The following is a 112,112-nucleotide window of genomic DNA, read 5'->3' on the forward strand; positions in this document are numbered from 1 at the left end:
GCACGACGTGCTGCCGACCGTGGTGCTCGAGGCGCTGGCCGCCGGGAGGCCGGTGCTCGGCACGGCGCTGGGCGGGGTGCCCTACGAGGTGGGCGACGCGGGCTGGGTCGTGCCGGCCGAGGTCGACGCGCTTTCCGCGGCCTTCCCGGTCGCGGCGGCCGAGGCGGCGGCGAAGGCCCCGCTGGCGCGGCTGCGCTACGAGCGCACGTTCCACCCGGACGTCGTCACGAAGCACCTGCTCGACACGTACGCGAACCTCGTGAAAGCAAGGGGCCCTTCTTAACGAATTTCGCATAGGAAGGGCCCCTTGTTAACGCGGCCGACGTGGCTGGCGTTAACAAGGGGCCCTTCCTATGCGGAAAGCGATAACAAGGGGCCCTTGCTTAGCTTCGTAGGGCGGTGCGGCCGGTGAAGGCGATGCTCGCCAACAGGAAGCCGCCGTTGATGACCGTGAACGCGGCCAGCAGCCAGATGGTCCATTGTGGAACCAGGAGCAGCACCAGGCCGGCCACGAAGATGACCGCGCCGTAGTCGCGGACCAGCTTGACCAGCCGCACCGGCAGGGAGGTCGAGGTGACCATGCTGCCGCTGTTGGGGCCGGCCTGCATCACCGAGGTCACCAGGTTGACCATCCACGTGCCGGCGAACAGCGCGACCACCCACGAGGCGGTCGACGGGCGCTGGTCGACGGCCACCGCGGACAGCGCGGTGACGAGCGAGATCTGCACCGCGATGTCGCACAGCACGTCGACCCGGGCGCCGGCCGGGCTGGTCTGCCCCGCCACCCGGGCGAGTTGGCCGTCCGCACAGTCCAGGGCGTAGGCGAGCTGCCAGCCGACCAGCGCGACCAACCCGGCGATCCAGGTCGGCACGTCGGTCGACGCCAGCGCGACGACCGCCGCCGAGGTGGCCAGGCCGACCACCAGGTTGCCGGCGGTCAGGATCGTCGGTGGGACGCCCAGCCGGTAGGCGACCGCGGCGAACACCGCACCGACGCGCTGGCTCAGGCTCTCGCTGAACAGCCCGCCGCCCCGGTTGACGCGGTAGAACTCGGCGGCGCCGGGCGGCGTGGGCTCAGCCGACAAGGTCGCGGAGCGCATCGGCGTACCCCTCCACCCGGGTTTCGATCTCGGCCGGCGACATCGCCAGGTGCTCGAGGATCGTGTAGCGGTCCGGCCGGGTCGTCGGCGCGTGCGCGATCGCCAGCCCGAACTGCTGATCGGTCAGGCCCAGGTCGCCCGGCGCGACCGGCAGCCCGTGACGACGCAGGCAGGCCCCGAGCTGGGCGAACCGCTCCTGGTCGCCGCGCAGGTACGTGCAGAACAGCGCACCCAGGCCGACCTGCTCGCCGTGCGAGCCGGTGCCGGGGAACAGGTGGTCGATCGCGTGCGAGATCTCGTGGCAGCCACCGCTGGCCGGCCGCGACGACTCCGCGACCGCCATGGAGATGCCGCCCATGATCAACGCCTCGGCCAGCGTGGTCAGGAACGCGTCGTCGCCGATCTTGCCCGGGTGGTTGACCAGCGCCTCGGCGCCGCTGCGGGACAGTGCGACGGCCAGGCCGTCGATCGACTCGCCGCGCTCGCGGTGGGCCAGCTCCCAGTCGGCGACGGCGCTCAGGTTGGACAGCGCGTCGCCGATGCCGGCCTGGGTCTGCCGGTCGGGCCCGTTCTCGACGAAGTCGAGGTCGACCACGATCGCGAGCGGGATCTGGACGCCGTAGGAGCCGCGGCGACCGTCGAGGTCGAGCGAGGCGACCGGCGAGCAGATGCCGTCGTTGGCCAGGCTGGTGGCCACCGTGACCATCGGGATGCCCAGTCGGGTCGCGGCGTACTTGGTGGTGTCGATGGTCTTGCCGCCGCCGATGCCGACCACGGCGTCGTAGTTGCGCTGGCGCAGCCCCTGGCTCAGGTCCATGGCCGAGTCGACCGTGCCGCCACAGATGTGGAACATGTCCGCGTTGCCCAGCGACGGGCGCACGAGCTCGGCGATCCGCTCGCCCTGGCCGGGACCGACCACGACCGCGACGTCGCCGCCGCCGGAGATCCGCCGGTCGTGCAGCAGGGTGCCGAGCTCGGCGAGGGCGCCGCGGCGCACCTCGATGGCCAGCGGCGTGGTGACGGTGCGGGCTAGTAGTGGCATGCGATCTCCCGCGCCCGGGCCAGGTCGGCGTGGTTGTCGACCTCGACCCAGGGGATGTCGCCGATGGTCGCCGCCCGGACCTGCCCGCCGCGCTGCGCGTACTCCTGGTAGCCGTCCTCGTAGTAGAGGTTCGGGTCCCGTTTCCAGGTCGCTTCCAGCGCCTCCGCGAGGCCGGCGGCGGCCGACGCCTCGATCAGCGTCGCGCCGATGTACTCGCCGAACGCCTCGGCCGGGTCCATCAGCTTGGTGATCCGGGTGAGCTGGCCGTCGGCGTCGAAGGTGGTCTTCATCTCCTCGTCGGCGAGCTTCTTCACGTTGTCGACGGCGAGCAGCACGCCGGGACCGCGGTTGTCGAGCAGCGTCTGCTCGACCGAGACCGGGTGCACGGTGTCGCCGTTGACGAGCAGCGCCCCGCCCGCGAACTGGTCACGGGCCAGCCACAAGGAGTAGGCGTTGTTCCACTCCTCGGCCTTGTCGTTGTGCACCAGGTTCAGCGTGACGCCGTACCGTGACTCCAGGTCCGGCCGGCGCTTCTCGACTGTCTCGGCCGCGTAGCCGACCACGACGGCGATGTCGGTGAGCCCGACGGCGGCGAGGTTGCGCAGCGCGATGTCGAGGATGGTGGTCTCGCCGTCGACCGGCACGAGGGCCTTGGGCAGCGTGTCGGTATAGGGGCGCAGACGCCGGCCAGCGCCGGCTGCGAGCACGAGACCGATCATCCTGGAGCTTCCTCCACACATGCAGCAGATGTACGGGAAGAAAACTCTTCCCGACAGGGAGGATAGCGGTGCCGGCGGCTACAAGCCGATCTGGCGCAAAAGGTCGAAACCGCCCTCGACGACTCGGCGGAGTAGACCGCCGTCCATGTCCTGCTGGTCGTCGAACACGTCGAGCTCGTCGCGGGTGATCCACCGGAAGGCGGTGTGCTTGCCCGCCTCGAGGCGGGGCCGGGCGAGGTCGCCATCGACCCGGATCAGGAAGTCGGTCTCCAGCCGCTCGAACCCGTCGTTGCCTCGGTAGCGAAGCTCGGCGATGGTGCCGAGGACGATCGAGACGTGCCAGCCGGTCTCCTCGGTGACCTCGCGATAGAGCGCCTCCTCGACGCTCTCGCCCGGCTCGAGGTGGCCGCCCACGATGTCCCAGGTGTCCGGGAAGAGCTTGCGGGTCGGTGACCGGCGCTGGATGAACACCCGCCCGTCGTCGTCGACGATCACACCTGCCGCGCAGCGCATGGGTTCGACGGACACGGATCGAATCTAGCCAGCGCGGCTGGCCGCGGCTAGGTCGCGGGGGGTTCGTCGCGCTGGGTGCGCGGCGTGCCACGGCGTGCCGGGTCGGGGGGTGTCACCTGCTCCAGATGGGCGAGCACCTTGCCGGCGATGGTGGCCAACGCGGCCAGGTCGGTCGGGTCGAGCAGGTCGATGAAATGCCTCCGGACGGACGCGACGTGCAGCTTGGCGGCCGCCTGGATCGTGGCCCAGCCCTCGTCGGTGAGTACCACGGTGGCGCTGCGCCCGTCACTCGCGTAGTCGTCGCGGGTGACCAGGCCGCGTTGGTCCATCCGGCTCACGTGGTGCGAGAGCCGGCTGACCGACCATTTGATCTCGGCGGCGAGCTCACCGAGCCGCATCCGATGGTCGGGTGCGTCGGAGACGGTCGAGAGCACGTCGTAGTCGGCGTCCGAGAGCCCCGAGTCGGCGGCCAGGTCGCGGGTGATCTGGAGGTCGAGCAGCGTGCGCAGGCGCCGGTAGCCGAGCCACGCCCGCATCTCGTCGTCGGTCAGCCAGCGGGTCATGTGTTCAGCGTAGACAGTCTGCTTGACATGTCAAACAAGGCGCGCCTACTCTGTTTGACATGTCAAGCAGACTGCTCCGGCTCTTCGCCGGCCTGGTGCTCTTCGGGGTCAGCCTCGGCCTGATGGTGCGGGCTGACCTTGGCCTCGGTCCGTGGGACGTCTTCCACCAGGGCGTCGCCGACCGGATCGGCCTGTCCATCGGCCTGGTCGTCAACCTCACCGCCGTCGTCGTGCTGCTGCTGTGGATCCCGCTGCGGCAGCGGCCCGGCATCGGCACGGTCGCCAACGTCGTCGTGGTCGGGCTGGTCACCGACGGCACGCTGTGGCTGCTGCCCGACCTCGACGCCCTCGCGCCGCGGATCGCGCTGCTGGTCGCCGGCATCCTCGCCAACGCGGTCGCGACCGGCCTCTACGTCGGCGCCGGTCTCGGCCCCGGCCCGCGCGACGGGCTGATGACCGGCCTGGCCGCCCGCGGCCACTCGATCCGGCTGGTCCGCACCGGCATCGAGCTCGCCGTGCTGGCGATCGGCTTCCTGCTGGGCGGCTCGGTCGGGTTCGGCACCATCGCGTACGCCCTGGCCATCGGTCCGCTCGTCGGGGTCTTCCTGCCGAGGCTGACCATCGCGCCGCGCACCGCGGCGGAAGGAGAACCCGCATGATCCACTTTGGGCTGGACGTCCCGGCCACCACTGTCCCCGGCGAGCCTTCGGTCGACCCGGTTTCGGCTGCTTGCGCTGCCGAGGCCGCCGGGTTCGACTTCGTCTCGGCGTCCGATCACCCGTGCGGCACGGATCCCAGCTACGAGAACTGGACGATGCTGACCTGGATGCTCGCCAGCACCTCCCGGCTGCGGGTGCTGCCCCGGGTGCTGGGCATGCCCTACCGCAACCCGGCGATGGTGGCCAAGATGGCCGAGACGCTTGACCGGCTCTCCGGGGGCCGGCTGCTGCTCGGCCTGGGCGGCGGCTACTCCGACGACGAGTTCCGCGCGTTCGGGATCGGCGTGCCGTCGCCCCGGGACAAGGTCGACGGCCTCGACGAGGCGATCCAGGTGATCCGCGGGCTGTGGACGCAGCCGTCCTTCACGTTCGCCGGACGGATACATCGGACCGACGCGGCGACCATCGCTCCCCGGCCGGCCTCGCCGATCCCGATCTGGGTCGGCACCTTCGGCCCCCGCGCGCTGGCGGTCACCGGCCGGCTGGCCGACGGGTGGATCCCGTCGCTCGGCCACGCGCCGCCGGAGACCATCCCGGCGCTGCGCGACCGGATCGCCCGCGCCGCAGACGGCGCCGGACGCTCCATCGAGGAGATCACCTGCGGCTATCACCTGGACGTGCCAACCGGTGGTGCGGATGAGGTGGTCGAGACACTCCTGGGTTACGTGCGGCTGGGTTTCACCGCATTCAACTTCCGTGTCGACGGTGCCGACCGGGACGAGCGGGTCGACTGGCTCGGGACCGAAATCCTCCCGGTCGTACGACAGGCTGGCTGAACGCGCAAGTCTTGTAGTTCTGTCCCAGCAGGACCACTATGTCCGTACGGTGGCCTTCAAGGGGGATGTGTCATGCAGGTTCGTGATGCCATGTCCAAGCAGGTTCTGTTGGTGGGTCCCGAACACACGCTCCGGCAGGCCGCCAGCATGATGGCCTCCCGCCGAGTCGGGTCCGCCGTCGTCATCGATCCCGACGCCCAGGGCATCGGCATCATGACCGAACGCGACGTGCTCTACGCCATTGGCGCGAACCTCGACCCCGACACGGAAACGGTCGGCGGCCACATCACCTGGGACGTGGTCTACGCCGGTCCTGATTGGACCCTCGAGGACGCGGCGCTGGCGATGTCCCGCGGCGGCTTCCGACATCTGGTGGTGCTCGATGGCACCGAGGTGGTCGGGGTGGTCTCGGTCCGCGACATCATGCGGGTCTGGGCGGCCGACCGCGAGCGCGTCTAGCCCGTTCGGGGGCAGACTGGGGGCATGACGGGGCGCACGGTCCACGGCTCGACGACCGAGATGATCAAGGCGGTCGCGGCCGGCAGGCCTGTGCGCCAGCCGGATGCCGCGGACGACCCGCCCGGTGACCCGCTGTTGATCGACGGCGAGCGCTTCCGGATCGAGCGGATCGGGCGGCCCCTCGACTGGGTGATGCGCGCGCTCGGCGACGGCGCCGACGGGAGCCTGCCCTGGACGGTGCGGATGTGGCAGGGCGGGTTGCTCGACCGCCTGCCGCGCAGCGTCGATCACACGATCATGGGCATCGCCTGGGACCCGGCGACGGAGATCGCCGATCTGTTGGTACGCGACGAGCGGGCGCCCGTACCCCATGATCTCGATCTGGACGCCCACCGTGCCGTGCTCGACCACATGGCCGCCCTGCACGCGCGGTTCTGGCACTTCACCGACCCGGTCGGGCTGGCGCCGCCGGGTGCCCGCTACACCGCGCTCGCACCGGCGACGGGCATCCGTGAGGCCGGCGACGGCGCCGACGCGCTCGTGGTGGGTTGGGCCGCGCTCGCCGCCGACCAACCGGAGGCCCACGAGCTCGCCCTGTCCCTCGCCGTCGAACCGGCGCCGCTGCTGGCCGCCTTCGACGGGCTGCCGACCACCCTGGTCAACGGCGACTGGCGACTGGGCAACGCGCGGCCGGTCGACGCCGGGCACACCGTCCTGCTCGGCTGGGGCTGGGCGGGCATCGCCGGTAGCTGCGTCGACCTGGCCGGCTACCTGGCGCTCAACGCGGGCCGGCTGCCGGAGTCCAAGAACGCCACGATCGAGGCATTCCGCGCGGCGCTGCACCGGCACAAGGTCGATACCGCCGACTGGTGGGACCGCCAGCTCGAGCTCGCGCTGCTCGGCGCCTTCGTGCAACTGGGCTGGTCGAAGACCACCGACACGACAGAGCTGGCGTGGTGGATCGACCGTGTGGTCCCCACCGCCCGCACGCTGCCCACGTAGTGGACGGTCCTACGCTATTTAGTCATGACCGCTGCGCAGCTCATCTCCTTCGCCCGTGGGGCTCCCTCGCTGGACATCGTCGACATCGAGGGGCTCAAGGCCGCCGCCGTCCGTGCCTTCGACGCCGACCCGGGTGGTGTCACCGCATACGGCACGTCCGTCGGCTACCTTCCGCTGCGCAAGTGGATCGCCGACAAGCACGGCGTCGCGCCGGAGCAGGTGCTCGTGACCAACGGCTCGCTCCAGGCCGACGCGTTCCTCTTCGACCACCTGGTCGGCGCCGGTGACGCGGTCGTCGTGGAGCGGCCGACGTACGACCGCACCCTGCTGAACCTGCGCAACCAGGGCGGCGACGTGCACGCCGTGACCACCGGCGCCGACGGCATCGACGTGGACGAGCTGCGCAAGTTGCTGGAGTCGGGCGTGCGGCCCAAGCTCGCCCACATCATCCCGAACTACCAGAACCCGGCCGGCGTCACGCTCTCGCTGGAGAAGCGGCAGGCGCTGATCGGGCTCGCCGTCGAGTACGGCTTCACGATCTTCGAGGACGACCCGTACGCCGACATCCGGTTCCGCGGCGACGCGCTGCCGTCGATGCTGTCGCTGGACGACGCGGGCGTCGTCGTGCACGCGTCGAGCTTCACCAAGACGGTCTGCCCGGGTGTCCGGGTCGGCTACCTGGTCGGGCCGGCGCCGCTGATCGCGGATATCGCCAAGAAGGCCACCAACCTCTACATCTCGCCCAACATGGTCGCGCAGGGGATCGTCTACCAGTTCTGCGTCTCCGGCGACATCGAGCGGTCCATCGAGACCGTCTGCACCGCGCTCGCCGAGCGGGTGAGGGTGCTGGCCGGCGCGCTGCGCGAGCACATCCCGGGCGTCTCGTTCACCGAGCCGGAGGGCGGCTACTTCCTCTGGGTCGAGCTGCCCGACGATGTCGACGTCGACAAGCTCCTGCCGGCGGCGACCGCGCGCGGCGTGGCCGTGGTCAAGGGCAGCGACTTCCTGCTGGAAGGCGGCAAGCACGCACTGCGGCTGGCGTACTCGGCCGTGACCGTCGACGAGATCGACGAGGGCGTGCGTCGCCTGGCGGCGGCCATCAACGATATCCGCGGCTAATAAGGGCTTGTCAGGGGCACTCTGTCGGGTTCCCGACAGAGTGCCCCGTTCGTGTATCGAGGGGCAGCCCGGTCTGGGTCGACCGTGCACAATGCGAGCCACCGGTCGGTCTGTAGGCCAGAACCGACCCTTCAGCACTACCCCGCCCCCGATGGCGCCGGGTGGGCCGCTCGCACCCACCCCCCGACGCGGCCGGTCCACCCGGCGCCCTCCTCGGGTCCGCCCGTCCGCGGGCTCCGGCCCGCCCAGCCGCGATCATGACGTGATCCTGACGGCCTCCGGCCACCTTCCAGGCGTAACCTCCACCTCGGCCCATCCGGGTTGCCGGGTTCGGAGGGAGTCGTGTCGATGGCGAGTGACGCCGACAAGGCAAGTCAGGTTCGATCACGGACCAGGTCGTGGAGTGATCCCGTCCGGGCGATGACCCGCATCCTCGGTCCTGCCGAGCCGAAGCCGGTCCCAACGCCCGGTTTCACTGGCCGCGACAAGATCGTCGACTGCGCGCTGTACGTCGACGGGGTGCGCCAGCCTGGCGAGTGGACGCCCGAGGACGCGCTGCATGCCGCCCGCGAAGAGGTGGGCAGCGCCTTCGTCTGGGTCGGGCTGCACGAGCCGAGCCTGACCACGATGGCCGGCATCGCGGAGACGTTCGAGCTGCACGAGCTCGCCGTCGAAGACGCGGTGGCCGCCGAGCAGCGGCCCAAGCTGGAGCAGTTCGGTGAGATCAACTCGTTGGTGCTGCGGACCGCCCGTTATATGCGGCACACCGAGCTGACCGAGAACACCGAGGTCGTCGAGACCGGCCAGGTGATGTTGTTCATCGGGCCGGAGTTCGTGATCACCGTGCGGCACGGCGACGCGTGCAAGCTGGCGCCGGTGCGCGCCGGCCTCGAGAAGCGCAAGGAGCTGCTGGCGCAGGGCCCGTGGTCGGTCGCCTATGCGATCGCCGACCATGTCGTCGACCTCTACCTCGACGTCAGCGACCAGGTGGAGACCGACCTCGACGACCTGGAGAACCAGGTCTTCGCCCGTCAGGTGCACGGCCGGATCCAGCGGATCTACCAGATGAAGCGCGAGCTGGTCGAGTTCAAGCGGGCGGTGGTCCCGCTGCTGCGGCCGATCATGCAGCTCACCGAGTCGACCAACCGGCACGTACCCAAGGAGATCCGGCGCTTCTTCCGCGACGTGCAGGACCACCTGATCCGGGTCGCCGAGCAGGTCAACGGCTACGACGACCTGCTCAACTCGATCCTGCAGGCGCGCCTGGCGCAGGTCACGGTCGAGCAGAACAACGACATGCGCAAGATCGCGTCCTGGGCCGCCATCTTCGCCGTGGAGACCTTCATCGCGGGCATCTACGGGATGAACTTCCACAACATGCCCGAGCTCCGCTGGCAGTACGGCTATCCCGGCGCACTGACCCTGATGCTCGTCGCGGCGATCGTGCTGTACCGCTGGTTCCGCCGATCCGGCTGGCTTTAACCGCGAAAGAAGGGCCTCCCGAGTGGGAGGCCCTTCTTTTCAGTTCGTTCAGTTGCGGCCGTTGGGCGAGTTCAGGTGGTCGGTGCTGGCCGTCGGGTCGGTCGTCTGCGGGCTCTGGCTCGACGACGACAGGCGCTGACCGGCCTTGGTCTTGGCGGTCTCCGCCGCACCCTTGGCGGTCGCCGCGGCGCTGCGCACGGACGAGCGGGCCGCGTCGGCCGCGTCACCGAGCCGGCCGTGACTGTGCCCACGACCGCCACCGCCGGCGCCGGAGCGGGCCGCGTCCAGCGAGCGGCTCGGGTCGTACTCGTCCCACTGCTGCTGCCGACGCTTGCGCATGATCGCGGCGGCACCGAACGCGGCGCCGGCGACCAGGATCGCGGCAACGATCGGCCAACGGCGTCCGGACGATGACGACGACTCGACCATCTTGGCGGCGCGCTTGCCGTTGCCGTTTCCGTTGCGCCGAGAGCGGCGGACGGCCTTCGCGGCGTCTCGCGCGTTGTGGCCTGCCGTCGACGCCAGCGGCCGGAGCGACGAGCGGGTCGTCTCCCAGGTGCCGCGGGTCGTCTCCCAGCCGGTGCCGGCCATGTCGCGGGCCCGCGTCGCGGACGGAACGACGAAGTCACGGGCGGCGTCGACGCGCGGCCGGACGGCCGTGGTCACCCCGCCGGCAGCGTGACCCGCGGCCGCCTTGAGATGCTCGAAGCTGTCACCGAGCTCGGTACGGACCAACTCCGCGTGAGTTCTCCGCCGGATACCAAACACCAGACCCCCACCTTCCTGGGCGTAGTTCCTCCTGCATCCTCCACCTTTGGACGTGTCCGCATTGCCGGAACGGGCACATGGGAGGATCGAACTGAAACTCACCGACGATGGAGGAGTACCCGTGGCTGAGACCCTTTACGCCACCCTGCACACGAACCGCGGCCCGATCCGTCTGGAGCTGTTCCCGAACCACGCGCCGAAGACCGTGCGTAACTTCGTGGAGCTCTCCGAGGGGACCCGCGACTACGTGGACCCGCGTACCGGGCAGAAGGGCAACGGTCCCTACTACGACGGCACCATCTCGCACCGGGTGATTTCCGGCTTCATGGTCCAGATGGGCGACCCGACCGGCACCGGTCGCGGCGGCCCGGGCTACGAGTTCGGCGACGAGTTCCACCCGGAGCTGCGCTTCGACCGCCCGTACCTGCTGGCCATGGCCAACGCCGGCCCGGGCACCAACGGCTCGCAGTTCTTCATCACCGTTGGCCCGACCCCGCACCTGAACAACCGCCACACGATCTTCGGCCAGGTCGCCGACCAGGATTCGGCCAAGGTCGTCGACGCGATCGCCAACACCCCGACCAGCCACGGCGACAAGCCGCTGGACGACGTGGTGATCGAGCGGGTCGAGATCCAGCGGGTCGACAGCTGATAGACGAAGCCAGGTACCTTTCTTGGCATGAATGAATCGCCCCCGACGGCGGCGCCAGTCTGCTATCGCCACCCGTCGCGGGAGACGTGGGTGCGTTGCACGCGATGTGAGCGCCCGATATGCCCAGATTGCATGCGCGAGGCCTCGGTCGGGCATCAGTGCCCGGAGTGCGTCGCGGAAGGTCGCCGGACTCAGCGGTCGGCGCGCACCGCCTTCGGAGGCAGTGCCGCCGGCCGTCACGGCTATGTGACCATCGCGCTGATCAGCCTCAACCTGCTGGCCGCGCTCATCGGCCTGGCCTTCTACGGCCTGGACACGCTGATCCCCCGCGGCGGCCTGTTCACCGGCACGACCCAGCTACAGGCGTTCGGCGGGGTCATCGGGCCGTCGTTCCAGTTCCCGACGAACGGGGGCTGGGTCAACTACACCGGCGTGTACGACGGCGGCTACTACCGCTTGATCACCGGGGTCTTCCTGCACTACGGGATCATCCACCTGCTCTTCAACATGTGGGCCCTGTGGGCGGTCGGTCGTTCGCTGGAGGCCGCCCTCGGCCCCATCCGCTACGGGGCCCTCTACCTGCTCGCCGGCATCGGCGGCAGCGTCGCGGCACTGCTGGCCGACCCCAACTCGCTCACGGCGGGCGCCTCGGGCGCGCTGTGGGGCCTGTTCGTGGCGTTCTTCGTCGTCCTACGCAAGCTCGGACGCAGCACGTCCTCGATCGTCGGCCTGTTGGTGATCAACCTGTTCATCACCTTCACGCTGCCCGGCATCTCCTGGGCGGGCCACCTCGGCGGCGGCCTGGCCGGCGGCGTGGTGGCCGCTGTCCTGGTCTACGCCCCACGCGCGAACCGCACGCTCATCCAGGTGTCCGGCTGCATCCTCATCTTCGTGGCGCTGGTGGGGCTGACCCTGAGCGCCAGTTCGTTCTAGACCCGCACGGCTTCCAGGGCCTCGGCGACCTCTTCCACGGGGGCGCCGAGGTCGTTGCGGCTGAAGATGTGCACCGAGTCGCCGGCGTCGATCTCCAGCGTCTCGTTGCGTACCCCCGCGTGCCCGCGCCGATCCACGGAGATCTTCTCCACCGCCGACCAGGGGATGTGCCGCCGCCGGGCGAAGCCGGTGAGCACCGTGAGCCCGGTCGGGTCGGCGGCCAGCCGCTCGGGCGCCAGCAGGTCCCGGAATCCCCAGATGGCCAGCCCGGCCCCGGCCACGCTGGCCACGGCCACCGCCACGGCGTCGGTGGCGAACACCGCCGCCAGCACCACCAGCAACACGGCGCCCGTGAGCTTGAGGGTCGGCAGGGCGGGCCGAACGCGCCAGCGAGTCGTCACCGCACAAGCATCCCAGCCAGGGTGGGCCCGAGCACGACGTAGGATTCGGGCAAGGCTCACGTTACCGGGGAGTAATCATGCGGGACGCGGTCATCGTCGGTGCGGTCAGGACGCCGGTCGGACGCCGAAAGGGCGGTCTGTCGGGCGTACACCCGGTGGATCTTTCGGCCCATGCCCTTCGTGCCCTGGCCGAGCGGCTCGCCCTGGACCCGGCTGAGGTCGACGACGTGGTCTGGGGCTGTGTCTCGCAGGTCGGTGACCAGTCCTGGAACGTGGCCCGCGGCGCGGTCCTCGCGGCCGGCTGGCCCGAGTCGGTGCCGGGCACGACGCTCGACCGGCAGTGCGGCTCCAGCCAGCAGGCGATCCACTTCGCGGCGGCGGCGGTAATCGCCGGCCAGAGCGACCTGGTGGTCGCCGGCGGCGTCGAGTCGATGAGCCGGGTGCCGATGGGCTCGAGCATCGGTGCCGGCAACGCGTTCGGCGACCTGGTGCGCGCCCGCTACCGCGACCACGAGGGCTTCGCCGCCGACGACCCGGTGCCGTTCAGCCAGGGTGTCGGCGCGGAGACGATGGCCGCCCGGTGGGGCTTCGACCGTGCGCGGCTCGACGGCTACGCCCTGGCCAGCCACGAGAAGGCGGCCGCCGCGCAGGACGCCGGCCTGTTCGACGCCGAGATCGCGCCTGTGGCCACCGCCGACGGCGGCAAGGTCGCGGCCGACGAGGGTGTGCGGCGCGACACCTCCCTGGCCAAGCTGGGCGAGCTCAAGACCCCGTTCAAGGCCGACGGCGTGGTGACCGCGGGTTCCGCGTCACAGATTTCCGACGGTGCCGCGGCGCTGGCGGTGACGACGAGCGAGTGGGCGGCCCGGCACGGCCTGCGGCCGCTGGCCCGGATCCACACCGCGGTGGTCGCCGCGGACGACCCGGTGGTGATGTTGACCGCGCCGATCCCGGCCACCGCCAAGGCGCTGCGCCGCGCCGGGTTGGGCATCGAGGAGATCGGCGTGTACGAGGTCAACGAGGCGTTCGCCCCGGTGCCGCTGGCGTGGCTGGCCGAGACCGAGGCCGACCCGGCCCGCCTCAACCCGCGTGGCGGCGCGATCGCGATCGGCCACCCGTTGGGCGGCTCCGGCGCGCGGATCATGACGACGATGCTGCATCACATGCGGGACAACGGAATCCGCTACGGCCTGCAGACCATGTGCGAGGGCGGCGGCATGGCGAACGCGACGATTGTCGAGGCACTATAAGGGTTACTGTCCACTTTTAGGGCAATGATCCTAATGGAGGTTTAAGGAAGTCGGCATAGGGAAGCCGCGACCCTCCAGCGAGCAGCGTCGTTGTGACTGGCATGGACGTCTTCTCCCGTACGTTCCTGCCAGCCGCCGCGGAAGCCGGTGTGGCTATCCCCACCGTCAGCCGCCACATGCCGGTCTTCCGGCGCTGTGTAGCCGCCGACGATGCCGCCGCGCTGGTGGCCCGGTGCACCCGCGCCGACCGCCCCGCGCAGGGCGAGTACCTGATGCTTTTGACCTACCGTCGCCTGGTCGTGACCCACGAGTCGCGGATGCTGCACCGCCTCCGGCTGCATCTGAACACGGAACTGGGTCACCTGGGCAACGTGACGTGGAACCCCGATCCGCGGCTGTCCGCGGTTGAGTTGGCGGCCACGGCCGTCGACGGGGTTCGGGAGCGATTCTGGATCCGGGTCGGTCACGCCAAGCAGGTGTGGCACCTGGACGCGCTGCTGAGCCACGTCTTCCGCCCGCGCACTGCCCGCGCGGGAGTCGGGACGGCGGCCGGGGCTGGTGCCCCGGCCGCCACCCGCGATGCGCTGCGCCGCGACACCGGGGCGTGGGAAACGCTGGGCCGCTCGCGGCACGCCGTCGCGGTGGCTTTCTAACCTTCCTCTTACATCGCCTGGTACGCCGGTCGGCCATGATGGGCCGGTGGCAGATGGCCTGGTGCTCGTCGTCGAAGACGAACGGGCGATCGCGGACCTGATCCGGCTCTACCTGAGCCGGGACGGGTTCGGCGTGCACGTCGAGCACGACGGCGAGGCCGGTCTGGCAGCGGCCCGCCGGGTGCGCCCGGTGGCCTGCGTGCTCGACATCGCCCTGCCGGGCCTGTCCGGCACCGAAATCTGCCGGCGCCTGCGCGAGGGCGGCGACTGGACCCCGGTCATCTTCCTGACCGCCCGCGACGACGAGGTCGACCGGATCGTCGGCCTGGAACTCGGCGCCGACGACTACATCACCAAGCCGTTCTCGCCCCGCGAGCTGGTCGCCCGCCTGCGCGCGGTGCTGCGGCGGGCCTCGGGCGGCGTGGCCGCCGCGGCCGAGCGTCCGCGCACGGTCGGCCCGCTGACCCTGGACCCGGGCCGCCGCAGCGTCACCGTCGCCGACGTGCCGGTGCAGCTCACCTCCACCGAGTTCGACCTGCTGGCGCACCTGGCCGGGCGACCCGGACGGGTGTTCACCCGCGAGGAGCTGCTCGCCGCCGTCTGGGGGTACGCCGCGCATTCGGGCACCCGCACCGTCGACGTGCATATCGCCCAGGTGCGCGGCAAGCTCGGCGCTGCCGGCGCGCTGATCCGCACCCACCGCGGCGTCGGGTACGCGATCGATGCCTAGGACCCTGACTGCCCGCGCCGCTCTGGTCGGCTGTGCCGTCGCTGTCGTGTCCGTGCTGGTGACGGCGCTGGTCGCGATTCCGTTGGCGGCGCGCACGGTGGAGGCGCGTACGCGCGAGTCACTGGCCGCCGAGGCCACCGTGGTGGCGGCCGCACTGCGGGCCACCCCCCGCCCGGCCGGCGACCAGAAGCTGCTGGACGCGTTGCGCAACCGGGACATCTCGCTGTTCGTGCTCCGCCGGGGCGTACCGGACCAACCGGGCCTGCCACCGGCGGTGCTGGAGCAGGTGACCGACGGCTCGTTCTCCGGCCGCGCGGTCGTCGGCGGCGTCCCGTCCCTTGTGGAGGCGCGCCCGATCAACAACAACGGCAACGCGGTGGTGCTGACCCACCCGCGGGCCACCGGCATCTGGCGGGCGATCGGCCAGAACCTGTGGCTGGCGCTGCTCGCGGGCCTGGCCGCCGGCGTACTGGCCGGGGTCCTACTGGGCAGCCGGCTGGCCCGCCCGATCCGCAACGCCGCTCTGGCCGCGAGGCGCCTCGGCGGTGGCGAACGCGGCGTCCGGGTGCCGGTCGAGCCTCCGCAGGAGGTGGAGTCGCTGGCACACGCGCTCAACGGGCTGGCCGAAGCACTGTCCACAAGTGAGGGCCGACAACGGGACTTCCTGCTGTCCGTCTCGCACGAGCTACGTACGCCGCTGACCACGATCCGCGGCTACGCCGAGGCGCTGTCGGACGGCGTGATCGAGGGCGACGGCGCCGCCCGGGCGGGCCGCACGGTGCTGGCCGAGGCGGAACGCCTGGACCGACTGGTCACCGACCTGCTGGCCCTGGCCCGCCTGGACGCGGTCGACTTCCCGCTGACCCCGCTGCCGGTCGACCTCACGGCGATCGTGGCCGAAACCGCCAACACCTGGCGCCCTCGTTGCGCGGCGGCCGGCGTCACCCTGGTCGTGGAGGCGCCGGCGTTCCCGGTGCCGGCCTTCACCGACCCGGGCCGCACCCGCCAGATCCTCGACGGCCTGCTGGAGAACGCCTTGCGGGTGGTCCCGGCCGGCGCCCCGATCGTGCTGGCCACCCGCCCGGGCTCCTTCCTCGAGGTCCGCGACGGCGGCCCCGGCTTCACCGAGGACGACCTGCCGCTGGTCTTCGAACGCGGTGCCCTACGCCAGCGCTACGACGGAGTCCGCAAGGGCGGCAGCGGCCTCGGTCTGGCCCTGGTGCACGGCCTGGTCCGCCGCCTGGGCGGCCAGATCGAAGCCGGACATGCCCCGGAAGGCGGCGCCCGCTTCACGATCACGCTGCCGCCACAGCCTTACGAAGCCCTTACCTTCGCCTGATCGCTCCCTCGTGGTCGTCGCTCATCGTGGGTGCTGACAGAGCAGAGAGGGAGACCATGAGGCGTTGGCTTGCGGGAATCGGTCTGGTCGCGGTTGTCGGGCTCGGCCTGACGGGCTGTGGGGCCGTGGGTGGTGCACCGGCCGGCGACGACGCCGGGGTCGAGGTGTCGGCCGGGATGGGTGTCGAGGGGCAGGCGTTGGTCGCGATGGGGTTCGACCCCGACGAGATCACGCCGGCTGAGCTCGCGCAGTTGAAGGCCGTGGCGCCCAGTGCCTCGCCTTCGCCCGGGGAAAAGGGCAAGGACCGGGAGCGCGGCAAGCGGCTCAAGGCGCGGGTGCTGCTGCGGAAGAACACGCTGCACGGCGAGGCGGTCGTCAAGACCAAGGACGGCGGTACGCAGACCGTGCTCGTGCAGCGTGGGCAGGTCACGGCCGTCGACGGGGACTCGCTCACCGTCAAGAGCAGCGACGGGTTCACCATCACCTGGTCGTTCGCCGACGATCTGCGCGTCGTCGAACGGCGTAACTCCATCCAGGCCGACGAGCTCGCCGTGGGTGACCAGGTCGGGGTGGCCGGCACCAAGGACGGCGACGGCGGCGCCGCGCGGCTGGTCGTCATCCCGCGCGAGAAATGAGAGAAGTCGGGGCTCCCGAGAACCGGGGGCCCCGACACCACTCAGTACACCCGGTCGCCGATGAAGTCGTCGTGGCCGTAGCCGACCGGGTTCGGGAAGTTGCGGGACTCGAAGGACCACTGCTGCCGGGTGCTCGACCCGCAGTTGGCCAGCCGCAGGCGCGGCGTGCCCAGCAGCGGGCTGTCGAAGGCCAGGCACAGGGCGCTGTTGCCGGCCGCCTTGATCTGGTTGCCGGCGAACACCCATTTCTGGTTGGCGCCGCCCGTGCAGTTGTAGATGTTGACCGCCGTGTTCGCGGTCAGCGAGCCGCCCGAGACGTCCAGGCAGCGGTCGTGCGAGAGCTCACTGTGCAGCGACTGCCGCGCCGGGTCGTACCAGAAGCCCTGGTTGCGGCCGCCGTGGCAGGCGTACGACTGCTGCGCCGTGCTGTTTCGCGAGTCGTAGCCCTTGCCGTCGACGCACTTTCCGGTGCCGGCGTTGCGTAGTTGCTTGAACTCCAGCAGCCCGCCGACCAGCGTGCCGTGGCCGGTGCTGGCCTGGTCGACACAGGTGGCCTGCGGCAGCGCGGACGCCACGAACGCGGTCATGCACTCGGCGAACATGCCGTGGCCGCGGGCGTTGGGGTGGAACGACTGGCGTGCGGCGTTCTCGTTCCAGATCCCGACCTCGATGTACAGGCCGCGGACGCTGGTGTTGTCGGTGCACACCTCGTGGCCGTGGAACAGCCGGCTGGCGTCGAGGTAGCGGGTGCCGGTGTTGACCGCCGCCTGGCGCAGGCCGCGCTCGAACAGCGGGACGGCCTTGTTGCGGGCGAACGCCGCGTCGGCGAGATAGAGCAGGCAACCGCCGGAGTACCAGCCGGGGAAGTTGGGGTTGTCCTCGACGTCGGGGCTGCCGGGGCTCGGGTAGGACTGCAGGACGAGCTCGTAGTCGGCGGCCAGGTAACCGGCCGCGGTCATCGTGGCGCGGATGCTGCGCAGCGCGTCTTCGACCGCCGCCCGAGTGCCTTCGACCCGGGTCGTCCACACATCCGTGTACGTCGGGTAGCAGGCGCCCTGGAAGAACACCCGGCGGATCGCGCAGTCGGTGGCCACGGGGCCGAACTGGATCGTCCCGTCGCCGTTGGCGCCGGCCACCACCCAGATCAGCTTGACGCGGGTGTTCCGCGCTTTGATCGCCAGGTTGTCGCCCTGGTTGAGCTCGTTCCACTGGGTCGGACCGCCGGCGATCAGGTTCCACGGTGTGGCACCCGAGCAGGCGATGTTGAACTGGGTGTCGGACGCGATGCCGGTGCGGAACACCGCCTGGTCGTACGACCGGTCGCACCAGTTGCCGTCCTGGTGTGTGCCGGGGACGTAGTTGCCGACGCCTTCGCCGGAGATCTCGCTGTCACCCATGGTGACCAGCGCGGTCTTGCGCTCTTCGAGAGGGCGGACGGCGGGGCTGCCGTAAAGCGTGGTCGCTTCGGCGGCGCGGATCGCTTCGAGGTTGGCCGGCAGCGGCTGGACGGGCGGACGGTCGGCCGCGCCGGCGGTGCTTCCGGTCGCGACGAGGGACGGGAGGACGAGGCCCGCGACGAGCGCCGCGGCGGCGAGGGTACGCCGCAGTGGCACCCGGAGCGCGTTGCCTGGCAACCCTTTGCGGGAGTCGAGCATCGACGCACTCCTTTCGGCTCAATCGGAAGGTATCGATTGAGTTACCGGAGAGTAGCCTGATGAACCCGCATATGTGAATAGTCCTCAGGTGATTGGCCGAGCCCTATCGGGGGAACGGCTGGATGGGCGAAGGACGATCTTCAAACGGAGCCGGTAGGCTGGTGCGGATTTGTCGTCCGCCCTGGAGATTCCGTTGAAGCTCTCGATCCTCATGCCGGTCTACAACGAGGAAGAACGCATCGCGGAGGCGCTCAAGCAGGCGCTCGCGGTCGAGTACCCGTGCGAGATCGAACTGGTCGTGGTCAACGACGGCAGTCGTGACGGCACCGGTGCGATCCTCGACGGCGCTGCCGATGACGCGCGCCTACGGGTCATCACGCACCCCCGCAACGCGGGCAAGGGTGCGGCGATCAAAACCGCGGTCGACAGCGCGAACGGTGACTACATGGTCATCCTCGACGCCGACCTCGAGTACGACCCCCTGGACATCCCGAAGCTGCTCGACCCGGTCCTCGACGGGCGCGCCAAGGTTGTCTACGGCAATCGGACCTTCGGCAGCCACAGCGCCTACAGCTTCTGGTACGTGATGGGCAACAAGGCCGTCACCACCGCCGCGAACGTCCTCTTCAACTCCTACATCGGTGACCTGGAGACCTGCTTCAAGCTGCTTCCGGTCTCGCTCTACCGGTCACTGGAGATCAAGTCGCGAGGCTTCGGCATGGAAGCCGAAGTGACCGGCAAGCTCCTGCGCCGCAAGATCCGGCCCTACGAGGTGCCGATCAGCTACCGGGCTCGTGGTCGTGAAGAGGGCAAGAAGATCACCTGGAAAGACGGCGTCGAAGCACTGTGGATCCTGGGCCGCGAGCGCGCCCGCAAGCGCTGACCACCGACGCGCTCACCATCGGTGAGCTGTCCGAGCGCTCCGGCGTCGCACCGTCCGCGCTGCGCTACTACGAGCGGCTGGGGCTGATCCGCGCCGGCCGCACCAGCGGCAACCAGCGCCGCTACGACCGTGCAGAGCTGCGCCGGGTGGCCTTCATCCGGATCGCGCAGCAGGTCGGTGTGACGCTGGACGAGATCGCCGCCGCGCTGGCCGAGCTGCCCGACAACCGCACGCCGACCCGGGCCGACTGGAGCCACCTCTCCGCACTCTGGCGCACCCGGTTGGACGAGCGCATCGCGTTGCTCGAGGAGCTGCGCGACGACCTCTCCGAGTGCATCGGCTGCGGCTGCCTGTCCATGCAGCGTTGCCAGCTCTACAACGCCGGTGACCGGCTGTCGGCCGACGGCAGCGGCCCGCAACTGTTGCTGCGGCGGGCCGCCCGCCGGGTCACGAAGGATTGACCAGCAGCACCTTGCCGATGTGCTCGTTCTCCTCGACCACCCGGTGCGCGTCGGCGGCGCGCGCCATCGGGAGCCGCCGGTCGATCACGGGACGGATCCGGCCGGCTTCGATCAACGGCCACACCGTCTCGCGTACGCCGGCGATGATCGCGGTCTTCTCCGCCGCCGGACGGGCCCGCAGCGTGGTCGCGGAGATCGAGCCGCGCTTGGCCATCAGCTTGCGGAAGTCGAGCTCGGCCCGCCGGCCACCCTGGGTGCCGATGGTCGCGATCCGCCCGTTGCTGGCCAGCGCCGCGATGTTTCGGTCCAGATAGGACGCGGCGATGATGTCGAGGATTACGTCGGCGCCACCGAGGCCCTGGGTGACCTCGACGAAATCCTCGGTGGAGTAGTCGATGACGTGGTCGGCACCGAGCGCCAGCAACGCCTCGTGCTTCACCTTGCGTGCCGTGGTGATCACGCGGGCGCCGAGCGCCTTGCCGAGCTGGATGGCGAACGTGCCGATCCCGCTGGATCCACCATGGACCAACAACGTCTCGCCCTCGGCCAGCCGCGCACCGCGCACCACATTGGACCAGACCGTGCAGGCCACCTCGGGCAGCCCGGCGGCCTCGTCGAGCGCCACGCCGGCGGGCACCGGCAGCAGATGGTCGGCGGGCACGGCGACCCGCTGCGCGTAGCCGCCCCCGGACAGCAGCGCACACACGGGTTCGCCGTCGAGCAGCCCGGCGCACTCCAGCCCCGGATAGGGCGAGGAGCCGGGCGGCGGGTTGTAGTGCCCTTGGCGTTGCAGCAGGTCAGCCCGGTTGACCGCGGACGCGACGACCTCTACCAGGACCTCGCCCGGCCCCGCCGTCGGATCCGGCACCTCCGCCCAGGTGAGCACCTCGGGTCCGCCCGGCTCGTGGATCGTTATCGCGCGCATGCCCTTTCTTACCCTGTCCTGGGGCGCATGGCAGACTTGACCCCGCGTCCAGGAGGGTTCGCCTAGTGGCCGATGGCGCTGGTCTTGAAAACCGGTAAGGCAGCGATGTCTTCGTGGGTTCGAATCCCACACCCTCCGCTCCGGCTCCTCAGCGTGGCCTGCGCGCCACCGCGAAGACCGACTGGCCGAACGGTGGCCGGACCCGTTGCTCGACCGCCTTGGTCGCGGGCAGCACCAGCTTGTCGTAGAACTTGACCATCGCGCCTTCCTTCGGCGTGAGCCGGAAGACGCTCGTGGCCATGTAGTAGCCGATGAGCCCGAGCGCGTTCGTGTAGTTGATCCGTTCGACCCGCAGGTCGGCGCGCTGCATGACCCGGGCCAGCGACCTGATCGTGTAGCGCCGGACGTGGCCGGTGGCGATGTCCACCGGGCTCATCGCGAACGGGAACGCCGGCACGATGATGACCACCGCGCCGCCCGGCCGGACCAGCCGGCCCATGCTCTGCAGCGCGCGGCGGTCGTCCTCGATGTGTTCGAGCACGTTGTACGAGACCGCCGCCGTGTACGCCCCGTCGACCTCGCTGGGCAGCAGCATCTGGCGCACTTCGATGTCGGTGTGGCCGGCCAGCCGATCCTTGAGCGCGATCAGCCGGTCCGGATCGGCCTCGGTCGCCGTGAACCGGGCAGTGTGTGGTGCCCACTCGAGCGCGTAGTCGCCGAGTCCACTCCCGATCTCGATCGGGTTGCTGCCCAGATAGGGCTGTGCCAGTTCGGCGAACCAGCGCCGGTGGTTGACCGCTGTGGCCAAGCCTTCGAGTACCTCGGACTGGACTTGTTGATCCCCGGTGATCTCGGCCATCTGTCGCCTCCCCCGGTAGGGACAGTTACCTCGATGGAACGTGAGAGCCCTTCCCTATTGGTTACGGTATGAAAACCTAGGTCGGATGTGTCAGAGATCCGGTGATTTGCCGGTCTGCCACGGAAACCCCTGACAGGCGGTGGAGGAGCCGATGGCGGTGGGTGGGATAGGCGAGACCGACACGTCGGATCTGCCTCGGGTGGCCGATGTGGCGCCTGTGACCGACCGCCGGTCGCGCTGGCTGCGGCTCATGCGGCGCGGGCCGGCCCAAGATCTGGCCGCCGTGGCCACCTATGTCCTACTTGCCTTCTGGGCGACCTACCGGATCTGGCTGCACCCCACCTGGGGCCTCGCCGCCAACCGCGCCGACCAGGCCTTCTTCGAGTGGATGCTCGGGCACGGCGCCCTGGTCGCCACCGGCCAGGCGTCACCGTTCTTCTCGGACCAGATGAACGCGCCGGTCGGCATCAACCTGATGGCCAACACCTCGGTGCTCGGCATCTCGATTCCGCTGACCCCGGTGACCCTGCTGTTCGGCCCGCACGTCGCCTTCAACGTCTTCCTCACCGGCGCGCTGATCCTCACGGCGGTGGCCTGGTACCTGGTGCTGTCCCGCTACCTGCTCAAGCGCCGGTTCGCGGCCTGGATCGGCGCCGGGTTCTGCGCGTTCGCGCCCGGGATGATCTCCCAGGCCAACGGCCATCCCAACCTGGTCGCCCAGTTCCTCGTGCCGGTGCTGATCTGGCGCACGCTGGAGCTGCGCCGCCCGCGCTGGCTCCGCAACGGCGTCCTGCTCGGCGTCGTGGTCATCTGGCAGGCGTTCATCAACCTGGAGATCCTGTTCATGACCGCCGTCGGCCTGGTGATCTTCCTGGCCGTAGCCGCGGCGATCCGCTGGCGGGAGGCCCGGGCCACCTGGCGACCCTTCCTGTTCGGGTCGCTGGTCGCGGTCGGCGTCGCCCTGGCGGCCCTCTGGTATCCGATCGCCATGCTGCTCACGGGACCCCAGTCCTACAGCGGCCTGCCGTACGAGGTCCGTGGCTACGGCGCCGACCTCGCGGCGTACGTCGGCCTGTCCCGCGAGTCCCTGCTGGGCTCCATGGACTCCGCCCGGGGGCTGGCGCAGAACGCCGCGGAGGAGAACTCCTTCTTCGGCTGGCCGCTGGTCGTGCTCACGGTCGTGGTGGTGGTCGCGTTGCGGCGCAGCGCGGCGGCGATCGGGCTGTTCGTGGTCGGCGTCGTCTTCGCCTACCTCTCGCTCGGCCCGGTGGTGCGGCTGCACGGCTCGCCGACGGGTCTGCCGTCGCTGTGGCAGTCGCTGCACGACGTGCCGGTGCTGAGCTCGGCGGTGCCGACCCGGTGGGCGCTGGCCGTCACCCCGATCGTCGGGCTCCTGCTGGCGCTGGGCGTCGCGGCGGCGCAGCAGCGTTCAGACGTGCTGCGCGGGAGGGCGTTGATCGCGTTCCGGGCGGTCGGGGCGGCGGTGCTGCTCGTGGCGCTGGTGCCGATCGCGCCGACCGCGCTGCCGGCGACCAAGTTGTCCGACACGCCGTTGTTCGTCTCGTCGGGGACGTGGGCGCGGTATGCCGCCGGGGGCAAGAGCATCGTCTTCGTGCCCATGCCGACCTCCGGGGTCAACGACCCCATCCGCTGGTCGGCCATGACGATGACCCGGATGCCGCTGGCCGGTGGCTACTTCCTGGCACCGGTCGGCCCCGAGCGGATCGCGAACTTCACGTCGGAGTTCCGGCCCACCAACTACTACCTGCGGTACGTGAGCCGCACCGGCCGGGTCCCGTCCGCCGCGCCGGGGACCCGGGCCAACGCACTGGCCGACCTGTCCTACTGGAACGCCGGCGCGGTGGTCGTGCCCAAACGCCGAGACTCGACGCTGTGGGTCAAGACCTTGACCGAGTTGTACGGCGTACCGCCGCAGAAGGTCTCCGACGTCTGGCTCTGGGACCCGGCGACGCTAGCTCGCTGAGCGGCCGCGCTGCTTGACCGGCGGACGTTGCATGGCCGCCACGAGTGCTGCGGGATCAGGCGGGTCCGGCAGCGGGCTCGGGTTGTCGGTGCGCAGAGCGTCGAGGGCCAGCGCGAGGAACCGGGGTGCGCTGCTGGGCACCTCGGCGCCGACCGTCCGGATGATCGCGGCGTTGGCGATGAGCAGCAGGGGCACATCCTCGGGTACGAAGTCCGCGCGCAGCGTGCCCTGGGCCTTGGCGGCCCGGATCAGCCGGTTCTGGGTGGCGTACAGCCGGTTGCGGAGCGTTTCCAGGGCGCCCGAGGCCGGGAGGGTCAGGGTGAGCACGTCGGTGACGGTGGCGTCCTCGGCCTGGATGGCGCAGAGCTGTTCCAAATAGCTGCGGAAGGCTTCCCACGGGTCGTCGATCAACCGGGCCTCCTCGGCGGCGGCCAGGTAGCGCCCGGCCCGCTCAAGAAAGACGGCCTCGACGAGCTCGGTGCGGTCGGGGAAGCGGCGGTAGAGCGTGCCGATCCCGACGCCGGCCTCCTTGGCGATCTCCTCGACCGGTGCGTGCACGCCCTGGGCCGCGAAGACCCGCCGGGCGGCGTCGATGATCCGTTGCCGGTTGCGTTCGGCGTCCGCGCGGAGCCGTGTGCTCACTTCAGCAGCCTATCGAAAACGGAACTCTGACCTCCCTTTAAAATTTAGTTGCTGCGTCAATGACCATGCTCACGATCATGGGCTGTCCGCCTTGCGGCGTGGCACAGTTCCACGGGGTCGACCAACGGGAAGAGGGACCGGCACATGGGCACGGCAATCGTTGTAGGTGGCACCGGCGGACTGGGACTGCCCATCGCGGCGCATCTCGCCGCCCGGGGTGACACGGTCGTGGTCACCAGCCGCACGAAGGACGGGGCCGAGGCCGCGGCCGCCGAGATCGGTGCAGGCGTCCAGGGCCTGGCGGTCGACCTGTCGAAGCCGGAGACCATCGAGGCCGCACTCGCGCCGATCACCGAGGTGGACCACCTGGTCCTGACCGCGATGCACCCGACGATGAGCACGCTCGCCGAGTTCGACGTGGTCGCCGCTGTGACGGCGCACACGGTCAAGCTGGTCGGCTACGTCGAGGTGGTGCGGGTCCTGCGCGACCGATTCCGCCCGAACGCCTCCGTCGTGCTGTTCGGCGGCGTGGCCAAGGACCTGCCTTACCCGGGTTCGACCGTGGTCACCACCCACAACGCGGGGCTCGGCGGCCTGGCCAAGACCCTGGCCGGCCAGATCGCACCGCACCGGATCAACGTCATCCACCCGGGCGTCGTCGGGGACAGCCCGCGCTGGCGCGAGGTGCCGAACCACCCGCACGTGGCCCGCAGCCCGATCGGCCGCCTGGTCACGGTGGCTGAGATCGTTGACGCCACCGAGTTCCTGCTGCGCAACAGCGGCATCAACGGCCAAGAGCTCTACGTCGAAGGCGGCGTCCTGACCTCATAAGCGTCCCTGGCTGAGGTCCGCGCGGCCATGCCAGGTACGCCCCACCCAGAGGTACTTGGGTGGGGCGTACCTGGCAGTGAAGCGAAACCCGATCAGGAGACCACGGCGTCTCGGTAGTAGTGGCGCAGGATCGTCTGGTAGCTGTTGCCCGCGTTCGCCAGGTCGCGCGAGCCGTACTGGGACATCCAGTCCCCGTCCACCCAGGCACCGCACGCGGTGGTGGTCGCGCAGTAGTGCGCCAGCAGGATGTTGCCGCTGCGGGTCATCCGGGTAGACCAGGTGGCGTCCACCGCAGCGGACGTCGATGCCAGCGCCGACGACGGCCGGTAGACCTGGTCGCCGGTGTCGTCACGGACGTCGTAGCACGCTCCGCCCGACGTCTTGCGGGTCGAGTGCAGCGCCCAGTACCAGGCGTAGCTCTTGACGGCTACGGCACCGGACTCCAGCGAGGCGTGCGGCCAACTGGAGATCCACTCGTTCGGAAGGACGTTCTTGACGTACGTCTTGAAGTCCACCCGGTCCACGCGCCCGAGACTGACCCGGTAGACCAGGATCGTGGTCGGCAACTTCGTGTTGGTGCCGTCGGTGCTGCAGCCGGTCGGCCCGCTCAGCAACTGGTGCGAGGCGTTGTTGTTCTTCAGCGTGGAGTTCAGGTTGCCCTTCGCCCCGGCCGCGAAGTCCTGTGTCGCCCCGGCGTAGTTGCTGTTGAAGTAGACCCGCACGGTTTTGCTGGTGCGGTTCCACACCGACGCGGCGTTGTTCTTCACGCACAGGCCCTGTCCGGCGCCCGCTCCCTTGAAGTCATAACAGGTCGGCTGGGTGGTGCCGTAGTCGTCCTGGGAGTCGGTGAAGTCGGAGACCGAACCGGCCTGGTTGCTGTTGTAGTAGTAGCAGAACTCGCCGCTGTCACAGACTCCGTCGCGGCTGGCGGCGGATGCCGCGCTCGGCGCGACCACGATGCCGACGATGGCCGCTACCAGCACGGCCAAAAGGCCCGGAACTCTTCTCATGGCGGGTCACCAGCCGCCCGGGACGTACGCCCAACCCAGGTAGTCGGACCGGTCGCGGAACGTGCTGGTCTGGTAGACGGTCGGCCCGGTGCTGATTGCGCTGTTGCCGCCGATGGAGAGCATCACGTGCCCGGCCGAGGTGGTCGAGGTGAAGAACACCGCTGTGCCCGCCGGCGGGACGGTGCCGGTGTGAATGCGGCCGCTGTCGCGCTGCCAGATGTAGTGCGCGCGGGCCGTGGCGAACCGGCCACTGGTGCCGAACGCCCGCTCGACGAACAGCTCGCACTCGTTGTTCCAGTCGGTGTGCCCGAGCCGCGCCTTCGCGAACGCGACGGCCTCGGTCGCGCGCGGGTCGGCCGGGTTGGTGGTGCCGCCGATGGCGTGCGAGGCGTTGTTGTTCTTCAGCGTCGCGTTGAGGTTGGCCTTCGCCCCGGCCGCGATCGACTGGGTCGCACCGGCGTAGTTGCTGTTGAAGTAGACCACCACGGTCTTGCTGGTGCGGTTCCACACCGATGCGGCGTTGTTCTTGATGCACAGGCCCTGTCCGGCGCCCGATCCCTTGAACTCGTAGCAGGACGGCTGGGTCGTGCCGTAGTCGTCGACCGACGTGGTGAAGTCGGAGACCGAGCCGGCGTAGTTGCTGTTGTAGTAGTAGCAGAACTCGCCGGTGTCACACGCTCCGTCGCGGGACGCCGCCGACGCGGGCGAGGCGACGGCCAAAATCGAGGTGGTGATGGCGAGCGCCGTGCCGACGACGGCGAGGCTCTTGCGGATGTTCATGATGTCCTTTCAGGACAGTGAGGGGTGGTTGGGTTCACTGCGCGCGCTGGTACTGCTCCCAGGTCTTGATCGGAATCCGGGGGCCGTCGTCCGGGCCGTGGTTGGCCAGGCCGTTCATGCCGAGGTAGTAGTCGCCGACCTGGTTCTGTGCCTGGCTGGACAGGTCGGTGTCGTTGATCGCCGCGGCGTGGATGTGCCACGGCCAGTCGCCCTGACTCGGGTCACGGACCCAGGCGGCGAAGCCGACCTGGCGCAATGCGCGGGCGACGGCGGTACGTTTCGCCGCGGTCATGCCGGTGACCGCGATGTCCACCACGCCGCCGCCGTCGTGCGTACCGGCCGAGGTCGGGTCTCCTCCGGGGTTGTAGGAGCCCTGCTCGAGCACCAGGGTGTAATCGAGCAGGCGCTGGGTCTCGGCCAACATCGCCTGCGTGCGGGCGTTCACGACGAACCCGTCACGCGTGACCTTCGTGCCTGGGCCGATCGTGTTGGTGACGGTGTAGCGGTTCAGCCCGAGCTTCGTCAGCGACGTCGTGCCGGGCAGCCCGTTGGCGGCCAGGCCGGTGTAGCCGAGCGAGCGCTGGTAGGCCGCGTACGCCGAGACCGTCAGGGTTCCGAAATAGCCGTCGACCCATTGCGCGTCCAGCAGGTTCTTAGCTTGGAGCGCCTGTTCGACGGCGAGCACGGAGCTCTTCGCGCCCGGCGTCAATGTGTTGTCGGCCCGGCGGGGGTCGATCTGGGCGGCCAGGACGGTGGCCTCCATGTCGACGACCGGCCGCGCGGCCGTGGTGCTGGTTCGCTGCGCTGTGGCGTCCGATGTCAGCGCCCAGGCATGAGCCGGTACGGCGACGGCCGCACAGAGCGCCGCGAGCCCGACGGCAAACCAGGGACGACGCATGGTCGATCCTCCTCGTGGTGAGTCGCGTGTGGAACGGACATCACCTTGCGAGGAGGGGTCAGGTGTTCGGTAGACCGCCGAGCTGTCAGATTCGCCAGGCCCGCACTGACCTGGATGGATGCGCTGTTGTCAGCTTGTCAGGCGGTGACGGTGACCATGAAGTACACGGGTCGGCGGGTGGGAAAGTATTCCTGCCCGTTGGCATCGACCATCTTCCAACTGACCCAGCACTTCCCTGGGCGGCTCGGCGCGGTGACCGGAACGCTGATCATCACCTGGTCGCCGGGCGGGGTGTCGCCGATCTGCACCCGATCCGGGGTCTGACAACCGTCGGCGTCAGCGGTGGGGTTGATCCGCGCCAGGAAGCGGTTGTGCCAGTCGACCTTTCCTACGTTGGCGAGGGCCCACACCTTCATGAACTGGGAGTTGGCCTTCACCTTCGTGCCATCGGGGATCGTGACATCGCCGACGAACTTGCTGGAGTCGCCGGGAATCAACGAGTCGGAGAAGGGTGTCGAGGACGGTGACGGCGAGGACGGCGGCGCCACCGCGGCGCTGGAGCCGCGCGGAGACGACCAGGGGTGGAAGGTGACGCCAACGACGGCGGCCACTGCGACCGCGGTGGCGGCGGCGAGCCACCACCACCGGTGTCGTCGCGCTTCCCGCACCTGCGGGTGCTGGTCTTCTGGCTCGAGCTCCTCCGTTGAGGTCTCGACGACAGCGAGGCCGGTGGTCAGCGCGTCCACAGTGGCCGGGGTGACCGCGGGCTCGCGGCGCTGGGCGTCTTCCCATCGGGAACGCCACTGATCCTCGTCCGCCTCGCACGCACGGACGAACTCGCGCGTGGTCTCCCACGAGGGAAATCTGGTCCCGGCGGCGGCCTCGTGCAGTGTCGTGTGGGAGATCCGGCCCGACCGCCCGGCCATCTTCCGGAATGACGGATCGCCCGCGGCGAAGCGCAGTGCCCGCAACTGTTCAGCGAACGCTTCGGCGGCGATCCGGTCCTGAGTCGACTCCGCGGAAGCACGCTCGTCCCTCATCCGTCCCCCATGTCAGACGTCGTCGTCAGGCGTTGTCAGGGCGTGTAAGAGGGTACCGAACGCGCTTCGGCAGCGATCAATGTGGTGGACGGCGACAAGGCCACCGTTGCATTGAAGGAGATCAGCGATGAAGAGTCTTTCCCGAAGGGGCGTGCGCATGCTCGCCTCCGTCGCGTTGGCTGTGCCGGCGGTGCTGGCGTTCGCCGGACCCGCGCAGGCCGAGGTCAACCCGCGCTGCGCGGGCTCGGTGCAGATCGGCGCGACGGCGTACGTCACCGTCGGCGGGCAGACCGCCGCGTCGGTCAAGCAGTACAAGGGATGCGGCAAGAACTACGCGTACACCTACGTGTGGCAGCAGTACCGGGCGAGCCACGGCGCGTACCAGGTCTGCACCTCGATCGTCACCGGGAACACGCTGCGCGACCTGCAGTGCTCGAGCGGCCCGGACGTCTGGTCTCTGGGTGCGAACACCCTGTCAGTGTGTACGCGGGCCCTGGGCGGCATCTCGGACGTGGCGCAGAAGGAAACCGAAGTGCGGTGCTGACCCGGCTGAAATGAAGCTAAGCGGGTGCCGCGACCTGCCACAGCGCACTGACCGGTTGTCGCCGAACGGCAGGGTGGACGTGCCGGTGTAGAGGACCACGCCGGCGAGAAGTCGTCCCCCAGCCGGTCGGCGAGCCGACGAAGGCCGCGGAAGTCGTCGGGTCCGACTGTCGAGGCCGCTTTGACCTCGACTTTGCCCTTGCCTGTGTCAGGAGGGCTTGATGACGCAGCCCGAGCAGAGCTTCGGCTTCGGGAGGGTGAAGGCCAGGCAGCACGTCTTGCGCTGGACGTTGATCTGGCCGCCCGGGCCGTTCTCCAGGTCGATGAGGTCGTCGAGCTCCAGCGCCGTCAGCAGCGTCGTGATGTTGTCGGCGGTCGAGCCCGGCAGCCAGTCGGCCGCGCGGAGCAGGCCGTAGGCGACACCGGAGGCGACCGAGCCCATCAGCGTGCGGGCACCGAGGCGGACCTCGCCGTGGATCGCGTCGAGCATCGGGTTGACGTGCTCGTCGAGCAGTGACGTGCGGAACGCCGACAGCAGGGCGGCTTCGTCGGGGACGACCACGACCTCCGGCAGGCCGGAGATGGCCAGCGGGTCCGAGGGGAGCACGGCGACGTCGATCGTGCGGCGGTAGCCCAGGGTCAGCAGCGGGCGATGGTCCTCGAAGTGCACAAGCACGTCGTCGGCGCGCAGCAGGGGGACGCGACGGGCCGAAGCCCAGCCCAGGACAGCGGGCAGGGTCAGCCAGTAGCTGTAGGACTTCCAGGCCAGCGCGGCGGCGGCGTGGGGTGATCCCCGCCAGCGGCGGGCGGCCGCGTCCAGGAGCTGCGGAAGGTGGGTGCCATCCGCTAGCGACGCGGCGGGCATCCAGCCGGCGGCGTCGTGGACCAGCAGGCCACGGGTGAGGCCGGGAAGATCGTCGGTGCCGAACATCGATCGCAACGTCGCACTGATGGGATCGAACGGGGCTCCGGCCATCGCGCGGAAGTCGATGGTCGCCGTCACCGCGACCCCACCGCCATCCGTGCCATCGAGTTCCCACCCATCGTGTGACGTCCCCTTGAGCTGGCCTAGTACCTCAGGTTCGCCAGCCGAAACAACATAGCGTGCTAAGGCTAGCCTAACCAGAGAAACGCGCGCCGGAGTGGGCCACTAATCATCTGAGTGCATGACGGCACTTCGCGCCGTGTCGACCAGGTCGCGCTAAGCGACGGTTGTCAAGGCATTTGTCGGTAACGCGGCACTTCTGGCCGGGTCGCGTTCTTGCGCAGCAGACTGGATTTCCGGGCCTCTAGGGGAGCCCCGGCCCCTAAAGGGATGCGTGATGCCGAGCTCACCGCCGCCGACTTCACCAATCTCGCCGATAGAACGCGCCGCCGAGTCGTTCGCGGCCGAACTGTCGCGCTGGCGGGTGGAACGCGGCCTCACGAAGAAACAGCTCGCCACCCAGATGGGCTTCGACCCGTCGTACGTCAGCCACGTCGAAGGCCGCCGCCACCGCCCGACCGAAGACTTCGCCCGCCGCGCCGAGGCCGTCCTCAGCGCGGGCGGAGCGGTCTGGCTGCGCTTCCAGGAGTACGACGACCTGCGCCACGCCCGCGGTGTCTCGCTGCCGCTGCGCGACCCGCCGGTGCCCGAGCAGTGGATGCCGCCGGGCACGGGCCTGATCGTGGAGCAAGAGGTGGCGACGCTCGCGTTCGTGGGCGACGAGTACCGGTGCGTGATCCGCCGGTCTCTTTACAACGCCGGCACGGAACCCGTGACCCGCTATCTGGTGCGGGTGGCCGTGGACCGCTATCCGGAGGACCCGGCGCTGTCCAACAAGCACCACCGCGACCACCCGCTGACCTTCGAAGAGCTCGACCTGCAGGCGTTCTGCGACGACCCGCCGACCCGCGAGGCGATGGACTGGCGCAAGAAGCACGACCGGGACGCGTTCAAAGAGGTGTGGCTGCTCTTCGAGAACGCCAACGGGCGGTTCCCGCTTTACCCCGGGGAGCGGGTCACCATCGAGTACGCGTACACGGTGGGTCAGGAGAAGTGGGGTCGCTGGTTCCAGCGTGCCGTGCGGCTGCCCACTCGCCGGCTCACCGTGCGGCTGGACTTTCCTGTCGAGCTGGACGCGCAGGTCTGGGGTGTGGAGACGTCGTTGTCGTCGGAGGAGGTGCCGCTGCGTACGCCGGTGCATCGGCGCACTGAGGGCGAGCGCAGCTTCTTCGAGTGGACCACCGACTCGCCGACGCTCAACGCGCGCTATCGGTTGGAGTGGCGGTTCCGGGCGGCGGTGCTGGAGACCAATGGGCGGACGTTGCCGCCGGCGGTGACCGTGCCGGCGCAGCGGCACGCGCCGCGGACGCCGAGCGAGCGGATGCGATCTGTCGGGGTGGTGCAGCGGGGCAGTGCGCTGCTCGCGCACCGGGCGGTGCCGCTGCGCTTGCCGGCTGATGCCGCGGCTGGTCGTGACGTGGTCGACCGGTTGTTCGCCGCGCTTGAGCGCATCGAGGAGATGCATATCTTCAGCAAGGGCGTTGGTCTGGCGGCGCCGCAGATCGGGCTTTCGGTGTCGATCGCCGTGGTGCGGCCGCAGGATCCGGCGGCCGAGCCGTTGGTGCTGGTCAACCCGCGGATCGTCGAGGCGTCGCCGCGCATCGACGAGCGCTACGAGGGCTGCCTGTCGTTCTTCGACGTGCGGGGGGTGGTGCCGCGTTCGCTGCGGATCGAGGTGGAGCACGCGGACTGGAGCGGCGCGCGGCGGCTGACGACGTTCGAGCACGGCTTGGCCCGGCTGGTGGCGCACGAGATCGACCATCTTGAGGGGCGGCTCTACGACGAGCGAATGCCGCCGGGTGCGGGGTTGGTCCCGATCACCGAGTACCGCGAAACCGGAGTGCCCTGGAGTTACTAGGGCTGGCTTGGGTTGCTTTGGCTTTGGGTTTGCGGGCAACCGGGTGCGGATGTGGCAGCGCAGCGGTGTCTGGCGGGAGCGACGGTCGCGCCCCACGCGAGCCCGAGCCTGGCTCTAGATGTCTCCGAAGGTGTCGTACTTGATCCGGACCGCCGGGACTTTCAGCTCGGCCAGCGTCCGCAGGGTGTTCTTGACCATCGCGGACGAGCCCGAGACGAAGAAGTCGTGGTCGCCCCAGGGCCCGTACCTGGCCAGGACCTCGCCGATGTTGCCCTGTTCGCCGACGAAGTTGCGGTCGTCGCTGCACGCCGGGACCACCGACAGCCACGGGTAGCGGGCCGCCAGTTTGTTGAGCTCGGGCAGGTCGTAGAGGTCGTCGCGGTCCTTGGCGCCGAAGAAGACGTGCACCCAGCGGGTCCGGTTGTAGCGGGTCAGCTCCTCGATCAGCGCTTTGATCGGGGCCAGGCCGGTGCCGCCGGCGACGCAGACGACGTCGCGGGTCGACTTGCGGTCGAGGGTCATCGTGCCCATCGGCGCCGCGATCCGGAGCAGGTCGCCGACCTGGACGCGGCGGACCAGGGCGCTCGACACCCAGCCGGCACCCAGCGCGCGCACGTGGAACTCGATTGTGCCCTCTTTGTTGGGGGCGTTGGCCATCGAGTACGTGCGCCAGAGCCGCGGTTGGTAGCGCGGTGCCTCGACGCTGACGTACTGGCCGGCGCGGTATTCCAGCGGGTACTGCAGCGGGCGGCAGGTGATCACGGCGATGTCGCGGCTGCGGCGTTCGTGGGTGAGGACTTCGGCGTGCCAGTACGCCGGGTTCGTGTCGGCCTCCGCGCCCGCGATCATTTTCTTCGCGATCACGTTGTACGCGTCGCCCCAGGCCTGGTCGTACTCGATGCTCCACGACTCGCCGGCGAAGGTGCGCAGCGCCTCGAGCAGCGCCCCGCCGACCACGTCGTAGTGGTCTGGTTCCACGTGGAACTTGCGGTGGTCGCGGCCGAGCTGACGCAGATATTCCTCGAAGCGGTCCGGGTCGTCCAGGCTCTGGACCGCTGTGACGATGGCGCCGAGCAGCCGGGCCCGCTGGACGTCCATGGTCACCGGGAAGAGGTTCCGCAGGTGCGGGTTGGACAGGAAAATGCGTGCGTAGAAGTATCCGGCGACCTTGTCCTGCTGTTCCTCGACGAGGGTCCAGCTTTCCTTCAGCAGCCGTGAAAGGTTCCCCATTGACGCCCTTTTCGCTTGTCTGACGTGCCGTGGCCTCCACCCGGCCCGCCGCACTTCTGGTTGATCAGGGTGTGTGTGGTCGCGCTGTGCACGTCTGACCAGCCTGATGACTCACCGTCGAGGTCCATCGCACAGAATGTGCGACGAACGCGATCCGGACCTGTCTATGGATCTACCGTTGTGGAACCCTGAACTGCGTGTGGTAAGGCGCTGCGTGTTCCGGCTGGTCAAAATCGGTTCTGGAGTCCGCATGGAGCGCACCATCAGCTTTGCCCAATCGGGTTCGTTCGCTCGCCGTGCGCGGTCGCCCGGTCGGCGATCCCGCACGCCGGTCGGACGGCCCGGATCGGTGGACCGTCAGCTCGATTTCCGCCTCGACGACCGCATGGTCGACTTCGTCGTCGGGCAGGAGATGGTTTTCATCACGCCGATGTGGGGTGAGCGGACCTCGCGAATCGGCCCGGTCGGGTTCCTACGCGTGCCGTCGCGTCGTTTGATCGCGTGGCCGGAGTCGGGCAGCCACCCGGTGATCTCCGGACCGGTGCGACTGTTGCTTCTTGATCTTCTCGCCGAGCGGACCGGGTTGCACGTGAAGGGCAAGGCGTCGGTGGGGCCGTACCGGCCCTTGCAGGTGTGCGGCCCGGCCCCGTTGCCGGCGGCGGGTCCGCAGCCGGAATGCTGGGTGCAGGTGCGGGTCGACGAGGCCTGGTTCGCGGACCAGGGGCCAGTCGCGCGCCCCTGATGCGCACGGTCAGGTTTATCCGGCACAGTTAAGCGCGTGACAGTCGATCTCGAGCGGCCTGTGGTGGCTTCGCGTGCTGGGCTGCGTCCTGAGATCCTGATCGTGCTGGGTCTGTCGCTCGGTCAATCGGCGGTGTATTCGCTGGTGACGATCGTGGCCCGGCTGACCGCTGATCGGCCGTTGTCGCAGCAGACCGCCACGTTGAACCCGTCGCAGTCGGTGCGGCCTTATCTGGATCTGACGTACCAACTGCTGGGGATCTTCTTCGCTCTGGTCCCGGTGATGTTGGCGCTGTATCTGCTGTCGCGGGACTCCTCGCCGCGTGCCCTGTTGGGCCTGGACGCGCGGCGGCCTTGGTTTGATCTTGGCTGGGGCTTCGCTCTAGCTGCCGCGATCGGGCTGCCTGGGCTCGGGCTGGTCTGGATCGCTTCTGAGCTGGGGATCAACGCCAACCTGGTGCCGGCCGCGCTGCCGTCCGTGTGGTGGGCGGTGCCGGTTTTGATCTTGTCTGCCGCTCAGAACGCGGTGCTGGAAGAGATCGTGGTGGTCGGGTACTTGGTCACCCGGCTGCGCACACTCGGCTGGAAGCTGGGGTACGTGGTTTTGGCGTCCGCGGTGCTGCGGGGCTCCTACCACCTGTATCAGGGCTTCGGCGCGTTCGTCGGCAACGCGGTGATGGGGGTCGTGTTCGCGCTGTTCTTCATCCGGACTCGCCGTGTGCTGCCGCTGGTGGTGGCGCACACGCTGCTGGATGTGGTGGCGTTCGTCGGCTACTCGTTGTTGCCGAAGGATTGGTTCAGCTGGCTCTGAAGCGCTGGATCGCCCTGGCCGCGACCCTCTCGGAGTTGAGGCTGGCGGTGGCGGCGCCGCCGGCTGCGGCGAGGCCTGGCCACCAGCGGGTGAGGATCTTGAGGGCGGCCCAAGTCGCTGTTCTGCCGGCTGCGGTGATCGGGGCTCGGCTGGCGCTGTGGCCTGGCTCGCCGTCGATGGCCGCTTGGGCTGAGGTGTGGTCCTGGTGTACGCCGGTCAGAACCAGGATGTCGGCCGCGGTGGCTCGCTTGCCGTAGGCGGCCGCGATGTGGGCGATGAGCTCGGCGTTGACCCATCCGGTGCCGGCCAGATCGGCGGCGGCGGACCAGCCGTTGGCGAAGCTGACCGCGGCTCCGGTGGCGGTGGCTTTGCGGGTGAAGCGGCGCTGGGCGAGGCGGGCGAGGCCGTCCGGGCTGGCGGTTGGGTAGATCGTGCGGGTCTCCCTGGCCCATTCCGCGGCGCGCGGGGCGAGACGCTCGGCGGCCGCGACGGCGGCGAGCTCGGGGAGCCGGCGTAGCGAACGGTCTGGGTTCGCTGGCGCCGCCGGCTCGGTCCTTGCTGGCGCCGCTGGCTCGGTCCTTGCTGGCGTCTCGATCGACATCGCTGAGGTCTCCTGGACGGCCGCTGGTTGCTCGGGCGCGGGCGCCGGCACCGGCGCGTTGGTGCTCGCGGTGGGTACTGGCGCGGCCTTCTTGGCGGGGGCTCGCTTTGCCGCCTTCGCCGGCGCGGGGGCCGGAACCTCATCGGCGGTGGTCGCCTCGCGACGTGCGGGGATCTTGGCCGCCTTGGTGGTGGCGGGCGGCGGGTCCTTGACCACATCGGCCTGGTCCGCGACGGCGGGGCGTGCCACGGGTACCTGCTTGGCGGTGCGTGCTGCTGGCGTCTGGTCGCCGGCCTCACCGGAGCCGCTATTCGCCTGAGGCGTTCGCTTGACCGGGGCGGCCTTCTTCGCCGCCTTCTTGACGGGTCGCTCCGTAGCTGGCGCAGCCTTCTTACGGGGTCGCGGCGTGGCGTCCGTCACGCTCGGCGCTGTTTCCGCCTTGTCCGCCGCGGCCGACTCGTCGACCCGGGGCGCTGCGGGCTCGCCATCAGCCGCACTCTTACGGGGCCGCACGGTCGCGGCTGGCTTGGTGGTGGCGGCAGCCTCGGCCGGCGGCTGAAAGAGCATGGGCGGAGGCTGCTTGGGCCTGTCACCAGCCCGAGGCTGCGGCGCGCGCGGATCAACTGGCTCAGGCGGAGCGGTAAACGCGGCCTCGGCAGGCCGCGGACGCCGCGGTCCAGCCGGCTGCTCCGGCTCATTGGCACCGGTTCCCATGGTTTGGCAGCGTAGTCCCGCGACCGGCGGTTCACAGGTTGCAAGACCCGCAAGTCTGCTGAGATCGACCAGCGGAGGTCGCTTTGCCCGGCCCACGGGGTGACCTGTATCCTCGATCGGCGGTGGTCTACAGCCACCGCGAGGAGACTTCGCCTAGTCTGGTCTATGGCGCCGCACTGCTAATGCGGTTGGGGTTAACCGCCCCTCCCGGGTTCGAATCCCGGAGTCTCCGCGCCAAACCCAGCGTGTATGCTGGCGTGGCACCTGCGCCCGTAGCTCAACGGATAGAGCATCTGACTACGGATCAGAAGGTTAGGGGTTCGAATCCCTTCGGGCGCACAAGATCGGTAAGGCGTTCGACCAGCGGAAACGCGGTCGGGCGCCTTCTTTGTGTTTCTGCTGTGGAACCTTTGGTGCCCGCCCGGCGCTCGTGAGTCACGAGGAGATGAGGACACAATGCTGGGACTTGTGGAGGGCTCCGACGATGGAGCATTCCTAGCCTGGCGCACGGCGTTGCATGGGCTCACGTCGGACAAGGACGTCGCGAAGGCTTGGCGACGGAGCCGATACACGTTCGCCCATCGGCTCGGAGAGGCGTTGACCGTCGCATCCCACGGCCGGCCGGCGATGGAGGGTCCGCTGATATATGGCGTGTGGCTTCGGTGGGGGCTGCTTTACGTCGGCCAGACCCGTGAGGGCGAGCGCCGTCTGCGGGACCTTCCAGTCGGCGAGAGCCACCACCTCGCGAACACCTTTCCGCCGGAGATCTGGCACAAAGTGGTAGTTATAGCGTGGCCGAGGTTGGCCGAGGCGGAACGACTTGCAGGAGTCCTTCAACCCGACCTCGTCGGGCTCGCGCTCGAGCACCGGTTGCAGAACGAACTGCGTCCCCTCGCAAACTCCGAGCGCCGAAAGTCCGACGGCAGTTGGCGCGAAGTCGATTGGCGCGCCAGCAGTTCACGAGGGGCGCGCACCGCTCACGCAGTGGACGACCTCTTCCACGCGGTTCGGCAGGTGTGGGACGAGGCGGCGAGCCGATCTGAACAAGACGAACACGCATCCGCCGTCTGCCGGGTCGTCTTTCCCGAGACCCTCCTCCCGCAGGATTGACCTCCGCAGACGTCGGGCGCCTGATCGGCCTTTCCAAAAGTCAGCCCGCGATGTTGACTGGGCCCGCACCATCCTGTGTGTACGGGGAGGCAGGGCTGTGGCTACGCCGACGTCTGGGCCGTTGTCGTTGTTGGCCGTGCCAGGTGAGCGGTTGGGGTGGATCTTCAACGACCGCAATCTCTACCGTCGCCGCTACCTGGAGGCGCCGCCGCAGCCGAGCTTCGTGCCCTTCCAGATGGTCGAGCGCGTGCAGCGCTGGGAAAAAGGCCGGGCCAAGCGAGCCCTCATCCCCCTCGTGACCGGCGCCGGCGTTGGGGCGATGTTGATCCTTTGCGGGCTCGGGGTCTGGGGAGGCCTCACCCCCTCTGGGTGGATCGCCATGACGATCATCGCCCTCTTCTTGACTTTTCTCGGCGGCGTTGTCGCGCTCCTGGCGAACCTTCCGCTGTTCCTTTCCCGCCGTGCGCTGGAGGCCGCGCAGCACAAGGTCGAAGCCGACTACGCCCAGGCGCAAACAGACTGGGAGCGGCGCCGCCAAGAGCACGACCGCGCTCAGCACGACGCCGTCGACCAGATGGTCGAGTGGGGTGCGGCCACCCCCGCCGAGGGGAGCCGGCGCGTTGACATCGTCGGGGGCACGACGTATGGCTGGGAAGCGGTTCTGACCATCTATGGCGGGTCGCTGCTCGCCACCCGCGGCTCGATGCTGCTCGTCGACTTCAGCGGCGCCGCGCTCTGTGGGGAGTTGACTCAGCTCGCCACCTCAACCGGGCGGTCCGTCAAAGTCAGCCAGTTCCCGAAGCAGCTTCCGAACATCGACCTGGTCTCCGGGCTCAGCGCCGACGAGCTCGTCGACTGCCTCGTCGAGGCGATCCACGGCGACGCGCAGAGCAGCAGCAACCGTGCCGAGCGATCCCAGGACTCCCTGCTGCTGCGTGAGATCTGCCAGGTGCTGGCACCGGACCTCAGCATGAGAAGGCTCCTCGCGGCGCTCCACGTCCTCACCGAGAAGCCCGAACAACCGGCGCTCACCGCCGAGGAACGCGACCGCCTCCTGGAGTTGGGGCCGAAGGAGTCGCACCAGCGACTGCGGCGGATCGAGTCGTTCGTCAGTCCGCTCGCGACACTCGGCACCGAGCCGAACAACGACACGGCCGACCTCACCTGCCTCGTCGCCGGCACCGACAGCGGCAACGCTCAGCAGGAACTACTCAAAGACCTGATCGTGCAATGGCTCGCCCGTCAGGTGCGGCACGAGAAGGTCGGATCGATCGTGCTGGTCGGGGCCGACGGGGTCAACCACCGCGCGATCGAGCGGCTCAGCACCCTCTGCGAACGACAGCAAGTCCGCCTCGTCCTGTTCTTCGCCCACCTCCGCGAAGAAGCGCTCCAGACGATCGGCGGCGGCGAGGTCGCGCTGATGCGGCTCGGCAACCACCGGGAAGCCAGCCAGGCAGCCGAGTTCGTCGGCAAAGGGCATCGGTTTGTGATCAGCCGGCTCACCCGCACGCTCGGTGGCAACGAGACGCACACCGTCTCTGACACAGAGGGCGAAGCGGTGACCCAGGGCGGGTCGGCCAGCTATTCCGAGGGTCATCGCGACATCAGTTGGACCGACAGCAGGCACTGGGGGACCACTCGCAACTGGAGCCGCACCGTCTCGCAGGCCGACGGCACCAACTGGAGCGACGCCGAGTCACTTCAACGGGTGTACGAGTACGCCGTCGAACCCCGGGTTCTCCAGGACTTGCCTGACTACGCGCTTCTGCACGTCAAGGGCATCGGGCGCGGGTCGGTGGTGCAGGCCGTCGAGGTCGACCCGGCGCTCGTCACCTTGCCCCGGCTCTCGATGGAGCCGCTCGAACTGCCACCGCTGCCGGATCCCGCGGAGGCGGTCTTCCCCGCCACCAGGCAACCGGCGCAGGTGATCGTCTCCGCGGCTTACCCGTTGGGGCAGGAGCCGAGCGTTCGGCGAGCCACCGAGGTTCACCTGCCCGGTTGGGGAACGCAATGAGCGCGAGCGGGGCGCAGGCGGCGGCCTTCTTTCGGGACGTCGTCGAGTCGCGCACCGTGTGGTGGGTTCGGGATGACAAGGGCAGTCCCGCGCCGGTCTCCGACAGCGGTCGACCAGCGTTCCCGTACTGGTCGACCGAAGCACGGGCACTGCGGGCCGCGCGGCTTTGGGGTCCTGAGTTCCGCGTCGTCTCGATGCCGTTGGACAACTGGCGCAATGCCGCGCTGCCTGACCTGGCCAAGGACGACTTCCGGGTCGGCATCAACTGGAGCGGGCCCAATCTGACCGGCTGGGATTTCACGGTCGACGAGGTCCGCAACCGGCTCGCCCACGCGCTCGGCGAACCGCCCTACGACGTCTGATCAGGGATTGACCAGGTCGGCGAGGGGACAGGTCGGTAGCGCGATCCAGCCCTCGGTGGCTGCGGCCGATAGCTGCTCGGGCGTCGGCTGGGTCGCCCGGCCGGTCGCGGCAGCCCGCGCGGCCAGGGCGGCGACCACTGCGTCCAGGGCGTCGTGGCTGCGGCGGCACAGCGGCTCGAACGCGCCCAGCGACAGCCACGGCGCCGCGGTCAGCAGCGACGAGACGAGGTCCGAGGCCAGACCGGCGCGCTTGTAGCCGCGATGGGTCAAGCCCCACCCCAGCAGCGACGCCGCCGGGTAGACCTCTACCACCTGGCCGTCGCCGGCTCGGGAGAGTGGAACGCCGTCGGGGGACAGCAGAGACAGTAGGCCTGCCACCCGGAAGGCGGCGTGGCCGATGCGGTCCGCCGACACGCTCATCGGGATCAACCCGGTAGATGAACGCACGACCTCGTCAGTCATGCGGTACGCCAGCCGGCGTCGCCACGAAGCGCCACCGCCCGGAGCGGGCGGCGAGACCAACCCGGAAGCATGGTCGGCCACGAACGACACGAACGCGGACGGCCAGCCCAGTGGGCAGTCGATTCCAGCCTTGTCCGACGCACGTACCGCCGAGACGATCTGCTCGTCTGACGCGCCGACGTATGCCGACGAGACCACCGCTCGCCCTGGCGACCACGAGATCACCGCCAGGCCTGATCGTTCGTCGGCGGCGGCCAGGTCCACCCCGACGGTGATCACGACAGGGCCGACAGGATCACGTCGCGGTGGCACCGGGACTGGTCAGCTTCGAAGCACAGCAGCGCCACCTTCTCCCGGGATGCGAGCGAGGCCACCAGGGACAGCGCGGGCGTCTGCATCAGCGACGCGTAATAAGCACGTGAGGCCGCCAGCGCCTCAGGCGGACCGCCGAACCCAGGCCGGTTCGAAGGCGGGTTTCCGAGCGCCGGGACGTGCGTGTAGCCGATCCCGGCCGAAGCCAATCCCGAAGCCAGAGCCGTCTTGTTGAAGTCACGCTTCCGCGACCGCGCCGCGAATCGCACGTCCACCACGCGCGAAACGCCCAGGGCGGACAACCGCGAGACGAGATCGGGGAGGGTCAGGCCCTCGTACCCGATGCCTATGACGTCCATCAGATAGAGCGTGCCACGACCGGCCCCCGCAGCTCCGGGACGAGCTGCGGGGGCCGGCCACCTACCCCCAGCGAAACGACCACACTCTCGAAAGACAGCTATAACCGTGCCAGATGGGGGCGGATGGGCACATCGGGAACTTGTCCTGCCAGCCAGGCCAGACCGGCTTAACCACCCAGAGTGAAAACGCCGAAATCCGACAGAAACCGCAAGCTATGAGGGGAGAGCGGGCCAGAAGCGGGAACCAGCCAACGAATGAGGATTGGCATCGTTGGGTCAGGCAAAGTGGGCGGCGCGCTCACCAGGCGGTTCCGGGAGATCGGGCACGACGTCTCGGTGGCGAACAGGCGTGGGCCTGAATCGCTGCGACCGCTCGCCGACCAGACCGGCGCGATCGCGGCGACCGTGGGCGAGGTGGCCGAGAAGTCCGACGTCATCGTGCTCGCCATCCCGTTTCGGGCCGTGACGGAGATTCCACCCCAGCCGTTCGACGGCAAGATCGTCGTGGATGCCAACAACTACTACGCCGAGCGCGACGGCGAGATCGAGGACATCGAGGACCGGGCGGTCAGCTCGAGCCGCTGGGTCGCCGACCACTTCGCCGGCGCTCGCGTGGTCAAGGCGTTCAACAACGTCAGCGCGCCGCGGGTCGCCGACGGTGGCAGACCGCGCGGCGAGGCGGGGCGGATCGCGTTGCCCGTCGCCGGCGACGACACCGCGGCCAAGCAGGTGATCGAGGGACTGGTCGACGAGCTCGGCTTCGACCCCGTCGACGCCGGGTCGCTCGACGCGAGCTGGCGTCAGCAGCCTGGCACTCCGGTCTACTTGACGGACCTGCCCGTGGAGAAGCTGCGCAGCGGGCTCAAGGCTTGAGCCCCATCGCCGCGTACCCGGCCAGCTCGATCGATTGGTCCGTGTCCGGATCGGGTTGCCAGTGCGTCATCTCGACCACGCCGGGCGGCACCAGCTCCAAGCCCGCGAACAGCGCGGTCACCTCGGCGCGGGTACGCATGGTCATCGGCAACGCCGTGCGCCGGTAGAGCTGCCGGTGCGTGGCGGCCCGGGCTGGTTGCGCGTCGGCGGTGGCGTGGGTGACCGCGAACATGCTCCCCGACGGCAGCGCGTCCCGATAGCCGGCCACGACGGCTGAGGCGTCGCCCTCGACGAAATGCAGGACGGCGACCAACAGCACACCTACGGGCGCGGCCAGGTCGAGGTGGGCGCCGGCCAAGGCGATCACGGCCGGAGGATCACGCAGATCGGCCTGCACCACGGAAACCAGAGGGTTGGTGGCGAGCAGGGCCCGCCCGTGCGCCGCCGCCACCGGATCGATGTCGACGCTGACCACCCGGGCAGACGGCGCGGTCTCCACGACACCGCCAGCCGTCGGCAGCCCAGCACCAAGATCCAGGAACTGGCGTACGCCGCAGCGCACCATGAACCGCACGGCCCGCCGCAGGAACGCGCGATTCGACCGCATGATCGCCGGGAGCTCGGGCCAGTCCGCGATCGCCTCGTCCGCCATGGCCCGGTCGGCGGCGAAGTTGTGCCCGCCGCCCAGGTAGTAGTCGTACACCCGCGCGGCATTCGGCTTGTCGCGGTCGACCTCAGCCGGCGACCAGGACGAACTATCGCCAAGATCCACAAGCCGCCCCAATCGGGAAGATCTATTCAGCCTAAGCGCCGGCCTGGGGATATATCGGCACACCAGCGATTCCGCATCCCGTACGACACCGCCCGTTGGTCTATCGGTCTCGTCCCGGTCAACGCGAACCACTAAGCAGATCAGGTCCGCCAATTCTGGGAGAGTCAGCATGCCAGTACCACCCGCGACCGGCCGGTTTGTCCGGACGGCCATGGTCGCCGGCCTCATATCTGTTCCGGCGTTGGTCGGGCAGGCGGCCTTCGCCGCGGCCCCCGACGCCAAGTTCGCCGGGTTCGAGCGGCTCGCTACCGTGCCGGTCTACTTGAACAGCGCCGAGGACCAGGAGACCGTCGCCGAGATCAGTGCGGTCAGCACCGACGGCAACACGGTCATCTCGACTGACAGCCCCGGTGAGCGCCTCGGCTTCATCGACATCACCGACCCGGCCAACCCGAAGCCGAAGGGCACGTTCGCGCTGCCCGGCGAGCCGACCTCCGTTGCCGTCTACCAGAACTACGTGCTCGCGGTGGTCAACACCAGCGAGGACTTCGTCAACACCTCGGGCGTGCTGGAGATCATCGATCTCGCCACCCGCACCAAGGTGCACGAGATCCAACTGGGAGGGCAGCCCGACTCGATCGCGGTCGCGCCCAGCGGCAAGTACCTCACGATCGCGATCGAGAACGAGCGCGACGAGGACCTCAACGACGGCGAGCTCCCGCAGAAGCCGGCCGGCTTCCTGCAGGTGATCGACATCAAGAAGGACGTCAAGAAGTGGGCGGCGACGCCCGTCGAGCTCAAGGGTCTCGCGAAGGTCGCGCCCAGCGACCCGGAGCCGGAGTACGTGGCCATCAACGGCAAGGACGAAGCCGTCGTCACGCTCCAGGAGAACAACCACATCGCCCTGGTGGACCTGGCGAAGAAGAAGGTCGTCAAGGACTTCAGCGCCGGCCAGGTCAAGTTGTCCGGTGTGGACACCGTCGAAGACGGCACGATCGCGCAGGACGACAAGATCACCGTGCGCCGCGAGCCCGACGGCGTCACCTGGATCGACGACAAGACGTTCGCGACGGCCAACGAGGGTGACTACGTCGGCGGCTCGCGCGGCTTCACCGTGTGGAAGCGCAACGGCGAGGTCATCTACGACGCCGGCAACTCGTTCGACCGGCTGGCGGCCGCGCACGGCCTCTACCCGGAGGGCCGCTCCGACGCCAAGGGCACCGAGCCTGAGAACGTGGCGTTCGGCAAGTTCGACGGCAAGCCGGTGCTGTTCGTGAACTCGGAGCGGGGCAACTTCGTCGCCGCGTACGACATCAGCAAGCCGAAGGCGCCCAAGTTCCTCCAGATCCTGCCGACGACCAACGGCCCGGAGGGCGTGACCACGGTCCCGTCCCGCGGCCTGCTCGTGGTCTCCAGCGAGGAGGACCTGCCCGACGACGGCATCCGCGCGTCGGTCACGATCTTCAAGTACGGGTCGAAGGGCGCGTTCCCGACCATTCGCTCGGCGTACGAGCCGGGTCAGAAGAAGGCTCCTATCTCCTGGGGTGCCCTTTCGGGGCTCTCCGCCGTGCCGGGCAAGCCGGACCAGCTCGTGTCGATCACCGACAACGTCTACACCCCGACCCGTCTGCTGACGATCGACACCGCGCAGCAGCCGGCGTTGGTCAGCGGCGAGCTGACGGTGACCAAGGACGGCAAGCCGGTCGGCTACGACGCCGAGGGTGTCGCGGCCCGTGCCGCTGGCGCCGGCTACTGGATCGCCATCGAGGGTGACGGCACCGCCGCGAAGCCCAACCTGATCGTCCGGCTCGACGCGAAGGGTGCGGTCCAGGAAGAGATCCCGCTGCCGGCCGACGTGGCCGCCAACGTGACCAGCAACGGCTTCGAGGGTGTCGCGATCACGGGGACCGACGCCACCGAGCAGGTCTGGGTCGCGGTGCAGCGCGAGCTCAAGGGCGACCCGAAGGGCACCGTCCGGATCGGCCGCTACTCGGTGGCCGACAAGAAGTGGGCGTGGCTGGGCTACCAGCTCGACACCGCCCCGGCGGGTGCCTGGATCGGCCTGTCGGAGCTGGTGCCGGTCGACAACGACACGTTCGCGGTGATCGAGCGCGACAACCAGCGCGGCCTGAAGGCTTCGGTCAAGAAGGTCTACACCTTCGACGTGCCGGCTTCCTTTGGCACCGAGGCCCTGCCGACGGCTAAGAAGACCCTCGCGGTCGACCTGCTACCGGCGCTCAAGGCCGACAACGGCTGGGTGCAGGACAAGGTCGAGGGCCTGACGATCGCCGGCAACGGCCAGGTCTACGCGGTCACCGACAACGACGGCGTCGACGACGCCACGGGCGAGACGGTCTTCCTGCGCCTCGGCGCGGCGGCGGACGTCTTCAAGCCAGGCACCGACAACGGCGGCGGCACCGGTGGCGGCGAGGGCGATGGTGGCGGTCTTCCCGTGACCGGCGCGCCGGCGCTGCTGATCGCGTCGGCCGGCGTGGTCATCGCGGCGGTCGGAGCGTTCCTGTTCGTCCGCGCTCGGCGGGCGAAGCTTCGCTTCACCGCCTGATCGCAATTTCTGTGGGCCCGCGCCGTCGATCGGCGCGGGCCCTTCTTTGCTCGGGTCCGCCGGGGGCGCGACCGTCGCTCCCGCCAGACTCGAGGTCCGCGGTTGGCCAGGCTTTGCTCTGCACCCATATACGCACCACCCCTCCCCGGGGGTGTTGCGTATGTGGGTGCAGAGCAAACGCAGCGACAGTGCCCTGTTCGGTGTCGCAGGATCCAATCGCATTCCCGCAGCTCAGGACGGGTAAGCGCCGATGCGGACCGACCTGTGCGGGTCAGCCCGTCGCCGCGAGTCAGGTGGTTCTTGATACAGGGGGCCAGACGGGTCGGGTCGTCTCCGCCGCTTGGTCGATGGCTGTGACCACCTCGGGTGGGAGCGGCCCGGCTGAGACCGCGTCGAGGTTCTGGCTCAGTTGGTCGAGCGAGGAAGCGCCCAGGATGATCCCGTCTGCCAGGTCGCCGTTGAGGGCCGAGTGGTGGACGAGCCACCGGAGCACGGCGTCCACGGGATTAATGCCAGCGATCAGGCATGCCTGCCGAAGCTCGGTCACCGCGGCGAGGTAGTGGTGGTTCCAGTAGCGGGCGCGGTACTCCTGCCCCTGCTGGTGTCCGCTGTCGAAACGCGACCCTTCGCGTACCCGCTCGTCGTTGCCGAAGGCCGCGGCGAAAGCCCCGCCCGCCAAGGGGTTGTAGGCGTAGAACCGGATGCCGTTGCGGCGGAGCTCGGGTAAGAGCTCGATCTCCACGGCACGGCTGATGGCGTTGTACAGCCCCTGATAGACCGTCGGCTTGACCCACGAGTGCTGCTCGGCGATCGAGACGAAGTCGTTGACGTCCGCCGCGCTCATGTTGCTCAGGCCCAGTTCGTCGAACGCACCCTCGTCGTGGAGCCGCGCGACGGCGCCGAAGGTCGCTTCGATCGGCGTGTGCACGTCGCGGACGTTGAGGTACAGCACCCGCACGCGGCTGGTTCGTAGCCGGGCCAGGCTGGCTCGGACGTTGGCGAGCAGGACGTCAGGTTGGTGGCCGCGCGGGGTCGCGAGGGGGTCGAAGCGGATCGCGAGATCGAACCTGTCGGCAGCCCCGAGGTCCCCGAGCATTTGGTCGCAGGTTCCGTCGCCGTAGACGTAGCAGGTGTCGAGCTCGCGGTGCCCGCGGGCGTCCAGCTCGTCCAAAAGCTCGCTGACCACCGCGGGGTCCGTGACGCGCACGCCGCGGCCGCGGTACCCGAGCGTCATGGTGCCCAAGCTGATCCGCGAGACTGGTCGGTGTTGCATCGTTTTGTCACTTCCGTCGGTCGTCTAGGCGGGCAGGTACGTCAGCGGGACGGAGGGAGAATTCGCGTATGCGCCGAGATGCCGCAGCCAACCGCCAGGCGCTCATCGACGCCGCAGTGGAGCTGTTCAACGAACGCGGACTCGCGCCGACTCTTGATGACATCGCCCGCGCGGCTGGCGTCAGCGTCGCGACCGCGTACCGGCATTTCTCGAACAAGACCGAGCTGGCGTTCGCGGTATTGAACACGTCGATGGAGTCGATGGTCGAGGCTGCTGAGCGTGCGGCGACCGCACCGGACGGCTGGTCGGGGCTGGTCGAGTTCTTCGAAGCCACGATCAGGAAGCAGGCCGGCCAGCAGGCGCTGCGTGACCTGCTGGCCACCGACCCGTCGTCGCCGCCGATGGTGGAGGTGCATCGACGTATCGGCGCGAGCATGGCCACCCTCCTGGAGCGGGCGCAGCGGCAAGGAACGGTTCGCGACGACGTGGTCGTCGCCGACCTCGCCGTGCTGGGCACGCTGCTGGGCGAGGCCGTCCGCATCTTCGCCACGCCGGCACCGGAGAGCTGGAAGCGGGTCATGCCGCTCCTGCTGGACGGGCTTCGCCCAGGTGTCACCACACCGATGGGGGCGCCGCCGTTGAGCATGGAGCAGTTCATCGCCGGGATCGCGAGCCAGACCCGCCCGGCCGCCGGTACGCGCTGAGCACCCAAGCGGGGATCAAGCTGGGCGTTGGTCCAGCGAGTCGGTCAGCGCCTGGAGCTCCTCCTGGCTCAGCGCGAGCTCGGCCGCTTTGACGGAGTCCGCGATCGACTCCGGTCGCCGGGCCCCGGGGATCGGGATCACCACCGGACTCGCCGCCAACTCCCAGGCGAGCGCGACTTGCTGAGCACTGACGCCGTGGTCGCGGCCGACCTGCGCGAACATCGGGAAACGCGCGCCGACCGCGCGTCCGCTCCCGTCGGTGCCACCCAGCGGCTGATAGGGCAGGAAGGCGATGTCGTGCTTCGCGCAGAAGGCCAGCGTGTCCTCGTTGCCGCGCGCCTTCGGCGAGAACTCGTTCTGCACACTCACCAACCCGCCGGCGCCGAGCACCTCGAGCGCGATCTCGATCTGCTCCACGCTCGCGTTGGAGATCCCCACGGCGCGGACCTTGCCCTCCTCGACAAGCCGCTTGAAGTTCTCGACCCCTTCGGCGTACGGGATGCGTTGGTCGGGAACGTGCCACTGATACAGGTCGATCACGTCGGTGCCCAGGGCCCGCAGCGACCTCTCCACCGCACCGCGCAGATAACCGAGTGAGGCGTCGAAGGACCACTGCTCGCCCTCGCTGCGGACGACGCCGGCCTTCGTCGCGATGACGACGCCATCGGTGTCCCCGCCGTAGGACTTGAGTGCCTTGGCGATGAGGCGCTCGTTGTGGCCCGTGCTGTCCCACGACGGGGCGTAGGCATCCGCGGTGTCGATGAGCGTCACACCGGCATCCAGTGCGGCGTGGATCGTGGCAATGGCTTGGCTTTCCGGGGTCGCTGTGCCGTCGTGGGTCATGGACATCGGCATCGCGCCGAGACCGATGGCGGAGACGGTGAACGGCCCGAGGCTTCGAGTACGCATGACCCCACTCTAAACGTAGATGCATCTACGTTTAGAGCCGGCGGCCGTGAGGTGGAGCACTTGCGGGCCACCGCTCAGACGGCCGTGCGGCCGCCGTTGACGTCCAGAGTCACCCCGGTGACGAACCGCGCCTCATCGCTGACCAGGAAAGCGATGGCCGCGGCGATGTCTGCTGGATCGGCGACGAAGCCCAGCGGCGCCTGGGCCGCGAGTTGCTGCAAGAAGTCTCCTAGGGCCTCGGATCCCGGAGTGCGGGTCGGGCCTGGCCTTACGCAGTTCACGCGCACCCCGGCCGGACCGAACTCGGCCGCCCAGCTCTTGGTCAGCAACTCCAGGGCCGCCTTACCGGCGCCGTAGACCGCCAGACCCGGAAGCGCGACGTCGGCGGCGAGTGTCGACACGTTGACGATCGCTCCGCCGCCGCGTGCCGCCATCGCGGGTGCGAGGTTCGCGACCAGGTAGAAGGGGGCCTTCAGGTTCGTGCCCAGCACCGCGTCGAAGGTCGCTTCAATCGTGCCCTCGGTCGGTCCGCCAGACCCGGTCGCCGCGTTGTTGACCAGAATGTCGAGCGTTCCGCCGGCGGACTCGGCGACCTTGGTGGCCTTGGCCGCGAGGTCCGCCGCGGTCTGCGCATCCCGTAGATCAGCGGCCACGAAGTGGGCCTCTCCTCCTTCGGCACGGATCTGCTCCACCACCTCCAGCCCGCGTTGGGCGTTGCGGCCGGAGACCACGACGCGTACGCCGTCGCGGGCGAGTTTGAGCGCGGTGGCGCGGCCGATTCCGCTCGTCGATCCGGTGACGAGGGCAGTCCTGGTTTCCATGAGATCTCCTTGCCAGATTTGATGAAGGTCGGCTGGTACGCGTTACAGGTTCTTCAGGAAGGCGACGCGATCGGCAAAGGCGCTGCGTGCCAGGCGGGAGTGGGGTGCGAGGTAGTCAAAGCCGTGGATCGCGCCCGGGCGCACCGAGAGGTGCACGGCCACGCCGTCGTCCATGAGCCGCTTGGCGTAGGCGACCGTCTCCCCACAGAAGAGGTCTAGCTGACCGACCTCGAGGTAGGTCGCCGGCAGGTCGCGCAGTGAGTCGGCGCGGGCGACCGAAGCGGATGCGGGCACAGCGTCGGTGCCGTACTTGTCGCCGAGGTAGGCCTGCCAGCCGGTGACGTTGTCGGCGGCCGACCAGGCGAGCAACGGCTCGACCCCCGGGTCGGCGGCCGCCGTGCGGTCGTCGAGCATCGGGTAGACGAGGACCTGCGCGGCCAGTGGTCCGATCCCGCGGTCGCGGCTCAGCACCGCCGCCGCAGCCGCCAGACCACCGCCGGCGGAGTCCCCCATGACCGCGACCCGCGCCCCGGGTGCGCGCTCCGCCGCGTGCTTGATGGCCCATTCGACCGCGACGACGCAATCTTCGACGGCGGCCGGGAACGGTGATTCGGGTGCCAGGCGGTAGTCGACGGCGATGACCGCGACCCCGGCCTGCGATGCGTAGTGGCGGCAGACGGGGTCATATCCGTCGAGGCTTCCGGCGATGAGGCCACCACCGTGGACGTAGACGACAATCGCGTGCGGCAAGTTCGTGGGCTTGTACAGACGCAGCGCGAGAGCGTGCCCGTTCGCCGACGGCACGGTGAAATCGACGACGTCAACACGGTCGTCTGACGCGGCGGCGGCGGCCAACCCGCCATAGACGGCGTCGATGTTCGCCCGCCGGGTCTTCCAGTCCCCGACATCGGGTGGCGTCGGTGGAGCGGCGGCGGCGATCGCGCCAACCGCCGCGATGAGTTCGTTGTCGATGCTGAGCACTGTGATCCTCTGCTGTCGCTGATACGTACGACGTACGTAAGGCTTGCTCGCGTACGTTGTACGTGTCAAGTGACGTCAGGCACGCCCCCTAGACTCTTTCTAATGCGTACGGCGTACGTATACTGCGCGCATGAGAGCCCGTTTCACCCTCACGGACATCCAGCAACACGCGCTGGCGATCGTGGACCGGGACGGCCTGACCGGGCTCACGATGCGCTCGCTGGCGGCGTCCCTGCAGACCGGCGCGATGACTGTCTACAACTACGTCGACGGTCGCGAAGGCCTCGAGGAACTGGTGGTCGACGCCGTTTCCGCGCTTGTCGAGATACCGGCCCCGAGCGACGACTGGTTGGCCGACACGCGCGCCGTGGCCACCGCCCTGTGGCGTACCTTCCGTGCGCATCCGGCGGTTATCCCGCTCGTACTCACCCGCCGCACGTCCACCCGCGCCAGTCTCGCCCCAGGCGAGGCGCTCGCGGCGGCGCTCGCTCGCGGAGGCTTGGCGGGGGTCGACCTGTTCGTCGCGTTCCGCACTGTCTCGGCCTTCGTCATGGGCATCGTGCAAGCCGAGCTGGCCGGAAGGCTGTCGCATGAGGACGATCCCGACTCCGCTGCCCGGCGCGTCGAAGCCCTCGCGGGCGACGCACTCCCGACTCTCGCCAAACTAGCCCCGGTCGGCGCGGCCTTCAGCGGCCAGGAATTCGAGCGCGGGCTGACAGTCATCCTCAACGGACTCACGCACACACCCCGCCCGTTCACACCCGACAACTGAGCTCTGGCCCGGGTGTGATCATTTGGCCGGTTCCGCTGCGCGGTCGATCGCCGGGCGCTTAGGTTTCGGCCTATGGCGGGGCTGAGACGGTACGCGGCGGAGTTCGTCGGCACGCTGCTGCTCGTGTTCGTCGGAGCGGGCTCCGCGGTAGCCGCCCGGATCGACGGCGGCGTCGTCGCGGTCGCCCTCACCTTCGGGCTTACCCTGCTGGTGCTCGTCTACGCCATCGGCCCGATCTCCGGCTGCCACGTCAACCCGGCGGTCACCCTGGGCGCCCTGATCGCCCGCCGAATCTCGGTCGTAGGCGCGATCGGCTACTGGATCGCCCAGTTCGGCGGCGCCGCGATCGCGGGCTTGGGCCTGTGGATCCTCACCCGCTACGGCGGCGTCACCGACCAGACCGGCTCACTGGCCACCAACAGCTACGGCCCACACATCAACCTGGGCGGCACGTTCCTGCTGGAGATCGTCCTGACCTTCCTGCTCGTGCTGGTCGTCCTGGTCGTCACGAGCCGATCGGAGCAGGCGGGGTTCGCGGGCCTGGCGATCGGGCTGGCCCTGGCATCGACGAACCTGGTCGCGATCACGCTGGACGGCGCCTCGATCAACCCGGCCCGCTCGCTCGGCCCCGCGATCTTCGAGGGCGGCGAACCCCTGCGCCAACTCTGGGTCTTCATCGTGGCCCCACTGGCCGGCGGGGTGCTCGCGGCCCTGACCGCGCCGCTGTTGACCACCACCCGCAGCCACTACCGCGAGCACGCGGAACGCGCCTGACCAGGCGTCGGCCAGGCGGGCTCGGCTGTGATGAACGACGGGCGATGTCGTTCGTCCGCGATCCGCTCCAACGCCACCTGGCCCGCCGAGGGACCAGCCTCAGCGGCTAACCACATCGGGAACCAAGCGGGCGCGGGTGTCCTGCGTCAGCTAGACTTCGCATTAAGTGAAATAACTTAAAGCCGATTGCACTTGCTGCTGATGCGGCCAAGGCTAGATGCGAGAGCCGTACACAGCGGGCGCTGCGGCGAGGGGTGGATCATGAGTAGGGCAACGACGCTCACGACAACGGCGCTTCAGCTATCGGAGGCGGCCAGTCGCAAGGGCAGCCCGGAGCACGCCTCACTGAAGTCGTTCCTTGCGCTGCTGGCGCAGGTCGACGGCGACGAGGTCCGGCTGGCGGCGGGCGACGCGGGATCCGTTGCCGTGCCCGGTCTTCTGGTCGACCTACTCCGGCAAGTGGGCGCAGTCCTCGACCGTGGCGACGGTGTCGTGGTGAGCGAGATCGCGCGTGAGCTCACGACCAGTGAGTCTGCCCGCCTGTTGGGCGTGTCGAGGCCGACGCTGATCGGGCTACTCGACAAGGGCGAGATCCGGTCGCACCGGGTCGGCACTCATCGACGGGTGGTCCTGGCAGATCTGCTCGCCTATCGCCGGCAACGCATTTCGCAGCAGCGCGAAGCCTATGAAGCCTTGATGTCCGAACAGGACGAGTTGGGTATCTACGAGTAATTGCCCACTGTGGCTTGGGCTTCAGCATCGCTAGCCTGACTTCGTGCTGCCTGTGCCGCTCATTGCGTTCGTCGACGCCAACGTTCTGTATTCACGGTGCCTGCGGGACTGGCTGGTGTTGATGGCCCTCGACAGTCACTACACCGCGTACGAACTTCGCTGGAGCGAAGCCGTTCTGGCCGAGGCGTTCTACCACCTGCGCCGCAATCACCCGGCTGCGCCGGAGCAAAAGATCGAGCGTTGGCGGGACATGCTCGATGAGAATTTCCCTGAGGCGAAGGTCGTCCGCTGGGACCCCCAGTCCGTACCCGAGCCCAAAGACCCAAATGACCACCATCTATTGGCAGCCGCGTACGCCGGCCGCGTCGACATCCTCATCACGCGCGACCGCGACATCGCGAACTTCCAACAATGCCTTGACCAGGTGCAGGCCGGCATCGACGTAACGCACGTCGATGACTTCCTCTGCCTGATCACCGAGCGCCATCCGGAGCTCGTTCGGCGCCGATACCTGGCCCAGATTGCCTACTGGCAGGGTCGAGGCGAGCTGACTGCGGAGGCGGCCGAGGACTCGTGCATCGACAGCCTCGACAAAGCGGGCGCCGGGCGATTCGCGTTCCTCTTGAGGACCGACGAGCGCCTCCGCACCTGGTGACCGACGCGGTCGGACATGGCTGACCTGGAGAAGGCCCTGACTAAGAGATCCAGACGTAGAGCCCGCCCTTGGAGTCTTCCGCTGCCGTCGCCAAGGTGGCGAGGTCGTTGAGCATGGCGCGGGCCAGCTCCTCGTCGATGACATCACCGTCGTCGGCCCGTAGCGCCACCCAGCGCGTCGCGGTGCTGCCGAGCACGTCATCGCCGGCGCTGGCCAGGGCTTGGGTGAGTGCGGGAGGAAGGAACAGGACGATCGGCTCGTCCTCGCCGCCGGTCAGCACGTCCGCGCCCCCGGTGGCGATGATCTCCTCGAGGTCGCGGTCCAGCAGGATGCTCTCCCACTCCTCGATCGCTGCCCACACGGCGAAGTTGCCGTATTCGGCGACCTGGAGATCCCGGCCGGGGCCGCCTTTGGCGACCCCGGCCGCGGTCGCGTGGTCCGGCGCGACGAAGAACGTGATGATCGAGCTCATAGACGGCGATGATGTCAGGCGATCTCCACCAGCGACTCGGCGATGAGCCAGATGCCGAAGATGACGAACAGCGCCGCCGCTCCCCACTTGATCGCCTTTTCCGGCAGGCGCTTGCCCAGCATGCGGCCGACCACGATGGCCAGGGCGTCCGCGGCGACCATGCCGATCGTCGAACCGACCCACACGCCGAACCAGCCGTGTTGGGTGGCCAACGTGATCGTGGCCAGCATCGTCTTGTCGCCGAGTTCCGCCAGGAAGAACGCCCCACCCACCGCCAGCACGGCCGAGCGCTGCGTCCGCCCTGCCTTCGATTTCTCCTCTTCGGTCAGGGAGTCGCCGCGCAGTGTCCAGGCCGCGAACGCCAGGAACGCCACGCCCGCGGCGAGGCTGATCCACTTGGTCGGCAGTGCCGCGCCCAAGCCATAACCGACCGCAACCGAGATCAGGTGTACGACGGCCGTGGCCACCGTGATGCCGATCAGCACTGTCAGGGCGCGATAGCGGGTGGCGAAGGTCATCGCCATCAACTGGGACTTGTCGCCGAGTTCGGCGACGAAGATGACGCCGAAGCTGATCGCGAGCGCGGCGAGAAAGCCTCCCACGAATGTCCTCCCGGGTGTGTCCACCGGGTCGACTCGCGCGCGAGACTTCGACCCGGCAATTGAGCATTGCCGTAGCCGAAGGTCTCGCTCACCTCACGGCCGAGGCCGTCAGGTCGGGTGGCCGGGCGCGGACGCCAGTGTGTCGACCACCACGTTGGGAGCTACTCCCCTTCGCAGCCACCCACGCTACTGGGTCAGCACCCAGATCGGAAGATCACCAAGGTGTGTGCTGCCGCTCACTCGCCAGCCGGCACGCTCGTACAAGGCGACATTGCCCTTGTTCGTCGTCTCCAGATAGGCCGGCAGTCCAGCCTCCGCAGCCGCAGCCAGCCCCGGCTTCATCACCGAACGACCAAGCCGGCGGCCGGCGTGAGAGGGGTGGGTGGCGAGCACCCCGAGGTACCAGAACGGCTCCCCGCGCGGGAAGAAGCCCTGCACCGCGCGGTGGTAGTCGTCGAGCCGTGCCAACGCCTCGTCGGAGACCGCCAACTTAGGCTCGTCCGAAGACCAACCTCCGGGCGCGTCCCACATCGCCAGGGACCGGCCGCCCTCGATCACCCAGGTGGTACCCGGCCCGACCCGCTGGTCGAACAGGTGACCGGCGAACTCGGCAGCCTCGGCATCACGGGTCACCGGATCGCGGAAGAAATACCGAAACGCCGGATCCTGGTCGAACGCGGCGACGACGGTCTCGACCACCTGCTGGCGATGAGCCGCCGTCGCCCGTTCCACGTGAATCATGCGAAACACCCTAGCGTTGGGCCGGAGCCCCCGCGAGCGCGATTCCCCCGCCCGAGGAGTCGAGGTCGACCGCCGCCTGAGTGAACTGCGCGTCGTGCAGCCGCCGGTACGCCCCACCTGCCTCGAGCAACTCGGCGTGCGTTCCCTGCTCCACGATGCGACCCCGTTCCATCACCAGGATCAGGTGGGCGTCGCGGATCGTGGAGAGCCGGTGCGCGATCACGAAGCTCGTCCGGTCGGAGCGCAGCGCGGCCATCGCCCGTTGGAGCAACGCCTCCGTACGCGTGTCGACCGAGCTCGTCGCCTCGTCCAGGATCAGCAGCGACGGGTCGGCCAGGAACGCGCGCGCGATCGTGATGAGCTGCCGCTCACCCGCGCTGACGTTGCTGCCCTCCTCGTCGATCAGCGTGTCGTAGCCGTCCGGCAGGCTGCGCACGAACCGGTCCACGAACGTCGCCTCGGCCGCCGCATGGATCTCGGCCTCCGACGCATCGGGGTTCCCGTACGCGATGTTGTCCCGGATCGTGCCACCGAACAGCCAGGTGTCCTGCAGGACCATGCCGATCTCGCCGCGCAGCGTCTCGCGTTTCATCGTGGTGATGTCGACGCCGTCGAGCGTGATCCGGCCGCCGTCCAGCTCGTAGAACCTCATGACCAGATTCACCAGCGTGGTCTTGCCGGCACCCGTCGGTCCGACGATCGCCACCGTGTGCCCGGGCTCGGCGACCAGCGACAGGTCGTCGATCAGCGGGGTGTCCGGGGTGTAGCGGAACGAGACGTGCTCGAACTCGACCCGGCCGTGCGGCTGGTGCACCTCCACGGCCGGCGAAGGGTCGGGCACCTGCTCGTCGGCGTCCAGCAGGTCGAACACCCGCTCGGCCGACGCGACGCCGGACTGCAAGAGGTTGGCCACCGACGCGAGCTGGGTCAGCGGCTGGGTGAACTGACGCGAGTACTGGATGAACGCCTGCACGTCGCCCAGCGTCATCGTGCCCGAGGCGACCCGGAGCCCACCGAGGACGGCGATCACCGCGTAGCTCAGGTTTCCGATGAAGAACATCGCCGGCATGATGATTCCGGAGATGAACTGCGCCCCGAAGGCGGCCTTGAACAACTGGTCGTTGCGGGCCTCGAACTCGGCCTCCACCTCACGCTGGCGGCCGAACACCTTGACGAGCTCGTGGCCGGTGAAGGCCTCCTCGATGTGCGCGTTGAGCCGGCCGGTGTGCTGCCACTGCGCGATGAACTTCTTCTGCGACCGCTTGCCGATCTGTGCCGTGATCACGAACGAGAGCGGCACGGCGACGAGCGCGACCACGGCCAGCAGTGGCGAGATCACGAACATCAGCGTGACCACGCCGATCACCGTCAGCAGCGAGGTCAGGACCTGGCTCAGGGTCTGCGACAGGCTCTGCGAGATGTTGTCGATGTCGTTGGTGACCCGGCTGAGCAGCTCGCCGCGGGGCTGCTGGTCGAAGTAGGGCAGCGGCAGCCGGTTGAGCTTGTCCTCGACGTCGCCGCGCAGCTTGCGGATCGCGCTCTGCACCACGCCGTTGAGCACCCAGCCCTGCAACCAGGACAGCACGCTGGCCACGACGTAGATGCCGAGCACGATCAGCAGGATCCGCGCGAGCTGGTGGAAGTCGATGCCGACGCCCGGGATCGGCTTGGACTTCAGCAGCAGGTCGGCGAAGTTGTTCTGGCCGCCGGCCCTCGCCGCGTCGGCGGCCTGGTCGAGACTGGCGCCCTCGGGCAGGCGCCGGCCGAGCACGCCGCGGAAGATGATGTCGGTCGCGTGGCCGAGGATCTTCGGACCGATCACCGAGAGCGTGACGCTGGCCAGCGCCAACAAGATGATCAAAGCAAGCTTGCCTCGGTACGGGCTGAGCCGGCGCAGCAGGCGCTTGGCCGATGGCACGAAGGTCATCGACTTCTCGGCCGGCATGCCGGCGCTCATCCACGGCGGGCCGCCACCACCGGTCCGCCGTCCAGCGGCGGGCAACCGGCTCGGGGTAACCCGGGCTCCGCCACCGCCGTTCTGCGGCGCGGGCGTGGGGGCGTTCTTTGGCGCGGTCATGCGGTGGCTCCCACCGTGAGCTGCGACTCGACGATCTCCGCGTACGTCGGGCTGCTTTCCAACAGTTCGGCATGTCGGCCTCGGCCGACGACGGCGCCGTCCTCGAGCACGATGATCTCGTCGGCGTCGATGATCGTGGACACGCGTTGCGCGACCACGACGACGGCCGCGTCCGCGGTCACCGGGCGCAGCGCGGCCCGCAGCCGGGCGTCGGTGCCGAGGTCGAGCGCGGAGAACGAGTCGTCGAACAGGTAGATCTCCGGCTTGCGGACCAGTGCCCGCGCGATGGCCAGGCGTTGCCGCTGACCACCGGAGACGTTGGTGCCGCCCTGGGCGATCGGAGCATCGAGCCCCTCAGGCATCTCGGAGACGAAGTCCTTGGCCTGCGCGATCTCCAGCGCCTCCCAAAGCTCCTCGTCGGAGGCGTCCGGGTTGCCGTAGCGCAGGTTGCTGGCGATCGTGCCGGTGAACAGGTACGGCCGTTGCGGCACCAGCCCGATCTTGCTCCACAGCAGGTCGGCGTCCAGTTCGCGGACGTCGACGCCGTCGACCAGCACGGCCCCGGCGGTCGCGTCGAACAGCCGGGGCGCCATCGAGATCAGGGTGGTCTTGCCGGCGCCCGTACTCCCGATGATTGCCGTGGTCCGGCCCGCCGACGCGGTCAGGTCGATGTCGCGCAGCACCGGCGCCGCGGCACCGGGGTACTGGAACGTGACCCCCCGGAACTCAAGGCTGGCCTGCTGGCTCACGCTGGTGACCGGGTTGGCCGCCGGGACGACCGTGCTGTCGGTGTCGAGCACCTCCGTGATCCGCTCCGCGGCGACCGCGGCCCGGGGCACCATGATCAGCATGAAGGTCGCCATCATGACCGACATCAGGATCAGCACCAGATAGTTGAGGAACGCGGTCAGCGCCCCGATCTCGATCTGGCCCGAGTCGACCCGGCTGGCACCGAACCAGAGCACGCCGACGCTCGACACGTTGAGCACGAGCATGACGGTGGGGAAGATCAGCGCCATCAGCCGGCCGGCGCGCAGCGCGGTCGCGGTGAGCTCTTGGTTGGCCACGCCGAACCGGTCGGTCTCGAAGGGCTCCCGGACGAACGCGCGGACCACGCGTACGCCGGTGATCTGCTCGCGAAGCACTCGGTTGACGCCGTCGATCCGGGTCTGCATCTTGCGGAAGGTCGGGACCATGCGGCGGATGATCAGGCCGATCGCGATGGCCAGCACCGGCACGCAGACCAGCATCAGCCAGGACAGGCCGACGTCTTCGCGCAGCGCGAGGATCACGCCGCCGACCGCGGTGATCGGCGCGGTGACCAGCAGGGTGCAGCTCATCACGACGAGCATCTGCACCTGTTGGGTGTCGTTGGTGGTGCGGGTGATCAGCGACGGCGCGCCGAACTGGTTGACCTCACGGGCCGAGAACATGCCGACCCGATGGAAGATCGCGCCGCGTACGTCGCGGCCGAAGCTCATCGCCGTGCGCGCACCGAAGTAGACGGCCCAGATCGAACAGGCCATCTGCACGACCGTGACGGCGAGCATCCAGCCGCCGGTCTTGACGATGTAGCCGGTGTCGCCGAGCGCGATGCCCTTGTCGATGATGTCGGCGTTGAGGCTCGGCAGGTATAGCGAGGCCATCGTGCCGACGAACTGGAAGGCGACGACCGCCAACAGCGGTTTCGAGTACGGGCGCAGGTAGCGCCGCAGAAGTTTGATCAGCAACTTTCCCCCGGGTTGCTCTGGTGGCTGTCGGAGTCCGGGCGGCGCAGCACGCCGTCGAGGAGGACCGAGACGACCTCTTCGGTGGTGAGCGGGTGGTTGTCGGTGATGATCCGGTGGGTGCCGGCAAAAGTGATCAGGCGGAGCATCCGCGCGACCTCGGTGGCCGGCAACCGAAATTTGTCCTCGTCGGGCACGACCAGCCGCTCGATCGCGTCCAACATCGGCTGGTGGCTCGGGCGCTCTTCGGGTTTGTGGTGCTGCGGGCCGTCCATCCGCAGGGCGGACATCACGGCGAACGCGGTCTCGAGCCGCTTGCGCAGGATGTCCACGGCCCGCGCCATCCGCTCGCGGACAGGCAGGTCCAGGTCGATGCCGTTGAGCGCGGCCACGGTCGGCAACGGGTCGAGGACGGTCGCGATGGCTTCGCGGACCAGCGACTCCTTGTCGGGGAAGACGCGGAAGATCGTGCCCTCGGCGACACCGGCGGCCTCGGCGATCTGCTTCGTCGTGACCTTGGCGCCGTGCTTGACGACGAGCGGCAGCGTCGCCGCGACGAGGGCGGCACGGCGCTCCTCGGGCGGCAGGGGCCTGGCCCGGCCCCCGGTGGCGGCGGTTGACGTCATCACGCCGCGAACGTTAACTGAGTGAGTTACTCACTCACAAGCGAATTGCCTACAGTTTCGCCAGAGGCGAACGCGTCTGGTGAGGTCAGGCGCTCGCGGCGGTCGTCGCGCCGGCCGGCCGGGCCATCAGCTCACCCACGCCGGTGATGTCGAGGATCGACGTCAGGAACCGTGGGACCGACCGCAGGACGACCGGCACGCCCGCCTCTTGGCCGCGCTGCCAGGCGTAAACGAGCACCGCGAGGCCCGTGCTGTCGATGAAGGTGAGCCGCTCGACGTCGACGGTCAGGGTGGCCGGGTCGCGGTCGAGCGCGGAGGTCAACGCGACCCGCAACGCCTCGGCGCACGGGAAGTCGAGATCGCCACGCACGGTGACCACCGAGTCGGCGACCTCCACCACCAGCGGCTCCTGATCCGGGACCAGCCGACTCACCGTTGCCACCTCCGCGCCGTTACGACGGACCCATTTTAGGGCAGCTCACGGGAATCCGCCCGACAGGCAAGGCCCGTACGGTCGATCGGGTGATGCCCCGGACCGCCATCACATGCCGCATGACAAACATGCGCGTAGGGTGGGTTTCCCAAGCCGATTGATCAGGGGAGTAGTCGACGCTTGTGAATACCGCGGACCTCGAAGGCTCGGAGTCGGGCGGTCGCCAGGTCCCGGTAACGGCGACGTCCGACAGGCGCGCCGCCGCGCCGTCGGCACCACGCCGTACCCCACCCGTCGCGAGCGAACCCGCCCTGGTCGACAACTTCCGCGAAGGCGTCGTGGTCACCGACCCGACCGGCGTGATCCGCGAGTTCAGCCAGCCGGCGCTGACCCTGATGCCCGGGCTCGTGGCCGGCCGCACCTTCGCCGGCTGCGGAGTCGCGCCGCTGACCGCCGGTGAGCTGACCATCGGCGAGCGCCGGGTGCGCTGCCGCCGGGTCGAGCTCACGGTCGCCGGAGCCACGAGCATCGCCTGGTACGTCGAGGACGTCACCGACGCCATCGCCCGCTCCGACGCCCTGCTCGCCGAGCGTGGCCGCGCCCGTTTCCTGGCCACCGCCAGCCAGCAACTCGGCAATCCGCTGCACGAGGACCGGGCGGCGCGGGCCGCCGTACGCCTGGCCGTACCCACGCTGGGCGACGTCGCCGTGGTGGTGCTGGCGCCGCGTCGTGGCCGAGCCCGCTGGTGGCGGGCCGGCGGCGGCGACGGGCCCACGCTGGTCGACGGCGGCGTGCTGAGCGCGGACGACCTGCCGCCGGCGGTGGCGCAGGCGCTGGACGGCACCGAGCCCTCCGAGGCCGACTGGCTCGCCGACCAGCTCGCCGAGGCCGGCTGGCTGGGTGGACGCAAACCCGGCGCGGTCGCCGTGCGGGTGGTGTCGCTGCCCGGCAGCGCGGCGCCGACCGGTGCGCTGGTCGTCGTGCGCGACACCGATCTCGACGAGCACGAGGTGCAGATGGTGCGCGGGTTCGCGGCCCGCGCCGGTGCCGCGCTCGACGCCGCCGTGCTCTACCGCGACCAGGCCGAGGTCGCCGAGACGCTGCAGGCCAGCCTCGCGCCGATCGAGCCGCCCAGCGTGGGCGGTGTGCAGTGGGGCGCCGCCTACCGGCCCGCGCAGAGCTCGCTGCGGATCGGCGGCGACTTCTACGGCGCGCACGAGCAGCCCGACGGCGGTGCGCTGTTCTACCTCGGCGACGTGTCCGGCAAGGGCGTCGACGCCGCCGTGTTCACCGGCCAGATCCGGCAGGGAATCCAGGCGCTGCGCCGCATCGAGTCCGACCCGGCGCGGCTGCTCACCCTGCTCAACGACTCGGTGCTGGAGACCAGCCGGGCGCACGGGCACGGCCGCTTCGCGACGATGGTGCTCGGCCGCACGCACCCGACCCACGGTGGCGGACTCTCGCTTACCCTGGCCAGCGGCGGTCACCTGCCGCCGATCGTGCTGCGCGCCGACGGGACGGTGGAAACCGTCGACCTGCGCGGCATGCTGATCGGAGTGGTGCCCGACCCGCGGATCGCCACCGTCACCGTGCAGCTCGCCGCCGGTGAGACCTGCCTGCTGTTCAGCGACGGCGTGACCGAGGCGCGCGGCGGCGTACGCGGCGAGCAGTTCGGTTTCGCCCGCCTCGTCGCCGCACTCGAAGGCTGCCAACGCATGCCGGCGCCCGCGCTCGCCGAACGGATCGAGCAGGTGATCGGCGACTGGCTCGGCGGCCGCAACCACGACGACATCGCGGTGTTCGCGATCCGCGCCGTCGCGTCCGGCGCACCCACCCGGCATCTGCACGCGGTGCCCGCGCCATGACCGCGGTGCTGGACCCCTCGGTGGAGACCGCCTACCCGCGTTACCTGCACTGCCTGGACGAAGCCGACGAGAACGGCGCGATCGACGTCGCCCTTTCCCTGTTGGACAGCGGAGTCCCGGCCGAGCGGGTGCTGCTGTCCCTGGTCGCGCCCGCCCAGGCCCAGGTCGGCGAGTGGTGGCAACGCAACGAGTGGAGCGTCGCGCAGGAGCACGCGGCCACGCACGTCAGCGAGCGGGTGATAGCCGCGGTGGCCACGGCGGTCCGCGCGCGGCCGACCCGGGAGCGGGTCGTGGTCGCCTGTCTCGACGGTGAGTGGCACGCGCTGCCCGCCCGCCTGGTCGCCGAGGTGCTCCGCCTCGACGGCTGGGACGTGACCTTCCTCGGCGCCAGCGTGCCCTCGGTGCACCTGGTGTCCTACCTGCATCGGCACGACCCGCGGGCGGTGCTGCTGGCCTGCGCGCTGCCGATGCGGCTGCCACACGCGTTCCGCGCGATCGAGGCCTGCCGCCGCACCGACGTGCCCGTGCTCGTCGGCGGCCGTGGGTTCGGCTCCGACGGGCGGTGGGCCACCAAGCTCGGCGTCGCCTTCGCCCGCGACGCCCGGGCCGCGTCGTCGGTGCTGGCCACACCGGCGTTCGACGCCGCGCCGGCGCCGGTATCTCTCGATGACACCGAGTACGCCGGTCTGGTCGCCACCCGCGTCGAGTTGATCGACCTGGCGCTGGAACGGCTGGATCTGAAGCGGTACTCGCCCGCTCAGGTCGACGCCACGGTCGCCGACCTCGGCTACATCGTCGACTCGCTGGCCGCCGCCGTGTACGTGGACGACGCCAGCCTGTTCGGCGAGTTCGTGGGCTGGCTCCTCGAGGTGCTGGACAGCCGCGGCGTCCCGCTGCACACGGTCGGGCTGACCTTCGACGTCATGGCCGATCGGCTCCGCGACTTTCCCCGGGCGCATCGTTTCCTGCGGGGAGCTGCTCCGCGGCCAGCCGCCTGATCTCGTCGCCGAACGCCTCGTCCCGTTCGCCGGCCGGGCGACGGGCGGTGAACGCGATCCGGTACCCGTCCGGGTCGGTGACGGTCAGGTCCCGGGTGTTCCACGGCGTGTCGGTCGGTCCGTCCACTGTGCCTGGTGCCTTCGCCGCCAGCGCCGGCAGCTCCTCGGCCAGCGCCGCGAAGCTGATGCTCCAGCCCGCTCCCGGCTGCGGCGATCCGCGGCGCACCAGGATGTCCTGGTAGCGCCAGCGACGCAGGTGCACCAGCATCGGCGTGCCGTCCGGGCCCGGGAGCGTGAACAGGCTGACGAAGTCGAGGCCGTTGACGAAGAAGTCGACCGTACGCTCCAGATTGGACGCTTCGATCGTGAGGAAGGTCGGCATCGGGTAGATGTCCGTGGTGATGCCGGTATCGAGTGTCGGCTCGGTCATGTTCCGTGACGCTAGGGCCTCCCGCTACGTCAGGGTCAAATCTGGGTACAGCCGGAACCGTGACGTCATTCGGACTCGAACTGCCCTGTGGTGCCGCCTGCGCCGACCCCCGCCTACTCGCCGAACTGGCCCGCCGCGCCGAGGACGCCGGCTGGGACGGTGTGTTCCTCGAGGACTACCTGGTCTACAACGCGGAACCGGACTGCCCGACGGCCGACGTGTGGGTCGCGCTCGCCGCGATGGCCGGCGCGACCTCGTCGGTGCGCCTCGGCACGACCGTCACGGGAGGCGCCCGGCACCTGCCGTGGGAGCTGGCCCGCCGCGTCAGCACGCTCGACCAGCTCAGCGGCGGCCGGGTCGTGCTCGGCCTCGGTGTGGGCGATCCCAACGACGACGCGTACCGCCGGTTCGGCGGTGTCTCCGACCCGCGCACCCGGGCCGGACTGCTCGACGAGTCGCTCCAGATCCTGGTCGGACTGTTCGCCGGCGAGCGGTTCAGCTTCGCCGGCGCCCACTTCCGGGTCGACGACGTGCTCTTCCAACCGGCGCCGGTACGGGTGCCGATCTGGATCGGCGGTGGCTGGCCCGGGAAGGCGGCGGTGGGCCGGGCGGCCCGGCACGACGGGTTCCTGCCGTACCGGCGTTCGTCCGCCGACCGCTACGCCGACGCGGAGGAGGAACTGTCCGCGGCCGACGTGGCCGAGATCCTGGACAAGGTGCGGGCCCATCGCGGCTCGGTGGAGGGGTTCGACCTCGTCGTGGGCGGCCGGCGCCGGCGGGCGGACTGGTCCGCGGAGCGGCTGCACGTGGCGACGGTGGCCGAGGCGGGGGCCACCTGGTGGATGGAGTGGGTGCCGCCCGGCCCGGCGGACGAGATGAGGGCGGCGGTGTCCCAGCCGCCGCTGCGGCCCTGACAGGAAAGATCCCGGCGCTTCCGCCGGGATCTTCGTGCTATTCGGCTGCTTCCTCCGAGGTTCGGCGTTCGATCTCTTCCGGATCCTCGCCGCCTTGGACGGCCTGTCTGGTGGCCTCGGGCTCTTTCTCCCGGATGTCCGATTCCATCAAGATCGCTTCTGATTGGTCCTGGAAGTCGTCGCTGCCGACCGCTTCCTCTTCGGGGAGCGGATGCTCGGCGCGGGACTGGGCGCGGTCGCTGGTCATGCCTCCGGGGGTACCCCGGCGAGCGGGACCGCTAACGCCCCGACCAGGGAGTCCTTCGACGGCGCCCGCTCGCCCCGGCCATGCCACTACAGCAGCTCGCGCTGGTCAGCATTGCTGCCGACCAGCGCGAGCCGAGCGGGCGGGCAGTGCCCGCCCGCTTCGGTCAGCGGCGTCGCGGGCCGGCACCCGCGAGCGGGCTGACCGTGTCGGCGGCCGAGGTTACGCGGGTGGACCGGGCGGTGCCGGTCGAGAACGGCTCCGTGGTCGTGGCCCGTGCGAGGCTCGTGCTGCTGACCATCGTGGGCCAGGTGGCCGGGTCGGGGCGGGTCGAGGCGTAGCCGTCGGGCCGGCTCGGTGCCACGGCGGTGGCCGGCTTCTTGGTGCGGGTGGCGCGGAAGACGCCGATCGAGAGGACAGCCAGGATGGCGATCTCGACCAGGACCAGGCTGCGCTCGACCAGGCCCATCATCACGCGGCCGCCGGGGAAGGCGACGTACCAGAGCAGACCAACGCCGACCGCGCAGGTCACGCACAGCCACCGGACCGTCGAGGCCAGGCGCTCGCCCATCCCGGTGAAGCGGGCGGCGAGCACCGCCGCCGCGATGGGCAGGGCGACGAACGCGGCCACGGACGCGTACCGGTGGATCAGTGCGGCAGTGGACAGCGTCGTTATCTCGGGCGGGTCGGTCGGGATGATCGCGGCGATCAGCAGGCCCACGGACCAGATCGACAGCAGGAACGTCGGCAGCCCTCGGATGGCGACCCCGACCGCACGGAGCGCGGCGAGCAGGGCCGGCGCTCCGATCGCGAGGGCGACCATCGCGATCTCGATCGTCACGCCGCGATTGGACAGTGCGTAGTCGCTGATGGTCAGTTTCAGGGGGTCGTATCCCGGCCCGAGTCCGATGTGTCCGACCACCGTCGCCACGACAGCGGTCAGCAGTCCGACGATGGACACGGATCCGAATGCGCGGGCTTTGTTCATGCCTTAAGGCTTCCGGCCTGGCCGTTTTCCCGATATCGGGAAGCGCCCTGGCCGACCCCTCGGATCGTTCCCCGAAAACTGGGGGGATTGCACGGGCCTACCACTCAGGGTCGGGAAAACCCCACCGCGCGCCGGGGTGGCTACGCCTCCGGCGCGATCCGGCCAGCCAGAACGTCGGCCACATCGAAGCGAACCGGCGCTTCTAGCTGGTCGTAGCCGCAGGATTCCGGTGAACGGTCCGGCCGCCACCGGACGAACTGGGCCGTGTGCCGGAAGCGGTGACCCTCCAGATGGTCGTAGCGGACCTCGACCACGCGCTCGGGGCGCAGCGGAACGAACGAGAGGTCCTTCTCGGGGTTCCACCGACTGGCGTCGCGCCGGTTGTCGGTGGTGCCCTCGAACGCGGCGGCCCAGTTCCACGGGTGGTGGGCGAAGTCGGTGACCAGGGGTTGCAGCTCGGCGAAGAGCTCCTTGCGGCGGGCCATCGGGAACGCGCCGATCACCCCGACGGAGCTGAGGTTGGAGCCACCGCTGTATTCGCGATAGGCCGCCGGGAGCATCGGGTTGGCCGGGTCGTCGTAGAGCCCGAGCAGCAGCGACCCGATCGCCTCGGGCTCCGTCTTGTGTAGGCGGTAGCCGGCGACCACGCAGTCCGCCGTGCGTACATGCTTGATCTTCGCCATCACCCGCTTGTTGGGCTGGTAGGTCTCGTCGCCGCTCTTGGCGACCAGCCCGTCGAGCCCGGCGCCCTCGAACAGCTCGAACCACTGCCGCGCCACCGCGCGGTCGGTGGTGATCGGGGTGAGGTGCACCGGTGGCCGGGCGCCGCTCATGGCCTGTTCGAGCGCCGCCCGCCGCTCCCGGAACGGCCGCTGCGTGTAGTCGTCGTCGCCGAGCGCGAGCAGGTCGAAGGCGATGAAGCTGGCCGGCGTCTGCTCGGCGAGCAGCCGCACCCGGCTCGCGGCCGGATGCAACCGAAGCTGGAGGGCACCGAAGTCGAGCCCCCGGGTGTCGGTGCTGGCGATGACGATCTCGCCGTCGACCACGCACCGCGGCGGCAGGCTCTCCTTGACCGCGGCGACGATCTCGGGGAAGTAGCGCGTCATCGGCCGCTCGTTGCGGCTGCCGACCTCGACCTCGTCACCGTCGCGGAACACGATCGACCGGAAACCGTCCCACTTGGGCTCGTAGAACCGGTCGTCCGGGATCTCCGGCACCGACTTGGCCAGCATCGGCTGCACGGGCGGCATGACAGGCAGCTGCACCCACCCATTCTGTCCCGCCCCACCGACAGTTACTGGGCCGAATCGTCGCCGAGCCAGACCACGATCCCGGTCAGGTCGCTGAGCACCGCCGCGACGCCCGCCCGCACGGCGGCCGCGCAGCGGTCGGCGGTGAACGATCCGGCGTCGTACGTCGAGGACATCCCCAGCCCTTCGCCCCGGAACGAGGCGCCGGACCAGTCCACCGCGGTGACGTTGTGGGTGGGCTCGGCGAGCTCCGCGCCCACGACCAGGAACTGCTGCGCGAGGTGGCTCGCCGTGACCAGGGCCAGCGGGTCGATCAGGTCGTTGCCGGCGCTGACGACGAGGTCCGGCCCCAGGTCCAGCGCCTTGGTGATGCTGGGCACGAGGTCGTGGGCGGATCCGGCGTCCACCGTACGCAGGTCGACCTCCTCGTCCTTCGCCCAGCTCTTGACCGCGGCCACCAGCGCGTTGGTCGGAGCGTCGTCTCCCGCGGTGAGCAGCACCACGCGGAAGCCCTCCGGCGGGTGGACGCCGTCCCAGGAACCCGGCCGGGGCCGGACCGTGCCCTCCGGGGTCGGCGGTGCGGTCGGGTCGGTGAACCCCGGGCCGAGCGTGCCCACGGGTGCCGGCATCGGCCGCGGTGACGACCAGTCGTCGCCGGAGCCGCAGGCGGTGACCAGCACGGCGGTCGCGGCCAGGGTGGCTACGGCCCGGATGAAGGGGCGCACGGCGGTCGTCCTCTGCGGTGTGGCGGCTGATGCGGGCTCATTCCTACCTCAGCGCGCGCCGCCGCCGGCCCTGCTGAGCAGGTTGTCTCCAGTCTTTAGCCCACGGGCCGACTCCTGTTCACCTGCCGCGTGCACCGTGCACTGGCCAGGTGAAGGAGCCACATGTCAGCGCGTTTCCGCCAAATCGTCGTCGCCACCCTGCTCGCACTCATCGCCGTGACGGCCGGGCTCCTGAGCGCCGGCCCCGCCGCCGCCCACGGGTTCTCGTCGACCGTCTATGTCGACGTCACGTCGGGCGACGACAGTCAGGTGCGCACGAAGCTCGAGCTCGAGTACGACCTGCTCGTCGTCTCGACCGCCGACTACCGGCACGACGACCCGCTCTACCGGGCGGGCACCGCGGCGTTCGACGCGGGCGACAGCGTCGGTGAGCTGGCGGCGCTGAACGGCCACGCCGACTCGGTCGTCGGGTACGTCACCGAGCGCTTCACCGTCGACGGGTGCACAGCCGCCCGGGATGGAGACTTCCAGCTCGGCGAGCAAGAGGGCGTGCCGTACGCCAGCCTGTTCCTGGACTGGACCTGTTCGTCTCGGTTCGCCGGACACGAGCTGCGCAGCGGGCTCTTCCCCGACTCCGAGGGCTACGTCAAGGGCACCAAGACCATCGTCACGTACGCGATCGACGGCCGTACGGGCAGCGCCGCGCTGGACGCCGAGCACCCGTCGTTCTCCACCGGCCAGTCGGCGTACCAGCGATTCTGGGAGTTCTTCCGGCTCGGCGCCGAGCACCTGCTCACCGGGATCGACCACATCCTGTTCCTGCTGGCCCTGATCGTCGGATCGCGGCGACCGCGCGAGATCGTGCTCGCCGCCACCAGCTTCACCCTGGCGCACTCGGTGACGTTCATCCTGGCCGCCCTCGGCGTGGTCGACGTGCCGGCGCGGGTGGTCGAGCCGATCATCGCGCTGTCGATCGCCGTGGTCGCCGGCTGGTACCTGTGGCGGATCTGGCGGCGCGGCGACCACGCGTTGGAACTCGCGTCGCCGGACGGCGGCCACTTCGCGCTCGACCGGTCGGGCTGGGGCCGGCTCGCGGTCGTGTTCGGGTTCGGCCTGGTGCACGGCCTCGGTTTCGCCGGCGCGTTGGGCATCGACGAAGCGTGGTCCTGGACCCTGCTGTGGTCGTTGCTGGTGTTCAACGTCGGCATCGAGGTGGTTCAACTCGCGCTCATCGCGGCCGTCTTCCCGCTGCTCATGGTGCTGCGCCGGCGTTCGCCGCGGGCTGGGCTGTGGGCGTCGGGCGTGGTTTCCGCAGGTGTGTCCGCGATGGGGTTGGTCTGGTTCATCCAGCGGGTGTCCGGCTCTTAAGGATCCGCTTAGGGCTTCGGGTAAGGGCCACTACCTGTATTAGCCAGGTTCATGGTCGGTTCATGGGTCGGGAACAGCTTGATCCTCGTACCCCGCAAGACCTCTACCTGGAGTTAGGAATCCATGAGATCTCGTATCTCGCCGCGGGTGGCCGCCGGAGCCACCGCGACGTGCCTTGGGCTGGCTTTGGCCCTCGGCAGCGGCCTGGCCAACCCGGCCAGCGCCGCCGACGCCACCAGCGTCAGCGCCGTCATCCTCGGCGTGGGAGCCAACGAGTCCCAGCGCATCGTCACCTGGTACTCGTCGACCGACACCGCTCAGCAGATCCAGCTCGCGCCGACCGCCGAGCTCACCAACGGTGAGTTCCCGTCGGGCGCGGCGACCTTCGCCGCCATCGGCGGGGCGAACATCGCGACCAGCGGCGGCTTCAACCGCCACGCGACGATCACCGGTCTGAAGGAGAACATCGCCTACTCGTACCGGGTCGGCACCGAGGGCAGCTGGTCCTCGACGTACGCGTTCAAGACGCAGGACTTCGAGGGCGACTTCGACTTCCTGTTCTTCGGTGACCCGCAGATCGGCGCCTCGGGTGAGGTCGCCAAGGACCAGGCGGGCTGGCAGGACACGCTCGACGTGGCAACGGCCGCCAACCCGAACGCCGAACTGCTGGTGTCCGGCGGCGACCAGGTCGAGACCGCCAACACCGAGTCGCAGTGGAACGCCTTCCTGGCGCCCGACAAGCTGCGCCAGTACCCGTGGGCCGCCACCATCGGTAACCACGACGTCGGTGGCAAGGCCTACGAGCAGCACCTGTTCACGCCGAACACGGACCGCTCGGGCCCGTACTACTCCAACGGCAACCCGACGTCGAACACCTCGGGCGGTGACTACTGGTACATCTACAAGGATGTCCTGTACATCGACCTGAACAGCAACAGCTACGCGACCTCGCAGGGTGGCGGCGGCGACGCGGCGCACATCAACTACGTCACCGACGTGATCAACCAGCACGGCACCGAGGCCAAGTGGAAGGTGCTCGTCTACCACCACGCGATCTACTCGCCGGCCGACCACGCCAAGGACGGCGACAACAAGGTCCGCCGGGTCGACTTCCCGACGACCTTCTCGAAGCTCGGCGTGGACCTGGTGCTCCAGGGCCACGACCACAGCTACTCGCGCAGCTACCTCAACAAGAACGGCGCGAAGGCCAACCCGGACGAGCAGCCGGGTGCCGCCGACGTGTACGCGGGTCCCGGTGGCGTCCTGTACGTCACGGGCAACTCGGCTTCGGGCTCGAAGTACTACGACATCACCAAGCCCGACAACAGTGGTACGAGCGGCGCCGGCAACGGTGCGGACCCGCTGAACCCGAACAACTACTGGTACAACTCGGTGCAGAACCAGGAGCACGTCCGCAGCTACGTCAAGGTGGAGGTGCGCAGCGACAAGCTGGTCGTGGCGAACGTTCGCAGCGGCACCTGCCTGGCGCCGAACGCGGCCGTCGAGCACGGCAGCTCGTGCTCCAACACCGACGCGAACCAGCCGGTCGGCTCGATCGTCGACAAGGTGACGGTGCACCCGTACAACGGTGACGGCCAGAACATCCAGGTCGACGTGCCCAACGCGGCTCCGGGCGAGTTCGGCTGGACGATCGACGGCTACAACGGCCTGGTCGACCTCGGCACCGCTGTCGAGCACAACGGTGACTACTTCGAGGCCGCTGGCAAGATCAACCCGATCCTGGTGTCGGACAGCCGCCGTTCGCTCGCGCCGTGGTCGATCTCGGCCAGCGTCGGTGACTTCCGGGACGCCGACAAGTCGTTCTCCGGCAGCTACCTCGGTTGGACGCCCTACGTGCTCGACGCCGGCGCCGGTGCGCAGGCCAGCGGGTCCGTGCCGTCCGCGTACGACGACCACGGCCAGGGCCTGTCCGTCTCGCGCGGCCTCGGTTGGGGCGAGCAGGGCCACGCGCGTGGCACCGCCAAGCTCGGCGCCGACCTGGATCTGAAGATCCCGGGCAGCGTGGAGAAGGGCGGCTACCGCGCCACCCTGACGATCACTGCTCTGAGCAGCTGATAGTCGACGTTTGACCGGCGGGGCAGGCGCCCGTTTCGGGTGCCTGCCCCACCGTCTCCTCCTATTTCTCAAGGACTTCAGAATGCGCGCGTTTCGTACTCTCGTGGCGCTGGCCGCCGCCCTGACCGCCACCGGCCTTTTCGGTAGCCCCGCGCAAGCAGCCGATGGCGATGTCGCGTGGACGGTGCGGACCGCGTCGAACAGTTTTGGTGCCGACCGGTCCAGCTTCAGTTATGCGGTGAACCCCGGCGGCAAGGTCGACGACACCATGGTCGTGGCCAACCACGGCAAGACCGCATTAGATCTGGCCGTGTACGCCGCCGACGGCTTCACCACCCAGACCGGCCAACTTGACCTGCTCACCAGGGACAAGCAGTCGAAGGCCATCGGGGTCTGGCTGCGGGCCGGCGGCGAGCAGGTGACCGTCCAACCTGGAAAGTCCGTCGACGTGCCGTTCACGGTCGCCGTTCCGGACAACGCGACGCCGGGCGACTACGTGGGTGGCGTCGTCACCTCGCTGACCCAGCCCGACCAGGAGCAGGGCATCAACGTCGAGCGGCGGCTCGGCATCAGGGTCAAGCTGCGGGTCGGCGGCGAGCTCACACCGCAACTCACGATCGAGAACCTGCACGTGGCGTACGCCGGCCCCGGTAACCCCTTCGGCAAAGGCGACGCCACGGTGACCTACACGATCCACAACACGGGCAACGCCATCGAGTCGGCGCAGCAGGCCGTGTCGCTCTCGGGCCCGTTCGGCTGGCTGAAGGCGTCCGCGAGCTCCGTGCAGCCGACGCCGGAGCTGCTGCCGGGCGAGAGCTGGACGGTGACCGTGCCGGTGCACGGCGTCGCGCCGGCGGTTCGGCTGGCCGCCACCGCGACTCTGACGCCGCTGGTCACTGACGCGTCCGGCTCCACGACTGCGCTCGACACGATCGCGGCGACCGCGCACGGTTGGGCCGTGCCGTGGACGCTGGTGCTGTTCGTCGTCGTGCTCATCGCGGTGGTCGTAGCGATCGTGGTGCTCACCCGCCGCGGCCGGGCCCAGCGCAAGGCCCGCGAAGACGCCCGCGTGCAGGAAGCCGTCAAGCAGGCAATCCGCGCCAAGGAAGCGCAGACAAGCTGACCTGCGGAGGCAGGGCGGAACGCCCTGCGCCAGGCGCGCTTGGCCGGACGCCCGCGCGGAGGTGCGCCTGCGCCCAGCCTCTGGCCTGGGTTATCCCGCCGGCTCGGGCCGGGCGCCCTGCGCCGGGAGCGGGTTCCGCGCCCGGCCGCGCCGAGTGGGCGCCTGGCGTTGCCGCCGGCTGGGTCAGGCGCCGCCCAGGACCGGTGGCGGGACGTCGCCCGCGTCGCGCCAGATCAGGTCGTCTTCCGTTAGCCAGGTGCTGTGTTCGTCGGTCTCTTCCTCGTCGTTCTGGTTCGTGCGGCCAGCGCCCGCGGCCTGGGAACGGCCCGCAGCCGCGGATCCGTTTCGTGGGCCGGCGGCGCTGTTGCCGCCACCGCCCGGGCGGCCGGCCTGCGACTGGCTGCCGTTGAGCCCGCTCGTGCGCGACGCAGCACCACGCTGACCGGTCGCCGCCTGCCCCGAGCCGCTCGCCGGCTTGACCGTGTTGGCGCCCTTACCTGTGGCGGAGGCCGCCGAGGTCGGCGAGCCGGAGGCCGTGCCGGGCGAGCCGAGGACGCCGCCCGGCGGTAGGCCGCCAGAGCTCAGCCCGGTGCCCGCCGGAACGCTGGGACTCGGGGTGCCGCCCAACTGCGTCAGCGCACCGACCGTGCCGATGGTGGCCGCGCCGGCCGCGAGGGCGCCGTCGCCACCGCTGGTTAGCTGGGAGCCGTTCGTCTGAGTGCCGGTGCCGACCGTGCCGGTGCCGGGAGTCGCCGGGCCGCCGGCCGGGCCCGGGTCGTTGGCGACATGTCCCGGGGTGTCGACCGTGCCCGTGCGCCCGGAGCCACCAGGACCGGTGCCCGGGTCCATCGAGGGTGCGCCGACCCGGGGACCACCGGACGGGCCGGAGCCCTGGTGGGGGTCACCTTCGGGCAGGCCGGTCGGCGGCGGGGTGAACGGCCGCCAGTCACCCTGGTCGGCCACCTCGTATTGCGTGGCCACCCCGGCGACCAGGGCCGCCATCCGCTCGCGGGCGCGTTCCTTCTCTTCCTCGTCCTGGTTGTGGCCCATGAAACCACCGACCAGCGCGCCGACCCCCGCGCCGGCCGGGCCGAACAGCGCGCCCTTGGCCGCGCCGTTGGCGGCGCCGCTGAGCATCTTGTCGTTGTCGTCGTGCTCTTCGGGCGTCTCGGCCTTGCGCTGCGCGTCGGACAGGGCGGCGCTCATCTGGCTCAGGCCGCTGTGCGTGGCCAGGAAGTTGCCGGATAGCTGGCGGGAGTAAGTCGAGATCTTGCCGACCCGGTCTCGGAACTCGGTGCCAGCGGCGCCTTCCCAGCCGGCCAGGACCCCGTCGAGGTCGCGGTCGATCGTGCTGGCCAGGGTGTCGGCCTGGCGCTCGGCCGACTTCCACGCGGCGACGGTGTTCTCGATGACACACGGGTTGCCGGCGAAAAGCTGGTCGTAGAGCGCGCGATGGCTCATCCCGGAGTAGCTGCCCGCGTCACCCATTGCTCGAACCCCCCAGTGCCTTTTGCACACCGCCGAGGACGTTGGCGATGTCGGCCGAGTTGGCGGTGTTGCGCTCCTCGGTCGTGCGGTAGTTGCTGATGATCGTGTCGGTCGCCGACTGCGCCGCGCGGATCGCCTCGATCAGCCGCCGGACCCGGGTGGCCTGCTCGTCCTGCCGGGTGTCGTGGGCGTCGGTGATCCGCTTGGCGTCGACGAACGCGCCGAGCGGGGGTCGCGCCGCGGCGGAGCCGGTCACCGTCTTGAGCAGCGTCTCGGCCTCGGTCAGGCGGGCGTTGAGCGCTCGACGGAAGTCTTCCAGCGAGAGAATATCGACCTTGGTCTGTTCGTTCCCCATCGATCAGATGTCCAGTCTTGTCTGGGTGGCCCCGGAGGTCGGGGTCGCCGGCTGCATGCTCACTCCATGTCGTCCACAGTCGAGACTAGCGCTAGGCAGCGACACTTTTCGACCCGTCCCCGGCTCGTCCGCGCTGATCATCCGGCCGGTCGGACGAAGTTCTGCGCCGCGGTCGGGTCCAGCATCGGCCCGTTGGGCAGCAGCGCCAACAGCGTCGTCGGCACCGGCAGCGGATCCACGCCGCTGTATCCGAGCGCGACCGCCGCGTTGACCTGCCCGTCGGTACGCAACGGGTACTTGTATCCCTGGTCGGTGACCAGGTACGTCGTGGTGTCCGCGCTCACGCCCGGCGCCGGCTCGGCGCGGACCAGCGCACCCTTGCCGCTCGCCACGACCACCCGGTCGGCCGTACCCACCCCGTCCCGGCCTGGACCCGCGGCTGCGACGCCACCGACCACAGCGGTCGCGTAGCGCCGCACCTGCGCGGTGGCACCGTTGTGCACCGCGCACAACATCGGGTCGGCGGCCCGCGCCGCCGGGATCGCCGGCAAGGTCGCCGGGAAGCCCTTCGGCTCGACAGTCACGCCCCGCACCAGCGCGTTCGCGGCCTCGGCGGCCGAAATCTCGATCACCTCAGGATCGTTGGCGAGCAGCAGTTTCGCGGAGACCTCGCCGATGGTGACCAGGCCGTCGCGGGTCAACACGTACCGCTGCGCTCCCGCCCGGTAGACCTGACCGATCTCGCCACGATCGCCGCCGACCTCGCGTGGGCTCGTCTCGCCGGCGTCCTCGATCCGGGGCTGTCGCAGTTCGGGCCCGCTGGAGATGCCGTTGAGCAGGGCCTTGCCGGCGATCACGGGGGTGACCGCGGCAAGTTCGAGCGCCGTCAGCGTGGTCTCGTCGACGACCCGGTACCGCCGGTCGCCCAGCACCAGGTAGGTCGCGACCGGTCCACTGTCGTCAGCGGGAGTGCTCAGCAACAACGCCGAATCGGCGCCGAGGGCCGCACCACCGGCCGGTTCGCGGCCGACGAACACCGTCGTGGTTGGCGCGCCGGCACCCTGCGGCGACGTGCTGCACACGCTCCACGGGAACTTCAGCAGCGCGCCGCGGTCCGGCGGCGGGTCGGGGGCGCCGGGAATGCCGATCGGTTCGCCCACCGCGTACGCGGAGAGCGAGTCTCGTGACATCTGCCGCATCGCGGGTTTCTCGGTGCCCGCGAACAGCAACGCCGACGTCCAGTTGAGCACCGGGTGCAAGGTGTCGTCGACCAGCACGTACCGCGCGCCGGTCTCCCGCATGATGATCAGCTCGCCGGTCGCGGGCTTGCCGCCGCCGGGGTTGACCAGGCCGATCACGCCGATGATCGCGAACACGATCGCGGCCACCATGACGCTGCCGAACATCGCGAGACCGAACCGTCGCATCGGTAGCTCGGTGGTCTCCGGCTCACCACTGAGCAGGCCGGAAACGATGCGCCGGGTGATGAACCGGTGCGCCTGCACCTGTTCCTGCCGGCTGCGCATGAGGACCCTCCGATGGCCGTACTCCGCGACGCGGCCACCCTACGATAGGTGACTCGTCGTACGCTGTCCCCGCCGTGCCCCTGGGGAGGAGGACGCGCATGCGAACGGCTGTGTGGCGGCTCGTCGTCGCCGAGATCGCCATCGTCGTCGTCGCCCTTGCCGCGTTCAGCGGGTCACTCGTCGGGCTCGGCGTCGCGGTCCTCGGCGCCCTCGTCGTGGCCGGCGTCGTCTACGCCCGCCGCGACGGTCGATGGTGGACAGAGAAGTTCCTGGCCCGCCGGCGCTGGCGACGTCGCCGCAGTGCCGGGTCCGCGCTGCAACCACATGCCATCAACGGGTACGACGACCGCGGCACCAGTGTCGGCATCGGCTGCGACGAGGGCGGCTGGTATGCCGCCGTGGCCATCGCGCCCGCGCTCGGTATCTCCGGCACCCGGGGCGTGCCCGTCCCGGTGGCCCGGCTGGCCGAGCTGCTCGACGACGCCACCCTGCCGCTCAGTGGCCTACAGGTGGTGAGCTGGGCCGCGCCGGCACCACACCACCTGCTGCCCAGCCAGGTGCCCAGCGTCGCCTCCTACCACCAGCTCGCCGCCGACCTGCTGCCGTCCGGCCCGGCCCCGATCGACCAGCGCGACTGGGTCGCGGTGCGCCTGGACGTGAGCGACGCGGCCGTCGCCGCGCACCGCCGCGGTGGGGGTGTCGAGGGCGTCCACCGCGCCGTGGCCGCCGCCGTCGGCCGGGTGAGCAAGTCCCTGGCCAGCGCGGGCATCGTGACCGAGATCCTCGGCCCGCAACAGCTCGCGTCGGCCGTGCGACTCTGCGCCGGCGTCCTCGACGACAACCCGCCGGCCGAGGACTGGACCACCTTCCACGCCGCCGGCCTGCACCACCTGGCCTTCGAGGTGCACGGTCTGCCACCACGCGACGCTCCACTGTCGACACTGCTGCGTACGCCCGCCGCCCAGGTGGTGCTCTCGGTGGAGCTGCGCCCGCGCGAGACCAACGGCTCGGTGCTCGCCCGCACGGTGGTGCGGATGGCCGCGCCCGCGCCCAACCTGCCGGAGGCGGCCCGCACGCTGTCCGGCCGCGCTGGCGAGCTCGGGCTCAAGCTGCGCCGCCTGGACGGTTGGCAGGGTCCGGCCGCGTACGCGACCGCACCGACGGGCGGTGGTCCCTGGTGACCCGTGCCGGTCAACCGATCTCGCCGGCCGCCGCGGGCGCGATCGGCATGCACGCCGAGCACACCGGGCTGCTGCTCGGCCGAGGTGCCGACGGCGACGCCGTGCTGTTGCGGTTGTTCCGGCCGCAGCCGACCCGGGTCGCGCTGATCGGCGGCCTGTGGCTGGCCCGGGTCACCGTCTTCCGCGCGCTGGCGCTGGGCGCGCAGGTCTTCGTCCGTACCTCCGACGAACGTCGTTGGCACGGCCTGGGTGAGGTGGCGGTCGGCAACCCCGATCGGGTACGCGTCGTCACCGGCGGCCGGCCCGCGGTCGCCGGCCGGGTCGGCGAGCCGGTGCTGCACGTGCACGACATCGAAGGCCAGCGGGCGTTCGACCTGCGGCCCGGCGAAGCCTGGCAGACCACGCTGACCATCTCGGCGCAGCTCACCGACACTGCGGCCGACGCGCTCGCGGTCGCGGATGCCGCCCTGGTCCAGCGGATGTGGGCGCAGCAGGCGGTCTACGTCGCGGCCCGCCTGGGCGTCGACCCCGACGCATCGTCCGAAGTGGAGAACCTGCCCGACGACACCGTCGCCCTGCTCAGCGACGGCCAGGCGCGGGTCGCCTGGATCTCGGCAACCGACATCGAACAGCAGATGTTCGGCCCGCCCGGCCGGCTCTGAGGCCTAGCTCTCCCGGATCGCGCGGATCCAGCCGTACAGGCCGCTGGCCCACACCACCAGCGGCAGGATGCCGAGGATCAGCAGGATCTCCAGGATGTCGACGGTACGACCGAGCAGCGGTGAACGGCGCCGCCCCGCACCGAGTGCCGCACCGACGCTGATCGCGGCCACCACCAGCAACCCGGCGACGACCAGGGTGAGCCGGCCGAGCACGCTCGTGGTCAGGAAGCCCCCGACGGCGATCGCGCCGATGGCGACCACGCCGGCACCGAGCAGCGGCAATCGTTGCGCGGTCGAGATGAACCAGCGCGCCCGCATGAACAACAACAGGCCGAGCGCGGCACACAGTACGTACCCGGCGGTGCCCCCGCTGGTGACCAACGCGAGCGCCGAGCCGGCCGCGATCAGACCGACCGCACCGAGCATGCCGGCCAGCAGGTCGTCGGCGCGCTCGGCGAGCCGGAGCACGCGGGCACCGTCGACGGTCTCGGTGTCGGTGCGCAGGTCCTCGGTGCCGGACGGCACGGTAGGCACCGGCAACCCGGCCAGCCGGTAGGACATCATCGGCATCGCCGGCACGAAGACCAAGGCGAGCGCGAGCACGATCGAGGCCGCGCCGGCCGGGGTCGCGCCGAAGATCATGCAGATGACGGCGGCGACGCCGAGGCCCACGGCACCGGCGCTGGCGGCGAGGAAGATCTGGCCGTACGCGGCGACGGCCGCGCTACCGGCGACCGCGGAGACGAACACCACGGCCGCGGCGCAGACCAGCAGGTCAGGTGCGCCCAGATCGGCCAGGCCACGACTGCCGGCGAAGAGAGTCAGTCCACCGACGGCCGCGTACACCATGGACACGATCGCCAACAGCAACCCGTTGCGGTGGTCGCCGAAGCCGCGCGCGGCGACGGCCGAGGTCGCCAGCAACAGCAGCGCGAGGACCAACGCGACAGCCGGAGCGACGCCCCGCGGCGGGCCGATCAGCGCGAGCGCGACGGCACCGCCGACCAGCGCGGCCGCACCCAGACCGAGCCCGAAGACTTTGGTGGTCGCAGTCGACCAACGGCCGGGCCGCATCCGGGTCGCGGTCGCGATCGCGTCGACCACGTCGTCGAACACCGGCTCGGGCTGCTCACCGCCGCGTGGCCGCAGATAGAGCAACTCGCCGTCGCGGATCTCCAACTGAGCCGGCGACTGCGCGATGTCGAGGGCGGGACCGGCCAGCCGGGCCAGTGACCAGCCATAACGGCCGTCGGGCTCGTCGGCGAGCCGGTCGCCGGCAAACCGCAACACCGTCGGCAGCACGTCAGCGAGAGGCACTTCGGACGGTAGGGCAAGGTCGACCCGCGTCTTCGGCGCCACGATCGTCACGCGGCTCGATCCGGCCGTCGTCGCGCCCGCCACGATGTCCCCTCCTCGTCCACAGGCCGCACCCGGGCGTATCGCGGGCGCCACCGCTTCCGGCAGAGTACATACGATGGCCACGGTCCGGTGTCCACCCGCCCTGGGAGGAAGCGACTTCTACGTGACTATCTGCGCGCACTCGCGGGACTCTTTGGTGGGTTTGCGGACTGTGGTGGCAACGATCGTTGTTGCCCCCAAGGAGCTGCCCGACGGTGCCCGATGAAGGTCACCCGGATCGCCTACTCGGCTCGCCTCAACTCCGGCAAGTACGCTGCCCTTCACGAGCAGGCGCGCCGGCTTGGTCGGGTCCGATCCGAGGTGTGGCAACGGTTCGGGTCGCTCCACGGAGCCGGGGTCCGCGACCGGCATGTCCGGGACAGGTGGATGGCGGACGGCACCGCCGCTGGCTTCGGTGTGACCGCGAATGCTTGGAAGGAAACCCTCCGCGACGCGATCGCCGATATCGCTGCGAGCCGTGAGTCGGCGAAAGTCGCTGTCCGCCGCGCGATCGCACGCCGGACCATTGATCCGGCCGAGCGGAAGCGGTTGTTAGCCGCACTCAAATGCGAGCGTTGGGCAGACGAAGCGTACCTGTCCCGGCAGATGCGCAAGCACTGGAAACGTGGGAAGAGCCGCACCCGCAACCAGATCATCGTGCGGTCGGACAAGGTCCGCACTTTTAGCCTGACCGACGGTGGGAACGTGTGGCTGGCCGTGGCGGGGGTGGAGCCGCGCCAACTCGTCCGCATCCCGCTGAACACGACCGTTGCGCCATCCGGGACGTTGCGGCTGATCTTGCGTGGCGGGCGAGTCGAGGTCCACTACCAGATCCCCGCGTCGGAGATGAAGTCCTCACGGCATCCAAGCGGCGACCGCGAAGTAGGCGTCGACAAGGGCTACACCGAGGTGCTGATCGACTCCGACGGTCGCCACCACGGTGCGCGCCTTGGGGCGCTGCTGACTGCTGAATCAGACCGAATCAAGGAACGTAACCGGCGCCGAGCGAGGCTCCGCTCGATCGCGAACAACGCCGCCGCCAAAGGTCGGCACGCGAAGGCGGCCAGGATTAGAGCCAACAACTTCGGCACGGTCAAGCGTGACCGGCAGGCGGCAAAACATCACGCTCAGGTCCGGACGGAGATTTTCACCGCCGTCCACCGCGTGGTGAACGAGGCCGGGGTGGTCGTCGCCGAAGACCTGACCAAGGCAATCACTGGGCGCAGATCGCTTGGAAAGAACTTGAATCGTCGCCTCGCAGCATGGACGAAAGGCGTCACCGCCGAGGCGCTCAAGAACGTGTCGGAGCGCAGAGGCTCTGCGCTCGTGCTGGTCAATGCTGCCTATACGTCACAAGTCTGTCCCACCTGCGAGGGCCTCGCCCGGCGTAACGGGGATCGGCTTCACTGCACACCGTGCGGGGTCGTATGGCACGCGGACCATGCCGCCGCGATCAACGTCCTGCGTAGATACGGTGATCCCGACATCACCCTGTTCACCCCGTACAAGCGGGTGAAGGAGATCTTGCAGGAACGGGCCGATCGCCGACGGATCAAACTGCCGATCCAGGACTCCAGCCCAGCAACCGGGGCGGAGAGCGAATTATCCATCCATGCTCTACCTAGCGAGGTGTGAGCAATGAACAGGAAGCAGGAATGGCGTTGAGCACCGTCCTGTTCCGACGGCCACCGCGCCGGCCTGGTCCTGCCATGCCGCGCGGTGAGCTGCTGGTCGAGTCGCCCCCGGAGTTGCCTGAGCAGCTCCCGCGCGGCATCGGCCAGTTGCTGATGGTGCTGCCGATGGTCTGTGGCGTGGGCGCCATGGCCTTCCTCTACGCGGGCCGCGGCGGCGGTGCGGTCACCTGGATCGCCGGTGGCCTGTTCGGCGTCTCGATGCTCGGCATGGCGATCGGTTCCATGGGCGGCGGCGGTGGCAACAAGAAGGCCGAGCTCGACGCCGAGCGCCGTGACTACATGCGCTATCTGGCCCAGATCCGCAAGAGGGTACGTCGGGCAGCCGACCAGCAGCGTTCGGCCGCGATGTGGGTGCACCCGGCGCCGGACGCGCTGTGGTCGCTGGCCGCCTCGCGGCGCATGTGGGAACGCCGTTCGACCGACGAGGACTTCGGCCAGATCCGCGTCGCGGTCGGTCCGCAGCAACTCGCGGTCGACGTCACGCCGCCGGAGACCAAGCCGGTCGAAGACCTCGAGCCGATGTCGGCGATCGCCCTGCGCCGGTTCATGAACACCTTCCGCGCCGTGCCGGACCTGCCGATCGCGCTGTCGCTGCGGGCGTTCGGCCGGGTGTCGCTGCGCGGCGAGCGGGAGCGGGTGCTGGCGGTGACCAGGGCCGCGATTGGCCAGTTGGCCACCTTCCACTCGCCGGAAGACGTCCGCATCGCCCTGGTCGCGGCTCCGGAGCGGGTCGCCGACTGGGACTGGCTCAAATGGCTCCCGCACGTGCAGGTCGATCGCACGGTCGACGGCGCCGGCCCTGTCCGGCTGGTCTTCGACTCGATGACCGAGCTCGAAGACGCGCTCGACGACGAGCTGAGCAGCCGCGGCCGGTTCAACCCGTCGGCCAAGGCGCTGACCACCCAGGCCCACCTGGTGGTGATCCTCGACGGTGGTGAAGCGCCCGCCGCCGCCCAGCTCACCGGCCCTGGCCTGCTCGGCACCACGGTGTTCGACCTGTCCGGTGTCGTGCCGCGCGAGGCGGGCCGCTGGCTGTTGGCACTGACGGTCAACGGCGACCGGATCGAGGTCAACCAGGGCAACCGGAGTACGTCGCTCGGCCGCGCCGACACTTTGGCGCTGCCCGCGGCCGAGGCGGTCGCCCGCCAGCTCGCGCCGTACCGGCTGTCCCACCAGGCCACCAGCGAGGAGCCGCTGTCTCGCAGCCCCGAGCTGCCCGAGCTCGTCGGCGTCGGCGACGCGGCAGCGGTCGACCCGCGCCGCCACTGGCGACCGCGTCCGGTGCGCGAGACCCTGCGCATCCCGCTCGGCCTCGGCCCCGACGGCGCGGTCGTCGAGCTCGACCTCAAGGAGTCGGCGCTCGAGGGCATGGGCCCGCACGGCCTGATCATCGGCGCGACCGGTTCCGGCAAGAGCGAGCTGCTGCGCACCATCGTGTCCGCGCTGGCGATCACCCACTCGTCCGAAGAGCTCAACTTCGTGCTGGTCGACTTCAAGGGCGGTGCGACCTTCGCGTCGCTCGACGCGTTGCCACACACCAGCGCCGTGATCACCAACCTGGCCGACGAGCTGCCGCTGGTCGACCGCATGCACGACGCCATCGCCGGCGAGCTGCAACGCCGGCAGGAGCTGTTGCGGTCGTCAGGCAACTACGTCTCGCGGCACGAGTACGAGCGGGCGCGCGCCGGCGGCGAGAACCTCCAACCACTGCCCAGCCTGCTGATCATCTGTGACGAGTTCAGCGAGCTGCTGGCCGCCAAACCCGACTTCATCGAGCTGTTCCTGCAGATCGGCCGGCTGGGCCGGTCGCTCGGCATCCATCTGCTGCTGGCGTCGCAGCGGCTCGAGGAGGGCCGGCTTCGGGGTTTGGACACCCACCTGTCGTACCGGATCGGTCTGCGGACGTTCTCGGCCGTGGAGAGCCGGATCGTGCTGGGTGTTCCTGACGCTTATGAGCTGCCCAACGCTCCTGGTCATGGCTACTTGAAGATCGACACCCAGACCATGCTGCGGTTCCGGGGTGCCTACGTTTCGGGGCCGTATCGGCAGGCCGGCGCGGCGACGCAGGCCGCGAAGGCGCGGGTGCAGGGGCAGGTCGTGCCGTACCGGATGGCGCACGTTCCCATGCCGAAGATGCCGGCGGCGCCGCCCGAGCCGGTCGAGGTCGCCAGCGGTCCCGAGCCGGCGCGGCAGGTCACCATGCTTGACGTGGTCACCGGGCGGTTGCGTGGCCAGGGTCCGCCGGCACACCAGGTCTGGTTGCCGCCGCTCGACCTGCCGGCGTCGCTCGACGTGCTGTTGCCGCAACTCCAACGCGATCCCGACCGTGGTTTGCAGGCCGTGGGCTGGCCCGGCGGTGGCGGTCGGCTCGCGGTGCCGGTCGGTGTGGTCGACCGGCCCTATGACCAGCGGCGCGACCCGCTGGTGGTCGACCTGTCGGGTGCGGCTGGCAACACGGTGATCGCCGGTGGTCCGCGGTCGGGCAAGAGCACGCTGCTGCGCACGTTGATCTCGTCGCTGGCGCTGACCCACACCCCGCGCGAGGTGGCGTTCATGTGCCTCGACTTCGGCGGCGGCACGCTGCGCAGCCTCGCGGGTTTGCCACACATGTCCGGTGTGGCGGGGCGGCGCGACATCGAGGCGGTGCGCCGGTCGGTCGGCGAGGCGACGGCCCTGCTCGACGAGCGTGAGCAACGGTTCGCCGAGCGGGGCATCGAGTCGATCGGCGCGTACCGGCGGATGCGCGCCACCGGCCGCTTCCCCGAGGACCCGTTCGGTGACCTGTTCCTGGTCGTCGACGGCTGGGGCACGCTGCGCGAAGACTTCGAGGAGCTGGAAGCGCGGATCACCAAGCTCGCGGCGCGCGGCCTGGGCTACGGCATCCACGTGATGATCACGGTCAACCGCTGGGCCGAGCTACGGATGAACGTACGCGACCTGCTCGGCACCCGGTTGGAGCTGCGACTGGGTGATCCGACCGAGTCCGAGATCGACCGGCGAGCGGCACTCAACGTGCCGACGGGCATGCCCGGCCGTGGTCTCACCCGTGACAAGTTGCACTATCTGAGCGCATTGCCCCGAGCTGACGGTCTCGGCGACCCCGAAACCCTCGTCGAGGGCACGGCCGCGATGGTCGCCGCGGTCGCCGAGTCGTGGGTGCACCCGCCCGCGCCGAAGGTCCGCCTGCTGCCGCGCCGCCTGCCCGTCGACGAGCTGACCAAACTGGCCGGCACCGAGGCGCCGGGCGTCGCGATCGGCCTCAACGAGTCGCACCTGGCACCCGTACGCGTCGACTTCTCGGTCGATCCGCACTTGTTGGTGTTCGGCGACGTCGAGTCCGGCAAGACCAACCTGATGCGGCTGATCTCGCGATCCATTGTGGAGCGCTATACACCACAGGAAGCCCGGTTGGTGATCGTCGACTACCGGCGCGGTCTGCTCGACGCGATCTCGGGGGAGCACTTGCTCGGCTACGCCCCGTCAGCCACTGTGCTGACCGAGATGGTGGGCTTCCTGCGGGAGTCGATGAAGCAACGCCTGCCGGGGCCCGGCATCACGCCTGACCAGCTACGCAACCGTAGTTGGTGGCACGGCCCCGAGCTGTTCGTGATCGTCGACGACTACGACCTGGTCGCCTCGGTCGGCAACAATCCACTGGCGGCACTCGTCGAGCTGTTGCCGCAGGCCAGCGACATCGGTCTCCACCTGATCCTGACCCGGCGGGTGGGTGGCGCGTCGCGAGCCCTTTACGAGCAGGTCATCCAGCGGATGCGCGAGCTCGACAGCCCGGTGTTCCTGATGTCCGGCAAGCCGGAGGAAGGTGCCCTGGTCGGCACCCTCAAACCGAGCCCACAACCGGCAGGACGGGGCACCCTCGTACGCCGGCAGGACGGGCAGCAATTGGTCCAGACGGCCTGGATAGAGCCATGACGATCCGGGGCTGCGCCATGATGCCCGCGTCCGTTACGGTGAGTCCGGACGTGTCGCACGAATCAAGCGAGGGGTGAGTGTTATGGGTCAGCCGTTCTTGGTTGATGCCGCAACGCTCCACAAGGCTGCGGGGGATGTGCGGTCGACAAGGTCTGATGTCGACGGTGATCTCAAGCGGCTTTGGGGCGTGTTGGACGATCTGGCTGTCGCATGGCAGGGCCAGGCTTCCGCGGGGTTCCAAAACCTGATGAATCGCTGGAATGGCGATGTCACGAAGCTGCTGACCGCGTTGGACAACATCGCGGAGCTGCTCGACCAGGGTGGCACGACGCACCAGGTCAACGACGAGCAGCAGAACGAGATGATTAACAAGTTCAACTCGGCCCTGAACCCGTAGTGACCTGAGCGAAGGACATTTAGATCATGTCGCAGCCGATCCAAGTCAACTACGCCGCGCTCGAAAACGCGCAGTCGCAGATGCAGTCGATCTCCAAGACGATCGACGGCCGCCTCGACACCCTCCGCTCCCAGCTGCAGCAAATGCAGTGGAACGGTTCCGACCGCGAGGCCTACCAGGGCTACCAGGCCCAATGGGACTCGGCCGTCGCCGACATCAACGCGATCCTGCACGAGATCGGCGCCGCAGTCGGCGTAGCCAACCAGAACTACATCACCACCGAAGCCAACAACGCGAAGGTGTGGGGCTGACCGCCCACCGCGTCACCCGCTGAGCGCGGCCCAGGCACTGCCTCGGGCCGCGCTGCGCGTTTCAATTCGAGGTCCACGGTGGACCACCTGAACTGACCTCCTGAGCCGACTGCGCCGTTAGTTCGTGGTCTTGGGCCGTAGTGCATCGAACGCGCCCAGGCCGTATCTCAGCGTTGCCGCCGTGCCGACAAGCGCGTCCGAACCGCGTCCTGCGTTCGGCTGGCGGCGATCGGATCCTGTCCTGCGTCCGCGCTTGGCTGTTGGCGGGCGTGGCCTGGCCGTGTTCTGCGCTTAGCTACTGGCGGGCGTGGCCTGGCCGTGCTCTGCGCCGCCTGCCGACGAGCGGGACCCGGCTGCGTCCTGTGTCTGCCTATCGGCAAGCGCGCTTAGCCCGCCTTGCGTCCGCACGCCGGCAAATGCGTCCTGGCCTTGCCGAGAACGTGTCTTGTCGCCTGTCGGCTGCAGACAAGCCCTGTGCAGGAGTCGCGTTCGCGCAGGCCAGGCGGCCGGGGCGCGACGGTGGCGTTCGCGGGGCGGGTTTGTCCTAGCGAACGGGTCCCGGCTGCCGCAGTCAAGCCCTGTGCAGGAGTCGCGTTCGCGCAGGCCAGGCGGCCGGGGCGCGACGGTGGCGTTCGCGGGGCGGGTTTGTCCTAGCGAACGGGTCCCGGCTGCCGCAGTCAAGCCCTGTGCAGGAGTCGCGTTCGCGCAGGCCAGGCGGCCGGGGGCGCGACGGTGGCGTTCGCGGGGCGGCATCGTCCTAGCAACGGTTCCCGGCTGCCGCTCTATCCGGGGCCCCTCGCCGCGATCAGGCAGGACGAGCTCGACGGGCCGCGCTTCGTCGACCCGACCACCGTCTCGCGCCTGGTCAGCGGGGCGGCACCTGGGCTCGGCCGCTGTGGTTCGGCGTCGTTGCCGGGCTACCTGCCTGCTGGTTTGGCGGTGTTCGCTGGGCGCCGGGTTGCCAGCCCAACGGTTGTTGACGTTGGCCGCGCGTGGTGGCGGCAGCGGGTAGCGCGGCGGCCGGCACCGGGGCACCGGCGGGCTTGGCTGATCGTTTCGTCGCCCCTCGGGTGCGTACCTTCGGTGCCGTGACCTTCGCACCTGCCGGGCCGGTGGGCGCGGCGTGCGTTTGGCGCGCCGACGACGCCGCAGCGGGATTAGCGGCAAGTCTGCGCCGGCGGGTGCCGCGGACGACGGCGGCACAGAGCGCGATCACCAGTGCCAGGACGGCCAGTACGGCCGCGGTCCAGGTCGCCAGCGTCCGTGTGTTGCCCGTCGGGTCGGCGGACAGTGTCACCGGGGCGAGCGCCGCTGCTGGGGGCGACGCCTTCGGAGCGCCGGTGATTGCCGTCATGGCCCGGTACGGGTTGATGACGCCATAACCCACCAGGTCGTTGCGCCCCTCCGGCGGATGGTCGGCCGTCGCGGTGATCCGTTGCGCGACCTGCGCGGGGGTCAGCTTCGGTTCGGCTGAGCGGATCAGCGCTGCGAGCCCCGACACGTACGCGCTGGCGAAGCTGGTCCCACCGCCCTTGAATTGGGCGTATCCCTCACCTCTAGGCATCGGCCCATCGACCTCGGCCCCGGGCGCGGCAACATCGACGTAAGGCCCTGACGTCGAGGTAGCGACGTGATGCCCCTCCCGATCAACGCCGGCAACCGCGATAACCGGTTCGTACGCGGCGGGATAGGCCTTCTGGTTCTTGCCGTCGCCACCACCGTCGTTGCCGGCCGCCGCGACGAGCACGATGCCCTGACCGAGCGCGTTGTCGATGGCCTCCTCCAACACCGGCGTCGGATCGGTGGTAAGAGACAGATTGATGACGTCGGCACCGTTCTCAGCGGCAAAATCGATCGCATCGGCGATAACGTTCGGTCTGCTCGGGTCGTAGTCCGTGTCGAGATTGGGCAATACCCGGATCGGCAGAATCATGGCCTTGGGCGCGATCCCGGTGAACACCGAGCCCTCCGGTGTGCGCCCCGCGATGACGCCGGCGACCACCGTGCCGTGCGCCACCTCGTCGCATTGACCCAGCTTGGACGGCTCGACGAAGTCACGCCCTTCGAGCACCTTGCCAGCCAGCGCGGGCGGATTGGGCGACACTCCCGAGTCGATCACCGCGACCGTGATCCCGGCGCCCTCGCTGATCGGCCAAGCCAGGTCAGGGCGCATCCGCTGCAGCGGCCAAGGGGTCTCCGTCATCGGCGATCCCTTGTCGGGCGGCCCGCAGTTCGGCGCCTTCAGCATCGAAAGACCGGGGGAGGCGGCGGCCGGCGCGCTCACCCCGATCGCGGCAACCGACGCCACCACTGCTGCGGTCGCAACGGCCGCAAACGTCCGGTGAGCGCGGCGCCCGCGGCCAGGCTGACGCGGCATGCGCCGAGCCGCCACAATTCGCCGCAATGGCGTCGCCCCGCCGAGCTCAACGGCGACAATGGCGCTGGTGCCTGCAGCGCCAGCAGCACCGGGGCGCGCGGCTGCAGTGGCACAAGTGCCGGCACCCGCAGCGGCGGTGGTGCCCGCGGCTGCAGTGGCAGCAGCACTGGCACCCGCGGCGGCCGCGGCAACAAGACCAGCACCCGCGACGGCGGTGGCGCCCACGGCTGCCGTACCGCCGCCCGTGGCGGCACTGGCAGTGCCCAGCGGTCGACGGGCAAGCGGCATCGGCTCGGGCGCCGGCGCGGCGGGCCTGGGTTCGGTTGCTCGGTCTCGGAACACGGGTTGTGCCTTGTTGATCAGTTCCCGAGGACCGGAGGCGGAGGAACGTCGGTCCCCTCGTTCCACACGTTCTCGTCTTCGTAGAGCCAGCTGTCGTACTCGTCCTCGTCGCCGTGTCCGCTGGAGGCGCCTGGGCCACCGGCGAAGCCGGCCCCGCGCCCGCCGGCGCCCTTTCCGGCGCCGCCCTTGCCCGCGCCGGCTCCCGCACCGGCGCCGCCGATCCCGGCCATGCCCCCGCCTCCGCGGGCCGCGCCGCTGCCTCGACCGCCACCGGCCGCGCCGCCACCGACACCGCCGATGCCGGCCATGCCGCCGCCGCTGCCCAACCGGCCGCCGGCACCGCGGGTCGCGCCGCCGCCCTTGCCGGCAGGGCCGCCGGCCATCGGTGCGATGGTGGGTGTGATCGGTTTGCCGAGAGAGCCGCCGCCGGAGAGCTTCCCGAGGCCGCCGGGTACGCCGATGCCCGCGCCACCGCTTCCCAGGCCGGCGCCGCCGAGACCGCCGCCGCCCAGGCCACCGGTGCCCAGGCCGCCGCCGCTCAGCCCGCCCAGGCCCGGAGGAGTGCCCGTCGACAGGCCTCCGCCGGCTCCGGCCAGGCCGGAACCCGGCTCGTAATCGCCCAGGCCCGGCGTGGTGGGCGTGTCGATCGGGGAGCCGTCCAGCAAGCCGGGCATGTTGCCGACGCCGCTGCCACCGACCTTGGGTGGGTCGAAGCCGCCGGCGCCGCCACCGCCGCCGATGCTCGGCACGCCGCCGCCGCCGCCGACGCCAGGGCCGCCGCCACCAAGGTTCGGAGTTTCCACCTTGGGCGTGCTGACGCTGTCGACCCCGGACGGGGTGGGCGCGCGGTCTGCCGCCGACTCGTGTTGCGTGCTGACGGTGTCGTATGCCTGGCGCGCGTCTTCCTCGACGTCGGTGAGCATCTTGCGGAACTGGTCGCCCAGCCAGCCGGCGAAGCTCATCGGAGCGTTGTTGAAGAAGCCGGACTCGAGCTCGACCTCGAGTATCCCGGGAGCGAGCGTGACACGGGCGTCGCGCGCCGCCATCAGCTCGCCCAGCATGCTCGCCGGGACTGGCATCGCCGCCTGGGCCGACTGAAGGTCCTGGGCGGCCGTGCGCAGCGTCTCGACGATGCCCGCACCGCCCTCGGGCGCGGCGCCGTCGGAAACCTTCTTGAGCCCCTCGCTCACGGTCTTGACCCGCGTCGAGAACGCGTCCGCCGCCTTGCCCGTCCAGAACGCGTCGATGCCCTTGACGTCTTGTTCAAGCGACGTGCAGACATCGCGTACGTTGCCGATCAGCTCCTGCCAACCAAGAGCGGCGTCCTCCACGTCGGCGGGACGGCCGGCGATGACGACATGGTTGACCATGGTCGTCCAGTCGAGAGCCATCTGCTCTTTCCTCCCCTGGCAGATCGCTAGATCTGGTGCTCTTTCACGGCGGCCTTGTCGAAGATCGATTGCCATTGCTGCGCGGTGAGCGCGTTGCGCTCCTCAGCGGCGGCGTAGTTCTCTTTGATCTTCCCTAGCGCGTCCGCGGTGTCGTGCAGTTGCTCGATGATCCCCTTGAGCCCGTTGCGGAACGTGTTGTAGACCATCGTGTGCTTGCCATGGACGAGCTCAGCTCCGCGATGGCCCCCCAAGGTGGAGGTCCCGCCACTCGCCGGGCCGTCGATCTTCTCGAGGATGCCGGGCATCGCGTAGTAGAGGCGGCCCAGATACGCCGCGCGCTCGCGGAGCCATTTCTGCGTCGTCTCCAAGGAAGCGAGATCGACCCCGGTCTTGCCTCCCGGCGCTGCTTCCGTCAAACCCGCGGGCGCGACATCAGGCCGCGACGTGCCGACGTTGGCCTGGTTCAACGCCATGTCGAGGGCGAACGGACGGTCCACATGTGTGTTGATCCGGTCACCGTTGTTGTCGACGGTGAGGATCGACCCGTCCTTGAGGCGAACCTCCACAGTGTCCTGATCGATCCGTTTGTAGGTCTCGACCTGCGCATCGAGTTCCTTGTTCCCGGACTCGAACTTGTCCCCCATTGCTTTCTCCCCAGGTCTCGGCTGCCTAACTGGTGCCGGACGTCAATGCGTACCCTACCGGTCACCCGACGGCGGCGGTTGCCGCTGCTCGGTGGGCGGCTGGCCATACTCCGGGGGCGGTGCCGCAGCCCCGCTGTCAGGCCCGGCCGTTCCCGGACTTCCTTCCTGGCCTGGCTGACCCGGCGGCGGCCCGTAGCCAGGTTGTGGTTGAGCCGGGTAGCCCGGCTGGCCGGGCGGCGGCGCATAGCCAGGTTGTGATGGTGACGGGTAGCCCGGCTGGCCCGGCGGCGGCGCATAGCCAGGTTGCGGTGGTGTCGGGTAGCCCGGTTGCGACGGCGGCGGGCCGAACGCCGGCCGCTGCGGCGGCTGACCGTATGTCGGCTGCGGCGGCGGTGGCGGGTAATGCGGTTGTTGAGGTGGCGGGCCATATCCCGGCGGCGCACCGTGCCCCGGTGGAATCTGTCCGTGGCCCGGAGGCGGCGGCCCGCCCCACTGCCCCGGCGGCCCCGGGTATGGCTGGCCAGGCTGTAGCTGGCCGGGCTGGGGCTGGCCAGGCAACCGCCGACGCCGCCGACGGCTCGACCAGACGATCACCACGACGAACACGGCCACGACCAGGAGGCAGCCGAGACCGTAGATCAGCAGGCCGCCCCAGTCGGCGCGCACGCTGATGCCGAGGCCTGAGCCGTCGTCGCCTCCATCGTCGGTCGCCGAACCGCTCGCATTGTCATCGGGCACGGCGGGCGCGACACCGAGGGGGTTGGCGTTGACGGGCGGGATGTCGGCGGTCAACGCGCGTACCGGGTCGACGACGCCGAAGCCGTAAAGCCCGTCGCGACCCTTCTCGCCCTTGTCGGTGGCGGTCTTGATCAGTCTGTTGACGACGTTGGCGGCGTCGAGGTCCGGGAACTTCGCGCGGATCAGCGCGACGACACCGGACGTGATCGCGGCGGCCTGGCTGGTGCCGTCACCGACGCCGTAGCCGTTGCCCTGGTTGACCGACATGATCACGTCGACACCCGGCGCGCTCACCGCGAGCTCGTGACCTCGGTTGGACCCTGACCAGACGGCGCCCTTGCGGTCTATCGCGGAGACCGAGACCACGCCCGGTAGCCGGGCGAACGAACTGACGTCGCCGCCCTGGTTGCCGGCGCTCACCACCACGACGATGTCGCGTTGCTGTGCGTAGGCGATGGACTCGTTGATATCCGACAAGTAGAAGGTCGAGCTCGGCTCCAGCGAAATGTTGATCACGCCGACGCGCTGATCGGCCGCCCAGCGGACTGCCTGGGCCGACGTCTCACGCGACATGCCGATCGCGGCCGGCATGATCTTGGCGTCCGGCGCGATGCCGAGCAGCCGCTGCTGGCCGCCGCCCCGTCCGGCGATCAGGCTCGCCATGCCGGTGCCGTGGCTGACGTCCTGGTCGGGATCGGTGCGGCCGTCGGCCGCCACATCGCTGGCGAATGCCTTGCCGGGCACGACCTGGCCGGCGAGGTCCTGGTTGGTGGCCTGCACGCCGGTGTCGACGACCGCCACGGTCACACCGGCGCCCTTGGTGATCTGGTGGGCGCGCGAGATGCGGAGCGAGTCGAGTTGCCAGGACAGCGACCGCACGGTGTCGGCGTGCGCGGGAGTGGCAAGCAGCGGCAGCGTCGCCATCGTCAGCGCGGCTGCCGTCGCCGCGAGCCATCGCGCACGCGTGCGTCGGTGCATGGACTGTTTCATCTCACCCGCCCGTGTCGCTCTCGAACCGGCAGCTCAACCAGCGCATCGGCGGTCGTGACTGTCCGTGCGCCCAGTGTAGAGGGCTGTGACAGACGACGAGTGACCGCGCAAGTGGGCTGTGGACAACTTCCCGCCTGTGGATAACCCGTTTCTCCCCTTGCCGGCGGCCGACACTGGACCGGTCACGTGGAGGCACCGACCACAACGGACACGGCGGCGACGAGAGCTCGTCGCCGCCGCGTCAACGGGGAGGTTTCAGTGGGACTTATTGGTGCGTACGACGCCCGCCGCACCGCCACCACGGCGCACCGGCTCGGCCGTGGCGATCATGCCGTGCCGGGTGAACTCGATGGCCGTCGCGGCACCGAGCTCGGGCGTGCTGGCGAACGCGGGCTGACCGAGAGCGGCCAGCTCAGCGCCATACGCGGTGATGAAGGCGGGTTCCGCCTGTGGTGCGGCACTGTTGCGCTGCGAGGCACGCGGTGCCGCCATCGCCTCAGGCAACGTCATGCCGAGGTCGATGCGGTTGACCAGCATCTGCAGCACCGTGGTGATGATCGTCGCGCCACCCGGGGTGCCCAGTGCCAGGAACGGCTTGCTGCCGTCGAACACGATCGTCGGCGACATCGACGAGCGCGGCCGCTTGCCCGGGGCGGGCAGGTTCGGGTCGGGCGGGGCGCCCGGCGTCTGGATGAAGTTGAAGTCGGTCATCTCGTTGTTGAGCAGGAAGCCCCGGCCCGGCACGACCATGGCGTTTCCGCCGGTCTGCTCGATCGTCAGGGTGTATTCGACAACGTTGCCCCACTTGTCGGCGACGGTGAGGTTGGTCGTGCTCTGGCCGGGATTGCCGTCCGCCACGGCCGCAGACGTCGCGCAGTCGCCGTAACTGCCGTCCGGGTTGCCTGGCGCCACCGGCTTGGTGAGTGCCTTGGCCGGGTCGATCAGACAAGCGCGCTCGGCGGCGAACCGGTCGCGGAGCAACTCGTCGATCAAGCGGCGAGAGGTGTCGTCGCCGACATAGCGGTTGCGATCGGCGAAGGACAACGCGCTCGCCTCGAGATAGAGGTTCAGCGCGTCGACCGCGCTCAGGCCGGACAAGTCGAACTGCTCGAGGATGTTCAGCGCCTCGCTCACCGCGATGCCGCCGCTCGACGGCGTCGACATCCCGTAGACGGTGTAGCCGCGGTAGCCGGACTTGGTCGGCGCCGGGAACCTGACCTCGTAACGATCGAGGTCCGCGAGCGTCATGCCGCCGGGACGGATTTCGAACTGCCACGGCACCGCGGGATCCGCGGCGACCGGCGGATGCTGCACCGTCGACACGATGTCCCGGGCGATCCGGCCTTCGTAGAAGACGTCGGTGCCGTGCCGGGAGATCTCCCGATAGGTGTCCGCCAGGTCGGGGTTGCGGAACCGCGAGCCGACCACCGGCGGCTGCCCGCCCGGCAGATACAGCTTCCTGGTCGAGCTGAACTGCGCGAACTGGGAGGCGTTGTCGGCGATCTGCTGCCGGAACGTCGAATCGACGGTGAACCCGCGTTGGGCGACATCGGCCGCTGGGGCCAGCGCCGCGGGCAGCGACCGGGTTCCCCACTTACGCAGGGCTTCCTTCCAGGTGAGCAGCGATCCGGGCACGCCGGCCGAGATGCCGCTGACCCGGGCCTCCTGGAACGCCATAGGCGTGCCGTCGGCCTTGAGGAACGCGTCCTCACCCAGCGCGCGGGGCGCCGCCTCGCGGCCGTCGATCGTGTGCACCCGACGGGACTTGGCGTCGTAGTAGACGAAGAAGCCTCCGCCGCCGATGCCGGCGGAGAACGGTTCGGTGACGCCGAGAGTCGCGGCGGCGGCGACCGCGGCGTCGACTGCGTTGCCTCCCCTGCGGAGCACGTCGAGGCCGACCGCGGTGGCGGTAGGGTCGACCGTCGAAACCGCTCCGCCATATCCAGCGGCAGTGGGGTCCCTGGGCGGCTCAACACCGCCGTGCGCGAACACCGGGGCAGAACCCGGCACCACCAGCCCTGCCGCGGCCACGACAGCGACGACTGCGATCTTTCCGAGCTTCATTGCCCCTCCCGGATCAGCATGCGTCTCTATGTCCTACAGCCACAGTCCTCGATCGGCAACAGGGCGAGCAGAACCCGGATTCGCAGCCCGGCAACGGGCCGTCACGTTGTGCAACGAATCAGACGTGCCTCAGGTCAACAGGAGCCCGGCCAATCGGCGGCGGGCCAGCCAGGTCGCACCGCTGCCCAGCACGAGGAGATAGGCGACCGCGACGATCATCCCCGCGCCGAGGTCGCCCGTCGTGAGGCCCCGCATGAGCTCGACGCTCTGATAGAGCGGCAGCACCGCGACCAGCACCTGGAGCGCCGGTGGATAGATCGACAGCGGATAGAAGGTGGTCGCGAAAAGGAACATCGGGAGCATGACCAACTGCAGGTACTGGTGGTGATGTGGCTCGCGGATGAAGGTGGCTGCGGCCAGGCCGGCAGCGGAGAAGGCGTAGGCGATCAGCACCGCGGCCGGCACGGCGAGGACCGCCCACGCGGAGTGCACCATCCCGAGCGCGACGATGACCGCGAAAAAGCAGGTCGACGAGAGCGTGCTGCGCAGCACCGACGCCGCGATCTCACCGAGCGCGATGTCGCCGATCCGCATGGGCGTGGTGACGATCGCGTCGTAGACCTTGTCGAACCGGACCCGCCACCACACGTTGCTGGTCGTCTCGTTGACCGCGCTGTTCATCGCCGACGTGGCGAGCAGCGCGGGCGCCACGAACGCGGCATAGGCGGCCGCGCCGGTGTCGCCGCTGACCAGTTGCCCGATGCCCACGCCGATGGACAGGAGATAGAGGAAGGGTTCGAAGATGCCGTTCACGACGAGGTTCCACGGTCGGCCGTGGCGCAGGACCCAGAGATGGCGCACGACGATCAGGTGGGCGGACGACACGGTTCAGCTTCCCTTCACGCGTGGAGATGACGCCGGTACAAGCGGCGGGCCATCAGATAGCCCACACCGCAGAGGCACAGCAGGTATGCGATGTGGACGAGGGCGAGCGGCCAGGACACGGTGCCGAGGCTCAGTGAGCGGCACAGGTCGACGCCGTGCCACAGCGGAGTGGCGTAGACGATCGGCCGCACCACCGAGGGCAGTTGCTCCACGGCGAAGAACGTGCCGGAGAACAGGTAGAGCGGCATCACCACCCATTTGAAGATGCCGTTCACCGGCCGGATGTCGGTGAGCGTCACCGCCCATGCCGCGGACGGCAAGGCGAATGCCATCGCGGTGAGTGCGGCGGCCGGCAATGTCAGCAGCACCAGCGGGGAGCGCGCCGCACCGAACGCGACCATCACCGCCATGAACACCGCCGCGCTCAACACCACACGTGAGGCCATGAAGAGGAGATGACCGTGCAGGATGTCTTCGGGTTCGAGTGGGGTGCCGGCTGCTACCGGGTAGGCGCCGCCGGGTCCCCGGTTGACCGCCACCGGGAACGCGGCCTCGATGATGCCGTTCTGCATCGCGGCCGCCGCGAGTATGCCGGGCGCGAAGAACGCCAGGTAGTCGACGCCGCCGAGGGCCGCCGCGTCGGGACCGACCAGCCGGCCCAGTCCGACGCCGATCGCGACGAGGAACAGCAACGGGTTCGCGATGCTGATCACCACAGTGCCGCGCCACGTGCGGCGGTATCGGAGGATCCAGTAGCTGTACGCCCGCAGCGCCATCGCATCGGCGGTCGCCATCAGTCCACCAGCGTCCGGCCGGTGAGCGCGAGGAACACGTCTTCGAGACTGGCCCGCCGCACCATCGCGGTGGCCGGTCGCAGGCCGATCTGATGGACGACCGCCAGCGCCGCCTCGCCTTCGGCGGTATACCAGAGCACCCGGTCGGGCAGTTCCTCCAAGCGGTCGCGGATCGCGGCGTCGCGCAGCTTCGCCACGGCCTTGTCCTGCTCGCCGATCTCGAAGCGCAGCTCGAGCACCTCTTTCGTCGAGTGCGCGGCGATCAGCTCGGCCGGCGAGCCCTGAGCGACGATGTGGCCCTTGTCCATCACCACCAGCCGGTCGCAGAGCTGCTCGGCCTCGTCCATGTAGTGCGTGGTGAGGATCAGGCTGACGCCCTGCTGTTTGAGCCGGAACAGTCGATCCCACAGCACGTGACGGGCCTGCGGGTCGAGCCCCGTCGTAGGTTCGTCGAGGAGCAGGATCTCCGGCTCGTTGATCAACGAGCGGGCGATGGTGAGTCGCCGCCGCATGCCACCGGAGAGCGCGTCGACCCGCTCGTCGCCCCGTCCCGCGAGTTGGGCGAACTCCAGCAGCCCCGCGCTGCGGGCGGCGATGGTCGGTTTCGGCAGCCCGAAGTAGCGACCGTAGATCAGCAGGTTTTCCAGAACGGTGAGGTCCCGGTCGAGCGCGTCGTCCTGCGGCACCACACCGAGCCGGGCCCGAATCTCGCGGCCCTGGGTGAGCGGGTCCATGCCGAGCACTCGCAGCGAGCCGGCGGTCGGCGGCGACACGCACGCGATCATCCGCATCGTCGACGACTTGCCTGCGCCGTTCGGGCCGAGGAAGCCGAACGACTCGCCTCGCCGCAGGACGAAGTCGATGCCGTCGACCGCGGTGAACGGCGTGCCGTGACGGTCGCGGGGCGGGTAGCGCTTGACGAGGCCGGCCGCCTGAACGAGGACATCGAGCATGACGATGATCGTAGGAAACCGAGCAGAGCGGAGCAAGAACTTAACACTGAAACGAAAATGTCCGATCAGGCGGCGCCGCCGTGCGGGACGAGCAGTTCTTGCGCCCGCACTGTCGAGAGATTCCAGCGAAGCGTACGAGTATTGCGTGATTGCGTCGCGTCCTGCGACGATGACCGTCGATCCGTCCCGACCCCTCAAGGAGCGGTAGACATGGCGGTCTCGCGCCGAAGATTCGTGACCTCAGTGGCGGCCGGGTCCGCCCTGGCCGCTGTCTCCACCACCGAACTGGCCGCCGTCCTGGCCAGTCCCGCCAGTGCGGCCAGCCCGCCGGGTGACGTGGTGGGCAAGATTTCTGTCGGTTACCAGGGTTGGTTCGCCTGCCCGGGTGACGGCGCCCCGATCGGTGGCTGGTGGCACTGGTCGCGGGACCGGTTCCAGCCACCCTCACCCGGCAACACCACCATCGTGTCGTGGCCTGACCAGCGCGAGTACACGCGCGGCTACACCACCGCCTACCCCAACCTCGGCAACGGGCAGCCGGCCCAGTTGTTCTCGTCGTACGACGACCAGACCGTCGACACGCACTTCAAGTGGATGCAGCAGTACAACTGCGACACCGCCGCCCTACAGCGATTCAACCCGTTCGGCGACGAGGGCCCGACCCGCGACACGATGGCGCAGAAGGTGCGCACAGCCGCGGAGAAGTACGGGCGCAAGTTCTACATCATGTACGACGTCACGAGCTGGACCAGCATGCAGTCGCAGATCAAGACCGACTGGTCCACCAAGATGTCCGCACACACCGCCTCGTCCGCGTACGCGCGGCAGAACGGCAAGCCCGTCGTGTGCATCTGGGGCTTCGGCTTCAACGACGACGGCCGCCCGTTCGCCCCCGCGGCCTGCCTCGACGTCGTCAACTGGTTCAAAGCCCAGGGCTGCTACGTCATCGGCGGCGTCCCGACCTATTGGCGGCAAGGGATCAACGACTCCCGGCCCGGCTTCTCCGAGGTCTACCACGCATTCAACATGATCTCGCCGTGGATGGTCGGCCGCACCGGCGACCTGGCCGGCCTCGACTCGTTCTACAACAACGTCAACGTCCCGGACCAGGCTGACTGCAACGCCAACGGGATCGACTACCAGCCCTGCGTGATGCCCGGTGACCTGTCGTCGGGGCATCGGCGGCACGGTGACTTCTACTGGCGGCATCTCTACAACATGATCAGGGTCGGTGCGGCCGGGTTGTACGTGTCGATGTTCGACGAGTACAACGAGGGCAACCAGATCGCCAAGACCTCCGAGACGCAGGCGACGACGCCGGCCGGAGCGAACATTCGGGCGTTGGACGAGGACGGCACGTTCTGCTCGTCGGACTACTACCTGCGGATCACCGCGGACGGCGGCCGGATGCTCAAGGGCCAACTAGCCCTGACCGCCACCCGGCCTACTCAGCCCAACAACGGCACCGGCCCGCCAGACCCGCCGACCGGCAACCTGGCCCTCAACAAGCCGACCTCGGCCAGTTCCCAGAACGGCGGCTTCGTCGCCGGCAACTCTGTCGACGCCAACGCTGGCAGCTACTGGGAGAGCGCCAACAACGCGTTCCCGCAGTGGCTCCAGGTCGATCTCGGCAGCTCGGTCCAGGTCAACCAGGTCGTCCTCAAGCTGCCGCCCGGCTGGGAGACGCGTACCCAGACGATCCTGGTCCAGGGCAGCACCAACGGCTCGCAGTGGGGAACGCTGGCAGCGAGCGCCGGGGTGACCTTCAACCCCGCCTCCGGCAATACCGCGACGCTGACGGTGCTCGCCTCGCTGGCCCGCTATGTCCGCCTGACGATCAGCGGCAACACCGGCTGGCCGGCCGCCCAGGTGGCGCAGTTCGAGGTCTACGGCGGGATCAGCAACCCTGGCACGCCGCCCACCGCGCCGGGCAACCTCACCGTGACCGGCAAGACCACCACCAGCGTCTCGCTGTCGTGGACCGCGTCGACCGACGACACCGCCGTGGTCGGCTATGACGTGCGGCAGGGCGCCAGCGTGGTCGGCTCGCCGAGCGGCACGTCGCACACGGTCAGCGGCCTGACGCCGAACACCAGCTACAGCTTCTCGGTGGTGGCTCGCGACAACGCCGGCAACGTGTCGAGCTCCTCCAATGTGGTCACCACGACCACCGAATCGCCGCCGGCGAACACGAACCTGGCACTGGGCAAGCCGACCGCGGAGAGCGGGCACGTGCAGAGCTACGGCTCCGGCAACGTGGTCGACGGCAACGCCAACAGCTACTGGGAAAGCCCGAACAACGCCTTCCCGCAATGGGTCCAGGTCGACCTCGGCGCCACGACCTCCGTCAGCCGGGTCGTCCTCAAACTTCCGCCCCAGTCCGCCTGGCAGACCCGCACCCAGACCCTGTCGATCCAGGGCAGCACCAACGGCTCGTCGTGGAGCACGCTCTCGGGCTCAGCCGGGCGGGTGTTCAACCCGGCGAACGGCAACGCCGTGACGATCACCTTCACCGCGTCCTCGACCCGGTACGTGCGGGTCAACATCACCGGCAACACGGGCTGGCCGGCGGGCCAGCTCTCCGAGCTCGAGGTGTACGCGAGCTGACCACGGAACTCCGCCGGCCGCTGTCAATCGCCCTTCGCAGCGGCCGGCGGTCCGTCAGCCGGGTCGGTCGGCCGGGTCGCGGCGGCCGGCGGTCCGTCGGCCGGGTCCGTCGGCCGGTTCGCGGCGGCCCGGTAGGCGAGTAGTTGCCGCCTGCGCTGGAAGAGCAGGCCGGCGGCGGTCAACATGGCGACGGTGGCCAGCGCGAGTAGGACCCGCGCGGTCGGCTCGTCGCCGACGACCGCCGCGGCGCCGATCCCGAGCGCTCCGAGCAGCTCGATGGTGCCGGTCCGCCCGAGTTGCCGAGCAGTGCCCTGCTCGCGTAGGTCGACCACCAGGTCATCGATGCGCGGATCGGCTGCGGAGCCGGCGCGGATCGCCCGGGTCACCGCCCGCCGGGTCTCCGGGTCGGCGCCCTCCACCAATGGCGTTCCCGTCCGGCGCCGGACCCCGATGAGCAACGGTGCCGACAAGGCGATGAGGAAGACGAACGGCAGCAGCGGCACGACCACGTTCCAAGGTCGGGACAGCTCGCTAGTGCCACCCCGAGCCGCGAAGATGGCGGCGAGTGCGCCGAAACCGACCAGCATCGCGAGGACGATCCACCGGGTCGGCGCGGCCCTGCGCTGCTCCACATTGGACCGAAGTTGCGCGCGCTCCTCAGCCGAGAGCCCCATGGCGGGTTAGCTACCCAGCCGTGGCGAAGATCAATCGCTGTCGAGGTCCCGCAGTCGCTGCGCCGCGCTCTCCGGCGTGATGTCGCGCTGCGGCTGGGCCAGCAGCTCGAAACCGACCATGAACTTGCGGACGGTCGCCGACCGCAGCAGCGGCGGGTAGAAGTGCGCGTGCAGGTGCGCCTTCGGGTGCTCGCCACCGTCGGTCGGCCGCTGGTGGAAGCCCATCGAGTACGGGAACGTGATGCCGAACAGCCGGTCGTAGCGCCGCGTCACCCGGCCGAGGATGTCGGCCAGCCCGTCGCGGTCGGCGCCGTCCAGATCGGTCAGTGACCCGTGGTGAGTGCGGGGCAGCACCAGCGTCTCGAATGGCCACACCGCCCAGAACGGCACCAGTGAGACGAACCGGTCGTTGCTGTCGACGATCCGCGAACCGTCGCGGAGCTCCGCGGCGAGATAGTCACAGAGCAGGCAGTCGCCGGTGTACGCCACCTGCTGCGCGAGCTCCTTCGCAGGCTCGTTCGGCAGGCTCTCGGTCGCCCAGATCTGGCCGTGCGGATGCGGGTTGCTGGCACCCATCATCGCGCCGCGGTTCTCGAAGATCTGCACGTGCCCGACCCAGTCGAGCGCGCCGAGTTCGGCGTACTGCTCGGTCCAGGTGTCGACCACCGTGCGCAGTGCCGGTTGCGACATGCCGCCGAGCGTCAGGTCGTGCCGGGGCGAGAAGCAGACGACCCGGCAGAGCCCGCGCTCCGGCCGGGCGACGAGCAGGCCGTTGTCGTCGACTCCACCGCCCGCCGGCTCGGGCAGCAGGGCGGCGAAGTCGTTGTCGAACACGTACGTCGAGTCGTACACCGGCGTCTTGACCCCGCCGGCCCGGGTGTTACCGGGGCAGAGGTAGCAGGACGGGTCGTACTCGGGGCGCTTCTCCTGTGTCGTCTCCTCGACCTGGCCCTGCCACGGGCGAGCCGTGCGGTGCGGTGAGACCAGAACCCACTCGCCGGTCAGCCGGTTGAGCCGGCGATGCGGCGCGTCTGGAAGAAGGTCCATGCGTCCCCCACGATCGATGCCAGGTCGGGCTTCGCGGCGACCCAGCCCAGCTCAGCGCGCGCCCGGACCGACGACGCGATGAGCGTAGCCGGGTCTCCGGCGCGCCGTGGAGCGGGTGAGACCTTCACCTCCTGGCCTGTCACGGCGCGGACCATGTCGACGATCTGCAGGTTGGAGAAGCCCTTCCCGTTGCCCAGGTTGTAAATCTTGTGGCGCCCCGGGTCGATCGCCTCCAGGGCGAGCAGATGCGCGGCGGCGAGGTCCTCGATGTGGATGTAGTCGCGCACACACGTGCCGTCGCGGGTCGGGTAGTCGCCACCGAAGATCCGCAGGCTCGGTCGCAGGCCGGCGGCCACCTCGAGCGCGGCCGGGATCAGGTGGGTCTCCGGCTCGTGGCATTCGCCGAGCGGGATCGGGCCGTCGAGCGCGGCGCCCGCCACGTTGAAGTAGCGCAGACTGGTCGCGCCGAGCTGGTGCGCCTTGACCGCGTGCGCGATGGCCATGTCGATGGCGAGTTTGGTCCAGCCGTACGGGTTCGTCGGCGCCACCGTCGCCTGCTCCGTGATCGGAAGCGTGCTCGGGTTGCCGTAGACGGCGGCGGTCGAGCTGAACACCAGACGCTGCACGCCGGCCACGCGGATCGCGTCGAGCAGGGCGAGTGAACCACCGACGTTGGTGTTCCAGTAGATCTCCGGCCGCTCCACCGACTCGCCCGCCGCGATCTTGGCAGCGAAATGCAGCACGCCGTCGAACCCGGCGCTCGGGGTCAGCACTTCGCCGACCTCATGGAGGTCGCGTTTGTGCAGCATGACCTCCCCGGGCAGCGAGCCGACGTGCCCGGTCGACAGGTCGTCAATGACCTCGACCGTGTGTCCCGCGTCGAGCAACTGGTGCACGACAACGGACCCGATATAGCCGGCACCGCCGGTCACGAGCAACTTCATGGGTCTGACCCTAGGGCCACGACACCCCGGTGCGGCATCCGCGATGAGCAATCAGCGGAAATGTCGCCGTAATACGCGAGATGATCAACGAATAGGGCTCGGAGGAACGCTCATGCTAAGTCAGAAGAAGGCCACCGTGTACGGCGGCGGCGGCGCGATCGGCGGCGAGATCGCTCGCGTTTTCGCAGCTCAGGGTGCTCGGGTCCACCTGGTCGGCCGGACCGCCCCCGCGCTGGAGGCGGTGGCCGCCGACATTGGCTCACTCGGCCGTGAGCCGGCCGAGACAAAGGTGCTGGACGTGCTCGACGAGAGGGCGGTTAACGCGTACGCCGCTCAGGTCGGCAAGCTGGACATCTGTGTCAACGCGGTCGCCCTTGAAGGCGGCGCACAAGGCATGCCCTTGATCGAAATGAGCGCGGACACGGTCGTCCAGCCGATCGCCGACGCGGTGCGAACGGCATTCAACATCGCCAAAGCCGCCGCCGTCCACATGACCAACGGCGTGATCATCATGCTTTCCACCCCCATGGCCCGCGTGCCGGTCGCGACGACAGGCACGTTCGGTAGTGCCTCGGCCGCGCTCGAGACGATGACCCGCCAACTGGCCGCCGAACTCGGCCCGCGTGGCACCCGGGTGGTCTGCCTTCGGCTGACCGGCATCCCCGAAACGGCGACCCGCCTCGGATCACAGACCGAACGCGTGTGGCGCGACGCCGCGGCCCGCCTGGGCATGTCGTTCGAGCAGGTGGTCGAGGCGGCCGGCGCGGGGAGCCCGCTGGGCGAGCCCTTGACGGTCAACCGCGTCGCGGAACTGGCGGCCTTCGTCGCCTCCGACCACGCCCGAGCCCTGACCGGCACGGTCCTGAACGCCTCCGGCGGCGCGGTTCCCGATTAGCTCGCCTCCTGTCCCGTGGGTCGTGGCCACGTTCAAGGGTCTGAGCTGGTTGTATGCCTTGACAAGAATATGCCTAGAGGGCCATATTAGGCCTCGTGCCTGTTGACGCCTTCGCGGTGCTGGCCGAGCCCGCCCGCCGACGCATCCTCGACGAGTTACGCGACGCCGATCGGAGCGTGGGCGAGCTCGTTGCCGCCCTGACGATCAGCCAACCGACGGTGTCCAAGCACCTCAAGGTGCTGCGCGACGCGGGGTTCGTCTCGTCCCGCACCGCGGCGCAGCAGCGCATCTACCACGTCGAGCCGGCGCAGTTCGCAGCCTTGGACGAGTGGCTCGCGCCCTACCGTCTGCTGTGGACGAAGCACCTCGACAAGCTGGCACGACACCTCGACACGATGGAGCGGTGATGGACACCTACGAACCCGGCCCGCTGGCAGACGTGCGCGCAGAGCAGGCGATCGACGGTAGCTGGACGCTCGTCTTCGTCCGCGTCTTCCCACATCCGCCGGCGCGCGTGTGGCGCGCCCTGACCGCACCTGCCGACCTCAACGAGTGGGCGCCGTACACGGCCGACCGCGACCTGGCCACGCTTGGCCCGGCCACGCTGACGATGATCGACGGAGACGAGCACACCGACATCGCCGTCGAGGTCACCGAGGTCGACCCGGAACGGACGCTGACCTACAGCTGGGGCACCGACCTGCTCCGGTGGGACCTGGCGCCGACCGGAGCCGGCACTCGCCTGACCCTGCATCACACAGTCTCCGACCCGTCCTGGATCGCCAAGGTGGCCGCAGGTTGGCACATCTGCCTAGACGTCGCCGACCACCTGATGGAGAAGAACCCGATCGGTCCCATCCGTGGCAACGCGGCCCGCGCGCACGGCTGGGAATACCTCCGCGACGCCTACGCCACCAAGCTCGACGTCGAAGAAGGGTGAGCGCCGCTATGCCTGTGGGGTCAGGGATTCGCCGCCGGTGTCGGCGCCGAGACGCCACAGTGCCAGCCGGTCGGCGGCGGCGAGCACCGCGAGGATGACGCCGAGCACCCAGTGGCCGGTCGCGACCAGCGCGACTGCGGCGCCGCCGAACACGAGCCATTCAGGCAGGAGGCGCTGGGGATCGGGGCGTTTGTGAGCGGCGCGTGGGGCTACCCAGCGCGACCAGATCGCGATGGCGACCGCCACCAACGCGGCGGCCAGTAATGCGCGGGCCCAGACCGGATCCGCGATGCTCCAGCCGCCGTAGCCGATCGCGGCCAGGGCAGCCAGTTCGAGCAGGAAACGGAGGAGGAGGGCGGTCGCCTTCATGGTCGCTCCACGATACTTGGCGCGATGAGTGCCGCACGGGTTTTAGATCTTGTTCAGGGGATGGCCACGGCTGACCCGGTCGAGGCCGAGCACCGGGCCGACACGCTCGCCTGGTTAGCCGGCACCACTGATGTCTACCGGCGGATCAAGCCGGATACGCCGGCGCGGCATCTGGTTTCGTACGTCGTGCCGGTCGACCGGCACGACGGGAGCGTGCTCCTGGTCGACCACGTCAACGCCGGGCTCTGGTTGCCGCCGGGCGGGCACGTCGAACCGGGCGAGGATCCGGCCGAAACGGCGCGCCGCGAGGCGTTCGAGGAGCTCGGGCTTGAGGTGGTTGTCGGCGAACCGCTCTTCATCACCGTCACCACGACGGTCGGGATCGATCGTGGGCATACCGATGTCAGCCTCTGGTACGCGGTCGCTGTCGACAAGAACCAGCGGCTCGTCGCAGATGATCGAGAGTTCACCGCTACCCGGTGGTGGTCCGCACAAGAGTTGCGCAACGCTGACCCCGACCGGTTCGATCCGCATTTCGGACGCTTCCTGCGCAAGCTCCAACTGAGCTAGCGGCGGCTACCGCAAGCCGCCGTCGGGCACCACGCGCGGTTTCAGGAGTGGAGCCGAAAGCTGGGCTGACCTTGAGTCCGCGCCGGGCGGCCAGGGGGACCTGGCCGCCCGCACGCAAACCCGACAGAGGCCTGGGGGGACCTCCGTCAGAGGTAGAAGCCGCTGGTGACAGACGTCGTCGGTGTCGCGACCGAGGGCCGGCCCTCGCGCAGGGCCAACAGCTCGGCCAGCGTCGCGCCGTAGGCGCCGACGCCGACCGACGAGCCCAGCCAAGCGGTGGCCTGTTCGTACGGCAGCGGCCCGACCTCGATCTGGGCCATGCACCGACCTGGCCGCAGGACCGCGGGGTGCAGCCGGCCGATCTTCTCGTTGGTGGTTACCGCGACGATCACATTCCCGCCCTGGCCGAGTAGGCCGTCGGTCAGGTTGAGCAGGCGTGAAAGTTGCTGCGTGTTGGTGGTCAGGCCGTCCGCGCGGATCAGGTCGTCGCTGTCCTCGAGCAGCAGCAACCGCCAGCGGCGGCTGTCGGTTGGGCCGCCGGACGCCACCTTGGCCAGGTAGCCGGGGTCGGTGAAAAGCTGCTGCGGGTCGATCACTACGTCGACCTGGCACCAGTCTCGCCAGGCCCGGGCCAGCGCGCGCAGCGCGGTGGTCTTACCCGTGCCGGGGCTGCCGTGCATGATCAGCAGTCGGCCGTTGACGGTCTCGGGGGTGACCTCGGCCAGGCGGTCGATCGCCTCGCCGGCGGTTGTCTCGTAGTTGTCGCGGATCGTGGGCCACTCGTCGCAGGCCACGTTGCGGGCGGTACGGGTCGGGCCCATCTGCGACTGGTGCCAGAAGCCGATCTCGACCTCGCGGTTGTTGACCGTCGCGGGTTCGATCGCGCCGGCCGTGCACTCGGCGAGCACCGACTCCGCCAGTTCCTCGGTGACCGCGGTGACCGTGATGGAGGCGCCACCGGTACGCCAGCGGACCGCTCGGACCGTCCAGCCCTCGCCGACCGCCAGCCGGGCGTCGCGGCCCTCGTCGACCGCGACCCGGGCCAGCTTCGCGTCGGCGGGCAGCAAGGTCGCTTCGGCACGTACGCGGTCGAGGCGCTTGGTCCGCGCCCACGGCTGGTCGCCGGAGACGAAGCTGGACAGCGCCAGGGCGTCCACGACGTCGGACGGCACGTCCATGTCGTCGAAGTGCAGGATGCGGCCCAAGGGACCGGTGTGGTCGCCGGCTCCGCCGCTGGGGGTTCGGCCATCGAGCATGCACCGATAGTGACTACTCTCGGCGACCATCGTCCACCCGATATGCGTGGACTGTGGCACTTGTCGCGGTCGTGAGTACGCGGCGAACACAAAAGCATCACACAAAGTAGTCGTCCGTGCGCGGACAGAGCAGTTCACTCCTCGCCGAACAGCTCCCGCTTGATCACCTTCCCGGTAGTGGTACGCGGCAGGGCAGCCACGAAATGGACGTCCCGCGGCACGGCGAAGCGCGCACCCAAACGCCGCACGTGATCACGCACCTCATCGGCGGACAGAGCAGTAGAGGAGCGCACCACGAACGCCGCCAACCGCTCGCCGAAATCAGCGTCCGGCACCCCGACCACCGCGACCTCGCGCACCCCGTCCAGTGTCGCCAGCAGATCCTCGACCGCCGACGGGAACACGTTCTCCCCGCCGGAGATGACCATGTCGTCCTCGCGCCCGACGACGGTCAGCAGCCCGGAATCGTCCAGGACTCCAAGATCCCCCGTGGCCAGCAGCCCATCAGCCGCAGCCGGCCCGGGGAAGGCGCCGCCCGCGTACCCCTCGAACAGCATCGAGTTGCCGACGAAGATCCGGCCGACGACACCTGCGGGAACCGGCGAGCCGGACGGCGACAACACGACCACCCGCGTCCCGTGCGGCGGCCGCCCGGCCGTGCCGGGTGACCGGCGCAGCTCGGCCGGGGTAGCGACCGAAGCCCACGACACCTCGGTAGAGCCGTACAGGTTGTACAGCACCGAGCCGTGGACGGACATGAACCGTGTGGCAAGGTCGCCCGGCAGCGCCGACCCGCTCACCGCCACCACCCGCACCCCGGGCAGCACGCACCCGGCTTCGAGGAGACGCGAGAGCATCACCGGCACCGCGAACACCGAGGTGCAACCGTGCTCCCGCACAAGAGTCGAAGCGGACGCCGGCGTGAACCGCGGCGACAGCACGACCGACGCCCGCAGGCCGAAGGCGAGCTGCAGCGCCGCGTACCCCCAGGTGTGGAACAGCGGCGCGGCGATCAACACACGCGAGCCGGCCCGCACCGGGATCCGGTCGAGGATGGCCACCAAAGGAGCAGGTCCACGCGGGTTCGGCCGCCGCGCACCCTTCGGCGTCCCGGTCGTGCCAGACGTCAAAACCACAGTCCGCCCGGGCCGCGCGGGCGGCTCCAAGGCCGAAGCCGAAGCCGAAGCCGAAGCCAAAGTCGAAGCCAAAGCCAAAGCCGAAGACGGAACCACGAGACCAGGCAGATCGAAAGACGAAGAGCCCAGCACGAGCCGCAGCCCGTGATCCCGGACCACAGCCTCGACCTGCGAGGAAGAGAACCCGGTGTTGATCAGCACGGCATCCGCGCCGAGCAACGACAATGCCGCCACCGAAAGCACGAAATCAAGGTCGTTGTGGCACAACACCCCGACCCGGTCGCCGGGCCCGATGCCGTGCGCCGACCGCAACGATGAGGCCAAGGAACACGCGGAAGAGCTCAACGCGGCATAGCTGATCGACCCCGAGGGATCGATCAGCGCGACCCGCGAAGGCGACCGTGCGGCCGCCGACAGCAGTGACCCGCCCAGGCCGTACCCCCACTGCCGCAAGGCAGAGATCTGGCGGACGATCCGAAGGGGCGAGCCCGGTGTCAGTAGCCCACGCCGCGCGAGGGTAAGAACGGCGTGGGCAGCCGTCACCGGATCTGGTGGCCCGAGATCGCTCGGGAGACCACCAGTCGCTGGATTTCCGAGGTGCCCTCGAAGATGGTGTAGATCTTGGCGTCCCGGTACCAGCGCTCCACCGGGTGGTCGCGCAGATAGCCGGCGCCGCCGAGAATCTGCACAGCCCGCTCGGTCACGGAAACAGCGACCTCGCCGGCCCGCAGCTTTGACATCGAGCCTTCGCCCGCCGTGAACGGCCGGTTGTTGCGGCCCATCCAGGCGGCCCGCCACACCAGCAGTCGGGCGGCGTCGATGTCGGTGCGCATGTCGGCCAGCGCGAACGCCACCGCCTGGTTCTCGATGATCGGCCGACCGAACTGGACCCGTTCCTTGGCGTACGCCAGTGCGTATTCATAGGCCGCCCGGGCCACACCGAGAGCCTGCGCGCCCACCGTCGGCCGAGTGGTCTCGAAGGTCCGCATCGCCGCAGACGACCCCGACCGCTGCCCGGACCGAGCCCGTGAGAGGCGGGCCTCCAAAGCGTCGCGCCCACCGAGCAGGCATGACCCCGGCACCCGCACGTCGTCGAGGAAGACGTCCGCGGTGTGCGAGGCCCGCAGCCCCAACTTGGAGAGCTTCCGCGACGAGGCCAGCCCACGCGTGCCCGGCGGCACCACGAACGCGGCCTGCCCACGCGAGCCGAGCGAGGGATCCACAGAAGCCGTCACCACATGCACACCGGCGATCCCGCCATTGGTGGCATAAGCCTTCTGTCCAGAAAGGACCCACTCATCGGTGGCGGCGTCGAAGACAGCGCGCGTGCGCATAGCCCCGACGTCCGACCCAGCCTCGGGCTCCGTCGAGCAGAACGCCGCCACAGCCGGCGAAGAGACCGAGCCGAAGCACTGCGGCACCCACTCGACGAGCTGGTCCGGCGTACCCGAACCGTAGATCGCGGCGACGGCCAGCGAGGTGCCCATGATGGCCAACCCGATGCCGGCGTCACCCCAGAAGAGCTCTTCGCTGGCGATGGGCAGCGAAAGCCCGGTCGGGTCGGCCCAGGTGTTGGCCAGGAACTCGAAGCCGTAGAGGCCGACCTTGGCCGCCTCCTGGATCACCGGCCAGGGCGCCTCTTCGCGGGCGTCCCATTCGGCGGCGGCGGGGCGCACGACGTCGGCGGCGAAGCCGTGCACCCAGTCGCGCAAATCCCGCTGTTCCTCATTCAGGTCAAGCGAGAACTCGGCCACGAGAGGGTCCTCAGGCCTTGGGGATGTCGAAGAGGTTGGCGATGTTGGCTGCCAGGCCCAGGTCGCCCTTGGCCTTCAGCTTGCCGGTCATGAACATCATGACGGGGTTGCCGCTGCCCGAGACGATCTTCAGGAAGTCGACGGGGCCCATGGTCAGCGCCAGCCGCGGGTCACGCGAAGCCTCGCTGTTGACGGTGCACGCACCGTCTTCGATGTTCACCTCGTAGGTGTCACTGCCACCGTCGGCGCGGCCGGTGATGGTCCAGTGGATCACCGCGTTGGTCGAGCCGGCGCGGTCGGCGCGGAACAGCGTCGGGAACCGCTCGAAGACCTGGTCGAGCACCTTGCCCCGGGCGTCGCTCGACATGATCTCGGCGATCTTCGCGTCCGGGGTGGACTTGACCAGCTGCGCGAACTCCTTGGGGCCGACCGAGGCGAATTCGGTCGGGTCAAAGTCAGACATCGCGGCGTAACCCCTTCAAAGTGAATTACCTACTGCGGAGTAACCTTACGCAGGAGTAGATATGCTGGCAAGCGTGCCAGGCCGGCCGACCTTCAAGCGTCTACCCCGTGCGGTGCGTGAGCAGCAGATGCTCGACGCAGCCGTCCGGGTCTTCTCCCGTCGCGGCTTCCACGAGGCGAGCATGGACGAGATCGCCGACGAGGCCGGCATCTCCAAGCCCATGGTGTACGCGTACCTCGGCAGCAAGGACGACCTGTTCCGGGCCTGCGTCAACCGCGAGGGCACCCGCCTGCTCGAGTCGATCGTGGCCGTCGTGGCCGACGACCTCCCGGCCGACGAGCAGCTCTGGCGCGGCCTGCGCGGCTTCTTCGGCTTCGTCGGCGCCCACCGCGACGGCTGGGCCGTGCTCTACCGCCAGGCCAGGAGCGGGCAGCCGTACGACCTCGCGACACTGCGCACCCGCATCGTCGAGGTCGTGGCCGGCATGCTCAGAAGCGCCGTGGAAAGCCAAAGCAGACAGGCCCGCGACGAGGACCTGACCGCGAGCGCGTACGCCCTGGTCGGCGCGGCCGAGTCGATCGCCGACTGGCTGGCCGACCACCCCGAGGCCGACCCCGACCGCTCGGCCGCGCGACTGATGAACTTCAGCTGGCTTGGCGCACGCCAGCTGTTGCAGGGTGAGCTCTGGCAGCCCAGTTCGGCCTGAGCACCTGCTTGGCGTCGGCCGTCGGGCCGTGCGAGGTCACCACCACCGGCGCGTCCAGCGCGGCGGACACCGCGCCCGGCCAGTCGACCGGTGCGGCCGCATAGTGCGGCCGGGTGCTGAACAGCCGCCGCGTCAGCGCCTCCTGCCGGCTCAGGTTGCCGACCTGCCCAGGCAGCAGCCGGTCCGTCCAGTCGTAGGACGAACAGAACTTCAGCGCCGGCGAGGCCATGTCGAGATGCGTCAGCGCGATCCCGTCGATGCCGCCGCACACGTCCACCGCGTACCGGTGTGCCACCGCGTCGAAGTGCCCGAACCGGAACCGGCCCTGCCAACGGTTGGTCGGGTTGTTCGGGTCCGTCAGCGGCAGCGCCGTGTCCTCGGTGACCAGTGGGCCGTTTCCGTGGCGGGTGGTCATGATCCGCAGCACGCCGAGCCGGGTGGCGCTGCCGCCCTGGCCCGCCTCGCCCAGCAGTGTCTCCGCGTTGTCGAACGTCGTCGTGCTCCACGTCGTGTACGGGTGGAAACCGTGCCACTCGTCGAGCAGCACACCCTGGGCTCCCTCGAAGACCACCGGGCCGACGGCCAGCAGGTTGCCGAGGAATCCGCGCGTGACGATCGGCACCCGCGCGGCGAACGCACCGAAGGCCCGCACCGTCGCGTCGACCGGCGGCACCTCGAGCGGGCCGAGCTCGTCGACCAGCCGATCGCGCAGCACCGCGAGCTTCGCGCCGAGCACCCCGGGCGCCAGTGTGTCGGCGACCCGGGGTGCGTCGGCGGGGTGGGCGAGCGCGTACCCCATAGCCTCGCCCACCCCCTTGCCGCAGGACCCATGCCGGTGGGCCCCACGGGCAATCTCTCGGGCGCGGTTCGCGGCCCGGTGGTAGGGCGTGGCGAGCAACGCGTCACCCTCGACGGTGAGCCGGTCGAACGCATCCGGCACGCCGATGTCCGCCAGGTGGTCGGCCTCGACGACGAGCGCCAAGGGGTCGACCACCATGAACCGCGACAGGTGCGTGTGCACGCCACGCAACGTGCCAGAGCCGAACTGAGCGAAGACATGACGCCGCCCGTCAGGCAGGACGACACTGTGGCCGGCCTGCCCGCCCCCGTTGTACCGCACCACTGCGGCAACCGGACGGCCGTCAATTCCCTTCGCGCACAACCAGTCGACGACGGTCCCCTTGCCCGCGTCGCCATATCCCAGGTCGGCTACCAGCACGTGGTTCATAGCCGGCTGATCCGGTCGTCGCCCTGGAGCGTGGTCGGCAGGCCCCAGGTGGCGAGCACCCGGCCGCGGCCTTGATCGACCGGCTCCAACGCCGTGGAGACCGAGTCGGCGCGCAGCCCCGCCTCGGCCAGGTCGGCCAGCCCGCCCTCGAGGTCGATCGCCGCCTCGCCGAGCCCGATCAGCAGGGCGATCGTCTCGCAGACGGCGTCCGGGTCGTCGAGCTCGATCGCGTTCTGGCCGAGCAGCCCGCGCCAGAAGTCGAGCACCGTGGTGTTGCCGGCGTAGCTGCTCCCCTTCGGCAGCAGGTAGTAGGTGTCGAACTTGCGGCGCACCTCCGAGACGATCCGGCGCACCGGGATGTCCTCGCTCAGGTCGTCACCGCACACGTTGCGCACCTCACGGGCCTTGACCCGGTCGTACGCGAGTTCGTCGCCGATCACGAACAGGTAGCCCCGTCGCCCGCGCTTGGTGAAGCAGTCCAGCTCGGTGTGCCGGGCCAGGTAGTAGAGCGCGAGCTCGTACGACTCGGTCATCTGGCCGCCGCCGCCACCTTCGAGCACGATCCGGCTGAGGTCGTCGTCCATCCGGTTGTCCGACTCGAACTGCCCGATCTGCAGCGGTACGCGGTCGCAGGTCGCGTCGCCGACCGCGCCGAAGAGGATCTGCGGGTCGCGGGCGTAGTTCTTGCGGAGCAGGAGGCCGAGCAGCTTGGGCAGCTTGGTCTGGAGCACCCGGGGCACGTCGCCCATGGAGCCGGTGACGTCGAAGACCACCGCGATCGCCAGCGAGTCCGGGTGCTCCTGCGAGTCCCGGCTCTCGCGGACGGCGCCGCGCGGGTCGAGCTTTTGGTGGACGGTGCGAGCACCACTGTCGCTGTAGGCGAAGGCGCTCCGGCCGGTCGACCGGCGGTAGCGGTCGGCGGCATCGTAGACGTCGGTTGACCAGACTCCGCTGCCCATGTCGGGCCCTCCTTAAAGGTTGAGCGGGCGGAACTTCCGCACGCCGTAGAGTCGTTCGAGCAGGTCGTCAAGTTCGGCGAGGAGCGCCCAGGCGTCGTCCGGCCGGGACCGCGTCGACGGGAGCGAGCAGCCGTCGGCGAAGGCCACCAGGGCCGCCGGGGCGTACCCACCCATCAGTGCGATCATCGACCGGGCGGCCATCGCGATGTCGGTGCCCGGACCGGGTGGCTGTCGCTTGTGGATCTCCGGCGGATACCAGTCGGCGTAGCCCGGCACCGTCGCCGGCACGTGGTCGAGCCCGTCGACCACCGAGTAGCACCAGTCGACCAGCACCACGCCGTGGTCGGTCGTCTCGATCAGGATGTGCTCGGGCAGCACGGCGCCGTGCACGACACCGGCGCGGTGCGCCAACCCGAGTGCGACCAGCAGCCGGCGCCAGATCCAGGCCGCGTCGCGGGGGTCGAGGCCGGCCGGACGCATCCGGATCACCTCGGCCACGCTCATGAGGTGGGGCACGGTGCCGAGCACGTTGACCCGGCGTTCCTGCCCGTTGCGCGGGTCCCGGTGCCGGAAGGTGTCGACCAGCCGCGGCACGTAGGGCAGATAGCGCGGGTCGCCCGTCTCCGCGATCCGGCGCAGCGCGGTCGCCTCGCGCTCCATCAGGTCGTTGTTGGCCGGCCGCCGAGGCTGCTTGAGAAACAGCCCCCGACCCACGCCGTGGATGTTGGCGAGGTCGCCGGTGTGGGTCACCGCGCCGACCCGGTAGCGCCCGAAGGCGACTGTGCCGCGGGCCCGCCACCGGTTGGTGAGCATCACGAACGCGTCGGTCGCCGCCGCCTTCGCCGCGGGTGCGGCCCGGTCCGGGTGGAGCAGGGCGGCCAGCCGCAGGTAGCCGCGGTGCGGATCCGCCGAACCGAACAACTCTTCGTCGGTGCCGGCCTCATTAACCAGCCGGATCGCGTCGTCGAGGG

General features: G+C 69.6%; 110 protein-coding genes and 3 tRNA genes (2 of these 113 running past the window's edge). 53 read left to right on the top strand and 60 right to left on the bottom strand.

Annotated elements, in window-relative coordinates:
* Window positions 1–283: the 3' portion of a glycosyltransferase family 4 protein gene (locus BLV39_RS01065; RefSeq protein WP_090786146.1), read on the top strand. Its footprint begins 887 nt before the window's first position; only the last 283 of its 1,170 coding nucleotides appear in the window; its start codon lies off the left edge, out of view; the stop codon is at window positions 281–283.
* A 100-nt stretch (window positions 284–383) separates the two neighbouring features.
* Here BLV39_RS01065 and BLV39_RS01070 read toward each other — a convergent pair whose 3' ends face one another.
* The 5 genes from BLV39_RS01070 to BLV39_RS01090 form a co-directional block, all read right to left on the bottom strand.
* Complete coding sequence (locus BLV39_RS01070; RefSeq protein ID WP_090786148.1) at window positions 384–1,100, bottom strand: CDP-alcohol phosphatidyltransferase family protein; 717 nt, start codon at window positions 1,098–1,100, stop codon at window positions 384–386.
* Window positions 1,075–2,142: an iron-containing alcohol dehydrogenase family protein gene (locus tag BLV39_RS01075; RefSeq protein WP_090786150.1), complete on the bottom strand. Its 1,068-nt coding sequence runs from the start codon at window positions 2,140–2,142 to the stop codon at window positions 1,075–1,077. Before BLV39_RS01075 ends, BLV39_RS01070 begins: the two co-directional genes overlap by 26 nt.
* The gene (locus BLV39_RS01080) at window positions 2,130–2,861 is read right to left on the bottom strand and encodes a phosphocholine cytidylyltransferase family protein (protein WP_090786152.1); all 732 of its coding nucleotides are present in this window, start codon (window positions 2,859–2,861) and stop codon (window positions 2,130–2,132) included. Before BLV39_RS01080 ends, BLV39_RS01075 begins: the two co-directional genes overlap by 13 nt.
* A 78-nt stretch (window positions 2,862–2,939) precedes the next feature.
* On the bottom strand, window positions 2,940–3,389 hold the full coding sequence (locus tag BLV39_RS01085) for an NUDIX hydrolase (protein ID WP_239084092.1): 450 nt from the start codon (window positions 3,387–3,389) through the stop codon (window positions 2,940–2,942).
* Window positions 3,390–3,421: 32 nt separating this feature from the next.
* Entirely contained in the window at window positions 3,422–3,937 is a 516-nt protein-coding gene (locus tag BLV39_RS01090) for a MarR family winged helix-turn-helix transcriptional regulator (protein ID WP_090786156.1), read from the bottom strand.
* Between the two features lie 59 nt (window positions 3,938–3,996).
* Between BLV39_RS01090 and yczE the strand changes: the two genes are divergently transcribed.
* From yczE to corA, 6 genes are all read left to right on the top strand, one after another.
* Window positions 3,997–4,596, top strand: a complete 600-nt coding sequence (gene yczE / locus BLV39_RS01095) for a membrane protein YczE (protein WP_090786158.1) — start codon at window positions 3,997–3,999, stop codon at window positions 4,594–4,596.
* Window positions 4,593–5,432, top strand: a complete 840-nt coding sequence (locus tag BLV39_RS01100) for an LLM class flavin-dependent oxidoreductase (RefSeq protein ID WP_090786159.1) — start codon at window positions 4,593–4,595, stop codon at window positions 5,430–5,432. Before yczE ends, BLV39_RS01100 begins: the two co-directional genes overlap by 4 nt.
* Before the next feature lie 72 nt (window positions 5,433–5,504).
* On the top strand, window positions 5,505–5,891 hold the full coding sequence (locus BLV39_RS01105) for a CBS domain-containing protein (protein WP_090786161.1): 387 nt from the start codon (window positions 5,505–5,507) through the stop codon (window positions 5,889–5,891).
* Between the two features lie 24 nt (window positions 5,892–5,915).
* Complete coding sequence (locus BLV39_RS01110; protein WP_090786163.1) at window positions 5,916–6,893, top strand: hypothetical protein; 978 nt, start codon at window positions 5,916–5,918, stop codon at window positions 6,891–6,893.
* Between the two features lie 24 nt (window positions 6,894–6,917).
* A complete protein-coding gene (locus tag BLV39_RS01115) occupies window positions 6,918–8,012 on the top strand; it encodes an aminotransferase-like domain-containing protein (protein WP_090786165.1) in 1,095 nt (364 codons plus the stop codon).
* A 420-nt stretch (window positions 8,013–8,432) separates the two neighbouring features.
* Window positions 8,433–9,494 (top strand): magnesium/cobalt transporter CorA, encoded by a 1,062-nt coding sequence (gene corA, locus BLV39_RS01120; protein WP_373315442.1) that lies wholly within the window; start codon window positions 8,433–8,435, stop codon window positions 9,492–9,494.
* 48 nt (window positions 9,495–9,542) lie between these two features.
* On the opposite strand, the gene BLV39_RS01125 is transcribed toward corA, so the two are convergent.
* Window positions 9,543–10,229, bottom strand: coding sequence for a hypothetical protein (locus BLV39_RS01125; protein WP_090786167.1), 687 nt, complete (start codon window positions 10,227–10,229; stop codon window positions 9,543–9,545).
* A gap of 154 nt (window positions 10,230–10,383) precedes the next feature.
* On the opposite strand from BLV39_RS01125, the gene BLV39_RS01130 reads away from it, so the two are divergent.
* Complete coding sequence (locus BLV39_RS01130; protein ID WP_090786169.1) at window positions 10,384–10,914, top strand: peptidylprolyl isomerase; 531 nt, start codon at window positions 10,384–10,386, stop codon at window positions 10,912–10,914.
* Between the two features lie 27 nt (window positions 10,915–10,941).
* The gene (locus BLV39_RS01135) at window positions 10,942–11,847 is read left to right on the top strand and encodes a rhomboid family intramembrane serine protease (protein ID WP_090786171.1); all 906 of its coding nucleotides are present in this window, start codon (window positions 10,942–10,944) and stop codon (window positions 11,845–11,847) included.
* Here BLV39_RS01135 and BLV39_RS01140 read toward each other — a convergent pair.
* Window positions 11,844–12,248 carry a PH domain-containing protein gene (locus tag BLV39_RS01140; RefSeq protein WP_090786173.1) on the bottom strand — a complete coding sequence of 135 codons (405 nt, stop codon included), beginning with the start codon at window positions 12,246–12,248 and terminating at the stop codon, window positions 11,844–11,846. The two genes, BLV39_RS01135 and BLV39_RS01140, sit on opposite strands and share 4 nt — an antisense overlap.
* A 77-nt stretch (window positions 12,249–12,325) precedes the next feature.
* On the opposite strand from BLV39_RS01140, the gene BLV39_RS01145 reads away from it, so the two are divergent.
* The 5 genes from BLV39_RS01145 (at window position 12,326) to BLV39_RS01165 (ending at window position 16,855) form a co-directional block, all read left to right on the top strand.
* A complete protein-coding gene (locus tag BLV39_RS01145) occupies window positions 12,326–13,498 on the top strand; it encodes a thiolase family protein (protein WP_090786175.1) in 1,173 nt (390 codons plus the stop codon).
* Window positions 13,499–13,599: 101 nt separating this feature from the next.
* On the top strand, window positions 13,600–14,151 hold the full coding sequence (locus BLV39_RS01150; RefSeq protein ID WP_239084096.1) for a hypothetical protein: 552 nt from the start codon (window positions 13,600–13,602) through the stop codon (window positions 14,149–14,151).
* A 46-nt stretch (window positions 14,152–14,197) separates the two neighbouring features.
* The gene (locus BLV39_RS01155) at window positions 14,198–14,881 is read left to right on the top strand and encodes a response regulator transcription factor (RefSeq protein WP_239084091.1); all 684 of its coding nucleotides are present in this window, start codon (window positions 14,198–14,200) and stop codon (window positions 14,879–14,881) included.
* A complete protein-coding gene (locus BLV39_RS01160; protein ID WP_090786178.1) occupies window positions 14,874–16,220 on the top strand; it encodes a sensor histidine kinase in 1,347 nt (448 codons plus the stop codon). Before BLV39_RS01155 ends, BLV39_RS01160 begins: the two co-directional genes overlap by 8 nt.
* A gap of 56 nt (window positions 16,221–16,276) precedes the next feature.
* A complete protein-coding gene (locus tag BLV39_RS01165; RefSeq protein ID WP_090786179.1) occupies window positions 16,277–16,855 on the top strand; it encodes a hypothetical protein in 579 nt (192 codons plus the stop codon).
* Between the two features lie 41 nt (window positions 16,856–16,896).
* Here the strand turns inward: BLV39_RS01165 and BLV39_RS01170 are convergent, their stop codons facing one another.
* On the bottom strand, window positions 16,897–18,510 hold the full coding sequence (locus tag BLV39_RS01170; RefSeq protein WP_090786181.1) for a ricin-type beta-trefoil lectin domain protein: 1,614 nt from the start codon (window positions 18,508–18,510) through the stop codon (window positions 16,897–16,899).
* A gap of 193 nt (window positions 18,511–18,703) precedes the next feature.
* Between BLV39_RS01170 and BLV39_RS01175 the strand changes: the two genes are divergently transcribed.
* Both BLV39_RS01175 and soxR read left to right on the top strand, forming a co-directional pair.
* On the top strand, window positions 18,704–19,393 hold the full coding sequence (locus BLV39_RS01175; RefSeq protein WP_090791000.1) for a glycosyltransferase family 2 protein: 690 nt from the start codon (window positions 18,704–18,706) through the stop codon (window positions 19,391–19,393).
* Window positions 19,357–19,854 (top strand): redox-sensitive transcriptional activator SoxR, encoded by a 498-nt coding sequence (soxR, locus tag BLV39_RS01180; RefSeq protein WP_275414349.1) that lies wholly within the window; start codon window positions 19,357–19,359, stop codon window positions 19,852–19,854. Before BLV39_RS01175 ends, soxR begins: the two co-directional genes overlap by 37 nt.
* Here the strand turns inward: soxR and BLV39_RS01185 are convergent.
* Entirely contained in the window at window positions 19,841–20,779 is a 939-nt protein-coding gene (locus BLV39_RS01185) for an NAD(P)H-quinone oxidoreductase (RefSeq protein WP_090786183.1), read from the bottom strand. The genes soxR and BLV39_RS01185 overlap by 14 nt on opposite strands.
* Before the next feature lie 51 nt (window positions 20,780–20,830).
* On the opposite strand from BLV39_RS01185, the gene BLV39_RS01190 reads away from it, so the two are divergent.
* Window positions 20,831–20,917, top strand: a tRNA-Ser gene (locus BLV39_RS01190).
* A gap of 10 nt (window positions 20,918–20,927) precedes the next feature.
* On the opposite strand, the gene BLV39_RS01195 is transcribed toward BLV39_RS01190, so the two are convergent.
* On the bottom strand, window positions 20,928–21,638 hold the full coding sequence (locus BLV39_RS01195) for a class I SAM-dependent methyltransferase (protein ID WP_090786185.1): 711 nt from the start codon (window positions 21,636–21,638) through the stop codon (window positions 20,928–20,930).
* 208 nt (window positions 21,639–21,846) lie between these two features.
* Here BLV39_RS01195 and BLV39_RS01200 point away from each other — a divergent pair, with 208 nt between their 5' ends.
* A complete protein-coding gene (locus tag BLV39_RS01200; RefSeq protein ID WP_239084090.1) occupies window positions 21,847–23,622 on the top strand; it encodes a DUF6311 domain-containing protein in 1,776 nt (591 codons plus the stop codon).
* Here BLV39_RS01200 and BLV39_RS01205 read toward each other — a convergent pair.
* On the bottom strand, window positions 23,611–24,264 hold the full coding sequence (locus BLV39_RS01205) for a TetR/AcrR family transcriptional regulator (RefSeq protein WP_090786188.1): 654 nt from the start codon (window positions 24,262–24,264) through the stop codon (window positions 23,611–23,613). The genes BLV39_RS01200 and BLV39_RS01205 overlap by 12 nt on opposite strands.
* Window positions 24,265–24,408: 144 nt before the next feature.
* Between BLV39_RS01205 and BLV39_RS01210 the strand changes: the two genes are divergently transcribed.
* The gene (locus BLV39_RS01210) at window positions 24,409–25,095 is read left to right on the top strand and encodes an SDR family oxidoreductase (RefSeq protein ID WP_090786190.1); all 687 of its coding nucleotides are present in this window, start codon (window positions 24,409–24,411) and stop codon (window positions 25,093–25,095) included.
* Window positions 25,096–25,187: 92 nt separating this feature from the next.
* On the opposite strand, the gene BLV39_RS01215 is transcribed toward BLV39_RS01210, so the two are convergent.
* The 4 genes from BLV39_RS01215 to BLV39_RS01230 all read right to left on the bottom strand — a co-directional run bounded on the left by BLV39_RS01215 (window position 25,188) and on the right by BLV39_RS01230 (window position 28,823).
* Window positions 25,188–26,105 (bottom strand): peptidase inhibitor family I36 protein, encoded by a 918-nt coding sequence (locus BLV39_RS01215; RefSeq protein WP_090786192.1) that lies wholly within the window; start codon window positions 26,103–26,105, stop codon window positions 25,188–25,190.
* A 6-nt stretch (window positions 26,106–26,111) separates the two neighbouring features.
* Window positions 26,112–26,885 (bottom strand): peptidase inhibitor family I36 protein, encoded by a 774-nt coding sequence (locus tag BLV39_RS01220; protein WP_090786194.1) that lies wholly within the window; start codon window positions 26,883–26,885, stop codon window positions 26,112–26,114.
* A gap of 34 nt (window positions 26,886–26,919) precedes the next feature.
* A complete protein-coding gene (locus tag BLV39_RS01225; RefSeq protein WP_090786196.1) occupies window positions 26,920–27,783 on the bottom strand; it encodes a peptidoglycan-binding domain-containing protein in 864 nt (287 codons plus the stop codon).
* Window positions 27,784–27,920: 137 nt separating this feature from the next.
* A complete protein-coding gene (locus tag BLV39_RS01230; protein ID WP_090786198.1) occupies window positions 27,921–28,823 on the bottom strand; it encodes an NBR1-Ig-like domain-containing protein in 903 nt (300 codons plus the stop codon).
* A gap of 127 nt (window positions 28,824–28,950) precedes the next feature.
* Here BLV39_RS01230 and BLV39_RS01235 point away from each other — a divergent pair, with 127 nt between their 5' ends.
* Window positions 28,951–29,367, top strand: coding sequence for a hypothetical protein (locus BLV39_RS01235; RefSeq protein ID WP_143049596.1), 417 nt, complete (start codon window positions 28,951–28,953; stop codon window positions 29,365–29,367).
* A 207-nt stretch (window positions 29,368–29,574) separates the two neighbouring features.
* On the opposite strand, the gene BLV39_RS01240 is transcribed toward BLV39_RS01235, so the two are convergent.
* Complete coding sequence (locus tag BLV39_RS01240; RefSeq protein WP_090791010.1) at window positions 29,575–30,342, bottom strand: IucA/IucC family C-terminal-domain containing protein; 768 nt, start codon at window positions 30,340–30,342, stop codon at window positions 29,575–29,577.
* Window positions 30,343–30,688: 346 nt separating this feature from the next.
* Between BLV39_RS01240 and BLV39_RS01245 the strand changes: the two genes are divergently transcribed.
* Entirely contained in the window at window positions 30,689–32,269 is a 1,581-nt protein-coding gene (locus BLV39_RS01245; RefSeq protein ID WP_090786202.1) for a peptide deformylase, read from the top strand.
* A 114-nt stretch (window positions 32,270–32,383) separates the two neighbouring features.
* Here BLV39_RS01245 and BLV39_RS01250 read toward each other — a convergent pair whose 3' ends face one another.
* Complete coding sequence (locus BLV39_RS01250; RefSeq protein WP_090786204.1) at window positions 32,384–33,499, bottom strand: globin domain-containing protein; 1,116 nt, start codon at window positions 33,497–33,499, stop codon at window positions 32,384–32,386.
* Window positions 33,500–33,749: 250 nt separating this feature from the next.
* Here BLV39_RS01250 and BLV39_RS01255 point away from each other — a divergent pair, with 250 nt between their 5' ends.
* Window positions 33,750–34,241 carry a hypothetical protein gene (locus BLV39_RS01255; RefSeq protein ID WP_143049597.1) on the top strand — a complete coding sequence of 164 codons (492 nt, stop codon included), beginning with the start codon at window positions 33,750–33,752 and terminating at the stop codon, window positions 34,239–34,241.
* 36 nt (window positions 34,242–34,277) lie between these two features.
* Window positions 34,278–35,051, top strand: a complete 774-nt coding sequence (locus tag BLV39_RS01260) for a CPBP family intramembrane glutamic endopeptidase (RefSeq protein ID WP_090786208.1) — start codon at window positions 34,278–34,280, stop codon at window positions 35,049–35,051.
* Here the strand turns inward: BLV39_RS01260 and BLV39_RS01265 are convergent.
* The gene (locus tag BLV39_RS01265) at window positions 35,038–36,219 is read right to left on the bottom strand and encodes a hypothetical protein (RefSeq protein ID WP_143049598.1); all 1,182 of its coding nucleotides are present in this window, start codon (window positions 36,217–36,219) and stop codon (window positions 35,038–35,040) included. The two genes, BLV39_RS01260 and BLV39_RS01265, sit on opposite strands and share 14 nt — an antisense overlap.
* A gap of 289 nt (window positions 36,220–36,508) precedes the next feature.
* Here BLV39_RS01265 and BLV39_RS01270 point away from each other — a divergent pair.
* The 5 genes from BLV39_RS01270 (at window position 36,509) to BLV39_RS01290 (ending at window position 39,852) form a co-directional block, all read left to right on the top strand.
* A tRNA-Ser gene (locus BLV39_RS01270) sits at window positions 36,509–36,598 on the top strand.
* A 34-nt stretch (window positions 36,599–36,632) separates the two neighbouring features.
* Window positions 36,633–36,705, top strand: a tRNA-Arg gene (locus tag BLV39_RS01275).
* 258 nt (window positions 36,706–36,963) lie between these two features.
* The gene (locus BLV39_RS01280; protein ID WP_143049599.1) at window positions 36,964–37,476 is read left to right on the top strand and encodes a hypothetical protein; all 513 of its coding nucleotides are present in this window, start codon (window positions 36,964–36,966) and stop codon (window positions 37,474–37,476) included.
* A gap of 97 nt (window positions 37,477–37,573) precedes the next feature.
* Complete coding sequence (locus tag BLV39_RS01285; protein ID WP_143049600.1) at window positions 37,574–39,490, top strand: aromatic acid exporter family protein; 1,917 nt, start codon at window positions 37,574–37,576, stop codon at window positions 39,488–39,490.
* Window positions 39,487–39,852 (top strand): DUF2750 domain-containing protein, encoded by a 366-nt coding sequence (locus BLV39_RS01290; protein ID WP_090786216.1) that lies wholly within the window; start codon window positions 39,487–39,489, stop codon window positions 39,850–39,852. The genes BLV39_RS01285 and BLV39_RS01290 overlap by 4 nt, the downstream gene beginning before the upstream one ends.
* On the opposite strand, the gene BLV39_RS01295 is transcribed toward BLV39_RS01290, so the two are convergent.
* Together BLV39_RS01295 and BLV39_RS01300 are read right to left on the bottom strand one after the other, a co-directional pair.
* A complete protein-coding gene (locus tag BLV39_RS01295) occupies window positions 39,853–40,593 on the bottom strand; it encodes a DUF429 domain-containing protein (RefSeq protein ID WP_090786218.1) in 741 nt (246 codons plus the stop codon).
* Window positions 40,590–40,985, bottom strand: coding sequence for a DUF488 domain-containing protein (locus tag BLV39_RS01300; protein ID WP_090786220.1), 396 nt, complete (start codon window positions 40,983–40,985; stop codon window positions 40,590–40,592). Before BLV39_RS01300 ends, BLV39_RS01295 begins: the two co-directional genes overlap by 4 nt.
* Window positions 40,986–41,240: 255 nt before the next feature.
* Between BLV39_RS01300 and BLV39_RS01305 the strand changes: the two genes are divergently transcribed.
* The gene (locus tag BLV39_RS01305) at window positions 41,241–41,858 is read left to right on the top strand and encodes an NADPH-dependent F420 reductase (protein WP_090786222.1); all 618 of its coding nucleotides are present in this window, start codon (window positions 41,241–41,243) and stop codon (window positions 41,856–41,858) included.
* Here the strand turns inward: BLV39_RS01305 and BLV39_RS01310 are convergent.
* Entirely contained in the window at window positions 41,848–42,630 is a 783-nt protein-coding gene (locus BLV39_RS01310; RefSeq protein WP_204083023.1) for an SAM-dependent methyltransferase, read from the bottom strand. The two genes, BLV39_RS01305 and BLV39_RS01310, sit on opposite strands and share 11 nt — an antisense overlap.
* A 169-nt stretch (window positions 42,631–42,799) precedes the next feature.
* Between BLV39_RS01310 and BLV39_RS01315 the strand changes: the two genes are divergently transcribed.
* A complete protein-coding gene (locus BLV39_RS01315) occupies window positions 42,800–45,193 on the top strand; it encodes an esterase-like activity of phytase family protein (protein ID WP_090786226.1) in 2,394 nt (797 codons plus the stop codon).
* A 289-nt stretch (window positions 45,194–45,482) separates the two neighbouring features.
* Here BLV39_RS01315 and BLV39_RS01320 read toward each other — a convergent pair whose 3' ends face one another.
* Entirely contained in the window at window positions 45,483–46,466 is a 984-nt protein-coding gene (locus tag BLV39_RS01320) for an aldo/keto reductase family protein (RefSeq protein ID WP_090786228.1), read from the bottom strand.
* Between the two features lie 68 nt (window positions 46,467–46,534).
* On the opposite strand from BLV39_RS01320, the gene BLV39_RS01325 reads away from it, so the two are divergent.
* Window positions 46,535–47,170: a TetR/AcrR family transcriptional regulator gene (locus tag BLV39_RS01325; RefSeq protein WP_090786230.1), complete on the top strand. Its 636-nt coding sequence runs from the start codon at window positions 46,535–46,537 to the stop codon at window positions 47,168–47,170.
* A gap of 15 nt (window positions 47,171–47,185) precedes the next feature.
* On the opposite strand, the gene BLV39_RS01330 is transcribed toward BLV39_RS01325, so the two are convergent.
* The 3 genes from BLV39_RS01330 to BLV39_RS01340 all read right to left on the bottom strand — a co-directional run bounded on the left by BLV39_RS01330 (window position 47,186) and on the right by BLV39_RS01340 (window position 49,881).
* A complete protein-coding gene (locus tag BLV39_RS01330) occupies window positions 47,186–48,079 on the bottom strand; it encodes an aldo/keto reductase (protein ID WP_090786233.1) in 894 nt (297 codons plus the stop codon).
* Window positions 48,080–48,153: 74 nt separating this feature from the next.
* The gene (locus tag BLV39_RS01335) at window positions 48,154–48,900 is read right to left on the bottom strand and encodes an SDR family NAD(P)-dependent oxidoreductase (RefSeq protein ID WP_090786234.1); all 747 of its coding nucleotides are present in this window, start codon (window positions 48,898–48,900) and stop codon (window positions 48,154–48,156) included.
* A gap of 42 nt (window positions 48,901–48,942) precedes the next feature.
* Window positions 48,943–49,881, bottom strand: coding sequence for an alpha/beta hydrolase (locus BLV39_RS01340; RefSeq protein WP_176984726.1), 939 nt, complete (start codon window positions 49,879–49,881; stop codon window positions 48,943–48,945).
* Between the two features lie 130 nt (window positions 49,882–50,011).
* On the opposite strand from BLV39_RS01340, the gene BLV39_RS01345 reads away from it, so the two are divergent.
* From BLV39_RS01345 to BLV39_RS01360, 4 genes are all read left to right on the top strand, one after another.
* Window positions 50,012–50,653 (top strand): TetR/AcrR family transcriptional regulator, encoded by a 642-nt coding sequence (locus BLV39_RS01345; protein WP_090786239.1) that lies wholly within the window; start codon window positions 50,012–50,014, stop codon window positions 50,651–50,653.
* A 72-nt stretch (window positions 50,654–50,725) separates the two neighbouring features.
* The gene (locus tag BLV39_RS01350) at window positions 50,726–51,427 is read left to right on the top strand and encodes an MIP/aquaporin family protein (protein WP_090786241.1); all 702 of its coding nucleotides are present in this window, start codon (window positions 50,726–50,728) and stop codon (window positions 51,425–51,427) included.
* Window positions 51,428–51,688: 261 nt separating this feature from the next.
* Entirely contained in the window at window positions 51,689–52,159 is a 471-nt protein-coding gene (locus BLV39_RS01355) for an excisionase family DNA-binding protein (protein WP_176984727.1), read from the top strand.
* Between the two features lie 43 nt (window positions 52,160–52,202).
* Window positions 52,203–52,814: a PIN domain-containing protein gene (locus BLV39_RS01360; protein ID WP_090786245.1), complete on the top strand. Its 612-nt coding sequence runs from the start codon at window positions 52,203–52,205 to the stop codon at window positions 52,812–52,814.
* 40 nt (window positions 52,815–52,854) lie between these two features.
* On the opposite strand, the gene BLV39_RS01365 is transcribed toward BLV39_RS01360, so the two are convergent.
* The 7 genes from BLV39_RS01365 to BLV39_RS01395 all read right to left on the bottom strand — a co-directional run bounded on the left by BLV39_RS01365 (window position 52,855) and on the right by BLV39_RS01395 (window position 59,492).
* Complete coding sequence (locus BLV39_RS01365; RefSeq protein ID WP_090786247.1) at window positions 52,855–53,286, bottom strand: hypothetical protein; 432 nt, start codon at window positions 53,284–53,286, stop codon at window positions 52,855–52,857.
* A gap of 14 nt (window positions 53,287–53,300) precedes the next feature.
* Window positions 53,301–53,888, bottom strand: a complete 588-nt coding sequence (locus BLV39_RS01370; protein ID WP_090786249.1) for a TMEM165/GDT1 family protein — start codon at window positions 53,886–53,888, stop codon at window positions 53,301–53,303.
* A 186-nt stretch (window positions 53,889–54,074) separates the two neighbouring features.
* Window positions 54,075–54,629: a GNAT family N-acetyltransferase gene (locus tag BLV39_RS01375; RefSeq protein ID WP_090791012.1), complete on the bottom strand. Its 555-nt coding sequence runs from the start codon at window positions 54,627–54,629 to the stop codon at window positions 54,075–54,077.
* Window positions 54,630–54,639: 10 nt separating this feature from the next.
* Complete coding sequence (locus BLV39_RS01380) at window positions 54,640–56,706, bottom strand: ABC transporter ATP-binding protein (protein ID WP_090786251.1); 2,067 nt, start codon at window positions 56,704–56,706, stop codon at window positions 54,640–54,642.
* Entirely contained in the window at window positions 56,703–58,436 is a 1,734-nt protein-coding gene (locus BLV39_RS01385) for an ABC transporter ATP-binding protein (protein WP_090786253.1), read from the bottom strand. The genes BLV39_RS01380 and BLV39_RS01385 overlap by 4 nt, the downstream gene beginning before the upstream one ends.
* Entirely contained in the window at window positions 58,430–59,059 is a 630-nt protein-coding gene (locus tag BLV39_RS01390) for a TetR/AcrR family transcriptional regulator (protein WP_090786255.1), read from the bottom strand. The genes BLV39_RS01385 and BLV39_RS01390 overlap by 7 nt, the downstream gene beginning before the upstream one ends.
* A gap of 85 nt (window positions 59,060–59,144) precedes the next feature.
* Complete coding sequence (locus tag BLV39_RS01395) at window positions 59,145–59,492, bottom strand: STAS domain-containing protein (protein WP_239084089.1); 348 nt, start codon at window positions 59,490–59,492, stop codon at window positions 59,145–59,147.
* Between the two features lie 182 nt (window positions 59,493–59,674).
* On the opposite strand from BLV39_RS01395, the gene BLV39_RS01400 reads away from it, so the two are divergent.
* Both BLV39_RS01400 and BLV39_RS01405 read left to right on the top strand, forming a co-directional pair.
* Window positions 59,675–61,357, top strand: coding sequence for a PP2C family protein-serine/threonine phosphatase (locus tag BLV39_RS01400; RefSeq protein ID WP_239084088.1), 1,683 nt, complete (start codon window positions 59,675–59,677; stop codon window positions 61,355–61,357).
* Entirely contained in the window at window positions 61,354–62,355 is a 1,002-nt protein-coding gene (locus BLV39_RS01405; RefSeq protein WP_090786257.1) for a cobalamin B12-binding domain-containing protein, read from the top strand. The genes BLV39_RS01400 and BLV39_RS01405 overlap by 4 nt, the downstream gene beginning before the upstream one ends.
* On the opposite strand, the gene BLV39_RS01410 is transcribed toward BLV39_RS01405, so the two are convergent.
* Window positions 62,279–62,785 carry a VOC family protein gene (locus BLV39_RS01410; protein WP_176984728.1) on the bottom strand — a complete coding sequence of 169 codons (507 nt, stop codon included), beginning with the start codon at window positions 62,783–62,785 and terminating at the stop codon, window positions 62,279–62,281. The genes BLV39_RS01405 and BLV39_RS01410 overlap by 77 nt on opposite strands.
* A gap of 59 nt (window positions 62,786–62,844) precedes the next feature.
* Between BLV39_RS01410 and BLV39_RS01415 the strand changes: the two genes are divergently transcribed.
* Entirely contained in the window at window positions 62,845–63,699 is an 855-nt protein-coding gene (locus tag BLV39_RS01415) for an LLM class flavin-dependent oxidoreductase (protein ID WP_176984729.1), read from the top strand.
* Between the two features lie 37 nt (window positions 63,700–63,736).
* Here BLV39_RS01415 and BLV39_RS01420 read toward each other — a convergent pair whose 3' ends face one another.
* The 4 genes from BLV39_RS01420 to BLV39_RS01435 form a co-directional block, all read right to left on the bottom strand.
* Window positions 63,737–63,946 carry a hypothetical protein gene (locus BLV39_RS01420; protein ID WP_090786261.1) on the bottom strand — a complete coding sequence of 70 codons (210 nt, stop codon included), beginning with the start codon at window positions 63,944–63,946 and terminating at the stop codon, window positions 63,737–63,739.
* A 163-nt stretch (window positions 63,947–64,109) separates the two neighbouring features.
* A complete protein-coding gene (locus BLV39_RS01425; protein WP_090786263.1) occupies window positions 64,110–64,931 on the bottom strand; it encodes a DUF998 domain-containing protein in 822 nt (273 codons plus the stop codon).
* 140 nt (window positions 64,932–65,071) lie between these two features.
* Entirely contained in the window at window positions 65,072–66,196 is a 1,125-nt protein-coding gene (locus BLV39_RS01430) for an ATP-dependent DNA ligase (RefSeq protein ID WP_090786265.1), read from the bottom strand.
* Window positions 66,197–66,225: 29 nt separating this feature from the next.
* Window positions 66,226–66,906, bottom strand: a complete 681-nt coding sequence (locus tag BLV39_RS01435; RefSeq protein WP_090786266.1) for a type 1 periplasmic-binding domain-containing protein — start codon at window positions 66,904–66,906, stop codon at window positions 66,226–66,228.
* Window positions 66,907–67,068: 162 nt separating this feature from the next.
* Here BLV39_RS01435 and BLV39_RS01440 point away from each other — a divergent pair, with 162 nt between their 5' ends.
* The 3 genes from BLV39_RS01440 (at window position 67,069) to BLV39_RS01450 (ending at window position 71,473) form a co-directional block, all read left to right on the top strand.
* Complete coding sequence (locus BLV39_RS01440; RefSeq protein WP_090786268.1) at window positions 67,069–68,274, top strand: HupE/UreJ family protein; 1,206 nt, start codon at window positions 67,069–67,071, stop codon at window positions 68,272–68,274.
* Between the two features lie 123 nt (window positions 68,275–68,397).
* Entirely contained in the window at window positions 68,398–70,350 is a 1,953-nt protein-coding gene (locus BLV39_RS01445; protein WP_090786269.1) for a purple acid phosphatase family protein, read from the top strand.
* An 82-nt stretch (window positions 70,351–70,432) separates the two neighbouring features.
* Window positions 70,433–71,473 (top strand): COG1470 family protein, encoded by a 1,041-nt coding sequence (locus BLV39_RS01450; protein ID WP_090786271.1) that lies wholly within the window; start codon window positions 70,433–70,435, stop codon window positions 71,471–71,473.
* Between the two features lie 183 nt (window positions 71,474–71,656).
* Here BLV39_RS01450 and BLV39_RS01455 read toward each other — a convergent pair whose 3' ends face one another.
* The 3 genes from BLV39_RS01455 to eccB form a co-directional block, all read right to left on the bottom strand.
* A complete protein-coding gene (locus BLV39_RS01455; protein WP_090786273.1) occupies window positions 71,657–72,961 on the bottom strand; it encodes a hypothetical protein in 1,305 nt (434 codons plus the stop codon).
* Window positions 72,954–73,316: a hypothetical protein gene (locus BLV39_RS01460; protein WP_090786275.1), complete on the bottom strand. Its 363-nt coding sequence runs from the start codon at window positions 73,314–73,316 to the stop codon at window positions 72,954–72,956. Before BLV39_RS01460 ends, BLV39_RS01455 begins: the two co-directional genes overlap by 8 nt.
* Window positions 73,317–73,453: 137 nt before the next feature.
* Window positions 73,454–74,842 carry a type VII secretion protein EccB gene (gene eccB / locus BLV39_RS01465; protein WP_090786278.1) on the bottom strand — a complete coding sequence of 463 codons (1,389 nt, stop codon included), beginning with the start codon at window positions 74,840–74,842 and terminating at the stop codon, window positions 73,454–73,456.
* A gap of 98 nt (window positions 74,843–74,940) precedes the next feature.
* Here eccB and eccE point away from each other — a divergent pair, with 98 nt between their 5' ends.
* Both eccE and BLV39_RS01475 read left to right on the top strand, forming a co-directional pair.
* Window positions 74,941–76,023 carry a type VII secretion protein EccE gene (gene eccE, locus BLV39_RS01470; RefSeq protein WP_090786280.1) on the top strand — a complete coding sequence of 361 codons (1,083 nt, stop codon included), beginning with the start codon at window positions 74,941–74,943 and terminating at the stop codon, window positions 76,021–76,023.
* Window positions 76,020–76,685: a hypothetical protein gene (locus BLV39_RS01475; protein ID WP_090786282.1), complete on the top strand. Its 666-nt coding sequence runs from the start codon at window positions 76,020–76,022 to the stop codon at window positions 76,683–76,685. The genes eccE and BLV39_RS01475 overlap by 4 nt, the downstream gene beginning before the upstream one ends.
* Window positions 76,686–76,688: 3 nt before the next feature.
* Here BLV39_RS01475 and eccD read toward each other — a convergent pair whose 3' ends face one another.
* A complete protein-coding gene (eccD, locus tag BLV39_RS01480; protein WP_176984730.1) occupies window positions 76,689–78,086 on the bottom strand; it encodes a type VII secretion integral membrane protein EccD in 1,398 nt (465 codons plus the stop codon).
* Between the two features lie 219 nt (window positions 78,087–78,305).
* Here eccD and BLV39_RS01485 point away from each other — a divergent pair, with 219 nt between their 5' ends.
* The 4 genes from BLV39_RS01485 to BLV39_RS01500 all read left to right on the top strand — a co-directional run bounded on the left by BLV39_RS01485 (window position 78,306) and on the right by BLV39_RS01500 (window position 84,415).
* Window positions 78,306–79,718, top strand: a complete 1,413-nt coding sequence (locus BLV39_RS01485; RefSeq protein ID WP_143049602.1) for an RNA-guided endonuclease TnpB family protein — start codon at window positions 78,306–78,308, stop codon at window positions 79,716–79,718.
* A gap of 26 nt (window positions 79,719–79,744) precedes the next feature.
* Entirely contained in the window at window positions 79,745–83,707 is a 3,963-nt protein-coding gene (gene eccCa / locus BLV39_RS01490; RefSeq protein WP_090791018.1) for a type VII secretion protein EccCa, read from the top strand.
* 82 nt (window positions 83,708–83,789) lie between these two features.
* Entirely contained in the window at window positions 83,790–84,104 is a 315-nt protein-coding gene (locus tag BLV39_RS01495) for a WXG100 family type VII secretion target (RefSeq protein ID WP_090786286.1), read from the top strand.
* 26 nt (window positions 84,105–84,130) lie between these two features.
* The gene (locus tag BLV39_RS01500) at window positions 84,131–84,415 is read left to right on the top strand and encodes a WXG100 family type VII secretion target (RefSeq protein ID WP_090786288.1); all 285 of its coding nucleotides are present in this window, start codon (window positions 84,131–84,133) and stop codon (window positions 84,413–84,415) included.
* Between the two features lie 865 nt (window positions 84,416–85,280).
* On the opposite strand, the gene mycP is transcribed toward BLV39_RS01500, so the two are convergent.
* The 8 genes from mycP to BLV39_RS01540 all read right to left on the bottom strand — a co-directional run bounded on the left by mycP (window position 85,281) and on the right by BLV39_RS01540 (window position 95,599).
* Entirely contained in the window at window positions 85,281–86,723 is a 1,443-nt protein-coding gene (gene mycP, locus BLV39_RS01505) for a type VII secretion-associated serine protease mycosin (protein ID WP_239084082.1), read from the bottom strand.
* Between the two features lie 428 nt (window positions 86,724–87,151).
* The gene (locus tag BLV39_RS42130; protein ID WP_143049603.1) at window positions 87,152–88,525 is read right to left on the bottom strand and encodes a WXG100 family type VII secretion target; all 1,374 of its coding nucleotides are present in this window, start codon (window positions 88,523–88,525) and stop codon (window positions 87,152–87,154) included.
* A gap of 26 nt (window positions 88,526–88,551) precedes the next feature.
* Entirely contained in the window at window positions 88,552–89,169 is a 618-nt protein-coding gene (locus BLV39_RS01515; RefSeq protein WP_090786291.1) for a hypothetical protein, read from the bottom strand.
* Between the two features lie 54 nt (window positions 89,170–89,223).
* A complete protein-coding gene (locus tag BLV39_RS44705) occupies window positions 89,224–90,885 on the bottom strand; it encodes a S8 family serine peptidase (protein ID WP_176984731.1) in 1,662 nt (553 codons plus the stop codon).
* A 267-nt stretch (window positions 90,886–91,152) separates the two neighbouring features.
* Window positions 91,153–92,961, bottom strand: coding sequence for a gamma-glutamyltransferase (ggt, locus tag BLV39_RS01525; protein WP_090786294.1), 1,809 nt, complete (start codon window positions 92,959–92,961; stop codon window positions 91,153–91,155).
* A gap of 129 nt (window positions 92,962–93,090) precedes the next feature.
* Window positions 93,091–93,846, bottom strand: a complete 756-nt coding sequence (locus tag BLV39_RS01530) for an ABC transporter permease (RefSeq protein WP_090786296.1) — start codon at window positions 93,844–93,846, stop codon at window positions 93,091–93,093.
* 14 nt (window positions 93,847–93,860) lie between these two features.
* On the bottom strand, window positions 93,861–94,640 hold the full coding sequence (locus tag BLV39_RS01535; RefSeq protein ID WP_090786298.1) for an ABC transporter permease: 780 nt from the start codon (window positions 94,638–94,640) through the stop codon (window positions 93,861–93,863).
* Window positions 94,640–95,599, bottom strand: coding sequence for an ABC transporter ATP-binding protein (locus BLV39_RS01540; protein ID WP_373315440.1), 960 nt, complete (start codon window positions 95,597–95,599; stop codon window positions 94,640–94,642). Before BLV39_RS01540 ends, BLV39_RS01535 begins: the two co-directional genes overlap by 1 nt.
* A 204-nt stretch (window positions 95,600–95,803) precedes the next feature.
* Between BLV39_RS01540 and BLV39_RS01545 the strand changes: the two genes are divergently transcribed.
* Window positions 95,804–98,200 (top strand): galactose-binding domain-containing protein, encoded by a 2,397-nt coding sequence (locus BLV39_RS01545; RefSeq protein ID WP_090786302.1) that lies wholly within the window; start codon window positions 95,804–95,806, stop codon window positions 98,198–98,200.
* Window positions 98,201–98,223: 23 nt separating this feature from the next.
* Here the strand turns inward: BLV39_RS01545 and BLV39_RS01550 are convergent, their stop codons facing one another.
* The 3 genes from BLV39_RS01550 to galE are packed head-to-tail and all read right to left on the bottom strand — an operon-like array spanning window position 98,224 to window position 100,865.
* Window positions 98,224–98,874, bottom strand: coding sequence for a hypothetical protein (locus BLV39_RS01550; protein ID WP_143049604.1), 651 nt, complete (start codon window positions 98,872–98,874; stop codon window positions 98,224–98,226).
* Between the two features lie 30 nt (window positions 98,875–98,904).
* Complete coding sequence (locus tag BLV39_RS01555) at window positions 98,905–99,921, bottom strand: UDP-glucose--hexose-1-phosphate uridylyltransferase (protein WP_090786306.1); 1,017 nt, start codon at window positions 99,919–99,921, stop codon at window positions 98,905–98,907.
* Complete coding sequence (galE, locus tag BLV39_RS01560; RefSeq protein WP_090786308.1) at window positions 99,876–100,865, bottom strand: UDP-glucose 4-epimerase GalE; 990 nt, start codon at window positions 100,863–100,865, stop codon at window positions 99,876–99,878. Before galE ends, BLV39_RS01555 begins: the two co-directional genes overlap by 46 nt.
* Before the next feature lie 136 nt (window positions 100,866–101,001).
* Here galE and BLV39_RS01565 point away from each other — a divergent pair, with 136 nt between their 5' ends.
* The 3 genes from BLV39_RS01565 (at window position 101,002) to BLV39_RS01575 (ending at window position 102,700) form a co-directional block, all read left to right on the top strand.
* Window positions 101,002–101,760: an SDR family NAD(P)-dependent oxidoreductase gene (locus BLV39_RS01565; protein WP_176984732.1), complete on the top strand. Its 759-nt coding sequence runs from the start codon at window positions 101,002–101,004 to the stop codon at window positions 101,758–101,760.
* A 95-nt stretch (window positions 101,761–101,855) separates the two neighbouring features.
* A complete protein-coding gene (locus tag BLV39_RS01570; protein ID WP_090786312.1) occupies window positions 101,856–102,167 on the top strand; it encodes an ArsR/SmtB family transcription factor in 312 nt (103 codons plus the stop codon).
* Window positions 102,167–102,700, top strand: coding sequence for an SRPBCC family protein (locus BLV39_RS01575; protein WP_090786314.1), 534 nt, complete (start codon window positions 102,167–102,169; stop codon window positions 102,698–102,700). Before BLV39_RS01570 ends, BLV39_RS01575 begins: the two co-directional genes overlap by 1 nt.
* A gap of 6 nt (window positions 102,701–102,706) precedes the next feature.
* On the opposite strand, the gene BLV39_RS01580 is transcribed toward BLV39_RS01575, so the two are convergent.
* On the bottom strand, window positions 102,707–103,069 hold the full coding sequence (locus BLV39_RS01580) for a YrdB family protein (protein ID WP_090786317.1): 363 nt from the start codon (window positions 103,067–103,069) through the stop codon (window positions 102,707–102,709).
* A 60-nt stretch (window positions 103,070–103,129) separates the two neighbouring features.
* On the opposite strand from BLV39_RS01580, the gene BLV39_RS01585 reads away from it, so the two are divergent.
* Complete coding sequence (locus BLV39_RS01585; RefSeq protein WP_204083015.1) at window positions 103,130–103,639, top strand: NUDIX domain-containing protein; 510 nt, start codon at window positions 103,130–103,132, stop codon at window positions 103,637–103,639.
* Between the two features lie 146 nt (window positions 103,640–103,785).
* Here BLV39_RS01585 and BLV39_RS01590 read toward each other — a convergent pair whose 3' ends face one another.
* The 4 genes from BLV39_RS01590 to BLV39_RS01605 all read right to left on the bottom strand — a co-directional run bounded on the left by BLV39_RS01590 (window position 103,786) and on the right by BLV39_RS01605 (window position 108,248).
* Window positions 103,786–104,895: a DUF5925 domain-containing protein gene (locus BLV39_RS01590; RefSeq protein WP_090786321.1), complete on the bottom strand. Its 1,110-nt coding sequence runs from the start codon at window positions 104,893–104,895 to the stop codon at window positions 103,786–103,788.
* A gap of 134 nt (window positions 104,896–105,029) precedes the next feature.
* Entirely contained in the window at window positions 105,030–106,574 is a 1,545-nt protein-coding gene (locus BLV39_RS01595; RefSeq protein WP_090786322.1) for an AMP-binding protein, read from the bottom strand.
* Window positions 106,571–107,785, bottom strand: coding sequence for an acyl-CoA dehydrogenase family protein (locus BLV39_RS01600; protein ID WP_090786324.1), 1,215 nt, complete (start codon window positions 107,783–107,785; stop codon window positions 106,571–106,573). Before BLV39_RS01600 ends, BLV39_RS01595 begins: the two co-directional genes overlap by 4 nt.
* Before the next feature lie 10 nt (window positions 107,786–107,795).
* Window positions 107,796–108,248 carry an SCP2 sterol-binding domain-containing protein gene (locus tag BLV39_RS01605; RefSeq protein ID WP_090786326.1) on the bottom strand — a complete coding sequence of 151 codons (453 nt, stop codon included), beginning with the start codon at window positions 108,246–108,248 and terminating at the stop codon, window positions 107,796–107,798.
* 73 nt (window positions 108,249–108,321) lie between these two features.
* On the opposite strand from BLV39_RS01605, the gene BLV39_RS01610 reads away from it, so the two are divergent.
* Window positions 108,322–108,954: a TetR/AcrR family transcriptional regulator gene (locus BLV39_RS01610; RefSeq protein ID WP_239084081.1), complete on the top strand. Its 633-nt coding sequence runs from the start codon at window positions 108,322–108,324 to the stop codon at window positions 108,952–108,954.
* On the opposite strand, the gene BLV39_RS01615 is transcribed toward BLV39_RS01610, so the two are convergent.
* The 3 genes in view from BLV39_RS01615 to BLV39_RS01625 are tightly spaced (at most 12 nt apart) and all read right to left on the bottom strand, a layout consistent with a single transcriptional unit that may run on beyond the window.
* The gene (locus BLV39_RS01615; RefSeq protein ID WP_090786330.1) at window positions 108,893–110,182 is read right to left on the bottom strand and encodes an adenylosuccinate synthetase; all 1,290 of its coding nucleotides are present in this window, start codon (window positions 110,180–110,182) and stop codon (window positions 108,893–108,895) included. The genes BLV39_RS01610 and BLV39_RS01615 overlap by 62 nt on opposite strands.
* Entirely contained in the window at window positions 110,179–111,141 is a 963-nt protein-coding gene (locus BLV39_RS01620; RefSeq protein ID WP_090786332.1) for a hypothetical protein, read from the bottom strand. The genes BLV39_RS01615 and BLV39_RS01620 overlap by 4 nt, the downstream gene beginning before the upstream one ends.
* Window positions 111,142–111,153: 12 nt before the next feature.
* A protein-coding gene (locus BLV39_RS01625) for a serine/threonine-protein kinase (protein ID WP_090786333.1) crosses the window boundary here: on the bottom strand, window positions 111,154–112,112 show its 3' portion. The gene runs 7 nt beyond the window's last position; only the last 959 of its 966 coding nucleotides appear in the window; its start codon lies beyond the right edge, outside the window; it ends in the stop codon at window positions 111,154–111,156.

The sequence above is a fragment of the Asanoa ishikariensis genome (assembly GCF_900107455.1).
GTDB classification, from domain to species: Bacteria; Actinomycetota; Actinomycetes; order Mycobacteriales; family Micromonosporaceae; genus Asanoa; species Asanoa ishikariensis.

Bases quoted from the DNA above. Each gene is read 5' to 3' on its own strand.
- BLV39_RS01070 (WP_090786148.1), bottom strand. From the start codon at position 1,100: ATGCGCTCCGCGACCTTGTCGGCTGAGCCCACGCCGCCCGGCGCCGCC.
- BLV39_RS01075 (WP_090786150.1), bottom strand. From the start codon at position 2,142: ATGCCACTACTAGCCCGCACCGTCACCACGCCGCTGGCCATCGAGGTG.
- BLV39_RS01080 (WP_090786152.1), bottom strand. From the start codon at position 2,861: ATGATCGGTCTCGTGCTCGCAGCCGGCGCTGGCCGGCGTCTGCGCCCC.
- BLV39_RS01090 (WP_090786156.1), bottom strand. From the start codon at position 3,937: ATGACCCGCTGGCTGACCGACGACGAGATGCGGGCGTGGCTCGGCTAC.
- yczE (WP_090786158.1), top strand. From the start codon at position 3,997: ATGTCAAGCAGACTGCTCCGGCTCTTCGCCGGCCTGGTGCTCTTCGGG.
- BLV39_RS01100 (WP_090786159.1), top strand. From the start codon at position 4,593: ATGATCCACTTTGGGCTGGACGTCCCGGCCACCACTGTCCCCGGCGAG.
- BLV39_RS01105 (WP_090786161.1), top strand. From the start codon at position 5,505: ATGCAGGTTCGTGATGCCATGTCCAAGCAGGTTCTGTTGGTGGGTCCC.
- BLV39_RS01110 (WP_090786163.1), top strand. From the start codon at position 5,916: ATGACGGGGCGCACGGTCCACGGCTCGACGACCGAGATGATCAAGGCG.
- BLV39_RS01115 (WP_090786165.1), top strand. From the start codon at position 6,918: ATGACCGCTGCGCAGCTCATCTCCTTCGCCCGTGGGGCTCCCTCGCTG.
- corA (WP_373315442.1), top strand. From the start codon at position 8,433: ATGACCCGCATCCTCGGTCCTGCCGAGCCGAAGCCGGTCCCAACGCCC.
- BLV39_RS01135 (WP_090786171.1), top strand. From the start codon at position 10,942: ATGAATGAATCGCCCCCGACGGCGGCGCCAGTCTGCTATCGCCACCCG.
- BLV39_RS01145 (WP_090786175.1), top strand. From the start codon at position 12,326: ATGCGGGACGCGGTCATCGTCGGTGCGGTCAGGACGCCGGTCGGACGC.
- BLV39_RS01150 (WP_239084096.1), top strand. From the start codon at position 13,600: ATGGACGTCTTCTCCCGTACGTTCCTGCCAGCCGCCGCGGAAGCCGGT.
- BLV39_RS01160 (WP_090786178.1), top strand. From the start codon at position 14,874: ATGCCTAGGACCCTGACTGCCCGCGCCGCTCTGGTCGGCTGTGCCGTC.
- BLV39_RS01165 (WP_090786179.1), top strand. From the start codon at position 16,277: ATGAGGCGTTGGCTTGCGGGAATCGGTCTGGTCGCGGTTGTCGGGCTC.
- BLV39_RS01170 (WP_090786181.1), bottom strand. From the start codon at position 18,510: ATGCTCGACTCCCGCAAAGGGTTGCCAGGCAACGCGCTCCGGGTGCCA.
- BLV39_RS01185 (WP_090786183.1), bottom strand. From the start codon at position 20,779: ATGCGCGCGATAACGATCCACGAGCCGGGCGGACCCGAGGTGCTCACC.
- BLV39_RS01195 (WP_090786185.1), bottom strand. From the start codon at position 21,638: ATGGCCGAGATCACCGGGGATCAACAAGTCCAGTCCGAGGTACTCGAA.
- BLV39_RS01210 (WP_090786190.1), top strand. From the start codon at position 24,409: ATGGGCACGGCAATCGTTGTAGGTGGCACCGGCGGACTGGGACTGCCC.
- BLV39_RS01215 (WP_090786192.1), bottom strand. From the start codon at position 26,105: ATGAGAAGAGTTCCGGGCCTTTTGGCCGTGCTGGTAGCGGCCATCGTC.
- BLV39_RS01220 (WP_090786194.1), bottom strand. From the start codon at position 26,885: ATGAACATCCGCAAGAGCCTCGCCGTCGTCGGCACGGCGCTCGCCATC.
- BLV39_RS01225 (WP_090786196.1), bottom strand. From the start codon at position 27,783: ATGCGTCGTCCCTGGTTTGCCGTCGGGCTCGCGGCGCTCTGTGCGGCC.
- BLV39_RS01230 (WP_090786198.1), bottom strand. From the start codon at position 28,823: ATGAGGGACGAGCGTGCTTCCGCGGAGTCGACTCAGGACCGGATCGCC.
- BLV39_RS01235 (WP_143049596.1), top strand. From the start codon at position 28,951: ATGAAGAGTCTTTCCCGAAGGGGCGTGCGCATGCTCGCCTCCGTCGCG.
- BLV39_RS01240 (WP_090791010.1), bottom strand. From the start codon at position 30,342: ATGGCCGGAGCCCCGTTCGATCCCATCAGTGCGACGTTGCGATCGATG.
- BLV39_RS01245 (WP_090786202.1), top strand. From the start codon at position 30,689: ATGCCGAGCTCACCGCCGCCGACTTCACCAATCTCGCCGATAGAACGC.
- BLV39_RS01250 (WP_090786204.1), bottom strand. From the start codon at position 33,499: ATGGGGAACCTTTCACGGCTGCTGAAGGAAAGCTGGACCCTCGTCGAG.
- BLV39_RS01255 (WP_143049597.1), top strand. From the start codon at position 33,750: ATGGAGCGCACCATCAGCTTTGCCCAATCGGGTTCGTTCGCTCGCCGT.
- BLV39_RS01265 (WP_143049598.1), bottom strand. From the start codon at position 36,219: ATGCTCTTTCAGCCGCCGGCCGAGGCTGCCGCCACCACCAAGCCAGCC.
- BLV39_RS01290 (WP_090786216.1), top strand. From the start codon at position 39,487: ATGAGCGCGAGCGGGGCGCAGGCGGCGGCCTTCTTTCGGGACGTCGTC.
- BLV39_RS01300 (WP_090786220.1), bottom strand. From the start codon at position 40,985: ATGGACGTCATAGGCATCGGGTACGAGGGCCTGACCCTCCCCGATCTC.
- BLV39_RS01305 (WP_090786222.1), top strand. From the start codon at position 41,241: ATGAGGATTGGCATCGTTGGGTCAGGCAAAGTGGGCGGCGCGCTCACC.
- BLV39_RS01315 (WP_090786226.1), top strand. From the start codon at position 42,800: ATGCCAGTACCACCCGCGACCGGCCGGTTTGTCCGGACGGCCATGGTC.
- BLV39_RS01320 (WP_090786228.1), bottom strand. From the start codon at position 46,466: ATGCAACACCGACCAGTCTCGCGGATCAGCTTGGGCACCATGACGCTC.
- BLV39_RS01325 (WP_090786230.1), top strand. From the start codon at position 46,535: ATGCGCCGAGATGCCGCAGCCAACCGCCAGGCGCTCATCGACGCCGCA.
- BLV39_RS01330 (WP_090786233.1), bottom strand. From the start codon at position 48,079: ATGCGTACTCGAAGCCTCGGGCCGTTCACCGTCTCCGCCATCGGTCTC.
- BLV39_RS01335 (WP_090786234.1), bottom strand. From the start codon at position 48,900: ATGGAAACCAGGACTGCCCTCGTCACCGGATCGACGAGCGGAATCGGC.
- BLV39_RS01345 (WP_090786239.1), top strand. From the start codon at position 50,012: ATGAGAGCCCGTTTCACCCTCACGGACATCCAGCAACACGCGCTGGCG.
- BLV39_RS01350 (WP_090786241.1), top strand. From the start codon at position 50,726: ATGGCGGGGCTGAGACGGTACGCGGCGGAGTTCGTCGGCACGCTGCTG.
- BLV39_RS01355 (WP_176984727.1), top strand. From the start codon at position 51,689: ATGAGTAGGGCAACGACGCTCACGACAACGGCGCTTCAGCTATCGGAG.
- BLV39_RS01365 (WP_090786247.1), bottom strand. From the start codon at position 53,286: ATGAGCTCGATCATCACGTTCTTCGTCGCGCCGGACCACGCGACCGCG.
- BLV39_RS01375 (WP_090791012.1), bottom strand. From the start codon at position 54,629: ATGATTCACGTGGAACGGGCGACGGCGGCTCATCGCCAGCAGGTGGTC.
- BLV39_RS01380 (WP_090786251.1), bottom strand. From the start codon at position 56,706: ATGACCGCGCCAAAGAACGCCCCCACGCCCGCGCCGCAGAACGGCGGT.
- BLV39_RS01390 (WP_090786255.1), bottom strand. From the start codon at position 59,059: ATGACGTCAACCGCCGCCACCGGGGGCCGGGCCAGGCCCCTGCCGCCC.
- BLV39_RS01405 (WP_090786257.1), top strand. From the start codon at position 61,354: ATGACCGCGGTGCTGGACCCCTCGGTGGAGACCGCCTACCCGCGTTAC.
- BLV39_RS01410 (WP_176984728.1), bottom strand. From the start codon at position 62,785: ATGACCGAGCCGACACTCGATACCGGCATCACCACGGACATCTACCCG.
- BLV39_RS01420 (WP_090786261.1), bottom strand. From the start codon at position 63,946: ATGACCAGCGACCGCGCCCAGTCCCGCGCCGAGCATCCGCTCCCCGAA.
- BLV39_RS01425 (WP_090786263.1), bottom strand. From the start codon at position 64,931: ATGAACAAAGCCCGCGCATTCGGATCCGTGTCCATCGTCGGACTGCTG.
- BLV39_RS01440 (WP_090786268.1), top strand. From the start codon at position 67,069: ATGTCAGCGCGTTTCCGCCAAATCGTCGTCGCCACCCTGCTCGCACTC.
- BLV39_RS01445 (WP_090786269.1), top strand. From the start codon at position 68,398: ATGAGATCTCGTATCTCGCCGCGGGTGGCCGCCGGAGCCACCGCGACG.
- BLV39_RS01450 (WP_090786271.1), top strand. From the start codon at position 70,433: ATGCGCGCGTTTCGTACTCTCGTGGCGCTGGCCGCCGCCCTGACCGCC.
- BLV39_RS01455 (WP_090786273.1), bottom strand. From the start codon at position 72,961: ATGGGTGACGCGGGCAGCTACTCCGGGATGAGCCATCGCGCGCTCTAC.
- BLV39_RS01460 (WP_090786275.1), bottom strand. From the start codon at position 73,316: ATGGGGAACGAACAGACCAAGGTCGATATTCTCTCGCTGGAAGACTTC.
- eccB (WP_090786278.1), bottom strand. From the start codon at position 74,842: ATGCGCAGCCGGCAGGAACAGGTGCAGGCGCACCGGTTCATCACCCGG.
- eccE (WP_090786280.1), top strand. From the start codon at position 74,941: ATGCGAACGGCTGTGTGGCGGCTCGTCGTCGCCGAGATCGCCATCGTC.
- BLV39_RS01485 (WP_143049602.1), top strand. From the start codon at position 78,306: ATGAAGGTCACCCGGATCGCCTACTCGGCTCGCCTCAACTCCGGCAAG.
- BLV39_RS01495 (WP_090786286.1), top strand. From the start codon at position 83,790: ATGGGTCAGCCGTTCTTGGTTGATGCCGCAACGCTCCACAAGGCTGCG.
- BLV39_RS01500 (WP_090786288.1), top strand. From the start codon at position 84,131: ATGTCGCAGCCGATCCAAGTCAACTACGCCGCGCTCGAAAACGCGCAG.
- BLV39_RS42130 (WP_143049603.1), bottom strand. From the start codon at position 88,525: ATGGCTCTCGACTGGACGACCATGGTCAACCATGTCGTCATCGCCGGC.
- BLV39_RS01515 (WP_090786291.1), bottom strand. From the start codon at position 89,169: ATGGGGGACAAGTTCGAGTCCGGGAACAAGGAACTCGATGCGCAGGTC.
- BLV39_RS44705 (WP_176984731.1), bottom strand. From the start codon at position 90,885: ATGCACCGACGCACGCGTGCGCGATGGCTCGCGGCGACGGCAGCCGCG.
- ggt (WP_090786294.1), bottom strand. From the start codon at position 92,961: ATGAAGCTCGGAAAGATCGCAGTCGTCGCTGTCGTGGCCGCGGCAGGG.
- BLV39_RS01535 (WP_090786298.1), bottom strand. From the start codon at position 94,640: ATGGCGACCGCCGATGCGATGGCGCTGCGGGCGTACAGCTACTGGATC.
- BLV39_RS01545 (WP_090786302.1), top strand. From the start codon at position 95,804: ATGGCGGTCTCGCGCCGAAGATTCGTGACCTCAGTGGCGGCCGGGTCC.
- BLV39_RS01550 (WP_143049604.1), bottom strand. From the start codon at position 98,874: ATGGGGCTCTCGGCTGAGGAGCGCGCGCAACTTCGGTCCAATGTGGAG.
- BLV39_RS01555 (WP_090786306.1), bottom strand. From the start codon at position 99,921: ATGGACCTTCTTCCAGACGCGCCGCATCGCCGGCTCAACCGGCTGACC.
- galE (WP_090786308.1), bottom strand. From the start codon at position 100,865: ATGAAGTTGCTCGTGACCGGCGGTGCCGGCTATATCGGGTCCGTTGTC.
- BLV39_RS01575 (WP_090786314.1), top strand. From the start codon at position 102,167: ATGGACACCTACGAACCCGGCCCGCTGGCAGACGTGCGCGCAGAGCAG.
- BLV39_RS01580 (WP_090786317.1), bottom strand. From the start codon at position 103,069: ATGAAGGCGACCGCCCTCCTCCTCCGTTTCCTGCTCGAACTGGCTGCC.
- BLV39_RS01585 (WP_204083015.1), top strand. From the start codon at position 103,130: ATGGCCACGGCTGACCCGGTCGAGGCCGAGCACCGGGCCGACACGCTC.
- BLV39_RS01590 (WP_090786321.1), bottom strand. From the start codon at position 104,895: ATGCTCGATGGCCGAACCCCCAGCGGCGGAGCCGGCGACCACACCGGT.
- BLV39_RS01605 (WP_090786326.1), bottom strand. From the start codon at position 108,248: ATGTCTGACTTTGACCCGACCGAATTCGCCTCGGTCGGCCCCAAGGAG.
- BLV39_RS01615 (WP_090786330.1), bottom strand. From the start codon at position 110,182: ATGAACCACGTGCTGGTAGCCGACCTGGGATATGGCGACGCGGGCAAG.
- BLV39_RS01620 (WP_090786332.1), bottom strand. From the start codon at position 111,141: ATGGGCAGCGGAGTCTGGTCAACCGACGTCTACGATGCCGCCGACCGC.